Raw genomic sequence first — 101307 nt, forward strand, 5'->3', positions numbered from 1 at the left:
ACGCATACGAGATGACGTTGGCATTAGAAGATACACCGAATAAACCAGAGTTTGTAGAAATCGGATTTGAAGCAGGAGTACCGACGACTTTAAACGGCACTGCATACCCACTTTCAGAACTAATTAAAACGTTAAATGCACTTGCTGGCAAACATGGCGTTGGACGTATCGACCATGTAGAAAATCGCCTTGTCGGTATTAAATCTCGTGAAGTATATGAATGCCCAGCAGCAATGACATTAATAACAGCGCATAAAGAACTTGAAGATTTAACACTTGTGAAAGAGGTCGCTCATTTCAAACCGATGATTGAGCAAAAACTAACAGAATTAATTTATAACGGTTTATGGTTCTCACCTTTAAAACAAGCGCTCAATGCTTTCTTACAAGAAACGCAAAAAAATGTAACAGGTACAGTGCGTGTGAAATTATTTAAAGGTCATGCGATTGTAGAAGGGCGTAAATCTGAGTACTCTTTATACGATGAAAAATTAGCAACGTATACTGCCCAGGATGAATTTAATCATGATGCAGCAGTTGGATTCATTTCATTATTCGGTTTACCTACGAAAGTATACAGCCAAGTGAATCAAAAGAAGGTGGAAGCGTGAGCAAACTTTGGGGCGGACGTTTTACAGAAGAAGCGGAAGCGTGGGTTGAAGAGTTTGGAGCATCCATCTCCTTTGATCAACAATTAGTAAATCAAGATATAAAAGGGAGTATCGCACATGTAACGATGTTAGCAAAGCAAGGCATCGTTACGAAAGAGGAAGCAGAGAAAATAAAGATAGGGCTTCAATATTTACTAGAGGAAGCGAAACGAAATAAATTGAATTTCTCAGTCGAGGCTGAGGACATTCATTTAAATATTGAAAAGATGTTAATTGAAAGAATCGGTGAAGTAGGAGGGAAACTTCATACAGGTCGAAGCCGTAACGATCAAGTAGCGACAGATATGCATTTGTATTTAAAAGAAAAAGTAGAAGATATTATAAAAGCTACAAAACAATTGCAAACTGTTCTTGTTCATCAAGCGGAAAATAACATTGAAACAATTATGCCCGGCTATACGCACTTGCAACGTGCACAGCCAATTTCATTTGCGCATCATATTCTTGCTTACTTTTGGATGTTAGAGCGCGATGTGAATCGTTATGAAGATTCGTTAAAGCGTATTAACATTTCACCATTAGGAGCAGGAGCACTAGCTGGTACAACATTCCCGATTGACCGAGAGTATAGTGCGGAGCTTCTTGGATTTAATGGAATCTATGAAAATAGTTTAGATGCGGTAAGTGATCGTGATTTCATACTGGAGTTTTTAAGTAACTCATCTATGCTTATGATGCACTTATCACGCTTTTGCGAAGAACTTATTTTATGGAGTAGCCAAGAGTTTCAATTTATTGAAATGAGCGATCAATACGCAACAGGAAGCAGTATTATGCCGCAGAAGAAAAATCCGGATATGGCGGAACTTATTCGTGGTAAAACGGGCAGAGTATACGGTAATTTATTCAGTTTACTTACAGTAATGAAAGGATTGCCACTCGCTTACAATAAAGACTTACAAGAAGATAAAGAAGGAATGTTTGATACAGTGAAAACAGTAGAAGGATGCCTTCATATTATGGCAGGCATGCTTGAAACGATGACTGTAAACAAAGAAAAAATGGGGCAAGCTGTGACGCAAGACTTCTCTAACGCAACAGAAATTGCCGACTATTTAGCAAGCAAGGGACTGCCGTTCCGTCAAGCTCATGAAATTGTCGGGAAACTAGTTCTTCATTGTACGCAAAAAGGAATCTATTTATTAGATGTACCACTTGAAACGTATAAAGAAATGAGTCCGTTATTTGAAGAAGATTTATATGAAGTTCTTTCACCTTATGCAGCTGTAAAGCGTCGTAACAGTGCTGGTGGGACAGGATTTGAACAGATTGAAAAGGCTTTGGAGAAGGCTAAGGGGTTAGCAATAGAGTTTGTTGGAAGTTAAATGATATATGATATAGAAGGTAAGGTGCTTTTTTAGAAAGTACCTTACCTTTTCGTATGGATTTAATTAAGCCTAGAACAATATGTTCTAGGCTTAAAGCTTCATTGATTAATCATACTTGTGTCGATCTTCTGTAATTCGAATGTATTCAATATCCATTAAATCTCGAAGCAATGCACCGTGGCTTAGTTCAACACCATGTTTTTCTTTAAAATGCTCGCGAATCGTATTTAACATTTCGAGTTCTGTATCATTCACATCTAAAATAATACGTTCATAATCATCCATGTAGCATCCTCCTTTTCTAAACACATATATTTTGTCCGTCTATTTCTAAAAAATGTATGTTAATGTAATGTTAGGAAATAAGAAAGGAATGAAAAATGAGACGTATTTATTTTGTAGGGTTAATTTTGTATACGCTAATTGTATTACACGCTGCATTCCCAAAAATATTTTCATTTGAGAATGTGGAAACAATACATATAGCAATATTTATCTTTACTTTATTTGTAGTAGATTGCTGTATTTCTGTATGGCTCTCTAGAAAAAAGAAAGTACAAGAAGTAAAAGATAAAAAAGAAATAGAACGGAAAAAGAGAAAACGTTCATTTTGGATGACAACGTATTGTTTTTCTTTAGTGATTGCTGCTGCATTTTTTAGTGAGCATATTCCACCAGAAAGATTGGATATTGAATTTTGGGCAATTGTATTTGCATGTTATTTTTTCATGCATTTTCTTCCTTATATGAAAGAAAGGCGAGGAGTGGAGGAAGATCCGATTGAAGAAGAAGTGAGAGAACAAGAGAGTAAGAGAATAGAAGAAGACATAAAGAAACTTGGCGAACAAAAGTGGTATTTAAAATCGAAAATTATATATGTTCTTTGCTTCATTACGCCGCCAATCGGTTATGTGTATGTTTTCTTACTTCGTAAAAAAATGACAGAAGATGCAAAGCAAACGTATTTAACTGTTGCGACGATAATGATGGCGCTATGGTCTTTGAAATTCCTTCCGCCCTATGTGTTGGCAGTTACCGTTGTTGTTGTGGCTTGTCTTGTATTTATAGTGAAGTTTGTGAAATGAAAAACACCAAGCCCATGTGGACTTGGTGTTTTAATTATAAATTAAAGATCACCTTGCTCCTCATCACCACGAACAACAAGGACATCGCATTTCGCATAGCGAATAATATGTTCAGAGACGCTACCAATTAGGAAACGTTCTACAGCATTTAAACCAGTTGCACCACACATAATTAAATCCACTTTATTGTTTGGAGCGATTTCTTTTGAAATTTTAGATTTAGGATTACCAAATTCTAATACAGTTTCTACTTTTTCAAGACCAGCTTCAAGCGCAGTTTTTTTGTAGTCTTCTAATAAGTCTTCTGCAAATAGATTTGCACGTTCAGCAATTGCGCGGCTATAAGCCTCTACTGCTGAGTATGCTTTTACATCAACGATATGAGCAATTGTTAATGTTGCGTTGTTTCGTTTTGCAACTTGAATTGCTTTTTTAAAGGCTTTTTCTGCTTCTTTAGAACCGTCCACCGCAATTAAAATATTTGTATATGTATTATTCATAGTAAATTCCTCCCAATCATTTTTATTACCGTTTACAACTTTATTATAAAACAAATTTTGGTAATGTGCTTGTCGGAAACGTTACAGAATTTTGAAAACTTTGCCTTAATTCATTTTAGTTGTAATTGAAGCGAGAACTTGTTACATATGGAGTATAGCAATTTAAAAGGAGGCATGTTTGTGAGACACGCGCTCATTACAGCCGGTACGAAAGGTTTAGGAAAGAAAGTAACAGAAAAGTTATTGGCTAAAGGATATTCAGTAACAGTAACATATCATAGCGATACAAGTGCTATGGAAACAATGAAAGAAACATATAAAAATATGGAAGAACGTCTACAGTTCGTGCAAGCTGATGTCACGAAAAAGGAAGATTTACATAAAATAGTAGAAGAAGCGATGAGCCGTTTTGGCAAAATTGACTTCTTAATTAATAATGCTGGTCCTTACGTATTTGAAAGGAAAAAATTAGTCGATTACGAAGAAGACGAATGGAATGAAATGATCCAGGGTAATTTAACAGCGGTGTTTCATTTATTAAAACTTGTCGTACCGATTATGAGAAACCAGCAATTTGGCCGTATTATTAACTATGGATTTCAAGGGGCAGATAGCGCGCCTGGATGGATTTATCGTTCAGCCTTTGCAGCTGCGAAAGTCGGACTTGTTTCTTTAACGAAAACAGTCGCATACGAAGAAGCTGAATACGGTATTACTGCGAATATGGTATGTCCTGGTGATATAATTGGTGAAATGAAAGAGGCAACGATTGAAGAAGCACGAAATCTGAAAGGTAGTAACACACCAATTGGTAGATCTGGAACAGGGGAAGATATCGCAAGAACCATTTCGTTTTTATGTGAGGACGATTCTGATATGATTACTGGCACGATTATTGAAGTAACAGGCGCTGTTGATGTTATTCATAGACATCGATAGAATTAAATAAAGTGAAGTTTCGAATAATTGGACAGTTTATCCTTTATACTGAGAGGTACGGATAATACTGTCCTTTCATGTAAGATTAAATCTATCGGAAAACTTGTATTATTTTTTGTCAAATATTGAGATATTATGTTAGAATATAAGAGTATAGAAAGCGCTTTAAAAAAATGATTCAGGGGTCATTTCATAACTCAAGGGGGAACTAATAATGCGTATCGGTATTCCAACAGAAATTAAAAACAATGAAAACCGCGTGGCAATGACGCCAGCGGGAGCTGTACATTTAGTACAAAATGGTCATGAAGTTTTTGTTCAAAAAGGATCAGGTGTAGGATCAGGCTTTACAGATGAAGAATACGTACAAGCTGGTGCGAAACTTGTTGAAACTGCTGAAGAAGCATGGAATCAAGATATGGTTATGAAGGTAAAAGAGCCAGTTGAAAGTGAATACGGTTATTTCCGCGAAGGTTTAATTTTATTCACATACTTACACTTAGCTCCAGAGCCAGAATTAACGAAAGCATTAATTGATAACAAAGTGGTATCAATTGCATACGAAACAGTACAATTAGACAATCGTTCTTTACCATTACTTGCACCAATGAGTGAAGTAGCTGGTCGTATGTCTGCGCAAATCGGTGCACAGTTCCTTGAGAAAAACAAAGGCGGTAAAGGTATTTTACTTGCAGGCGTTCCAGGGGTGAAACGCGGCAAAGTAACAATTATCGGCGGTGGTCAAGCTGGTACAAACGCAGCGAAGATTGCAGTAGGTTTAGGTGCAGATGTAACAATCATCGACTTAAGTGCAGAACGTCTTCGTCAATTAGATGACATTTTCGGAAACCAAGTAAAAACTTTAATGTCTAATCCTTACAATATTGCAGAAGCTGTAAGAGAATCTGATCTTGTAATCGGTGCAGTATTAATCCCAGGTGCAAAAGCGCCAAAACTTGTAACAGAAGAAATGATTCAATCAATGGAACCAGGTTCTGTCGTTGTAGATATCGCGATTGACCAAGGTGGTATTTTCGAAACAACTGACCGTATTACAACTCATGACAACCCAACTTACGAAAAATATGGCGTTGTTCATTATGCAGTTGCAAATATGCCAGGTGCGGTTCCACGTACATCAACTCTTGCATTAACAAACGTAACAGTACCATATGCAGTACAAATTGCTAACAAAGGCTACAAAGAAGCTTGCCTAGGCAACACTGCATTATTAAAAGGTATTAACACATTAGATGGCTACGTAACATTCGAAGCAGTTGCAGAAGCGCACAGCTTACAATACGCTGATGCAAAAGAGCTTCTTGAAAAAGCTCCTGCTTTATCATAATAGAAATAAAATAAAGACCTTTCCTTTGTAGGAAGGGTCTTTTTGTTTAAACTAATTATCTAATTTCTTCACAATTTTCAAGCCGAACATCATTGTGAAGAAAAGAATGCCGAACAAGTAATACAAGGCATACTCAACTCGTATCATCGAATTTTTGTCAGTGATATATAAAATAAATAGTATTGCAGAACCGATTAAATGAGATAGGCCGAAAATTTGTGCCATAAGTTTTAAACTCATCTTCTCGATTCTTTCATCCATTTCAGGTAATGGATATTCTTTTTTTTCTTAAAGAATATTCGTTTCACTACGAATAGTATTAAGGCTAAGAGTATGTATACGCCAGCGAATAGAAGGACAGAACTAATCTTTTCTTCATCATTATTATCGAAATAAAGAAAAGTTGAACCTAACAATAAAATGGTAAGATGCGAAATGAACTCTTGATTAAAAGTATTTTTCATTCTTTTTCCTCCCCAGTTTTATCTAATTGAAATAAATCTTCTACTTTACAGTTGAAAAACTCACATAATTTCAATGCTAATTCTAAACTTGGGTTGTATTTATTCTTCTCGATAGCGATGAGGGATTGTCTAGTGATTTGAACAGAGGAAGCTAATTGCTCTTGGGTGATGTCTCTAACGACGCGGAATTGTTTCACCTTATTTTTAATCAAATATACAAAGTCTCCTTTTTGTAAATTTGTTACATTTATTATATCCATTTTTAGGTAATAAGTAAATGAAACTTTACAAAAAGTAAATAAAACTTTACGTGAAATATAGCTTGTTTTGATATTGTTTTTTGTGATAATTTGGAATTGAATAAAAAAAGGAAATTAGAAGAGGGGATTGGGTGGGAAGAACTTTGGAAACAGTAAATCTATTAGAGTTAACAAAAGATATTCAAGATCAACATAAAAACTTCGTCGTTTCAAATATAAATAGTCATTGCTTACGAATCGCTGTATTTACTGGTGAATATGATTGGCACTACCATTCTAATTCGGATGAATTATTCATTGTGTTAGAGGGAGAACTACTTATCGATTTTGAAGATGGAGAGACGGCGGTTTTAAAGCCAAATGATTCTATCTTAATTCCAGCATGCACGATTCATAGAACGAGAGCATTAAAGAGAACAGTAAATCTTTGTTTTGAAAATATAGAAGCTGATACGATTAAAGTGGAGCAGTTATGAAAAAATTATCTGTAGCCGAGTATAGAAAAATCATTCCGATTTTAGAAAGTAATACAAGAACAACGACGTTTGCTTATGCGGTATGTGACCAAATGATAGATGGTGAGATTTTTGCCAACGAGAAGTTAACAGCAGGATTAATTCGTACAGCTAATGGTATCTATTATTTATTTGGTGATACGGATGATCAAAATTATAACGAAGATCTATTTGCATATTTAAAAGTGGCTATTGAAAAAACAGAGAAACGATTTACACTCTTCACTTCGAGTGAAGAGTGGGAAATGATGATTGAAGAGTGCTTTAGTAATACATTTCGGAAAATCCCACGAATGACATTTCAATTTCAAAGAGAATTTTTTGAAGATAGAAAAATAGAATTAAACAAAAATACATATGAAATTAAACGTATTGATAAAAGTGATATAGAACGAAGTAATGAATTTACAGAGGATTATTACAAAGAATATTGGGGATCAAAAGACGTGTTTTTAAATAACGGCTTTGGTTTTTGTATGGAACAAGATGGGATGATTGTAGCCGAATGCGTCTCAATATTTAGCGGGAATGGTTTTGCTGAAATTGATATTGCAACACATGAAGCACATCAAGGGAAAGGGTTAGCTCAAGCTGTCGCAACACGTTTCATTGAACAGTGTATACAAAATCATATTACACCATGCTGGGATTGTAATGTAGATAACATTCCATCGCAAAAATTAGCTAGTAAATTAAGCTTCCATAATCCAGTAGAATATGTTTTGTTTGTCCGCAAGAAAATGGGGGAATAAAAGATGAACGTAGAATTAACAAGATTCAAAGTCAAGCCAGGTAAAAGTCATCGCGTAGATGAATGGATGCAGCTTCTTAATGATAATATGAAAGAAGTGCTTTTGACATTAAACGACGAAAAGATGTATGTAGAGACAATTTTCCGGGAAATAAGAGATGGAGAAGAGTACTTATATTGGTATTCTGTGCAAGGAGAAGGCGAGGCTCTTGTCGAAAATTCTCATCATGAAATTGATAAAAAGCATTTAGCGTTTTGGTATGAATGTATTGATGAAGAAACACCGTCTGTTGATATGGAAACAGAAGTTGTTATGATTCAAGATGTTGTGAAGGAAGTAATGAAATAATAGAATAGTATGTTGGAGAGAAGCGCATCAAAATAGATGTGCTTTTTATTTTGAAAAAAATTTTAAAGAAAAGCTGTATACATTTTACGCTCTCAAACGTTGAGTATATAGAAAGGAGAGCAGAATGAGCCATGATACGTTTGAAACATTATTAATAGAGAAATCAAAAGCTGTGTTTGGGTACTTAATTAAGATTGGAGCAGATAGAAAAGAAGCGGAAGATATTGTGCAAGATACGTTGTATAAGGCTTTATTGCTGATGGAGGAAATACCGTTAGAGCATTTAACGCCGTGGCTATTTAGAGTTGCGATCAATCAGCACCGAGATTTACACCGAAAAGAAAAAAGACTAAATCCAATTGCGATTGAATCGGTCGTTCTTATTGGTCAAAAGTCATTAGATGAAGTGCTTTTAACAAGTGAACTGCAAGGAGAAGTACAAGAAATACTGGAGACGATGACGGAGGATTATCGTCCTATTTTACTGTTGAAATATGAATATGAACTATCTTATAAGGAAATTGCCATTTTATTAAGTATGAAAGAAGAAACAGTGAAAACAAGTTTGTACCGTGCAAGAAATCAATTTAAAAAATTGTATAGGAGGAGAAATAATGAGTCGGAAGGACTTTGATTTGAATATGGATGATAAGCAGATGAAGACTTTGATGAAGAGAGCGAAAAGGAAACAGTTTTGGAGAAACCTAGTACTTTCAGTAGTTGTGACATTAGTCTTGATTATAGGTAGTATGAGTTTGTTAATTTATTTTAATGAAAAGAATAAGCGAGAAATGGATCAGAGAGTATATTTATATCACAGTGTTCAAGGCCCTAATATTATTTTTAATGGACATACAAAACTAAGTATGGGAATAGCTAGCGGTACAATGATGTACAGTTCCTATAAAAACATTCAAGGACAACCAGTTAAATGGATCGATGAAATTTATGAGTATTCGATCTTTGGTTATAGTCAAATAAATTATAATGGAAATACAGGTTTAGATGAAGAAAAGATAAATAAACAATCAGAATTTGAGACAAGACAAGATTACAATAGACAGACAATGCAAAGAGAAATGCGGTTTTATTTACCTTTTGTAAAGTATTTAAACTATGTGAATGATTTAGAGAGAATTAGTGAATTGCAGAATAAAGTTGCAGAGGTAGCGCTATCTTTTGATAAGGCATATACAGCGGAAGAAGTAGTGAAAATGCTTCCTGAAGGAATACGACCTGTGTGGCTTTGGGTAGATACATATGATGAAACGAAATCAGAGACGTATACAGGACTAGTAGATCCTGAAACCGGAGCGGTGTTAAATGCAGAGGTATCAATGAACATTTTTGGTTTTGAGGGTAGTTATGCTGATAAGAAGGAAGACGAGTACAAGGATATTGAAGGGAACTCAATGGGGTTTCTTGGATCTATGAAATCTTTAAGTGAAAATAAAGGGGGATTTCAAGAGTATTTTAGGACAAACTATAATGAAATAAAAAACATCGAACCGAAAGACTTACAAATATACGGTGTAGTCGTAACAGGGAAAACAGAGGATTTACAAGGTTTACAAGGAGCACCATATATTAAGGCGGCTGTAAGAGGCGTAACAGTTGAGAAATATTGATCACAATTAATTAATGTGAATAATCAGAAAATTTATGTTATAATATGGGAAAAGGAGGCTTATATGAGGCAAATACATGGAGCAATTTATATTTACATAACAATGTTTTTCGTAGGAGCATCTTATGGATTAGGGCATGTGTATTCGCATCCTATATTAACTTTTTTAAGCGGAGCATGTATGGTGTTTGCGTTTCTTGTCCACCTTTTCTCAGTTTGGATCGTGAAATTTCAAATAAATATTAGTGAGATAGAAGAAGGCACTTTTTGAGTGGCCTTCTTTTTTAATAATATTTTGGAAGCTCTTGTAATAATTTTTCAATTTCGCTTTCGGTTTCTTCACATATAGACAGTGTGCGTAGTCTGAAAAATAAGCTGCGTAAGAAAGATTTTATATTTCCGTATAGGTATTCGTACGATTTAATATGTAATGTTTGTTTTTGGATGGGTAATTGAGCTACTAAATCATGAAGGGCTAATATGAGTACCTCTTCCTTTAGACCATTTTGTAGCATTGCGACAATCGGATAAATGAGACGCTCGTCTTCTTCATATTTGTAATAGATGGAATGGACACAAACTTTGTTTAATAAAGTTTGTAATATTTCTTCGTAATATAAAGTTTCCAGTTTAGGACTACGAACGAGCGCCTCAAATGTATCAGAAGCATGAGCGATACTATGTGCCCAGCCGTGGTCTTGAACATATCCACGGAAATCATGTTCATTGTTCATATATAGAATCAATTGATCTTTTACAATTAAAATATCAGTCTGTGATAAGAAATTATGATTTGTATCAGCATCAATAATGAGTGCGATTAATAATGTTGTAAATGCACGGGTAAATACAGCATCGTCTTTATCCGAATGAATCTTATAAAATAAATATTTTTCACTGATGCTTTCTGATAATAGTTTCTGTAAGTGGGTGTGTGAAATATAGTCCTTCTTGATTAGATGATAAAAAGTAGAGTAAATGAGTTTGTCCCTTAAATAGCTATCAGTAACACCGATATGTTGAAGCATACTTGAACTTAAAGAATCAATATTGAGAGCACCATTGATTACGTAATTATTATCACGAATTTCTTCTAACTGTTGTTTTAACATGTAAACCTCCTATTTTAGAAAATTCTGTATATTAATAGTATAATGAGAGGAAGAAATAGACAAGAAATAAGTGCTTTTGAATGGGGGGACATTATGAAGAGAGCATTATTCTTTTTCATTAGTATTTTCTTTTTAGGGAGTTGTTCGCTTTCGTATGTTACTTTTTCTAGCGAGAGCAAAAGTTGGACGGGGCAATATAAAGGGCATATTAAGGATGACAGTGAAGATGGAATGTTTACGTTTCAGTATAAAGGCGGAGATGGAAATACAGAATTAAAAAATTTAGAGATTGCTATTAATGAAGCGTTTAGTACAATGACACAAACGTCAGAAAGTCATAAAGGGGCAAGGATTGAAATGAAATCATCTTGTGTAAGTTGTGCGCCTTTATCTAAAGGTGAACCGATAGAGGTTGTGATTAAATGGGATGATAAGTATGAAGAGAAGATGGTTTTAAAGCGGAAATAGCGAAGAGTGAGGGATTAAAAATGAATAGAAATATGAAAATTTCTATGCATATATTTTTAAGTGTACTTCTAATCATATTATCAGCGTGTACTACGAAAACAGTGGAGCAAGTAGGAGTAAAAGAAGAACCTAAAGAAGGGTATGTAATATTGAGAAATGGCACAATATTTTTTGACAGTGATAAAACTTTTAAAACAAAAGTAGAGTTGCAAAATTATATGGAACAACAAATGAATAAAGAGCATCCATCACATACAGTCTTGAGTTTTAAGAATAAAGACGCATATAATCAATTAAAAACAGGGGATAAAATAAAAGTATGGTCTTCTCAAACACTTGAGAGTTATCCATCAAAAATGATTGTAGAGAAATTTGAAATAGTAGAGAAATAGAAAAGGCAGCAATTACGCTACCTTTTTTATTATTTCACAAATTGTAATTCTTTCGGGAATTTCGTTAAGATTTCTGATCCGTCTTTTGTGATATAAATATCATCTTCAATACGAACGCCGCCTACGTTTGGTACGTAAATACCTGGCTCGATTGTGAAGACCATACCTTCTCTTAATGGAGACTCGTTACCAGCTTTTACATCTGGATATTCGTGTACGCTAATTCCAAGTCCGTGACCAAGGCGGTGCGGGAAGAAGTCGCCGTAACCTGCATCTGCGATAACAGAGCGAGCAGCGTTATCGATTGCGCCAAATGTAGCACCTGGTTTACATGCTTCAACTGCTTGTAGTTGTCCAGCAAGTACAGTGTTGTAAATGCGAGTTTGTTCTTCAGAAATATCACCAAATGCTACTGTACGCGTAATGTCAGAGCAATAACCTTCAATGATTACACCTAAATCAAATAGTACGAAATCACCGCGTTTCATTTTGTTTGCACCTGGAATACCGTGTGGAAGAGCAGAGTTTGCACCTGCTAATACCATCGTATCGAATGACATTTTATGGATGCCTTTTGTTTTTAATTCATGCTCAATAATTGCTAATACTTCTAGCTCACTACGATTTTCTTTAATTGCATTTACACCAACTTCAACAGCATAATCTGCCATTTTAGCCGCTTCACGCAAAATAGAAAGTTCTTTTTCGTCTTTAATTAAGCGAAGCTCGCGAACTTTCTCTTCAGCTGATTTGAAAGCTGCATTTGGGAATAACTTTGTTAATTCTTCGTAACGTTCTACGTTTAAATGCTCTTTTTCAATTGCAACTGCATTTGCATCAATACCGCGATCTTTAATTGCTTTTGCAATCATATCCCATGGTCTGTCCGTATCAGTAAATCCGATAATCTCATGTGCCCAGCCAGCGTTACGCGCTTGGCCTTCTTCCATTTTAGGACAAATTAAAATAGGCTCTTTTTCTTGGAATACGAACATACCAAGTAGTCTTTCATGTGGTTCACAGTGGAAGTTTGTCATGTAGAAAACGTTCGGTGTAGAAGTTAAGAACGCAGCTTCTACGTTTTTTTCTTTTAGCCATTGCATTAAATTTTCTAATCTAGCATTCATCGATTGGCACCCCCGAGATATTTAATTACAAATATAACTTTACATCGGAGGAAAGCGTTATGACAAGTAAATCGATGTTAGAAAAGACAGGGAATTGAGAAATCATGTAGAATAAAAAGTGAGAATGTGAATAGGGGAGGAATGTAATGATGAAAGTATCGTATCACGGGCATTCAGTTGTAAAGATTGAAACGAATGGAAAAGTTATTTTAATTGACCCATTTTTAACGGGAAATCCGAAAACAGATTTAAAGGCTGAAGATGTAAAAGTTGATGCGATTATTTTATCGCACGGACACGGTGATCATGTTGGGGATACAGTAGCGTTAGCAAAGAACAATAATGCGGTCGTTGTGGCACCGTTTGAATTAGCGACATTTTTAGGATGGCAAGGTGTAAATACGCATCCAATGCATATTGGTGGTTCACATGAATTTGACTTTGGAAAAGTGAAATTTACTCAAGCATTCCACGGCTCTAGTTATATTGATGAAGAAAATAAGACGATTACATATACAGGTATGCCAGCTGGTATTTTGTTTACAGCAGAGGAGAAAACGGTATATCATGCAGGAGATACTGCTTTATTCTCTGATATGAAGTTAATTGGAGAACTGAATAATATTGATTTAGCATTTTTACCAATTGGCGATAATTTCACAATGGGGCCAGAAGATGCTGTGTTAGCAGCAAAATGGATAGAGGCGAAAACAGTTGTACCGATGCATTACAATACGTTCCCAGTTATTGAACAAGATCCATATCAATTTGTAGAAAAGCTACAAAATTGTACAGGGAAAGTATTAGAAGCTGGAGAAAGTATTACACTATAAAAAAGAAACCCTTCATTTGAAATGACAAGTGAAGGGTTTTTTATGTGTGTAGTACAGTTTTTAAAGTTTGCGCTTGTTTTGGTGATTCTTTTCTTTTTGGAAGTGGCTGTTCGGGTGTTTCATTCAACTCCATTGCAACTTTTTTCCCATCTACGAAAGCTAAAAATACAGCACCTACAACCTCTAAAAATTTTTTCATCATGTATTCGCTCCTTTGTTTCATTTCTTGTCTTAATTGTATATGGAATCGGGTGGACAAACTATCGAACGAGATGACAACAGCATTACATTGTTGTAATAGAATGACTGGTGGAATGTAAGGGGTATTTTGTTATAAAAAAAATGGTACAGGCATATAAAGAGAGAGTGTAACAGTTTTGAAAATATAGTATACTGAAAATACAACACATGAAGAATTTAGGGAAAAGAAAGTATGGTGAAACCATTTGGCTACCAAACATAATCAAATTTTAGAACATATTAATAGCCTGCCGGTAGGGCATAAAATTTCTGTGAGGCAAATTGCGAAAGATTTGAGTGTAAGTGAAGGGACAGCTTACCGTGCAATTAAAGACGCAGAAAATAAAGGGTATGTTAGTACAATTGAACGTGTCGGAACAATTCGAATTGAACAAAAGAAGAAAGAGAATATCGAAAAACTGACATATGCAGAAGTCGTTAACATTGTCGATGGTCAAGTACTTGGAGGCAGAGAAGGACTACATAAAACATTAAATAAATTCGTAATCGGGGCTATGAAATTAGAAGCGATGATGCGCTATACAGAAGCAGGGAATTTACTTATCATCGGTAACCGTACGAACGCACATCAATTAGCACTAGAAGCAGGGGCAGCAGTGTTAATTACGGGCGGATTTGATACGGAAGACCATGTGAAGAAATTAGCAGACGAATTAAAGCTTCCAATTATTTCAAGTAGTTATGATACATTTACGGTCGCAACGTTAATTAACCGTGCAATTTATGATCAACTTATCAAGAAAGAAATTGTACTCGTTGAAGATATTTTAACGCCAATTGAAGAAACGTTATATTTAAAGCCAAATGATACAGTACAGCAATGGCATGCGTATAATGAAGAAACGATGCATGGACGTTATCCAATTGTTGATGAAAATAAAAAGGTGTTAGGTATTGTAACTTCAAAAGATATGATTGGTGTCGTGAAAGAAACACCAATTGATAAAGTGATGACAAAGCATCCAATTACGGTAAACGGAAAAATGTCCGTCGCAGCTGCAGCACGTATGATGGTGTGGGAAGGTATTGAGTTACTTCCTGTTGTGGAAGAAGGGAATAAATTGCAAGGGATCATTAGTCGCCAAGATGTACTTCAGGCGTTGCAAATGATTCAACGTCAACCGCAAGTTGGGGAAACAATTGATGACATTGTAACGAACCAATTTATGACGCCGAAAGAAGCGAAAAATGAGCATTTGTATCAATTTTCAGTGACGCCACAAATGACGAATTCAATCGGGACGTTATCTTACGGTGTATTCACAACAATTGTGACAGAAGCAACAAACCGTGTCATTCGTGCGCAGAAGAAGAGCGATTTAATTGTTGAAAACTTAACCATTTATTTCGTAAAGCCAGTTCAAATTGATAATGTTGTATCAGTTCATCCGAAAGTATTAGAAATTGGGCGTAAATTTGGTAAGATTGATGTAGAAGTGCATCATGAAGGTAATGTTGTCGGGAAAGCATTACTTATGGTGCAGTTGATCGATAAATAAAAAGATGGAGCAGACCGCTTTGGTTTGTTCCATCTTTTTTATTTTATTGAGTTTGGAAGTTATTACTAAAGATGTGGAAGAGTTTTAGCGGGAAATATATATAAGGAGAGATGATTGTATAATTAGAAAAAACAGAATATTAATTCATTTAGAATGTATACTATGATATAATTAGATTGTAAGATAATGGATGTCGGAAGGGGATGCAATATGTCAGCAGAATTACTCTTTTTTGGTGGTATCGCACTCTTTTATTTCCTTGTGATGATACCAATTCAATACTTATACTTACAAGGATTAAATGAAAAAAAGAAACGAACAGGATTATCTCAGCAAGAACTATACAAACAGATGTCTTTTGAAGAAGAACAATTACATTTTCACGTGCAAGGTAATCCCTTTAATATACCATCTGCGTTTGTTGCATATATGATTTTGAAAGTGAAGGGACGTAAAAAAGCATCACAATGTTGATGCTTTTTTACGTTGTTTTATAAGATTCGGCTTCTTTGACTGCTAATGGTAGAAAATGTTTATATTGGCGGAATCCATTAAATGTACTCGCGCTGCCAAGTAAAATAAACAAAACACCAACGATAATGCGTGCAGTTGAAAGTTCTAAAAAGAATTGGTTTATCCCAAAGAATAGGACGAATAAGCCGAGTGCCATTGCGGATTTTCCTGAGAGCCAACCTTTCTCCATTGGACGGTTTGTACGAAAGAACTTTGTTTTATAGAAGAGGTACAACACAAAAGAGATGATAATAAAAAAGACGAATATTGGCATAATACACGCTCCCATCGATTGGTATAAAAATAACAATTTAGAAAAAAGAAAAATCTAAACTTTCTAACTTTTATTATAAAGCAATTGTTCGCATGTATGAAATGTTTTCCGTTATAATGGGGGATAAAGTGAAACTTTAATTAGTGTGGGGAGATCCCACGTACTAATTATTAGCCCTCACCAATCGGGCTTTTACGTGCATTCAGGCTCCAAATTAATTTTGCCCCATTGTTTTTAATACTTTTGAGGTGGGAGTCTTACTACACGTTAATGCGGGATAAAATGAAGAAGTTGAATAAAAAGGAGATTATACATATGCATGAGCAAATTTTAGGAGCAATTAAAGAGTTTGATACAATTATTATTCATCGTCATGTACGTCCAGATCCGGATGCGTTAGGTTCTCAGTGCGGACTTGGTACAATTCTGCAAGAATCGTTTCCAGAGAAAAATATTTATATGGTTGGGTACAACGAGCCTTCTTTATCATTTTTACGAGTAATGGATGATATTGAAGATAGTGTATATGAAGATGCACTTGTTATCGTATGTGATACTGCGAACCAAGAACGTGTTGACGATCAACGCTATGCAAAAGGGAAGATGCTAATTAAAATTGATCATCATCCGAATGAAGATCCGTACGGAGATATTACGTGGGTAGATACGACATCAAGTTCTACAAGTGAAATGATTTATGAGTTTTACAGTTATGGAAAAGATAAAGGATTACAGATAACGAAAGAAGCAGCTCGTCTTATTTTAGCGGGTATTGTTGGGGATACAGGTCGTTTCTTATTCCCGAATACAACAGCGAAAACACTTCGTTACGTAAGTGAACTCGTTGACATGGATGTAAAATTCACAGATTTATACAATGAAATGTATAAGACAAAAGAAAAAATCGCTCGTTTAAATGGTTATATTTTACAAAACTTCACAATGGTAGAAGAAGGTGCAGCGTACATTAAATTAACGAAAGAGGTACTAGAAGAGTTTGATGTACTTTCTACTGAAGCATCTGGTGTTGTCGGGGCACTTGGTAATATTGATGGATTAAAGGCGTGGGTTCTATTTTTAGAGGAAGATGATGTTATTCGTGTTCGTCTTCGTTCAAAAGGACCAGTTATTAATAAGTTAGCAATGCAATATAATGGCGGAGGACATCCGATGGCTTCTGGTGCAAAAGCATCTTCTTGGGAAGAAGCAGATCGCCTGTTTGCTGATTTACGTGAGCTGTGTAGATAAAAATTGTATGTTGAACGAAAGAGAAGGAGAGGCACTGAAGCCCTCCTTTTTTTTATTTTTCTTTCTCTATATCAATACTAATTTCAAGTACGGTATCAAAAGAGACTGTGTCTACTTTAAAGCGGTATATACGATCGTAATGTTTGTACGTTTTATTTTCGATGACTTTTTTGAGCAGGTCTTTATTTTTTGCGATGCTTTGAATGTTTTTCGTTAAAAGATGCTGGAGATCATTATGGATAGAAGTGGTCATGTTTTCAAGTGTAAGATTGTCTAAATCATATTTTTTTCGATTTATAATTTTTATTTTGATTTCTTGAATTGTTAAGAGCCGTTTATTTTCTGTGTTCAATTTCTCTTGGTCTTCGAGAAGGACGTGGAGTTTTGCTTCTTGTTTTTCGATAATTTCTTTTTGTTCTGCTATTTTACTAGTTTGTTCTTCTTGAAAAACACCGTATATGTACAAAAAAACAAACCAGCTCAAAACTCCTCCAACAGCAGCGCCAGCTAAAACTAAATACCACCTTTTGGCTGTATTGGCACTGGGTACTCTCATACATGTTCCTGTGTAAGCCATTTAATAATAATAAGACCAGTTTGCATACCGCCAGTTGCAAAAAAAATAAGGAGAATTTGTTTTACGATATCTTTCATATCTCCGCCAAAGAAGCTTCTTTCAAAGCTATAAAAGGTATCGAACGTTCCGCCAATTGCTGCAACGAGTGCCCAAATTCTTAAATTTTGGGCGAATTGATTAATATAAGTTAGAGTTGGTTTTCCGATGAGGAATGCACCAAATCCGCCTATTAATGAACCACCAAGTATAACTCCAAAGGCAATAAAATAACTAATAATAAGCAGAGAGAAAAAAGTATGTTCTCTTACATCCATCGTCATTCCCCTTTCTTCTTCATATATATGGACAAAGTATGAGAAGTATGTTTTGATTTCCGCTTTCCTCATCACCTATAATAAAAGTAGTCACATAGGTAAAGAGAGGGTACAACAGTGAAGTTTGTGCATTTACAATGTCAAACCGTTTTTAGTTTATTAAAAAGTGCTTGTAAAATTGATGAGCTTGTCATTCGGGCGAAAGAGCTTGGATTTTCATCGCTGGCCATTACAGATGAAAATGTTATGTATGGAGTTATTCCGTTTTATAAAGCATGCAAGAAAAATGGTATACAGCCTATTATCGGCTTAACAGCTTCTATTTTTAGTGAAGAAGAAGAAAGGTCTTATCCACTCGTCTTACTTGCTGAGAATGAACTAGGCTATCAAAATTTATTAAAGATCTCTAGCAGCATTATGACGAAGTCAAAAGAAGGTATCCCGAAGAAGTGGCTTGCTCATTATGCGAAAGGGTTAATTGCAATTTCACCAGGGAAAGACGGAGAGATTGAACAGCTATTATTAGAAGACAAAGAGAGTCGGGCTGAAGAAGTAGCTCATACGTATCAAAATATGTTCAGCAATTTTTATATAAGTTTGCAGCATCATGCAATTCAAGATGAACTGCTTTTACAAGAAAAACTGCCTGAATTTATTAATAAGGTAAACGTTCCAGTCGTTGCAACAAATGATGTTCGCTATATTAATCAAAGTGACGCACTTGTTCATGAATGTTTATTATCTGTTGAAGGCGGAACGAAAATGACTGATCCAGATAGACCGAGAATGAAAACGGATCAGTATTATTTAAAGTCATCGGATGAAATGGGAGCACTATTTTCTCATGCTGAGGAAGCGGTTCAAAATACAATAACAATCGCGGAACGTTGCCAAGTAGAAATTCCTTTCCATGTAAATCAATTACCGAAATTTCCTGTTCCATCTAACGAGACGAATGATACGTATTTGCGCCGTGTTTGTGAAGAAGGCTTGCAGAAACGCTATGGTACGCCGAAAGAAGCGCATATAGGACGTTTGAATCATGAATTAAATGTTATTTCTCGTATGGGATTTAGCGATTATTTCCTCATCGTATGGGACTTTATGAAATATGCACATGAAAATCATATTTTAACTGGGCCAGGCCGTGGATCGGCAGCTGGTTCACTCGTTTCTTACGTATTGGAAATTACAGATATTGATCCGATTGAATATGAATTATTATTTGAAAGGTTTTTAAACCCTGAACGTGTGACACTTCCAGATATTGATATTGATTTTCCAGATATAAGACGTGATGAGATGATTCGATATGTGAAAGATAAATATGGTCAGCTTCGTGTTGCTCAAATTGTAACGTTCGGAACTCTTGCAGCGAAAGCCGCAATTAGAGACATTGCTCGTGTAATGGGGCTCCTGCCAAGAGATATTGACATATTTTCAAAACTTATCCCATCAAAGCTTGGTATAACGTTAAGAGATGCATATGAGGAATCGCAATCGCTCCGTGAGTTTATACAAGGGAATCTGTTACATGAGCGTGTGTTTGAAATTGCAAAACGTGTAGAGGGATTACCGCGTCATACGTCTATTCATGCAGCTGGCGTTATTATGAGCCAAGAACCGTTAACGGGAAGTGTAGCGATTCAAGAAGGGCATAACGATGTTTATGTTACGCAATATCCAGCTGATGCATTAGAAGAACTTGGATTGCTCAAGATGGACTTTTTAGGCTTACGTAATTTAACGTTACTTGAAAATATTATAAAATTTATTGTTGAAAAAACTGGGAAACAAATTGATATAAGAAATTTACCTCTGCAAGATGAAAAGACGTTTCAATTGTTAGGAAGAGGGGATACAACAGGTGTATTCCAGCTTGAATCAGGTGGTATGCGAAATGTACTTCGTGGGTTAAAACCGAATGAATTTGAAGACATAGTCGCTGTTAACTCGTTATACAGACCAGGACCGATGGAACAAATTCCAACCTTTATTGAATCGAAGCATGGGAAAAGACAAATTGAATATTTACATCCGGATTTAAAGCCGATTTTAGAAAGAACATACGGCGTAATTGTATACCAAGAACAAATTATGCAAATCGCATCGAAGTTAGCTGGATTTTCGCTTGGAGAAGCGGATTTGCTGCGCCGTGCAGTGAGTAAAAAGAATCGTGATATTTTAGATCAAGAACGTAAGCATTTTGTTCAAGGTTGTTTGGAAAACGGATACGATGAGACATCTTCAGAACAAATTTATGATTTAATTGTAAGATTTGCGAATTACGGTTTTAACCGAAGTCACGCTGTAGCTTACAGTATGATCGGATATCAGCTTGCATATTTAAAAGCAAATTATACGCTGGAATTTATGACTGCGTTATTATCAAGTGCAATTGGAAATGAAGATAAGATTGTGCAGTATGTACGAGAAACGAAGCGGAAAGGTTTTCACGTTTTACCGCCGTCTCTTCAGAGAAGTGGTTACAACTTCCAAATAGAAGGGAATGCGATTCGATATAGTTTACTTTCGATTCGGAATATCGGAATGGCTACCGTGACGGCATTACTCGAAGAACGAGAGGAAAAAATGTTCGAAGATTTATTTGAGTTTTGTCTTCGTATGCCATCAAAATTTGTAACAGAGCGAAATTTAGAAGCGTTTGTCTGGTCTGGTTGTTTTGACGGTTTTGGTGTTTCGAGGACGACGTTATGGAGAAGTCTTAAAGGAGCGTTGGAGTATGCGAATCTTGCACGTGATTTTGATTTAGGGGATGCTGTTCCGAAATCAAAATACGTACAAGGAGAAGAGCTATCCTTTATTGAACAGTTAAATAAAGAGAAGGAAGCACTCGGTTTTTATTTATCTAGCTATCCGACAGCGCAGTATGCGGAGCTAGGAAAAGAATTAGAAATTCCATCTCTTGCTCAGGCGATGCGACATAAGAAAAAAGTACAAAGAGCGATCGTATATATAACAAGTGTGAAAGTTATTCGTACGAAAAAGTTGCAAAAGATGGCGTTTATTACATTCTGTGATCAAAATGATGAAATGGAAGCCGTTATTTTTCCAGAAACGTATATACATTTTTCAGACAGGTTACAAGAAGGTGCAATCGTTTTAGTTGATGGTACGATCGAGCAAAGAAATCATAAGTTGCAATGGATCGTGAATGGACTATATCCGCTAGAAGAAATGGATGTTTATGAAGGGATGAAAGAAGCGTCTGTTTACGTGAAATTGCCGTCTCAATATGAAAAAAAGCTTGTAAATCAAGTTACGAAAATATTGTTTGATTATTCAGGTTTTACGAAAGTACTAATTTATTATGAAAAGGAACATAAAATGGTACAATTATCTCGAAGTTTATCGATTCATCCAAGTGAAGAATGTCTAGGAGCACTTCGTGAAATTGTCGGTGACGAAAATGTCGTTGTGAAAATATAATGGACAATCTCCCTACACTTCGATTATTATAGTAGTAGTGTTCGTGGTCAGACCACTTGGAGAAATTGATATCAGCAAGCATAATTTGAGGAGAGTGGATAGTTTGTCAACACTTCGTGAAGAAGCACTTCACATGCATAAAGTGCATCAAGGAAAATTAGAAACTGTATCAAAAGTAAAAGTAGAAAATGCAAAAGATTTAAGTCTTGCATATTCTCCAGGGGTTGCAGAGCCTTGTAAAGAAATTTATGACGATAAAAGTAAGGTATATGAATATACAATGAAGGGAAATATGGTAGCAGTTGTGACAGATGGAACGGCTGTACTTGGTCTTGGTAACATTGGACCTGAAGCATCTCTTCCAGTAATGGAAGGTAAAGCTGTATTATTCAAGAGCTTTGCTGGTGTAGATGCATTCCCGATTGCCTTAAATACAAACGATGTAGATAAAATTGTTGAAACTGTAAAATTAATGGAGCCAACTTTTGGCGGTGTAAACTTAGAAGATATCGCAGCGCCAAACTGCTTCGTTATTGAAGAACGTTTGAAAAAAGAGACAAACATTCCAATATTCCATGATGATCAACACGGAACAGCTATCGTAACAGTAGCAGGCCTTGTGAACGCGCTGAAGTTAGTTGGAAAGAAAATGTCTGACATTAAAGTTGTCGCAAATGGTGCAGGTGCAGCAGGTATTGCAATCATTAAACTTTTATATCGCTATGGTGTACGTGACGTTATTATGTGTGACCGTAAAGGTGCAATCTATGAAGGTCGTCCTGTCGGTATGAATCCGGTGAAAGATGAAGTTGCAAAATATACAAATAAGAGTCGTATAGAAGGTTCTTTAGCTGACGTTTTACAAGGTGCGGACGTATTCATTGGTGTATCTGCAGCAGGTGCATTAACTGAAGAGATGGTTCGTACAATGAATGACGATGCAATTATTTTTGCAATGGCGAATCCGGTTCCAGAAATTATGCCAGAATTGGCAAAAGCAGCGGGCGCAGCTGTTGTTGGAACAGGTCGTTCTGACTTCCCGAACCAAGTAAATAATGTACTAGCGTTCCCAGGTATTTTCCGCGGTGCACTTGATGTACATGCGACACAAATTAATGAAGAAATGAAGATGGCAGCTGTACAGGCCATTGCAGAGCTTGTATCAGAGGATGAGTTGAATGCAGATCATATCATTCCAGCACCATTTGACGCGCGTGTAGCGCCTCAAGTAGCGGCTTACGTTGCGAAAGCAGCAATGGAGACAGGAGTAGCTCGCCGTCAAGTAGATCCAAATGAAGTCGCTGAGAAAACAAAACAATTAGCGCTGATTGGTAAAGAATAAGCGAGGAATTTCCATTGACATCATCAAATACAAAAGTATATCTCGAAATTGTAAAAAAAATCCGTTCCATTATGGAAGAGGATTGTTTAGTAGCAGGAGATCGTTTGCCATCTGAGCGTGAGTTAAGTTCACGCTTAAATGTTGGACGTTCCTCTGTAAGAGAAGCATTACGTGCGTTAGAGCTGGTAGGATTAATTGAAACGAGACGTGGTGAGGGAACGTTTATTCGAAACTTTTACGATAACGGTCTTGTACAATTAATTGCTCCGTTCTTGCTGCAAGATGAGAAAACAATTCGTGATTTATTACAAACAAAACGATTGCTTGAGAAAGATATGATTCGACTTGTATGTAATTTACCGAAAGAAACGTTTTCTGAAGTACTAAGTAAATTACACCAAGTACTTGAAGAAAACGAAAGCTCAATTCCGGTGCTTCATCAAACGTTCTTTAAAACACTTATTGAACAATTCGATAATTATTTACTCTATCGCATTTGGATGATCGTAAATGATTACGTTGCAACTCTTTCTTGTGAAGTTTCAGGAGATTCTATCGAAATGTATAGAAAGCTTTATGCTACTTTGGAAGCGAAACAAGAAAATGATGCGTTAAAAATTTACGATGAATTAGTAGAGAATATACAGTTTCACTCGTAATGTATAAAATTTGTCGAAATGACCATGACACGTTATGACAAACATTCTACCGCATAGCGGTTAAAGTTAAACGTAAAGAGAGAGGTTATTAGACAGATTGAGAAGATAAGGCTAACATCAAACATTGGTGTTAGCCCCATTTTCTTCTTACGCTAACCTTAGCTCTCAATGAAGGGGGTCAAATTGTGCTAAGAGATTTATTCGTGAAAAAGAAAAAGTACGCTGCAATACCTTCAGAACAAGTACGAAAAGATGTACCAGATGGCGTTATGACAAAATGTCCGAAATGTAAAAAAATCATGTATACGAAAGAGCTTCTTAAAAATTTAAAAGTATGCGTGAATTGTGGATATCATCATCCGATGAATGCATGGGAACGCCTTGATAGTATATTGGACGAAGGTTCATTTCGTGAGTATGACAAAGAGATGGTTTCACTAAATCCACTTGAGTTTCCGGGATATGAAGAGAAACTAGAAAACGATCGTAAGAAGACTAAATTGAATGAAGCGGTTGTAACTGGTGAAGGAACAATTGATGACATGCTTGTTGTTGTTGCAGTAATGGATTCTCGTTTTCGAATGGGCAGCATGGGCTCTGTTGTAGGAGAGAAAATTGCCCGTGCGGTTGAAAAGGCATACGACTTACAAGTTCCATTTATTATCTTTACTGCTTCGGGTGGTGCTCGTATGCAAGAAGGGATATTAAGTTTAATGCAAATGGCAAAAACAAGCGTAGCTTTGAAAAAGCATAGTAATGCAGGAGGGTTATTTATTTCTGTTATGACTCACCCAACGACGGGCGGGGTTTCAGCGAGTTTCGCTTCACTTGGTGATTACAATCTTGCAGAGCCAGGTGCACTTATCGGATTTGCTGGTAGACGCGTAATTGAACAAACAGTGCGTGAGAAACTACCGGAAGATTTCCAAACGGCAGAATTTTTACTAGAGCACGGTCAATTAGATGCGGTGGTGCATCGTGATGATATGAGAGAATCACTCCGTAAGATTTTAGAAGTTCATCAAGGGGGGGAAATGGCTGTATGGCAGAGCTAGAATTTGAAAAACCAGTTGTTGAGCTAAGAAATAAGATTCGTGAACTGAAAGACTATACGAAAAACAGCCAGATGGACTTCAGTGAGGAGATTCGTATTTTGGAAGACAAGCTAGAAAAACTAGAGGAAGATATATACGGCAATATGAAAGTATGGGACCGTGTTCAAATTGCTCGTCATGCAGAACGACCGACAACGCTCGATTATATTGAGCACTTATTTACTAATTTTTTTGAATGTCATGGAGATCGCCTATTTGGCGACGATGCAGCGATTGTCGGCGGCATTGCGAAATATAAGGGGATGCCCGTAACTGTAATTGGGCACCAACGCGGAAAAGATACGAAAGAAAATATTCGTCGTAATTTTGGGATGCCTCATCCAGAAGGATATCGAAAAGCACTGCGTCTAATGAAACAAGCGGAAAAGTTTAGTCGTCCCATTATTTGTTTCATCGATACGAAGGGAGCTTATCCTGGTAAAGCAGCTGAAGAACGTGGACAAAGTGAGGCAATTGCCCGTAATTTATTTGAAATGGCGGGTTTAACTGTACCTGTTATTTGTATCGTTATCGGTGAAGGTGGTAGCGGTGGTGCGTTAGGTCTTGGAGTAGGAGATTACATTCATATGCTGGAAAATTCCACTTATTCTGTTATTACACCAGAGGGTGCGGCGGCGATTCTTTGGAAAGATGCTGGTAAAGCAAAAGAAGCTGCAGAAGCGATGAAAATTACAGCATTAGATTTGAAAGAATTAGGTGTAATTGACGAAATTATTCCAGAGGCAAAAGGCGGAGCACATCGTAATGTTTTGAAACAATCAGAAAATATAGATTTAATGCTTAAGAAAACTTTTGAACAATTAAGCGGAATTTCGAAAGATGAATTAATCGAAAAACGTTATGAAAAATATATGAAAATTGGGCAAGTTTCGTTTTCAAACGCTTCCATTGGGATAAAATAAGAAAAGCGTGCGTTCCTCTTCGCGAATGCACGTTTTTATTATGAAAAGACACATCTTCTCCATTGTGTTTTTGTATTTTTTCGTGTTATTTTATTATAAGGCAAATAATCTTTATGAGGTGAGTACAAATGAAACGTATTGGTGTATTAACAAGTGGTGGAGATTCACCTGGTATGAATGCTGCCATTCGTGCAGTTGTTCGTAAAGCGATTTTCCATGATATTGAAGTATATGGTATTTACCATGGATACGCTGGTTTAATTTCTGGTCATATTGAAAAATTAGAACTTGGTTCTGTTGGCGATATTATCCACCGTGGTGGTACAAAATTATATACAGCAAGATGTCCTGAGTTTAAAGACCCAGAAGTACGACTAAAAGGAATCGAGCAATTAAAGAAACATGGTATTGAAGGACTTGTCGTTATTGGTGGAGATGGTTCGTACCAAGGCGCAAAAAAATTAACTGAGCAAGGATTCCCATGTGTAGGTGTACCAGGTACAATCGACAATGATATCCCTGGAACAGACTTCACAATTGGTTTTGATACAGCTTTAAATACTGTTATTGATGCAATTGATAAAATCCGTGATACAGCTACATCTCATGAACGTACATATGTTATCGAAGTAATGGGACGTCACGCTGGAGATATCGCATTATGGGCTGGTTTAGCTGATGGTGCAGAAACTATCTTAATTCCAGAAGAGAAGTATGACATGGATGATGTTATCGCTCGTCTAAAACGCGGTAGTGAACGTGGTAAAAAGCACAGTATTATCGTTGTAGCTGAAGGTGTTGGAAGTGCAATTGACATCGGTAAGCACATTGAAGAAGCAACAAGCTTTGATACTCGTGTAACTGTATTAGGTCACGTACAACGTGGTGGATCACCAAGTGCACAAGACCGTGTATTAGCTAGTCGTCTTGGCGCAAGAGCAGTTGAATTATTAATTGCTGGTAATGGCGGACGTTGTGTTGGTATTCAAAATAATAAACTTGTTGATCATGACATTATCGAAGCGTTAGCTCAAAAGCATACAATCGATAAAGATATGTATCAATTATCTAAAGAATTATCTATCTAATTGGCTTAATGCCTTGTATTTGGGAACGGTTTCATAATTTTCGGAGGTGCAATATGCGTAAAACTAAAATTGTATGTACTATAGGTCCTGCTAGTGAAAGTATTGAGAAATTAGAGCAATTAATGGAAGCGGGTATGAACGTTGCTCGTTTAAACTTCTCTCATGGTAGCCATGAAGAGCATGGAGCTCGTATTAAAAATATTCGTGAAGCTTCAAAGAAAACTGGTAAAACAGTTGGTATCTTACTTGATACAAAAGGTCCAGAAATCCGTACACACGACTTCGTAGACGGACAAGCTGAGCTTGTAACAGGTGCAGAAGTAATTCTTTCTACTGAACAAGTATTAGGAACTGCAGAGAAGTTCTCTGTATCTTATGCTGGTCTTTATGATGATGTTGATCCAGGTTCTCGTATTCTAATCGATGACGGTCTTATCGAACTAGAAGTAATCGAGAAAGCTGACGGAAACATCCGTACAAAAGTATTAAACAGCGGAACTGTAAAAAATAAAAAAGGTGTTAACGTACCAAACGTAAGCATTAAGCTTCCTGGTATCACTGAAAAAGACGTGCAAGATATCGTTTTCGGTATCGAGCAAAAAGTTGATTTCATCGCAGCATCTTTCGTACGTAAAGCATCTGACGTATTAGAAATTCGTGAATTATTAGAAGGGCATAACGCTCAATACATCCAAATTATACCGAAAATCGAAAACCAAGAAGGTATCGACAACATCGATTCAATCTTAGAAGTTTCTGACGGTTTAATGGTTGCTCGTGGTGATATGGGTGTAGAAATTCCACCAGAAGAAGTACCATTAGTACAAAAACGTCTAATCAAAAAATGTAACGTATTAGGCAAACCAGTTATTACTGCAACACAAATGTTAGATTCTATGCAACGTAACCCACGTCCAACTCGTGCGGAAGCAAGTGACGTAGCAAACGCAATCTTCGATGGCACAGATGCAATCATGCTTTCTGGTGAAACTGCAGCGGGTCAATACCCAGTAGAATCAGTAACAATGATGGCGAACATTGCAGTACGTGTTGAAAAATCATTACAATACGAAGATATGTTCAAAAAACGTATTAAAGAGTTCACTCCAACAATTACAGATGCAATTAGCCAATCTGTTGCGCATACAGCACTTGCTCTTGATGTAGCTGCAATCGTAGCTCCAACAGAAAGTGGACATACTGCGAAAATGATCTCTAAATACCGTCCGAAATCTCCAATCGTAGCTGTAACATCTGACGAGCAAGTAGGACGTCGTCTTGCACTTGTTTGGGGTGTTCAAGCATTTATGTCTGAGAAACGTGCAGCTTCTACTGACGAAATGTTAGATACAGCAATTCAAACAGGTATGGATGCGGGTCTAATCGGACTTGGAGATACTGTAGTAATCACTGCTGGTGTTCCAGTTGCTGAAACTGGTACAACAAACTTAATGAAAATCCACGTTGTTGGTGAAAAAGTTGCTAAAGGGCAAGGGATCGGTCGTAAATCTGCAAAAGGTAAAGTAGTTGTAGCGAAAACAGCTGCTGAAGCTGTAGCGAACGTAAACAAAGGTGATATCCTTGTTACAACAAGCACAGATAAAGATATGATTCCTGCAATTGAAAAAGCTGCTGCTCTAGTTGTAGAAGAAGGCGGTCTAACAAGTCATGCAGCTGTTGTAGGTGTATCAATCGGTATTCCTGTTATCGTTGGTGTAAACGGCGTAACAACAACTTTAAAAAATGGCCAAGAAGTAACAGTTGATGCAGCACGCGGAATTGTTTATAATGGACATGCGGAAGTGCTATAAGAAGTAATACGGAGAGAAGGATCGGAGTCCTTCTCTTTTTTTTACACAAAAAAGGATAGAGATAGCTTTAAATACCTGAAATCGCTTTGAAAAACGTTTATTATAACGTTTAGTGGAAGAGGGTTATTTGTCCTTTATGAAGCTTGTATGGGCGTTTTAAGGGGCTTATAAGGGGTTTTGCAAGGGTGATACTTTCAAACCTTTTAAATGAAATGTGAAGGAGTGCGAGCTATGAAGTGGTTACTGTTCTTACTTATTTTAGTGCCGGCGATTGAGATTACGGTGTTAATAGGGTCGAGTCATGTAATAGGTTTATGGTCTACGTTCGCTATGATTGTATTTACGGGTATTGTGGGTGTATATTTGGCGAAACGACAAGGGTTTAAAGTACTTAGAGAGATTCAATTTAGGTTAAATAGAGGAGAAATGCCGGGTGATGCGGTTCTAGATGGTATTTTTATATTCGTAGGAGGTATTCTTTTAGTACTGCCTGGATATGTGACGGATATAATAGGTTTTATCTTTGTTGTTCCTATAACGAGGGCTTTATTGAAGCCGGCTGTTATGAAGTGGATTGATTGGAAATTTAGAAAGAGAACTACTATTATTGTTCAGAAATAACGCGTAGATTATAGCGATCTACGCGTTATTTTTTTATTTGCTATTTATAGTCAATTGTTAGCTTCCTGCTCGGGTTGGATTTTTGTTAGTTATTAAGCGATAGGATGCAGAGGGTTCTTGTGAATGAAAAGTGTTACATTAGGATGATGTTTTTTGCTTGTAATAAGATTCGACTAGTGAGCAGAAGTTAGACAGGAGAAGGAAAATTACTGATTAAAGGGTTCACCTGCCTTATTTTGTATATTTATTCATTTACATAAAAAGTAATAAATGTAAGTAATAATTATGAAATATATAGAATAAAAATGTGTTTTTCCCCTAAAATATGCGTTTTCATGCAAAAAAATAAGAGGATTATCCTTTTTTAGGAAATTCTCTTATAGATGTAGGTAGTACAAAAAAGTACAGTGAATAATCAGTGGGAATTTCCCACTGATTACAGTTGATTTTTTATTGTGTATGAATTAGGAAATATTATTTTGATGGTGAACCCTTAATGAATTTCCATAAGTCGTGGAATACATGAGCTTTGTGTAATGTATTAAGTAGTACTAATATGACTGGACCGATGATTAATCCTAAAAAACCAAAGAGCTTAAAGCCGACAAATAGAGCGATGAGTGTCGCTAATGGATCTAGTCCAATATTAGATGAAAGTACTTTTGGCTCCATGATTTGTCTTTGGACAATCACGACGATGTATAGGATGAGAAGACCGATGGCGAATGCAGTATCGCCTGTGAAAAATACGTATATAACCCAAGGAACGAAGACGGCTCCAGTTCCTAAATACGGGAGTAAATCTACAACCCCTGTAATAATCGCGATAGTAATTGCGTATGGCACGCGTAATATTAAAAGGCCGATTAGTACAATGATAGTTGTCATAGATACGAGTGTAAGTTGCGCTTTAACAAAACCAAACAAAGCTTTTCTTAAATCGACAAAAATAGTTTTTCCGTATCCATGCACACGATTAGGTAGAAGTTTTCTTACTTTATGAGCAAGACGGTGCCAATCGTAACTAATGAAGAAGGTGGCTAATAAGACGAAGACAAGGACAGTTAAAGTTGTTGGTAATGCACTAATGAAATTTGTTAACCCACTTATAATGGCGGTTAAAAGTTCTTTCATTTGTGTCGTTGCTTCGGTGCCTAAGTTTTGAATGTTTTGTGTAATAGTGTATCGCTGTGGTTCTCCGAGATGATTAAATTTAGAGATTAAATCATCATAGAGAGGCATAATATGGTTAAGTGCAAATTGTTGGGCGAATGCAACGATATCTGGAAACTTTACTGTAACAATTTGTAGTAAGTACGTTGTGGCAGATATTGCTTCAGTTACAAGGTATGTAACAAGTCCAACGATAGCTCCGAATACGAGAATTAAGCTAACGAGTACCGCTAATGCGCGAGGGAATTGTAGTTTTTTATTAAGGAAATTGACGACAGGATTAATCAAATAAGCGAATGCAAAAGCGATAATAAAAGGGTAGATAAGGCCTGACATGTACAGCAATGCATAGAACCCAACTACCGTTGCTACAATGACAAATATGAGTCGTAATATCATATATAGTAAGTTTCGGTTCAAAGATGTATACCTCCCATTCCAATTTGGATTATCCTAATTCGTTCAACTTATAACTAGTGAGATTCACTGATCAAAGTTTCACTTTATGTTATAGTGGAATGATGGATTTTTCCTGCTTTTTCAGTATATGAGTGACCGGAAAAGCTTGGTGTTGATGCTTCTACTATATGGTAAAAACTTCATTTTCTCTTCTTTTTATTTTACCTGTTTCTTAATAGAAAAGAAAGGAGAGACGACCGTTTTTAAAAATGTATACATGCTTAAATTTTTGATGGTTAGAGTTTCAGTTTGTCATTTTAAAATATGAAAAAAATGAAGTGGTTATTGTTGCATATACATCGATATAGCATGTATAACGATAGGTTTAAAGGTATTTTTGTTTGGAAGCGAGTTCATTATTTTCAGAAAGGAAGTGTAATCATGATTAGTCAGTCAACGTTATTTTTATTCATACTACTTATTATAGGACTAATTGCTAAAAACCAATCGCTTACTGTAGCTGTTGGAGTGTTATTTTTATTGAAGTTTACGTTTTTAGGAGATAAAGTCTTTCCTTATCTACAAACGAAAGGGATTAACCTTGGTGTAACAGTCATTACAATAGCGGTGCTCGTACCGATTGCGACAGGGGAAATAGGCTTTAAACAACTCGGAGAAGCAGCGAAATCGTATTATGCATGGATTGCTTTAGCCTCAGGTGTGGCGGTCGCTTTGTTAGCGAAAGGCGGCGTACAATTATTGACGACGGACCCACATATTACAACCGCACTTGTTTTTGGGACAATTATAGCTGTAGCTTTATTTAATGGAGTTGCTGTAGGTCCATTAATTGGGGCTGGAATTGCCTATGCAGTTATGAGTATTATACAGATGTTTAAATGAGGAATTTTATAGTAATATAAAATTTTTGAATTCTTTCTGTTCACAAAAGTCAGATAATTGTTTATAATAGGATTAGAAACTTTGAAAAGTTACATAACAGCAGAGAATTTACACCAGATAAAATAAAAACAACATAAAACAATTTTATAATGATATTGTTTTATGTTGTTTTTATCATAAACTCTTCGGAATTCATTTTCCTCACTAACTTGTTGTTCTGAGCGTGAGGATTCGGGGAGACATTCACGCTCATGCTTTCCATGTAAGCAATGGACAATAAGAGGGGAACATCGCAATAAATTTGCATGAACGTGCATTTTGCTTGCCTAAAGAGTGAACGAGCGTTCATAATTTATAAGGGGAGCAAATAGATATAAGGAGCAAGGTTGGGAGAATTTTCAGGAAAAGGAGAGAATGTCATGACTGTTATTCGAGGTTTAGAAGGGGTAGTAGCAACAACATCATCTGTGAGCTCTATTATTGATGATACATTAACTTATGTTGGGTATAATATTGATGATTTAGCTGAGAATGCTACGTTCGAAGAAGTAGTGTACTTATTATGGCACCGCAAGCTTCCTAACGAAAAAGAACTAGCGGAATTTAGTGGAACAGTATCTGAATACTATAAAGTACCAGGTGAGATTTTAACATATTTGAAACAAGTAGATTTAAAAATCGCGCACCCGATGTCGGTTTTACGAACTGCGATTTCCATGCTATCATTATATGATGAGAGCGCTGAAATAATGGATGGAAAGTCTAATTATTTGAAAGCGGTTAAATTACAGGCTCAAGTCGGAACTTTAATTGCGGCTTATGCAAGAATTCGCAAAGGTTTAGATGTTGTTGAGCCAAGAAAAGATCTATCATTAGCTGCAAACTTCTTGTACATGTTAAATGATCGTGAGCCAAATGAAGTTGAAATTGAGGCTTTTGATAAGGCACTTGTACTTCATGCCGATCATGAGTTAAACGCTTCTACATTTACTGCACGTGTTTGCGTAGCTACACTTTCAGATGTGTATTCTGGTATTACAGCAGCAATCGGTGCATTAAAAGGTCCTCTTCACGGCGGGGCAAATGAAAATGTAATGAAGATGTTAACTGAAATTGGCGAAGAAGAAAATGTAGAATCATATATTCATAATGCTCTTCAAAATAAAGTGAAAATTATGGGATTTGGTCATCGCGTATATGAGCATGGTGATCCACGCGCGAAACACTTACGCGAAATGTCTAAGAGATTATGCGTGCTTTTAGGAGAAGACAAATGGTATAATATGTCTATCAAAATTGAAGACATTGTAACAAAAGAAAAAGGTCTTCCACCAAATGTTGATTTCTATTCAGCTTCTGTATACCATTGTTTAGGAATTGACCATGACTTATTTACACCTATCTTTGCAATTAGCCGTATGTCAGGCTGGTTAGCTCATATTCTAGAACAATATGAAAACAACCGTTTAATCCGTCCGCGTGCTGATTATGATGGACCGACACATCAAGTGTACGTTCCGCTAGCGCAACGATAAGCGAAAAACACTATTTTGATAGTGAAAATACGCTTTCAAAAGTCTGATTTTTTTGGGAAGATGTAATGATTAGAATATTTAAATTTGACTAACGGTTTGAACTGAGGGGTTATTCCCTCAGTTTCATACATATGAAATTTCAAACATGGGGGTTATCACATTGACAACAGGTGAAAAAATTACTGTAACTAATGGTGTTATGAATGTACCAAACAATCCGATTATTCCATTTATCGAAGGAGATGGAATTGGTCCTGATATTTGGGCTGCAGCATCTCGCGTAATAGAAGCAGCAGTTGAAAAAGCTTATGATGGTGAGAAGAAAATCGTTTGGAAAGAAGTGCTTGCAGGGGAAAAAGCATTCAACCAAACAGGCGAGTGGTTACCAGAAGAGACTTTAAATTTAATTCGTGAATATTTAATCGCAATTAAAGGTCCACTTACAACTCCAGTTGGCGGTGGTATTCGTTCTCTAAACGTAGCGCTTCGTCAAGAATTAGATTTATATGTATGTCTACGTCCAGTTCGTTATTTTGAAGGTGTTCCTTCACCTGTAAAACGTCCGGAAGATACTGATATGGTTATTTTCCGTGAAAATACAGAAGACATTTACGCTGGAATTGAATATGCACAAGGTTCTCCAGAAGCAGAAAAAGTTCTTGCTTTCTTAAAAGAAGCAATGGGTGTTAATAAAATCCGCTTCCCAGAAACATCAGGGATTGGTATTAAACCAATTTCAGAGGAAGGCACAAAGCGTCTTGTTCGCGCTGCAATTCAATATGCAATTAACGAAAAACGCTCTTCTGTTACATTAGTTCATAAAGGAAACATTATGAAATTTACAGAAGGTGCTTTCAAAAACTGGGGTTACGAAGTAGCGGAACAAGAATTCGGCGACAAAGTATTTACTTGGGCTGAATATGATCGCATTGTTGAAAAAGATGGAAAAGATGCAGCGAATAAAGCGATGGCAGACGCAGAAGTGGCTGGGAAAATCATCGTAAAAGATTCTATTGCAGATATCTTCTTACAACAAATTTTAACTCGTCCACGTGAGTTTGATGTTGTTGCAACAATGAACTTAAACGGAGACTACATCTCTGATGCACTTGCTGCACAAGTAGGTGGAATTGGTATTGCACCTGGTGCAAACATTAACTATGTGACTGGACATGCTATCTTTGAAGCTACACATGGTACAGCTCCAAAATATGCAGGTTTAGATAAAGTAAACCCATCTTCAGTTCTTCTTTCTGGTGTATTATTATTAGAGCACTTAGGATGGAACGAAGCTGCGAATTTAGTAACTGATTCAGTTGAGAAAACAATTGAATCAAAAGTAGTAACTTATGATTTCGCACGCTTAATGGAAGGTGCAACAGAAGTGAAATGTTCTGAGTTCGCTAATGAACTTATTAAAAACATGGATGTAGCGATAATCAAAAACGCATAATTAAAGCGGGGGGTAAATTATGACAATCAAACGCAAGAAAGTTTCAGTCATCGGTGCAGGATTTACAGGAGCAACAACAGCATTCTTATTAGCACAAAAAGAACTTGCAGATGTTGTATTAGTGGACATTCCACAGCTGGAAAATCCAACAAAAGGGAAAGCGTTAGATATGTTAGAAGCGAGCCCAGTACAAGGTTTTGATGCTAACATTATTGGTACATCTGATTACGCAGATACTGCTGATTCTGACGTTGTCGTTATTACAGCAGGTATTGCACGTAAGCCTGGTATGAGCCGTGATGACTTAGTAGCAACAAACTCTAAAATTATGAAAAGTATTACGCGCGACATTGCAAAACATTCACCAAATGCGATTATTCTTGTATTAACAAATCCAGTTGATGCAATGACATATTCTGTATTTAAAGAAGCTGGATTCCCGAAAGAGCGTGTTATCGGTCAATCGGGCGTATTAGATACAGCTCGTTTCCGTACATTTATTTCACAAGAGTTAAACCTTTCTGTGAAAGACATTACAGGATTTGTTCTTGGTGGACATGGTGACGATATGGTACCTCTTGTACGCTATTCCTATGCAGGTGGCATTCCGTTAGAAACATTAATTCCAAAAGAGCGTTTAGAAGCAATCGTAGAACGTACACGTAAAGGTGGCGGTGAGATTGTAGGCTTATTAGGAAACGGTAGTGCATATTACGCACCAGCAGCTTCTTTAGTTGAAATGACAGAAGCGATCTTGAAAGATCAACGCCGTGTATTACCGGCTATTGCGTACCTTGAAGGTGAATATGGTTATAGTGACCTTTACTTAGGGGTACCAGTAATTCTAGGTGGTAACGGAATTGAAAAAATTATTGAATTAGAACTTCTTGCAGATGAGAAAGAAGCGTTAGATCGCTCTGTAGAATCTGTACGTAACGTTATGAAAGTTCTTGTTTAATAATTAAATATAAGTGGAAAAAGATTCGGGGCCCCGAATCTTTTTCTACTATATATTGAAATGTTTTTTTGAAATAATATGAAAACGCTATCATTTGGTGTGTCCTATAATGAAACTATAGACTTATACTATACATTGCCCTCATCACAGTAAATTTCGGATAAGGTATCGCTTTTAGTAGGATAATAAGGTGAAAAAATCGGAGGGGGTTGTAACATGTTAAAGAAAAAAGTTCAAATTGGTCGTAGAATGGATGAAATTACAGTAGGAGAGAAATTATCTATCACTGAAAAAATTGAGGATAAAGATTTGTTATTGTACTTAGGGTTAACGAATGATGCCAATCCATTATATATTCAGCATGATTACGCATCCCAAACTCCGTATGAAAAGCCGATTGTCCCAAGCATTATGCTAACGGGGCTGATTACAACGGCGGTTACGAAATATTTACCAGGTCCAGGTAGTCATATTACTAGGAAGGACCTTACGTTCGTGAAACATGTTCACCATTATGAAACGTTACAAATCCACTTTGAAGTTGTGGCTGTTTCAGAGGAGGAACATACAATTGATATGCTTGTATTTGCTCATGATGAAAAAGGAGAAACTGTTGTAAAAGGTTCATTAACAGTAACACCACCTTTTAAATCTGTTTCCATTATGGAAAAAGCATTAGATAATTTTTAAAAAATGAAAGTTAGAATGATATAAAAGTAGCGTTAGTCATATTCTTATTAAGGGTATGCTAGCGCTACTTTTTGTTTGGAAAGGGTGATATAACTGTGAAATGGGAGAGGGAAGACATTATTTTTGAAACGATAAGAGAAGCTGAAGTATGGGCCGATTCAATTGCGAATGAAATGTACGGGAAAGTATTTGATGGATATGAAACACCAGATTATAAAATAGCGTATGCTCTTTCGTTTTTCCTAGCGCAAAATCGAGAGTTTATAGTTCATACGGAAGAAGAATTTAAAAAAGATAGATTCATCTATAAAGTTTGGATAGCGACCGGATAGAGGGAATGAAGTTACGATTGCTTTTATTTTCCGAAACTCTAGTACAAACGAGCTCCATGAATAGACAATTATATTGAGGGAGACCTTGTTTTCTAGTATGATGAGAATAACGGGGAAAATACTAGGATGAAGAAGGTTTCAAGTCTATAACTTGGAGGAAAAGAATGAACAATCGTATTTTAGTAGTTGATGATGAGGAATTTATCTTAACTTTAATTGAATTTAATTTACAACAAGCTGGGTTTGAAGTTATTACAGCAATGGATGGAGAAATGGCGCTTCAAAAAGCGACTACAGAACGCCCAGATTTAATTATATTAGATTTAATGCTTCCAAAAATGGATGGTATGGAAGTTTGTAAAGAATTACGATTGCAGCGTATTATGACGCCGATTTTAATGTTAACAGCAAAAGATGATGAATTTGATAAGGTGCTAGGTCTTGAGCTTGGGGCTGATGATTATATGACGAAGCCATTTAGTCCAAGGGAAGTTGTTGCTCGTGTGAAGGCGATTTTGCGCCGTACGAAATTACAGCAGGAAGAACAAGTTTCAGAATCGCCAGATGAAGAGAGCATCAAAATTGCAGAGCTTAAAATTTTACCGGAGTTTTATGAAGCGTACTTCCAAGGAAGGAAACTGGAATTAACACCGAAAGAATTTGAGTTACTTGTTTATCTTGCGAAAAATAAAAGTCGTGTATTAACTCGTGACCAATTATTAAGTGCTGTATGGAATTATGATTTTGCCGGTGATACAAGAATTGTTGATGTCCATATTAGCCATTTGCGCGATAAAATTGAACAAAATACGAAAAAACCGACGTACATTAAAACGATACGTGGTTTAGGTTATAAATTAGAGGAGCCAAAAGTGGATGAATAAGTTTCGTTCCAGGCTTCTTTTTACATTTGTTTCTCTTATCGTTTTTATTTTAGTTGGACTAGGTGTATTATTAGAAACTGTATTTGAAAACTACTATATAGATCATGCTAAAGAGAGAATGATAAAAGAGACACACTATGTTGCGGTATTAGCAGAAGAGCAAGGGTTTGATGCTGTTTTAAAAAAGCCTTATGTATTTGAAAAGTTAGAAGAAAAAATACCAGCTTCTATTATATTTGTTGATGAAAAAAAGAAAGTTCAATATAGCGGAGGGCAACCATCTGCATTTAATCAAGAGATGATTAAAGAACTTTCTTCTGAAGCAGCAAAACAACGAAGTAAAGTGATTACGCAAGAAACAGATCAAAAGAATGAATTTTATCATGCGGTGTTCGTTCAAGATCTAGCAGGAAAACAAGGATATATTTTGGTGAAAAGTACAATTGAGCCACTGAAAGACGTACATCAAAAAACGTGGGGATTATTAATTATAGGATTTGTTATCGCTTGTCTCGTAGTCGTATTTTTAGGTATGAAAATTACGGGGCAATATATTAGGCCGATTGAATCAGTTACGAAAGTTGCCATTGAATTAGCGAAGGGAAATTATAAAGCACGCGCTTATGAAAGTCATTCGGATGAAACAGGGATGCTGAGTAAAGCGATTAATATTTTAGCTCGTAATTTACAAGAGATGACTCTTGAGCAGGAAATGCAACAGGATCGTCTGCATACGTTAATTGAAAATATGGGAAGCGGAATGATTTTAATTGATAGCCGCGGTTATATAAACCTTGTAAACCGTTCTTATAAGGAAACTTTCCACGTAACAGATGAAGAATATTTAGATCGCTTATATTATGAATCATTTCACCATACAGAAATTATTGAGCTTGTGGAAGAAATCTTTATGACAGAAGTGAAAGTGCGTAAACAAATGTTATTGCCGCTTGGAATTGAGCGAAAGCACTTTGAAGTATATGGAGCGCCGATTATCGGGACGAACCATGAATGGAAAGGTATTGTTCTTGTGTTCCATGACATAACAGAGTTAAAGAAATTAGAACAAATGAGAAAAGACTTTTTAGCGAATGTTTCTCATGAACTAAAGACGCCAATTACTTCTATTAAAGGTTTTTCAGAAACGCTCTTGGATGGGGCTATGGATAATAAAAAATTCTGCGAACATTTCTTACATATTATTTTAAAAGAAAGTGAACGCATGCAAGGATTAATTGAAGATTTATTAGACTTGTCAAAGATTGAGCAACAAGGGTTTAAACTAAATATGGGGACCGTTGATATGAAGGAACTTCTTGAAGATATTCATATGGTGCTTGATAATAAAGCGGGAGAAAAAGAAATCTCTTTACAAGTGAATGCATTGAAACGAGTTTCCGTTATTGGAGATCCAGGTCGCTTGAAACAAATCTTTATTAATTTAATTAATAACGCGATTGTATACACACCGGCTGGAGGCGTTGTTTCTGTTGAATTGGCAGAAGATAAATATAATGCTTATATAAAAGTATCTGATACTGGAATTGGTATTAGTAAAGATGAAATTCCGCGTATTTTTGAACGCTTTTACCGAGTGGATAAAGCAAGAAGTAGAAATACGGGTGGAACGGGTCTTGGTTTATCGATTGTAAAACATTTAGTTGAAGCGCATCAAGGTACGATTACGGTGGATAGTGAGGTTGGGGAAGGAACAACATTTACAGTTGTTTTACCAAAATCAGCTACTGAAAAATAGGATGAAGGATATTTACAATATATTAACAATGGCTTAATTAAATATTAATAAAGCTCTGTTAATATAATATATGAAAACCCCTTCATCCAAGGAGTAATTTTGGACGAGAGTAGTTATGCTATTCTCGTCACTTCCCTTTATGCCAATGTAAGTCTGTTTATATATGATAGAAAAAAACCGTTATTTTTCTTCTCTCTATTAGTCATGTTAATATAGAGAGAGGACAGGAACGGTTTTTTTCTGTGGAAAAAATCGTTTCAAATATGTATGGGGAGGTTTGTAGTTTGGAAAAAAAAGTCGTATTAGTAGATGGTAATAATATCGCGTATCGTGCTTTCTTTGCACTACCGCTTTTAAATAACGACAAAGGTATACATACGAACGCAATTTATGGTTTTACAATGATGTTAATGAGGATACTAGAGGAAGAAAAACCGACGCATATGCTTGTGGCGTTTGATGCGGGGAAAACAACATTCCGTCATAAAACGTATAGTGATTACAAGGGAGGGCGTCAAAAGACTCCACCTGAGTTATCAGAGCAATTCCCGTTTATTCGTGAGGTGCTTGATGCATTCAATGTACCGCGTTATGAGCTGGAAAATTATGAAGCGGATGACATTATGGGAACGTTAGCGAAAGAAGCGAGTGAGCAAGGGTTTCATGTTAAAGTTATTTCAGGAGATAAAGATTTACTGCAACTTGTTTCAGATAATACACTCGTATGTATTCCTCGCAAAGGTATTACGGAAGTAGATGAATATACGAAAGAAGCTTTATTTGAGAAATATAGCTTATCACCAAAGCAAATTATCGATATGAAAGGTTTAATGGGAGACCAATCGGATAACATTCCAGGTGTACCAGGTGTTGGTGAGAAGACAGCCATTAAATTATTAACGCAATTTGAAACGGTAGAAGCAGTATATGAAAACTTAGATCAAGTGAGTGGAAAGAAATTAAAAGAAAAGTTAGAAGCGAATAAAGAACAAGCTCTTATGAGTAAAGAACTTGCGACTATTATTACAGACGCACCGATTACTGTGCATGTAGATGATATGGAATATAAAGGGTATGAACCAAACGATTTGATTCCAATGTTCGAGAATTTAGGATTTACATCCCTTTTAAATAAGTTAGGTGTTACGCCGGAGGAAACGGCTCCAGCTGAATTAGATGATATTACATTTGATATTGTAGAAGAAGTTGCAGAAGAAATGCTTCAGCAAGATAGTGCGCTTATTGTTGAAGTGCAAGAAGATAATTATCATAAAGCCGATATTCAAGGTTTTGGTATTCAAAATGAAAATGGTTGTTACTTCATTCCGGCCGATGTTGCTCTTAAATCGGATGCTTTTAAAGAGTGGCTTGCAAATGGAGAAATGAGAAAACATACATTTGATGCGAAGCGTGCTATCGTTGCTCTCAAGTGGAAAGGTGTAGATATTCAAGGGATTGACTTTGATTTATTAATTGCCGCTTATTTACTTGATCCAGCCGATACAGATAAAGATTTCCGTACTGTAGCGAAAATGAAAGAAACGCATGCCGTAAAATCTGACGAAGAAGTTTACGGAAAAGGTGCGAAGCGTGCTGTTCCGGAGCTAGAGGTAGTAGCGGAGCATGTAGCTCGTAAAGTGCATGTATTATATGATGTAAAGCAAACGTTCTTAGAAGAATTAAAAAAGAACGAGCAATATGAATTATTTACGGAATTAGAATTACCACTTGCACGTGTATTAGCTGATATGGAAGTGAAAGGTGTAAAAGTTGATACGGAGCGTCTTCGTAATATGGGAGAAGAACTTGCAGGTAGATTAAAGGAAATGGAACAGGAAATTTATAAGCTTGCGGGAACAGAATTTAATATTAATTCACCGAAGCAACTTGGGGTTATTCTGTTTGAGAATTTAAACTTACCAGTTATTAAAAAGACGAAAACAGGTTATTCTACGTCGGCGGATGTATTAGATAAACTTATGGATCGTCATGAAATTATTCCAAATATTTTACATTACCGTCAATTAGGAAAGCTAAATTCAACTTACATTGAAGGTTTATTGAAAGTTGTACATGAAGATTCATCTAAAATCCATACTCGTTTTAATCAAGTGTTAACGCAAACAGGTCGATTAAGTTCAACAGATCCGAACTTACAAAATATCCCGATTCGCTTAGAAGAAGGAAGAAAGATTCGTCAGGCATTCGTTCCATCAGAAGAAGGATGGATCATGTACGCGGCTGATTATTCACAAATCGAACTTCGTGTGCTTGCTCACATTGCAAATGATCCAGGGTTAGTTGAAGCGTTCCAACATGACATGGATATTCATACGAAAACAGCTATGGATGTATTTGGTGTTGGGAAAGATGAAGTAACATCTAACATGAGACGACAAGCAAAAGCTGTTAACTTCGGAATTGTGTATGGTATTAGTGATTATGGTCTTTCGCAAAACTTAGGAATTACAAGAAAAGCAGCAGCGGAATTTATTGAAAAGTATTTAGAAAGTTTCCCTGGTGTACAAGAATACATGGATGAAATCGTAAAAGATGCGAAACAAAAAGGATATGTGGTTACATTATTAAATCGTCGCCGTTATATTCCGGAAATTACGAGTCGTAATTTCAATTTACGTAGCTTTGCTGAGCGTACAGCTATGAATACACCAATTCAAGGTAGTGCGGCTGATATTATTAAAAAAGCGATGATTATTATGGCAGATCGTCTAGAAGAAGAAGGATTACAAGCACGTCTTCTTCTGCAAGTACACGATGAATTGATATTTGAAGCACCAAAAGAAGAAATTGAAAAATTAGAGAAGCTTGTACCTGAAGTAATGGAGCATGCAATTGAACTAGCCGTTCCATTGAAAGTTGATTATTCTTACGGTCCAACTTGGTACGATGCGAAATAAGGACGTGATGAAATGCCGGAATTACCAGAGGTTGAAAACGTTAGACGGACGCTTGAAAATCTTGTAACAGGAAAAACGATTGAAAATGTCGTTATTACTTATCCCAAAATAGTAAAACGACCGGATGATGCAGAAATTTTTAAAGAAATGCTAAGAGGCGAGACAATTGAAAATATAAAGCGAAGAGGTAAGTTTTTGCTTTTGTATGTAACGAACTATGTAATTGTTTCACATTTGCGCATGGAAGGTAAGTTTTTACTTCATCAAGAGGATGAGCCGATTGATAAACATACGCACGTCCGTTTCTTATTTACAGATGGAACTGAATTACATTATAAAGATGTGAGAAAGTTTGGTACGATGCATCTCTTTAAGAAAGGTGAAGAGTTGAATCAAATGCCTCTTGCTGACTTAGGCCCGGAGCCATTTGATGCTGAATTGACACCGCAGTATTTACAAGAAAGATTGCAAAAAACAAATCGTAAAATAAAAGTCGTATTATTAGATCAGCGTCTTTTAGTAGGGCTTGGAAATATATATGTAGATGAAGTGTTATTCCGTTCTCAAATTCACCCAGAACGAGAAGCTGCATCTTTAACAAAAGAAGAAATAGAAAGAATTTACGAGGCGATTGTTACAACGCTGGGCGAAGCTGTTAAGCGAGGCGGAAGTACAATTAGAACGTATATTAATTCACAAGGACAAATTGGTTCGTTCCAAGAACTTCTAAATGTATATGGGAAAAAAGGAGAACCGTGTGTGACTTGCGGTACGCTATTAGAAAAAACAGTTGTTGGCGGAAGGGGAACACATTACTGCCCAATTTGCCAACCTAGAATATAGAAAAGGGATAACATCGGATAGGCATTTGTCATATACATAGAGCAGAGCTATGTATAAGGGAGGAGCTTACCGATGTACCTTTATTTATCTCTTATTTTATTAGCTTTTACATTAAGCTTAGATAGCTGTAGTGTAGGGCTAACATATGGTTTAAGAAGCGTAAGAATTCCACTAAGATCAATTATAATTATCGGGATCTGTTCAGCAGCTGTAATGCTCGTTTCCATGGGAATTGGACATATGATCGCGAAAATATTTTCACCTGTTATCGCAACGCGTATCGGCGGATTTGTTCTTATTGGAATTGGAATTTGGGTATTATACCAATTTTTTCGAAGTGATAAAAAAGAAGAACCAAAGCAAGAGGAGAAGGTTTGGAAATTAGAAATTGCTTCACTCGGGCTAGTGATTCAAATTTTGCGGAAGCCGACAGTTGCGGATTTTGATAAATCAGGAACTATCTCTGCAGGAGAAGCGTTACTTCTCGGTATCGCTCTTTCTATAGATTCGTTTGGTGCTGGAATTGGTGCATCTTTATTAGGTTATGCACCCGCGATGATGGCGGTATTAGTCGCGGTTATGAGTTCTTTATTTTTATTTATTGGAATGAAGCTCGGTACGATTTTATCAAATATGAAATGGTTACAAAAATTTACATTCCTGCCTGGGGTATTACTCATTATTATTGGAATTTGGAAAATGTAAGTATGGGCGTGGAACATTAGTTTCGCGCCTTTAATATTGTGAGGAGGATTATTATGACAGTAGTAATTGGATTAACAGGAGGCATTGCAAGCGGAAAAAGTACGGTATCAGAAATGTTTCGTGAAATGAGTATACCGGTTATTGATGCAGATATTATTGCGCGAGAAGTTGTAGAACGAGGAAAACCGGCATATAACAAAATTGTAGAGGTGTTCGGAACGGAAGTGTTACAAAAAGATGGAGAGCTTGATCGACCAAAGCTTGGGAGTGTCGTTTTTTATAATGAAGAAAAACGATTGCAGTTAAACGAAATTGTTCATCCTGCAGTGCGTGAAGAAATGAATGCACAAAAGGAGATGTACATAAAAGAAGATATGCAAGCGGTTGTGTTAGATATCCCTCTTTTGTTTGAAAGTAAATTAACAAATCTCGTTGATCGTGTTTTAGTTGTAGCAGTCACACCGAATACGCAATTGGAACGTTTAATGAAACGAAATAACTTTTCAGAAGAAGAAGCAACGGCTCGTATTCAATCTCAAATGCCATTAGAAGAAAAAGTAAAGAAGGCAGATGAAGTAATTTATAATGATGGCACAATTACTGGAACGAAAACACAATTAGCCTCTATTTTGAAAGAATGGAACATTATTGATTAAAAAATTGTGAAATTAATGAAAATGCTTAGTGACATATCTCCTTTTTGTGTTATACTATTATTGGGATTGGAGATAAATAGTATAACGCATTCAAGGGGGATAACATATTATGACTCGTGTGGCAATTAATGGATTTGGACGTATCGGGAGAATGGTATTTCGTCAAGCAATAAAAGAAAGCGCATTCAAAATTGTAGCAATAAATGCAAGCTATCCATCAGAAACGTTAGCGCATTTAATTAAATATGATACAGTTCATGGAAAGTTTGACGGAACAGTGGAAGCATTTGAAGATCACTTACTAGTTGATGGGAAAATGATTCGCCTTTTAAACAACCGCGATCCAAAGGAGTTGCCTTGGAAAGATCTAGGTGTTGAAGTTGTAATTGAAGCAACTGGTAAATTTAACTCGAAAGAAAAAGCAATTCTTCATGTTGAAGCTGGAGCGAAAAAAGTTATTTTAACAGCACCTGGTAAAAATGAAGATGTAACAATCGTAGTTGGTGTGAACGAAGACCAATTAGATATTACAAAGCATACTGTTATTTCAAATGCATCTTGTACAACAAACTGTTTAGCGCCTGTTGTAAAGGTGTTAGATGAGCAGTTCGGAATTGAAAACGGTTTAATGACAACTGTTCATGCTTATACAAATGACCAAAAAAATATTGATAACCCACATAAAGATTTAAGAAGAGCGCGTGCTTGCGGACAGTCCATCATTCCAACAACGACGGGTGCTGCAAAAGCGCTAGCAAAAGTTCTTCCACACTTAAACGGAAAACTTCATGGTATGGCACTTCGTGTACCAACACCAAACGTGTCTCTTGTTGATTTAGTAGTAGACGTAAAACGTGATGTAACAGTTGAAGATATTAATGAAGCATTCAAAACTGTTGCAAACGGTGCATTAAAAGGAATTGTAGAATTCAGCGAAGAGCCTTTAGTGTCTATCGATTTTAATACAAATACACACTCAGCTATTATTGATGGTTTGTCTACAATGGTAATGGGTGATCGTAAAGTGAAAGTACTTGCTTGGTATGATAACGAGTGGGGCTACTCTCGTCGTGTTGTAGATCTTGTAACGTTAGTTGTTGATGAATTAGCGAAACAAAAAAATGTGCAACATATTTAAGTGAACGAGAGAGGGCAAGTGAAAATTTGCCCTCTTTTTTATTTTTTTCTGAAAAGGAAAAAAATTATATAAGTATATTTTTAAATAGTGGACATACCACGAAACGTTGGGATTACTGTATTCGTGAATCATTAATTTTTTTTAGGGAAAAGTAAAGAGGAAAATATGACAGAAAATCGAAAAAACTGTTGTTGCAAAATGAAAATAAACAAAGTATACTAACACTCGTAAACTTAAGAGCTGAGGTACGTAGTCACTACTTAAAGGGTTAGGACCTCTCTGGACTAACTTTCCCCCGTGGTAGTGGAGCAAGCCAAATTGCAAATTAGTTTTCAATTCGAACAGTTAGAATAAATTTACAAGGGGGAACTGTAGAATGGATACTATGGATACGATGGGTCGTCACGTGATTGCTGAACTTTGGGATTGCGATTTCGACAAGCTTAATGACATGCCGTATATTGAACAATTATTTGTGGATGCAGCACTAAGAGCTGGTGCTGAAGTACGTGAGGTTGCTTTTCATAAATTTGCACCACAAGGTGTAAGTGGAGTAGTAATTATCTCGGAATCACATTTAACAATTCATAGCTTTCCGGAGCACGGTTACGCAAGTATTGATGTTTATACTTGTGGGGATCGTATTGATCCAAATGTTGCTGCAGAATATATTGCAGAAGGTTTAAACGCGAAAACGCGTGAGAGCATCGAGCTTCCTCGAGGCACTGGTAGCTTCGAAATTAAGCAGAGAGAAACAAAAGCTCTTTAAAAAAGAACATAATTGATTTAAAATGTAAAGAGGTGTATAATGCACCTCTTTTTTAGTTTATATAAAATAGGATCACGATATGTAATAACTTAGAGTGGTCATTATAGAAGAATGAGTTATATAATATTGTATATATATTTTCACATGTAGGTGAGTAGCGAAAGAATAAAGATTATAGTGTAAAGGAGTGAATGAATTGCGTTGTCCATCCTGTTTTCATAATGGAACAAGAGTGTTAGATTCGCGTCCGGTAGACGAGGGGCGCTCTATTCGAAGAAGAAGAGAGTGTGAAAGTTGTTTAAGTCGCTTTACGACATTTGAAAGAGTAGAAGAATCACCTCTTATCGTTGTTAAAAAAGAAGGAACACGAGAAGAGTTTAATAAAGAGAAAATTTTACGCGGTTTAATTAAAGCGTGTGAAAAAAGACCTGTATCTTTAAGGCAGTTAGAGGAAGTAACACAAAGTGTGGAGCGTGAACTTCGTAACTTAGGTATATCAGAAGTGAAAAGTGATATGATTGGTGAAATTGTTATGGAAGAACTTCGTGATATTGATGATGTTGCTTACGTACGTTTTGCTTCTGTGTATCGTCAATTTAAAGATTTAAATGTATTTATTGAAGAATTAAAAGATATACTGCAAAAAGAGAGAGAGTAGAAGGAATCTCTTTATATACTGTAAGTAAACGAGATAAGAGAGCTAGAAGCGGAAGCTAATAGCTCTTTTTCGCTAATAAATTATATAATAAAGATAGAACGAGTGAAATGTAGGCTAGATTGGATGAGAGAAAGGAAAAGCAAGAATGGAAAAACAGTCATGGATGGAGCTATTGCCGATTGATCGTTATAAAGTAAGTGCGAAAGGGTTGTTACATAATTACGACCGGAAAGTATTAACGATGTTGTATCAGCCGTTAATAGGTAGTAGAGCTTTTAGCTTATACATGACACTATGGGGAGAGTTAGAGCAAGATCGTGTGTTTGGAAAAGAGAATACACATCACTCCCTTATGGTGACTATGCAAATGCAACTTCCTGAAATATATGGGGAACGAGTAAAGTTAGAAGCGATTGGTCTTTTAAATGTATATATTAAGAAAGAAAAAGATATTCGGATGTTTATATATGAATTGCAACCACCTTTATCTCCGAAGCAGTTTTTTGATGATATTGTTTTAAGTATCTTTTTATATAATCGCTTGAGTCGGACAAAATACAACCAAGTAAAGCAATATTTCTTAGAAGAAGAATTCGATTTTGCTTCTTATGAAAATGTTACGCGCTCCTTCAACGATATATTTGATTCGTTTAACCCAGGTCAGTTTGAATATGCGCAAGAAGAACTGCGTATCCCGAAAACGACAATTATGCCAAGTAACGAGAATGGGGATGCTCCGAAAGTTTGGAACGATTTCTTTGATTTCTCTTTATTTGTAGACGGACTATCAGCCCTTGTTCCTAAAAAGGCGATTACAGATCAAGTGAGAGAATGTGTTATTACACTCGCTTATGTGTACGGTGTGGATGTGTTATCGATGCAAAATATCGTTCTTGGCGCAGTGACAGAAGTGCAAACAATTGATATCGAAAGGCTTCGGAAGGGAGCACGCGATTGGTATCAATTCGAAAATGGTCAAGCGTTACCTGTATTAAGTGAAAGAGTGCAACCTCATGCTGCTCGTACAATGAAAGAGAAAGAGCCATCTACGCAAGAAGAGATGCTAATGAAACAGTTAGAGGAAATCTCGCCAAAACAACTATTGAAAGAGATTTCAGGCGGTGCAGAGGCGACGAAAGCTGACTTGCAAATCGTTGAGGATGTAATGATAAATCAAAAGTTAACGCCAGGGGTTGTGAATGTACTTATTTATTACGTTATGCTACGCTCAGATATGAAGCTTGCTAAAACGTATGTCGAGAAGATTGCTGGACATTGGGCGCGAAAAAAGGTCGGTACAGTAGGCGAGGCGATGGCGCTAGCGAAAGAAGAGAATCGTCAATATCAAGAGTGGGCTGAGACGAAGAAAAAAGGTCGTACAGCGAAGAAAACAGTGCGAAAAGAAATGGTACCAGATTGGCTTAAAGAAGAGTCGAAAGAAGAAGAGAAAGAACCTGTAAAAAATGACGTAAGTGCGAAAAAAGATGCAAGTACGTTAGAAGATGAACGGAAACGATTAGAAGAAGTATTGAAAAAATATAAGCGTGATTAATAAAAGAAAATGAACGCTCTTTGAGGTGAGAAAATGGAGCATATTCAAAATTCATTTACGAAATTAATGGAAAATAAAAACTTTAAAAATAGATATGAAGTCTTAAAGGCAGAAGTGATGGCGCACCCTCGTGTGAAAGAATTTATAGACGAACATAAAGGTGAAGTAACGACTTCTATGATTGAACGAAGTCTTGTGAAGTTATATGAATATATTGGACAAAGTGTAGGGTGTGCGGATTGTCCAGATTTAGGGTCATGTAAAAATATGCTACAAGGATATGAGCCGAAGCTCGTCATTCAAGGTAAGATGATTGATATTCAATACGATCGTTGTATTAGAAAAGTAGCATATGATGAGAGAAAAAAATATGAAAAACTCGTTCAAAGTGTATATATGCCAGTTGACATTTTGCAGGCAACTATGGAAAATTTAGACCCTTCAGATTTAGATGCACGTATTGATGCAATAGGTGCAACGAATGAATTTTTAAACACATACGAACCAGGTAAAAAAGCACAAGGTTTATATTTGTACGGTAAATTTGGTGTAGGGAAAACGTATCTTTTAGGGGCAATTGCAAATGAGCTTGCGCGAAAGAAAATTAGTTCGATGCTCGTATACTTCCCTGAATTTTTACGTGAAATCAAAAGTTCGATTCAAGATAATTCGATTAGCGGAAAGATTGATGCTGTCAAACGTGTACAAGTATTAATGTTAGATGATATCGGGGCAGAAGCGATGTCAAGTTTTGTACGTGATGATGTACTCGGTGCAATCTTGCAATTCCGTATGTTGGAAAACTTACCGACGTTCTTTACATCTAACTTTGATTTCAAACAGTTGGAACATCATTTAACGTATACACAGCGCGGTGAAGCAGAAGAGATGAAAGCGGCCCGTATTATGGAACGAATTAAATATTTAGCGAAGCCAATCCCAATTGGTGGGAAAAATCGTCGTAATAAGTAAAGAGCGAGCTGAGAAGCTTGCTCTTTTTTATCCCGCTATTGGCGGGCAGTAAGACTCCCACCTCAAAATTCGGCTGTAAAGCAAAGAAGTTAGGTGGGAGCCCTGCTGCCCGTAAAGGCTCGATTGGTGCGGGCTAATAATCAGTGGAGGATGGACAAAACCTCCACTGATTAAAGTTTCACTTTATTTTAATCATTTTTTCAGAGTAGCTTGTATCATTTTTTTCTCCCTCCCTTAATATATATAAAATTAGCAAGCCATATCGAGTGGATGTTCTAACAATGGGAGATAGGTTTCTACTAAGAGTGAACTTCCATAGATCGGACTCTTATAGGATTTGTAACGTATAGATGCAATCCTTTAGAGCGGGGATAAAAGGGGGGACAAAAGTGATTGAAATTTGCTTCGAAGAAAAAAATGATGCTGTGTACGTATACAGACAACTAACGAAAAGAACAGAATCCTTATATAAGGAAACAAGTGTATATTTAAACGAACAAAAGGTTGTTATTCATATACCATTATGTGAATCAAATTATATTGAAAAGATTTTATTGCCAGTATTACTATATTTCATTATGAATGTGAAACAAAATGAATGGATTCATACCATTTTAAAGGAAAAGTTTTTTTATGAAGAACAAGAAGAGTGTCATCAAATATTGCATATGGCACATGAGATTTTAAAGGAAAGAAGAAAAGGAGTAGCTAGTGATTTAACACGTCAAAAATTTGAATCTTATATTGCGTCGTCTTTGAATGATTGGCTTTGTGATCCGCTCTCATTCTCGTTTTCATCATACGTTCGTTTTCGTCTTCGTACATATAGGGAAATGGTAACTAAGCTTGCTGAAGTTGCAATTGATGAGTATAAGATGGAGCAGGAATACCAAATATTCATTGAGACACTTCGCCAACAAGTAAGTAGCCGGAAATCACGTTTGTCCTGTGTACATCTTATTTTTGATGAAAGTTTTATTTTCTATGATGATAAAGGTAGGCGTTTAAAACAGGAGAAATTGGTTCAATATATAGATGAAGAATTATTAAAGAAACAGGATGTATATATCGATACGAAAGTAATTGCACCACTTCTTTCTATTTCGCCGAAAAAGATTTATTTATATACGAAAGAACAAGATCATAATATGATTATTACTTTGCGAAATGTATTTCAGGAACGAGTCGAATTACATGGTTTGCATGAGTTTGAGCGCAATGTGAAAAATTTAAAAAATAAAGGTAACGCCCTTGATTTTCTAAGTTTTTGAGCATATAATTACCTACATAAATGAAATATATTGAAATGTCATGATGAGGACATGAGTAGTTATCTACGATTTTCAGAGAGGGAAGCCTTAGGGTGCGAGCTTCCTAGTACGGGATTATTACTTACCCCCTCTAAACTTTAGCAGTGAACGTTTTTCTAGTAATTGCTAACGGACAACACCGTTATGTTGAACTTGAGCAATTAACAATAAGGTTAATTGGAACAAGGGTGGAACCACGAATTCAACACTCGTCCCTTTTTATGGGATGAGTGTTTTTTATTTTGAAAAAAAAGAGGAGTGACCAGTGATGGCAGATGTAGTTAAAATTACTTTCCCTGATGGAGCTGTGAAGGAGTTTCCAAAAGGAGTAACAACTGAAGAAATCGCAGCTTCTATTAGCCCAGGCTTAAAGAAAAAAGCTGTGGCTGGAAAATTAAACGATGAGATGATCGATCTTGTTACACCAATCGAAGAAGATGGTGCAGTTTCTATTATTACATTAGATTCTGAAGATGGCTTATATATTTTACGCCACTCAACAGCTCACCTTTTAGCACAAGCGTTAAAACGTTTATATAAAGATGTTAAGCTTGAGCTTGGCATTGGTCCAGTAATCGAAAATGGCTTCTACTACGATATTGATATGGAAGAAGCAATTACAGTTGAGGACTTCAAGAAAATCGAAAAAGAAATGCAAAAAATCGTGAACGAAAACTTAGAAATCGTTCGTCATGAAGTACCACGTGCAGAAGCACTTCGTCGCTTTGAAGAAATCGGCGATGAGTTAAAATTAGATTTAATTAACGATCTTCCAGAAGATGCAGTTATTTCAATTTATGAGCAAGGCGAATTCTTCGACCTATGCCGTGGTGTTCATCTTCCATCTACAGGGAAAATTAAAGTATTTAAATTATTAAGTGTTGCAGGTGCTTACTGGCGCGGCGACAGCAATAATAAAATGTTACAACGTATTTACGGTACTGCATTCGTTAAGAAAGCAGAATTAGATGAGCACTTACGTATGCTTGAAGAAGCGAAAGAGCGCGATCACCGTAAATTAGGTAAAGAGTTAAAACTATTTACTAATAGCCAAAAAGTAGGACAAGGTTTACCACTTTGGTTACCAAAAGGTGCAACAATTCGCCGTATTATCGAGCGTTACATCGTTGATAAAGAAGCAAGCTTAGGCTATGATCACGTATACACTCCAGTATTAGGAAGTAGAGAGCTTTATGAAACTTCTGGTCACTGGAACCATTACCGTGATGGCATGTTCCCATCAATGGAAATGGATAATGAAGAGTTAGTTCTTCGTCCAATGAACTGCCCTCACCATATGATGGTTTATAAAAACGATATTCACAGCTACCGTGAATTACCAATCCGTATTGCGGAACTTGGAACAATGCACCGCTATGAAATGTCTGGAGCATTATCTGGATTACAACGTGTACGCGGAATGACTTTAAATGATGCGCACATTTTCGTTCGTCCAGATCAAATTAAAGAAGAATTAAAACGTGTTGTAAACTTAACGTTAGAAGTGTACAAAGATTTCGGTTTAGAAAACTATTCATTCCGTCTATCTTATCGTGACCCAGCAGATACTAAAAAGTATTATGCTGATGATGAGATGTGGGAAAAAGCACAAGGTATGTTAAAAGAAGCTATGGATGAAATGGGTCTTGATTACTATGAAGCTGAAGGTGAAGCGGCATTCTATGGTCCGAAACTTGACGTTCAAGTTCGTACTGCTCTTGGAAAAGACGAAACACTTTCAACTGTACAATTAGACTTCTTACTTCCAGAACGCTTTGAATTAACTTACGTTGGTGAAGACGGTAAACAACATCGTCCAGTTGTAATTCACCGTGGTGTTGTATCAACTATGGAACGTTTCGTAGCCTTCTTAATTGAAGAATACAAAGGCGCATTCCCAACTTGGTTAGCTCCAGTTCAGGCGCAAGTAATTCCAGTTTCTCCGCAAGTACATTTAGACTATGCGAAGAAAGTACAAGATGAATTACGACGTGCTGGTATCCGTGTTGAATTAGACACTCGTGAAGAGAAAATTGGTTACAAAATCCGTGAAGCACAAATGCAAAAGATTCCGTACATGCTTGTAGTAGGTGACAATGAAGTTACTGAAAATGGCGTTAACGTACGTAAATATGGTGAACAAAAATCAGAAACAATCGCATTAGATGCGTTTGTTGACATGATTAAGGTAGAAGGAAAACGATAAGAAAGAGCCGCGGTATACCGCGGCTTTTTTATGTATTATAAAAAAGAAAATCTAGAAAAAATAACCAAACAATACTTATCATAAAAAAGTATTGCAAGTATGCTGGTTGTTTGTTACAATATTTCTTGTTGTTAGTAAAACACATCGCGTCTTCTTGACAGACGTCATGTCCTATGATAAACTCATCAAGGATAATAGAATATGGTTTTGACAAGTAGAAGCACCCGCTTCTCACCTGATGGACGCATTCGCAGTTAGCAGGTAAATGTATTTCTTACTAAAGATATTACAAGTGTGGGTGCCGTGTGCCCGCACTTTTTTTGTTCGGGTTCTACAATTGCAAAACGTATTCTAAGAAAACCTTGGAGGTGGCTTACTATTAGCAAGGATATGATGATTAACGAGCAAATTCGTGCACGTGAAGTACGCTTAGTTGGCGCAAACGGCGATCAACTTGGAATCAAGTCTCGTAATGACGCTTTAGACTTAGCTGCAGGTCTTAATCTTGATTTAGTATTGGTTGCTCCAAATGCGAAACCACCAGTATGCCGCATTATGGACTACGGTAAATTCCGCTTTGAGCAACAGAAGAAAGAAAAAGAACAGCGCAAAAATCAAAAAGTAATTAGCATGAAAGAAGTTCGTTTAAGTCCAACAATTGATGAACATGACTTTAACACAAAACTTCGTAATGCTGTCAAGTTTTTAGAGAAAGGCGACAAGGTTAAAGCGTCAATTCGCTTTAAAGGACGTGCCATTACTCATAAAGAAATCGGTCAACGTGTTTTAGATCGCTTCTCAGAAGCTTGTGCTGAAGTTAGTACAATTGAATCTAAGCCTAAAATGGAAGGACGTAGTATGTTCTTAGTTTTAGCACCGAAAAACGATAAGTAATAGATAGAGGAGGAAATACCTATGCCTAAACAAAAAACTCATCGCGGCGCTGCAAAGCGTTTCAAAAAGACTGGATCTGGTAAACTGAAGCGTTCTCACGCTTACACAAGCCATTTATTCGCTAACAAATCTACAAAAGCTAAACGTAAACTACGTAAAGCTGGTGTAGTTAGCGCTGGTGACTTCAAACGCATTCGTCAAATGCTTGACAACTTAAAATAAGTTCGGCTGATATATAGAACAAACTAGGAGGTAATATTATGCCAAGAGTAAAAGGTGGTACAGTTACTCGTCAACGTCGTAAAAAAGTTATAAAATTAGCAAAAGGTTACTACGGTTCTAAGAGTACATTATTTAAGGTTGCTAACCAACAGGTTATGAAATCTCTAATGTATGCATTCCGTGACCGTCGTCAAAAGAAACGTGACTTCCGTAAATTATGGATTACACGTATCAACGCAGCAGCTCGTATGAATGGTCTTTCTTACAGCCGCTTAATGCACGGTTTAAAAAATGCTGGCATCGAAGTTAACCGCAAGATGCTTGCTGACTTAGCTGTTCATGACGAAAAAGCTTTCGCTGAATTAGCAACAGTTGCAAAAAACAACATTAACTAATTGTTTAAAACCTTAGAAGATTTTCTTCTAAGGTTTTTTTATTTGTATTTATTGTAAAATTAGCCACTTATTATCGTTATTTCTTGCTCAAGTATATTAAGATGTGCTTGTAAGAATTTTTGTAACGATAACGTGGAGACTTTTACATGAAAGTAGGAAAGATTAACGGATGTGTCGTTATCGATATGACAAAATCAATATAAAAGCTATAGCGATATAAAAGAATATATATATAAACTCAGGAGAATCCTCCTGACTTTTTTTATTTGAACTCATTCGTGAGAAGTGCATCTTTCCTAGCAGAAACGACACTGCTATAATGGAAAGATGATATGGAGCTTTCATCAAGTGAACAATATATGAGTGATGATTGAAACGTATTTGCAAATTAAGGACAAGCTATCTTTATAAAGATGTAGGTAGCTGACTTGTTAATAAGAAACGAAAAATAATAATGAACTTTGAGATGAAACAACATTGTTGCGGAAAATGCGATGTTGGAGGAGGACAATAGAATGGACTTACTACAACTATTTAAATTACAAAAAGAATTAGATGACCGTATTGTGAAAGAACATGACTTACAACCGAAAAAATTGTTAAAAGAAAAAATGTTAGCTCTTCTTGTAGAAATTGGAGAACTTGCAAATGAAACACGTTGTTTTAAATATTGGAGCAATAAACCAGCTTCAGAACGTGAAGTAATATTAGAAGAATACGTAGATGGTTTACATTTTATTTTATCAATCGGAATCGATTTAGGAATTGATAAAAACTTCTTATTCTATAAATGTGCGCAAACGAATAAAACACAAGTGGAAATTTTCTTAGACACATATGCGAAAGTAATTCGTTTTACAGATCAACCTTCTATTACGAACTATATTGAACTATTTACAAGCTATCTTCGCCTTGGACAAGCGCTTGAATTTGAACAAGATGAAATTGAAAAAGCATATTTAGATAAAAATGAAGTAAATCATCAGCGTCAAACACAAGGATACTAATTTAATTTTTGAATATTTCAATTTCCTTTTGTATAATAAAGTGACTGAAGAAAAAGGAGGGTGTTGGCAATGATAAAATTAGACGAGACATTGACAATGCTAAAAGAATTAACAGACGCACGCGGTATTGCGGGTAACGAGCGCGAACCACGTGAAGTAATGAAGAAATATATTGAGCCGTTTGCAGATGAACTTTCTACTGACAATTTAGGAAGTTTAGTTGCGAAAAAAGTTGGGGAAGAAAACGGCCCGAAAATTATGGTTGCAGGTCATTTAGATGAAGTCGGCTTTATGATTACGCAAATTGATGACAAAGGCTTCCTTCGTTTCCAAACGGTGGGTGGCTGGTGGTCGCAAGTTATGCTTGCACAGCGCGTAACGATTGTAACGCGTAAAGGAGATGTAACAGGTGTAATTGGTTCAAAACCACCGCACATTTTACCTCCAGAAGCTCGTAAAAAGCCAGTTGAAATTAAAGACATGTTCATCGATATTGGTGCTTCTAGCCAAGAAGAAGCGATGGAGTGGGGCATACGACCAGGAGATCAAGTTGTACCGTACTTCGAATTCCAAGTGATGAAGAATGAAAAGATGTTACTTGCAAAAGCATGGGATAACCGAATTGGTTGTGCAATTGCAATTGACGTATTAAAACAATTAAAAGATGAAAAGCATCCAAACGTTGTATACGGCGTTGGGACTGTACAAGAAGAAGTTGGTCTTCGTGGTGCGAAAACATCTGCAAACTATATTAAGCCAGATATCGCATTCGCAGTAGATGTAGGTATTGCTGGTGATACACCAGGTGTAACGGCAAAAGAAGCACAAAGTAAAATGGGTGATGGTCCGCAGATTATTCTATATGATGCTTCTGTTATTGGTCATACAGGTTTACGTGATTTTGTTGTTGATGTTGCGGATGAATTACAAATTCCATATCAGTATGATTCTGTAGCCGGCGGGGGAACGGACGCAGGAGCAATTCACATTTCTGTAAATGGTATCCCATCTATGGCAATTACGATTGCGACACGCTACATTCATTCTCATGCAGCGATGTTACATCGTGATGATTATGAAAACGCAGTGAAGTTAATTGTAGAAGTTATTAAACGTCTTGATAAAGAGGCTGTACATAACATTACATTTAATTAATAGAAAAAAGCGAAGGATAACCTCCTTCGCTTTTTCCATTTTTAAAACGGTCTTTCTAATCCTGCTGCAGTATGAGCTCCTAAAATAATTAAGCGAGTTAATTGCATTGCCATGAAATGTGGGGTATAAATCATGCCTCTTTTTAACCATGACATAATCATTCCGATATGAGCGCCTGTAACATAACTAATAAGAATATCACGAGGGACCATAAGGTCTTCATCATCTGGCTGGGAAATAGATAGGCTTAATGTTAAATGTGTTTGAATTGTTTTCATCATTTTATAAGAATAGTTTCCAGCTGCCTTATCGCCGAGCATAACGTTATAGAAATTAGTATTGTCTGCGATATGCTCAAACAAAGCTAAAAAAGTTGGATGCGGTGAATCAAAAGTGAGCTGAAAATCTTCTTTATTTCGATTTTGTGGTTTAATTACTGCAGCTAGTTTTTCTAACATTTCTTCTATGCTTTTTTCTAATAAATCATATTTATCATGGTAATGGCTATAAAATGTAGCACGATTTACAGGAGCGCGTTCCGCGATATGTTGCACAGTTACATTTTCGAAGCCCTTTTCGCCTACTAAAGCGACAAAAGCATCCTGTATGAGTTGTCTCGTTCGTTTTACACGTGGATCATTTGTATTTTTAATAGACATTTTTACTTCACCTCGTTTAATTTTTAAACCTTAAACAACACATGTATAGTGTAATGTTGTTTAAACAACATATAGGTTTAAATTGTTGGTTGTAGATTCGGGATAATTATTTATAATTATAAACGATAGTCCTTTAGAAATCAGCACCGCTAGGATGCAGACAAAACATAGTTTGCGTCGTAAAAGGTGTGCTTTTTTTGTTTAAAGGTTAATATAATTAACAATTAAACAATATAAACACTAAGGATATAAATAGTTTAGAAAAAAATTATATGCGATATAAGGAGAGGAATGCAATGAATCAGTTTCGAAGAATGGTAATTATCAACATTATCACATTAATTGTATTAGTTGGCGGCGGTATTGGCGGTTATTACTATTACAATCAATCGGAAAACTATTTAAAAACAGAAAATGCAAAGATTGACGGGAAAGTAATCCCAATTGCATCACCAGTAGCAGGTAAATTAACAGACTGGAAAGCTGAAGTCGGAAAAAATTACAATGAGAACGATAAATTAGGTGCGGTTACTGTAGCAGGAGCAAATGGTGAACAAACAGTAGATGTAACAATTCCGCAAAATGCAACAGTTGTACAATCAAATGCAACAACTAATGCGTTCGTTGGGGCAGGTAGCCCAATTGCTTATGCATTTGATATGAGCAATTTATGGGTAACAGCAAATATTGAAGAAACAAATATTGATGATGTTCAAAAAGGCCAAACAGTAGATGTGTATGTAGACGCATACCCAGATACAACGTTAACGGGAAAAGTAGAACAAGTTGGATTAACAACAGCGAATACATTCTCGATGTTACCATCAAGTAACGCAACAGCGAACTATACGAAAGTAAAGCAAGTTGTACCAGTTAAAGTTTCTTTAGATCATAGTAAATCAGTAAATATTGTTCCTGGAATGAATGTGTCAGTTCGTATTCATAAGTAAGGGGGAGATGAGATGTCCTCAATTGCAATTGTAGGATATGCACTATTTTGTATAATCGTCTTCTTCCTTGTAAATCGTCTTTTACGAAAGAAAAAAACGAATGTGGGAGAAGAACAAGTCCCAGCCGTAAGTAAGATAGAAGTAAGTCAAGCAGAAACAGTAGAGAAAGAACTTGAACAAAAACAAGAAGCAGAAGCTTCTAACGTAGTGGAATTAGAAACAGGGAAGCAAGAGCAAGTAAAACAGGAAAAAGAAATGCTGAAGAGACAATTGCCGGTAGAGAATGTGAATGTAAAGGCAGTTGTAGCTGTATTAATTCTCGGTATGTTCGTTTCTATTTTAAACCAAACGATCATTAATGTTGCACTGCCTCCATTAATGAATGAATTTAACGTATCAACTTCAACAGCACAATGGTTAATTACAGGCTTCATGCTTGTAAACGGAATTTTAGTACCAATCAGTGCATTTTTAGTTTCACGATTTACGTATCGTAAATTATTCATAGCAGCAATGTTATTCTTCACTGTAGGATCTATCATTTGTGCTACATCAGGAAACTTTACAATGATGATGACAGGCCGTGTTATTCAAGCGGTTGGTGCGGGTATTTTAATGCCAGTTGGTATGAATATCTTCATGACATTATTCCCGCCTAATAAACGCGGAGCAGCTATGGGGTTACTTGGGGTAGCGATGATTTTAGCACCAGCTATCGGACCAACTGTAACAGGTTGGGTAATTGAAAACTATAGCTGGAACTTAATGTTCTATGGGATGTTTGTTATCGGTTTAATTATTACGTTCTTATCTTTAAAATTCTTTACACTAGCTCAGCCAGTGTCTAAAACAAAGTTAGATGTATTCGGTGTTATTAGTTCAAGTATTGGACTAGGTAGCTTACTGTACGGATTTAGTGAAGCTGGAAATAATGGCTGGACTAGTGCAGAAGTTGTTATAACACTTATCATCGGTGTCATTGGTTTAGCTGTATTTATTTGGAGAGAGTTAACAACAGACAATAAAATGCTCGATTTACAAGTATTTAAATATCCGACGTTCACTTTCACATTAGTAATTAACGCGATTGTAACGATGGCCTTATTCGGAGGTATGTTATTACTTCCAGTATACTTGCAAAACATTCGCGGTTTTACACCGATGGAATCTGGTTTATTATTACTTCCAGGATCATTAATTATGGGGATCATGGGACCAGTTGCAGGTAAACTATTTGATAAGTATGGTATTCGTCCGTTAGCAATTGTCGGATTAGCCATTACAACATTTGCGACATATAAATTTACAACGTTATCGATGGATACACCGTATAGCGTTATTATGACGGATTATATTATACGCTCAATTGGTATGTCATTCATTATGATGCCAATTATGACAGCTGGTATGAATGCACTGCCGATGAAATTAATTTCTCACGGTACAGCAACGCAAAATACGTCAAGACAAGTAGCTGGTTCAATTGGAACAGCGATATTAATCACGCTTATGACGCAACAAACTACTGCTCACGTAGCGGATTACGGCAATATGTTAACAACGTCAAACCCGATTTTAGTTGATAAAGTACACGGTATGGGCCAAAGCTTAGCGGCATTAGCCGGATCAGCTCAAGCAGGAGATGCGATGAGTACACAACTATTATTCGGACAAATTTCAAAGCTATCTGCAATTAACGGTATTAACGATGCCTTCTTAATTGCAACTATACTAGCCGGTATTGCTTGGGTGTTATCGTTCTTTTTACCATCAGGCAATAAACCAAATAGAAAAGCAGGGAATTAATTTCCCTGCTTTTTTGTCTTTTTAAAGAGTGAGATATAAAAAATGATAACCAGTTACGGAGCACAGCCCTGTTATAAACAAAATTGTCCCCATAGAACGAATACTCGATATTTGCCCTCCGCTTATAATAGCTAATAGTCCAGCTAAAGAGAAGAAACACCAATATAAAGTTCCTGAAATTGGAACCATCCCCTTTAAATCTATTCCAAAACCTATACAAATGATAGGAACAACGATAAGCGATATGCTAATTAAACCAGCTATAATAGTAAGTGATTTACGATATTTAATGCCAGCAATAATTAAAAAAATGCCAACGATGCCTTCACATAATAACAAAATAGGGGCTAAGATAAGCCAAATAAATAAGTTGGTAGATTCCATATGTAATAACTCCTTAACGAATAAAAGATGAATCAGGCATGGACATGAGTTGATAGCAAATAGCTGCAAACAGTCCTATTGAGAAAATAATGAATCCCATGTTGCGTATACTCTTAATTTTTGAACGTACCCCATTCAATCCTGCTAATAAACCAGCTAGAGAGAAAAGTATCCAATATAGGACAGGTGAAATGTGGAGAACGGTCTCTCCATTGATCCCTTTGTTCAAAAAAATAAAAGGCATTATAACGAATGAAAAGCAAATAATCCCCATTAAGATAACAAGTAATTTCCGATATTTAATTCCTGTTACCATTAAAAAAATACCACCAGCAATCCCGCATAGTAAGAGCAGTGGCGTAAAAAGTATCCAAATAATACTGAACATATGTAAACTCCTTTAAGTGAATTAAGTTATATTTTACTACATGAGGTTTATTTTGGATATTATTAATAAATATGTATAAATTGATAGAAATGAGAAGCAACGATACGAATTAATAGATGTAGAGAACGTTAGAGAGGAGGGGACATATGAAAATTACAGAAGAGAACGTTGCAATGCAACTACGGAAAAGGAACGAAAAAGCATTATATTTTATTATCGACCGGTACGGCGGACTTATAAAAAGTATTATTCAGAAGCATTTAGCCTCTTTTCAAGATGTACAAGAGGAATGCATGGATGATGTGTTATTGGCAATTTGGAATCATATTGAAAAGTATGATGAGGAGAAAAATACTTTAAAAAATTGGATTGCAGCTATTACAAAATATAAATCTATCGATTATGCGAGGAAATATGCGAAGACAGTAAATGAAAAAGGATTAGATCAAATAGGTGAAATAGCGGTACATACCGATACTACTAAAAATGAAATTAGTAATGATATGGAACATATATTAGATCATTTAAAGAAGAACGATAAAGAAATCTTTATGAAGCATTACGTTGAAGAAGACAGTGTAGAAGATATTGCAGAGAAAATGGGGATGAAAACTTCTTTTATATACAATCGTCTGTCGAGAGGCCGGAAGAAGCTAAGGGCATTATTTTTACATAATCGAATGAAGTAAATAAGAAAAGAGGTGAAGGAAATGAAAGATCCGTATGAAATGTTAAATGATATAAAAATTGATGAAAATGAATATAAAGAAGTTAACTTAACTCATATAGAGAAAAAGAAAATACAAAAGCGAATTAGCAAAAAGATAAGAAAGAACAAAGGTCATACGAAACGTAATATAGCTATTGTAACATCGGCTGCGGCATTATTTATCATGATGATGACTGTAGATATGAGAAGGATGATTGCAGATATACCGTTAATCGGAAGTAAAATGGAAGACTACGTAAACAGTAGAGGAGAACCTTTAAAAGAATATAAAACGACAATAGGACAAACGGTTTATGATAACGGTGTAGAAGTAAGGTTAGATGAAGTGATGATAGATGAAGGGCAGATTATTGTTAATAGTACGTTTAAGTCTAACAGTGTTAATCTGGGAGATATTTTTTTACCGTACCCAGATGTTTATATAAATGGAAAAGAGTTAAATGGTAGTGGTGGTGGAGGTAAACAAAGAGTAAATGATTATACATACACATTTTTTACTACTACAAATTTGAAAGATTCACAAATGAAGCCAATGGAATTGGATGGGGAACTAGATATACAAATTATATATAGAAGACTTATGCCGTTAAAAGATAAAACCTCAATAAAAGGAGAATGGGGCTTTTCCTTTAAGGCATCTGGAGAAAAATTAAAAGCTGAAACGAAAACAATCCCAATCCATAAACATTTTAAATTGGAAAATGGTCAAACAATAGAAGTGGAAGATTTGAAAGTGTCTCCTGTATCTACGAAGTTAAATTATAAAATGATGAACGGAACAAAGTTAGATGTGACATTTACTGTAAAAGATCAAGATGGGAAAGAGTTAAAACCAGTTTCAGGTCATACATTAGCGGAAAATAGTTATTGGCGTTTTGAAAAGCTAGAGGACAGTGTAACAAAAATTGTACTGACCCCTGTCCTAACTTCTGGTGAAGAGGGAGAAAAGAAAACGAATTATCGAAAAGTGTTAAAGGAAGAAGAGTTTGAAGTTGTGATAAAAGAGTGAAAGAGGTATCGCGATGACACCTCTTTCTAACTCAAGAATGCTAACATATTATTCATAATATGAAATAACATAGCTGGAATAATGGATTTTGTTTTTTTACATAAAATAGCCATTAATAATCCCATGAAGAAAGTAATTACCATTACTCCAAGTGAGTATGTATGAGCGATACCGAAGAAGAAGCTTGTTACGATAGCTGCAATCCAAAATGGAAAGCGTTCTGAGAAGAAGCGAAGTATAAAACCACGGAAAATCAGCTCTTCAAAAATTGGTGTGAGTATAGCGAAGCCGAGAAGTAATAATATTTGATACTGCTTAAAAACGTCTAAGTTTAGTGCGGAAGATTGCTGCTTTGTTGCGTCTTGGAACACATAATTTAACAAGATGTAATTGAGTATAATGTTTATAGCGAAGAAAAGAAGTAAGTATACGTATGTACGCCATTCTTTAAGTACTTTAAAGTTAAAAGATTTTAGTAGTAATTTTTTTGCGGGTTCGAATTTAAAAATGAAGAATAACAACACGGCTAGTTGTAATACGATACTTGCAGTATTTGCAATAGATTCATACAGGGCAATTTGTTTTTTATCTGTAAGACCGGCTGTATAAATTGTTAAGGGCATTGCGAGGAACACAGTAATAAGTCCGGTTCCGAAAAAAGCGAATAAAACGGAGCTAATAAATTGTCCCCATGACATAGAGTATTTCTGTTCATTAGAAAGTTGTGTAGCGGGTTGCATTTGTAAAATCACCTCTTTATATTTGTATATTTAATTATAAAGTATTTTGCTTTTAGGTGTAACATTTAAATATTACATACAAAGGTGTATTTTTCGCAAAATAATAAAAGAGGTATCACCCTATAGTGATGCCTCTTTCTCATTGATAAGTATGTTCTGCCTTGTCATTCAATTTCTTTTGCTCTATTTGTAATTCACGCTCTACCAATCGGTCTAATTGCTGAATAGCTTTCAATGCTTTTTCGTAAGAAATCGTTCTATAATGGTGCGCTCCGCCCGGTTCTTCATCTGCTTCGTCTGCCCATTTAATAATGTTTTGAAGAGATGTTCTTTCAATTTCTTGCTGTACTAAGAAAGAATCTGTATGAAGAAGAATCGCAATAGAAATTTCTTTTGCTAGTTTAGGATGTTCTCCTAATCTAATAAGCAATTTATGAGATCTTTCTGCCCCTTTAATCGCATGTATATCATTCTTTTTATACAAGTCATAGTCCCATTCGCCGCCTGTGTACCACGTATGATGTCCGATATCATGAAGGAAGCCAGCCTTTGTCGCAGCATCGACTGAGGCGTGATGCTTTTTGGCTAAGTGAAACGCATGGTAAGCGACAGCAATCGCGTGGACCATTCCAGAACGGTTTACATATTTTTGTGTAATGTGATGTTTAAAAACTTGTTCAAGCGTAATACGTTGCATAAAACATTCACTCCTTTTATCTAATGATGTACATGAAGAAAAATCGATCGGTTTAAATGTATTTTGAACATTGTACTCCATCGGGGTAGCGTTAGTAAAGTAGAAATGTTTAGGAGAAGAAAAATTTTATAGAAATAAAAGGTCACCTTAGTTTTTTTTCTAAGGTGACCTTTTATTGCTTATTTTTTTAATCCTTGCTCCAGTGTTCCTAACATTTCGTGTTTTTCATTTTCATCAGCATTTTTCCAAATGACTTCGAATAAAACGCCAAGACCTGGAAGCATTTTTTCTTCACCGCTTTGAATTGCATCGACAATCGTTTCTTGTAATTGATCTTGTGAATTTCCAGATACATTCGCTAATACCGCGCCGCGTAAATTAAAACTCATTATCTTCACCTCTTCTTCAGAATTGAAACTGACGTTAGTTTTTGTTCTTTTTTATGTAAATATGTATGAAAAATAGGCTATAATGATAAGACAAGAAGAGAGGGAAATACATATTATGAAAAACATTGATTCAGTACAAAACCCGCGTGTGAAGCAGTGGAAAAAGCTGCAGACGAAAAAAGAGCGCGATAACAAAGCTTTATTTTTTGTAGAAGGATTCCATTTAGTAGAGGAAGCGTTAAAGGCAGGAGTTGTAACAGAACTTATCGTTTCAGATCAGACAGATCTTCCGAAAGATTGGACAGTTAATGATGTTGAAATGTATATTGTGCCTGAAGCAATTGTAAAAGTACTTCGCGAAACAGAAACAACGCAAGGTGTATTTGCTGTTTGTGAGAAACATGAGAAAGAAGTAGCTCTTACTGATGGGAAATTTCTTTTATTAGACGGCCTTCAAGACCCAGGTAATTTGGGAACGATTATTCGTACAGCGGATGCAGCGGGTATTCATGCCGTTGTGCTTGGAGAAGGGTGCGTTGATGTTTATAATAGTAAAGTACTACGATCTACACAAGGTTCTATTTTCCACTTACCGGTTGTGAAAGGGAACTTAGAAGAATGGGTAGACAAGTTAAAAGAAAATAACGTCCCTGTATATGGAACAGCTCTTGAAAATGGAGTTCCATTTGGTGAAGTAACCCCGGCTGGAAGTTTTGCATTAATTGTAGGGAATGAAGGAAGCGGCGTACGCCCAGAAATTCTTGCGAAAAGTGATCAAAACTTGTATATTCCGATTTACGGCGGGGCAGAATCATTAAATGTTGCGGTTGCAGCAGGGATTTTAACGTATTATTTACAAAGCCCAGTTGCGAATCGATAAAAAACTTCTTATAATAAGTTGAAGTACATGTTCATAAAAAAGTGGTGAAATGAGTATCGAACTTTTTTGAACATATAATAAAAGTATATTAATGAAAAACGTTGATAGAGAAGAGTAGCTTACAAAATCGCCATATAGGGAGAGAGTGCCGTAGACTGAAAGCATTCTTATGGTAGATGGAAGTGAATTCACCTCTGGAGTTGGCGCCAGGACCATTTATATGTAAAGGCGTTCCGGTCAGAATTGATCGTTATAACTAATGAGTGGGCAGACTTGTTCTGTCAATTTAGGGTGGTACCGCGAATTTACCTCGTCCCTTTTTGGGAGCGGGGTTTTTTTATTTTTAAAATTAGGAGGGTTCCAAATGGAAGCACGTTTAAAAGAGCTAAAGCAAAAAGCGTTAGAGCTTATTGAAGAAGCGAAAGAGCTAAAGGGCTTAAACGACGTACGCGTAGCGTATTTAGGGAAAAAAGGTCCAATTACAGAAGTATTACGCGGCATGGGAAAATTATCAGCAGAAGAGCGTCCACGTATGGGAGCATTAGTAAATGAAGTACGTGAAGCGATTCAAACGCGTCTAGAAGACAAAATTGGTAACTTAGAAAAAGCAGTAATTGAGGCGAAATTAGCTACTGAAACAATTGATGTTACACTGCCAGGTCGTCCTGTTGAAACAGGTTGTCACCATCCGTTAACAGCAGTTGTTGAACAAATTGAAGATGTATTCATCGGTATGGGTTATGAAGTAGCTGAAGGCACAGAAGTAGAAAAAGACTACTACAACTTCGAAGCATTAAACTTACCGAAAGATCACCCAGCGCGTGATATGCAAGATACATTCTACATTACAGAAGAAACGTTACTACGTACACATACATCTTCTGTGCAAGCACGTACGATGGAAAAGAATAAAGAAAAAGGACCGATTAAAATTATTTGTCCTGGTAAAGTGTATCGCCGCGATGACGATGATGCAACGCATTCACACCAATTCATGCAAATTGAAGGTCTTGTAATTGATAAAAACATTCGAATGAGTGACTTAAAAGGTACACTGCAAGTATTCGTGAAAAAGATGTTCGGTGAAGATCGTGAAATTCGTCTTCGTCCAAGTTTCTTCCCATTCACAGAGCCGTCTGTAGAGATGGATATTTCTTGTATGATGTGTCACGGTAAAGGTTGTGGCACTTGTAAAGGGACTGGTTGGATCGAAATTTTAGGAGCAGGTATGGTTCACCCGAACGTACTTGAAATGGCTGGTTATGATTCAAAAGAATATCAAGGTTTCGCATTCGGTATGGGCGCAGAGCGTATCGCAATGTTGAAATACGGCGTAGATGACATTCGTCATTTCTATACAAATGATGTACGTTTCTTACAACAATTCAAACGAGCGTAAGGGAAGGAGAGGATAAATATGTTCGTATCATATCGTTGGTTACAAGAGTATGTAGATATTAAAGATGTAACAGCACAAGAACTAGCAGACAAAATCACGAAAAGTGGTATTGAAGTAGAAGGTGTTGAAGTATTAAATAAAGGTGTAAAGGGTGTTGTAGTTGGTCACGTATTAGAATGTGAAAAACACCCAGAAGCTGATAAATTAAGCAAATGCTTAATCGATATCGGTGAAGAAGAGCCGGTTCAAATTATTTGTGGAGCTGCTAACATTGCAAAAGGTTTAAAAGTACCAGTTGCAAAAGTTGGCGCTGTACTTCCTGGTAACTTCAAAATTAAAAAAGCAAAACTACGCGGGGAAGCTTCTCACGGTATGGTTTGTGCTCTTCAAGAGCTTGGTATTGATGGGAAATTCGTTGCGAAAGAATATGCAGACGGTATCTTCATCTTCCCAAGTGCTGCTGAAGTTGGTGCAGATGCACTTGAAATTTTAAATTTACATGATGAAGTACTTGAGCTTGGTTTAACACCAAACCGTGCAGATTGCTTAAACATGTTAGGTGTTGCATATGAAGTAGCTGCTATTTACGGCCGTGAAGTAAAACTTCCAGCTATCGACTTACAAGAAACAGAAGAAAAAACTTCTGATTACATTTCTGTAAGTGTAGAAGCGAAAGAAGAAAACCCATTATATATTGCAAAAATGGTGAAGAACGTAAAGATTGGTCCATCACCAATGTGGATGCAAACTCGTCTTATGGCAGCTGGCATTCGTCCAATTAGTAATGTAGTTGATATTACAAACTACATTTTAATGGAATACGGTCAACCGTTACATGCATTCGATTACGATAAATTAGGTTCAAAAGAAATCGTTGTTCGTCTTGCAAAAGAAGGCGAAAAAATTGAAACGTTAGATGATCAAGAACGTACGTTACAAAGCCACCACCTTGTTATTACAAACGGTGAAAAAGCGTTAGCTGTTGCTGGTGTAATGGGCGGAGCGGATTCTGAAGTTGATAGCGAGACAGTAAACGTTCTAATTGAGTCTGCATACTTTGCAGGTCAAACAGTGCGCCGTACATCAAAAGACTTAGGTCTTCGTAGCGAATCAAGTGCACGTTTTGAAAAAGGAATCGACCCAACACGTACATTTGAAGCAATTCAACATGCAGCTGCTTTAATGGCGAAATACGCTGGTGGAGAAGCACTTGAAGGTGTAGTAGAAGCTGATAACTTACAAGTACAAGAACGTACAGTATCTGTTACAGCTGAAAAAGTAAACCGTGTATTAGGTACAGATATTTCTGCGAGTGAAATGGGTACAATGTTCACAAACTTAAAATTCCCATTCACAGAAGTAGAAGGAACATTCCATGTAAATGTACCAGCACGTCGTCCTGACATTACAATTTCAGAAGACTTAGTAGAAGAAGTAGGTCGTCTGTATGGTTATGATCACATTCCAGTTACATTACCATCTGGAACAATGACACGTGGTAAATTAACATCAGCACAAACGAAACGTCGTAAAGTACGCCGCTTCCTAGAAGGTGCTGGTTTATATGAAGCAATCACATATTCATTAACAAGCGCTGACAAAGCGAAACAATATATGGTTGAGCCGAACGAAAAAGCTCCTGTAAATCTTGCGCTTCCAATGAGCGAAGAGCGTAGCCAACTTCGTTTAAGCTTAGTGCCACAATTGTTAGAAGCAGTTTCATACAATGTTGCACGTAAAAACGACAGCGTTGCATTATATGAAGTAGGTTCTATCTTCTTACCAACAGAAGCAGGAGAACTTCCGAAAGAAGAACAACATCTTGCGGGTGTTATGACAGGTCTTGCTCTTCACCATGCATGGCAAGGTGAGAAGAAAGTTGTAGACTTCTTCGTTGTTAAAGGTGTATTAGAAGGATTATTCGACGTACTTGGCGTGGCAAATCAAATCACTTATGCACCAGCAAAACGTGAAGGTATGCACCCAGGCCGTACAGCTGACATCGTATTAGATGGTGAAGCAATCGGATTCATCGGTCAATTGCACCCGGAAACAGAAAAACAATTAGATGTGAAAAATACATTCGTATTCGAATTATCTCTTGCAAAAGTATTCGGTGCAGACGCTGAGGGAACTTACTACTCAGCAATTCCACGTTTCCCATCTATGACACGTGATATGGCTGTTGTAGTAACAACAGAAACAAAAGCTGGTGAAATGAAGCAAGTCATTGCTGAAGCTGGCGGAGAACTTCTGAAAGACGTAGCACTATTCGACTTATACGAAGGTGAAAAAATGGAAGAAGGCAAGAAATCACTTGCATTCTCTATGAACTACTTCGATGCAGAACGTACATTAACAGACGAAGAAGTAACAGAAGCACATAACCGTGTATTAACAGCGGTAGAAGAGAAATTTGGTGCGGAGTTACGTAAGTAATAAAAAATTGCCGGATTAAGTCCGGCAATTTTTTTTATGGCACGATTGTCGGAAAATGTCGGTAAGTCGATATATTATAAAAATCGCCGATATATTTGGAGTTATGATCGATATATTATAAAAATCGCTGATATATTTGGAGTTACGGTCGATATATTGCGAAAATCGCTGATATATTTTCTGGCATCTTGCATCTTTCTCTCGAATGTAGTACATTAATTTTAGTTTAACAAAACGAAAGACGATGATAAGGAAAAGTAGTATATACTATAATCCAAAGCGAGTCAGGGACGGTGAGAGCCTGATGAGGCGGTATATGTGAAGAACACCTTGGAGTTGCTAACCGAAATTGAAACTTGTATTCAAGAGTAGACTTAGACGGGAATCCGGCCTGTTACAAACCGGGAAGTATGTATTACATACGAGTTAAAGTTGGTCTTTATGACAAATTGGGTGGTACCGCGAAGTTTAACCTTTCGTCCCTTTATGGATGAAAGGTTTTTTTGTATTTAAATATATGAGTAAAGGAGAATTTTACTATGGAAAACACATTAGTAAAAAGTCTGTATAGAGATACAGATAAATACGCAGATCAAACAGTACAAGTATCGGGTTGGATTCGTAACTTACGTGATTCAAAAGCATTTGGTTTCATCGAATTAAACGACGGTAGTTTCTTCAAAGGTGTTCAAATCGTTTTCGATACAGAATTAGAGAACTTCAAAGAAATTGCAAAGCTTCCACTAAGCTCTTCAGTTAAAGTAGAAGGTAAAGTAATTGCAACGCCTGGAGCGAAGCAACCATTTGAAATTAAAGCAGAAAAAATTGATATCGAGGGCTTATCAGACTCTGATTACCCACTTCAAAAGAAGCGTCATACGTTTGAATATTTACGTACAATCGCTCACTTACGTCCAAGAACAAATGCATTCTCTGCAACGTTCCGTGTGCGTTCTATCGCAGCATTTGCGATTCACCAATTCTTCCAAGAGCGTGGATTCGTACATGTTCACACACCAATTATTACTGGTAGTGATACAGAAGGTGCAGGCGAAATGTTCCGCGTAACAACGCAAGATTTAAACAACGTACCAAAAGGTGAAGACGGACAAGTTGACGAGTCAAAAGACTTCTTCGGCAAAGAAACAAACTTAACAGTAAGTGGACAGCTGAATGCTGAAGCTTATGCATTAGCGTTCCGTGATGTGTACACATTCGGACCTACATTCCGTGCAGAAAACTCAAACACAACTCGCCACGCAGCTGAGTTCTGGATGGTTGAGCCTGAGATTGCATTCGCTGAGTTAGGCGATGTAATGGATCTTACAGAAGATATGCTGAAATATGCAATGAAATACGTACTAGAGCATGCACCAGAAGAAATGGACTTCTTCAACAGCTTCGTTGATAAAACAGTTCTAGAGCGCATGAACAACGTAATCAACTCTGACTTCGGTCGCATCACTTATACAGAAGCAATTAAAGTACTTCAAGAATCAGGTGCTGAATTCAAATACCCAGTAGAATGGGGTATTGACTTACAAACAGAGCACGAAAGATACTTATCAGAAGAAATCTTCAAACGCCCTGTATTCGTAACTGACTATCCGAAAGACATTAAAGCATTCTACATGCGTATGAACGAAGATGGTAAAACAGTAGCAGCTACTGACCTTCTAGTTCCTGGCATCGGCGAATTAATCGGCGGTAGCCAACGTGAAGAAAGAATGGACGTTTTAGTAGACAGAATTAAAGAATTAGGTATGAACGAAGAGGACTACTGGTGGTACTTAGAACTTAGAAAATACGGCGGTACAAAACACGCTGGATTCGGTCTAGGTTTCGAGCGCTTCCTAATGTACATCACTGGCATGGCTAACATCCGTGACGTAATTCCATTCCCAAGAACTCCAGGTTCTTCTGAGTTTTAAGATATGAAAAAGCGAGAGGATTTCCTCTCGCTTTTTATTTTGAATAGTTTACCCCGCATTAACGGGCAGTAAGACCCCCACCTCAAAATTCAGCGAAAGCAAAGAAGTTAGGTGGGGGTCAACTGTCCGTAAAAGCCCGATTGGTTCAACTAATAATCAGTGGGGGATGAACAAAACCCCCACTGATTAAAGTTTCACTTTATTACCCCATAGCAAAAAGTAACGCGAAGGGGTGAATATAAATGAGTAAAAAAGTGAAAAAAGATCATTCAAGATCAAGCCTAGGTTCTCCAGAAGTAGAAGGACAAGGAACGACGACACATGAAACAGGTTCTCATAAAGTATCTTCATCAAATAAGAAGCTGAAACGAAGCTAACATAAAAAAAGGAGAGTCTTGGCGGCTCTCCTTTTTTTATGTATTACATCTTATTATCATTAATCTCTTTTGTAATTTTATCTACATCTTTGTCTAATCGATCTAAATAGAAAAACCACAGTAAGCTCATGAGAACGTAATAGATGGCCATAACACAAAGATTATCAGATATATTTTCGAATGTGGATTTGGAAGTGAAAAAAGCTCCCCAAATGATAGAGATTGTAAGGTAAGAAAGAGGGAACACGAGGTGTACTAAAATATATAATATCTTTTTAACTTTAACAGAGTTCATATGAATTACCTCCTTATTTAAACAATCCTCTTTTTCTAATCATAAATTCAAGTTCCTCACAGAAGTGTTGTAGCTTTACTGGATTATGTATTAATAAGCGGGCAACGTGTTTCACGCTAAATCTTCGAATCCGAAAGTTTAATAAGAAAGATCGGCCATAGCGCTCTATTAAATCGTTGAACACTGGTTGTTCACTTAGTAGCTGAATGTTTTCTCTAATTTCGAACTGTCTTTCGTGTGGATCACCTAGTAAAATATCTAGAATCATTTGTAGAAGTAGTCATAGGAACTCATATGTTTGAAAAATATGTATATTTTAATTATAACAAAAATACATAGGTGATAGTAGAGTGGACTAAAGCGAAACAAAAAACAGGAGTTTGTAGGCTCCTGTTTTTGTCGATACTATTTTAATAAGCGAAACGCCTTCTCTGTATTAGCAAAATGCACTTTCACAAATTCAGGTAGTCTTTCTTTACCGACTTTTTGAATTAATTTAGCAGCGGCAATATCAACTTGTTTACCAGCACCTTTCGGAAGTTGCATACCAGCTTTTTTGCTTAGTTCGTCAAATTGTTTTACGAATGAGTAACGAGCTAAAATGGAAGCGGCGGCTACTGCTAAATGGACACTTTCACCTTTTGTAGCGAAGTAAACATTTTCACGCTGTACCTGTTTTTGTTTCGCTAAATATTTATAGTATGTATCAGGCTGTGTAAATTGGTCGATTAAGATACCCTCAGGTGTTGTAGGTGCAATTTTAGCCAATAAGTTTGTGATGGCTTTGTTATGTAGTAAAGCTTTTAGTTTACCTTGGTTGTTTCCTTTATCAAATAGCTCGTTATATTTTTCATTATGAAGAACGAGGGAGCTGTAAGGAACAACGTGAAGGAGTTGTTTTGCAATCTCAGCAATTTGAGCATCATTTAAGTTTTTGGAGTCTTTTACACCGAGTTCTTTTAAAAGTGGAATTTGCTTCGCATCCACATATACAGCAACAACTGTCATCGGTCCAAAGAAATCTCCAGTACCTACTTCATCGGACCCTAAAATCGACATTGTACCAATAGAAGAAGGTGGTGCATATTGATGCGAATTGACCGATTTTTTTACAGCGGATTTTGGTGTTTGAGAGACAGTTTGCCAACGAGAAGCCTCTGCTTCAGCACGTCCACCTTGAAACATTACTTTCCCTGATTTATAGGCTGTAATTGTGCAAGATGGAACCTTTGCCATAAAGATACCGCCTTGCGGAATTTTGGGGCTAAGTGCTTGTTTGTATTGTTGTTTCATGTCTTCAATTACTGTAGAACTTGTTTGTATTACGATAGAATTTGACAAAATGGTCGCTCCTTTTTTATGTTGTTATTTTTATCATATCGGATTGTTCTTTCTGTTTCCATATTATGATGGTTCATGGTATGATAAACTTTAGGATTCTGTACGTGATTGGAGGCCGGTGAGTTGTCACAACAAAAGGGAAATAAAAGTCGAATTAATGTAGAAATATATGGCCAACAGTATTCAGTTGTTGGCGATGAAAGTACAAGTCATATCCGCATGGTAGCAGCGATTGTGGATGATAAAATGCGCGAACTCAATGCCAAGAATCCTTCGCTTGATACGAGTAGACTAGCGGTATTGACGGCGGTAAACGTCATACACGATTACATAAAATTAAAAGAAGAACATGAGAAGTTGAAAGAAAGTATGACACAAAAAGGAATGGAATAAACATGATTGATATTATTATCATTTTATTGCTTGTTATGGGATTTTTCCTCGGTTTACGCAGAGGATTTATTTTGCAACTTGTAAAGTTAACAAGCTTTATTATCGCATACCTCGTTGCATACTGGTACTGTAAAGATTTAGCGCCAACGCTTGCGAAATTTATTCCGTATCCATTCGATAAGAATGTATCTGTTCCAGAATGGATAGATGCGAATAATATTGAGGGTGTCTTCTATCAAGCAATTGCGTTTATTGTATTATTTATTATTACAAAAATCGCACTTTCACTACTTGGTAATTTACTGAATATGTTTGCAGAAATCCCAGTTTTAAAGCAAGTCAATGCGGTTGCTGGGGCACTTCTTGGCTTTTTAGAAGTGTATATCATTCTGTTTGTCTTAATTATTGTTGGAACAATTCTTCCAATTGAACAAATACAAACACCATTACAAAAATCATCAATTAGCAAAATAATTGTAGACGATACACCGATTCTTTCTGAAAAGGTGAAGGAACTATGGCAGACAGGTAGCAGAGTGTAACTTCTCTTTTTTCGGAAAGAGAAGTTTTTTTCTATGAAAGAAAGGCGGGGAAATGATGAAAGTGAATAAAAAACAAGTTATCAAATTACTAGAGACAATCGGCCTATTTATGGAACTAAAGGGCGCGAATCCATTTAAAATATCTGCATTCCGTAAAGCGGCGGCAGCACTAGAAAGTGATGACCGTAGTCTTTCTGAAATTGAAGATTTCACAAAGATTCCAGGTATCGGAAAAGGAACAGCAGCAGTTATTCAAGAATATATAGAATCGGGAACATCTGAAGTACTACAAGAACTTGAAAAAGAAGTACCAAGCAGTTTATTACCACTATTAAAACTACCAGGCCTTGGTGGTAAGAAGGTGGCCAAGTTATACAAAGAACTTGGTGTTGTTGATATGGAAACGTTAAAAGCTGTTTGTGAAGAAAATAAAGTACAAGCTTTAGCTGGATTCGGTAAGAAAACAGAAGAGAAAATATTAGAAGCAATTGATCAAGTAGGCTCTCGTCCAGAGCGTTTACCAATTGCGATGGTATTGCCTATTGCCGGGGAAATAGAGGAGAAATTGTCGAATGTTGCTGAAATAATTCGTTTCTCACGCGCTGGTAGTTTACGCCGTGTTCGTGAGACAGTGAAGGACTTAGATTTCATCATTGCAACGACAGAGCCAGCAGTAGTGCGTGAACATTTACTACAATTTGATAATATGATTGAAGTGATTGCAAGTGGAGATACGAAAGTATCTGTTCGTCTTCAATATGAATATGATATTTCAATTGACTTCCGCTTAGTAAAACCAGAAGAATTTATTACAACTCTTCACCATTTCACAGGATCAAAAGACCATAACGTAAAAATGCGCCAAATTGCGAAAGATAGAGGCGAGAAAATTAGTGAATACGGTGTGGAAATCTTAGAGACAGGTGAAGTGAAAACATTCGAAACAGAAGAAGCATTCTTCGCCCACTTTGGCCTTCCATTCATCCCACCAGAAGTGCGTGAAGATGGAAAAGAAATTGAATTAATTAAAGAGTATCCGAACTTAATTCAGTTCTCTGATATACAGGGTGATTTACATATGCATACAACGTGGAGTGACGGTGCTTTTTCAATTGAAGAAATGGTGCAAGCGTGCCGCGCTCGTGGATATAAATTTATGGCAATTACTGATCACTCGCAATACTTGAAAGTAGCAAACGGTTTAACGAAAGAGCGTCTTCGTGAACAAGCGAAAGAAATTGAACGTATGAATGAAAAGTATCCAGACATTACAATTTTGCGCGGGATTGAAATGGACATTTTACCAGATGCGACACTTGATTTTGACGATGAAGTATTAGCAGAACTAGATTATGTCATTGGCGCCATTCACTCTAGCTTCTCACAAGACCGTGAAACGATTATGAAGCGTCTTCGCACTGCACTTGAGAATAAGCATGTCACAATGATTGCTCATCCGACAGGACGTCTTCTTGGGCGCCGTGAGGGTTACGATGTAGATACAGATTTATTAATCCAGCTCGCAGAAGAAACAAATACAGTTTTAGAATTAAATGCAAATCCAAACCGTCTAGATTTAAGCGCGAAATTACTAAAACAAGCACAAGATGCTGGTGTAAAAGTAGCGATTAATACGGATGCCCATACACTTGAAATGTTAGAAGATATGGAAACAGGTGTAGCAGCAGCGCGTAAAGGTTGGATTCAAAAAGATAACGTGATTAACACATGGGATATTGAACGTTTATTAGACTATATTAAACGTAATAAGTAATACAGGGGGGACCTGCAACATGTTAGAACGAACGTTGCGTGTATTAGAATACAATAAAGTAAAAGAACAATTACTTGAACATACAGCATCTTCACTTGGTCGTGATAAAGTGAAGAATTTAGTGCCAAGCACAGATTTTGAAGAAATTGTGGAATTGCAAGAAACAACGGATGAGGCAGCGAAAGTCATCCGTTTAAAAGGACATGTACCACTTGGAGGGATTTCTGATATTCGTGCAAATATTAAGCGTGCGAAAATTGGAAGTATGTTAAGTCCTCATGAATTAATTGAAATCGCAAGTACGATGTACGGTAGTCGCCAAATGAAACGTTTCATTGACGATATGATTGACAACGGTGTTGAGCTTCCAATTTTAGAAACACATGTCGCACAAATTGTGTCTTTATATGATTTAGAAAAGAAGATTACAAATTGTATTGGTGACGGCGGTGAAGTAGTCGATAGCGCAAGTGACAAATTGCGTGGTATTCGTAATCAAATTCGTACTGCGGAAAGCCGTATTCGTGAGAAATTAGAAAACATGACGCGTTCTTCAAACGCGCAAAAAATGTTATCAGATGCAATTGTAACGATTCGTAACGAACGCTACGTAATCCCGGTAAAACAAGAATACCGCGGTGTATATGGTGGTATTGTTCACGATCAATCTGCTTCTGGACAAACATTATTTATCGAACCGCAAGTAATCGTGGAATTAAATAACGCACTTCAAGAAGCACGTGTGAAAGAAAAACAAGAAGTAGAACGCATTTTAATGATGTTAACGGAAGAAGTAGCAGTGGAAGCTGATATTGTTTTATCAAACGTAGAAGTAGTTGCAAATCTTGATTTTATTTTTGCGAAAGCTCTTTATGCGAAGCGAATTAAAGCGACGAAGCCAATCGTAAATAATGAACGCTACATGGATTTAAAACAAGCACGCCATCCGCTTATTGATCCGGAAATTATCGTGCCAAATAACATTATGCTTGGTAAAGACTTTACAACAATCGTTATTACAGGACCGAATACAGGTGGTAAAACAGTTACACTTAAAACAGTCGGTATTTGTGTCTTAATGGCGCAATCTGGTCTTCATATCCCAGTAATGGATGAATCAGAGATATGTGTATTTAAAAACATCTTTGCTGATATCGGTGATGAGCAATCGATTGAACAAAATTTAAGTACATTCTCTTCTCATATGGTAAACATTGTAGATATTTTAGAAAAAGCTGATTTTGAAAGTTTAGTCCTATTTGATGAATTAGGTGCTGGGACAGATCCGCAAGAAGGGGCTGCACTAGCGATTTCTATTTTAGATGAAGTATGTAACCGTGGTGCTCGCGTTGTTGCAACGACGCATTACCCAGAATTAAAAGCATATGGATACAATCGTGAGCAAGTTATTAATGCGAGCGTTGAGTTCGATGTGAATACATTAAGCCCAACGTACAAATTATTAATCGGTGTACCAGGACGTAGTAACGCCTTTGAAATTTCGAAGCGTCTTGGTTTGTCTGATCGCGTTATTGATCGCGCTCGTAACCATATTAGTACAGATACGAACAAAATCGAAAATATGATTGCAAAGCTAGAAGAAAGCCAAAAAAATGCAGAGCGCGAACGAAAAGAAGCGGAAGAGCATCGTAAGCAATCTGAAAAACTTCATCGTGAATTACAACGTCAAATTATTGAATTTAACGATGAGCGCGATGAAAAATTATTAAAAGCGCAAAAAGAAGGGGAAGAAAAAGTCGAAGCTGCAAAGCAAGAAGCAGAAGGCATTATTCAAGAACTTCGTCAATTGCGTAAAGCACAGCTTATAAACGTGAAAGACCATGAGCTTATTGAAGCGAAGAGCCGTCTAGAAGGTGCGGCGCCAGAGCTTGTGAAGAAACAAAAAGTAAACGTGAAAAACACAGCGCCAAAACAACAGTTACGATCAGGTGATGAAGTAAAAGTGTTAACGTTCGGTCAAAAAGGTCAATTGCTTGAAAAAGTAAGTGATACAGAGTGGAGCGTACAAATTGGTATTCTGAAGATGAAAGTGAAAGAATCCAATATGGAATACATTAATACACCGAAGCAAACTGAGAAAAAAGCAGTCGCAAGTGTGAAGGGTAGAGATTATCACGTGTCGTTAGAGCTAGACCTTCGCGGCGAACGTTATGAAGATGCAATGATGCGCGTTGAAAAATATTTAGACGATGCACAGCTTGCAAGCTATCCTCGTGTATCAATTATTCACGGTAAAGGAACAGGAGCGCTTCGCCAAGGTGTACAAGATTACTTGAAGAAACATCGCGGTGTGAAAACCTACCGCTACGGTGACATGGGCGAGGGAGGCCTAGGCGTAACAGTTGTCGAATTAAAATAGCAAACAACCAAACAAAAGGGGAAACCATTATATGTTTATGGACAAACTTGCAAAAGTATTGTTAGCTTGTTGCGGAATATTTTTGGTAATTGGGGTTATTTATTTAGTTGTTTTTGCGAAGTAAAGGAGCGTCAATCTTGGCATAATGATATTGCCATGGATTGACGCTTTTAATCTATAAGAAAAGGAACAAAACATGAAAATCAACCAATACATAAGCGAAGCAAAATCCTGCTCAAGACGTGAAACAGACCGTCTCATTAAAGCAGGACGTGCCTGTATTAACGGTGAAGTATGTACGCACGGTGCACTCGTTAATGAAGGTGATATTGTAACAATTGATGGGCAAGTTATTGTAAAAGAAGAGAAAGAAAAGGTGTATATTGCCTTCCATAAACCAGTCGGAATTACTTGTACAGCAGCCGAACATATTGAAGATAATATTATTGATTATATCGATTATCCAGAACGAATCTTTCCTGTTGGACGATTAGATAAAGCATCGGAAGGACTCATCTTATTAACGAATGACGGTGCGATTGCGAATCAAATTTTGCACGGTGATCATGAGCATGAGAAAGAATATGTTGTCGCTGTTGATAAGCCGTTTACAGATTGGTTTATTGATGAGATGTCCAGCGGTGTAAAGATTAAAGATGGAATGACGAAGCCATGTAAAGTGACGAGAGTTAATCAGTCTACATTCCGCATCGTTTTAACGCAAGGAATGAATAGGCAAATTCGTAGAATGAGTCGTGCTTTCGGATTTACTGTAACAAAGCTAAAGCGAGTACGCATTATGAATATAGAGCTAAATGAGCTTGAAGCTGGAAAATGGCGAGACATTACACCTAAGGAATTAGAAATATTAATAGGGCAGTTATAGGGAGGAAAGTTTTCTCCCTATATTTTTTTGTCAGAAAAAATAAAACTATTGATTTTTTAAAAAATAGCCCATATAATAAAAAACAACAAGTTTCGACAACATATTTTATAAAAGTAATGATGAGGACATGAGTTGTTTTTGACGATTCTCAGAGAGGGAAGCCTTAGGCTGTGAGCTTCCTAATACGGAAAGACAAACTTACCACCTCTAAACTTCAAGAGTGAACTGCAGATGCATTGTAATTCTTGGCGGATAAAACCGTTATCAATTTACACGAGCTATAAAATGAGCTTATTTCGTTATAAATTCATTTTATTAGAATAAGGGTGGAACCACGATTTCAACACTCGTCCCTTTGTTAGGGACGGGTGTTTTTTGCGTTCTTTTACGGGGAAGTATGCTTGAAAGAGGATATGTGACGGATTTTAATTCGGAATATTTTGTCAATGAAATAATTAGGAGGTAGTAGAAATGAAGTCATCTTTAAAGTTTTCTGAGATGTTTGCAATAAGCTTAATGTTATTTGCACTGTTTTTCGGTGCCGGTAATATGATTTTCCCACCAGCGTTAGGGCAAGGTGCTGGAACAGATGTATGGATCGCGTTATTTGGCTTTATCGTAACAGGTGTAGGACTGCCTTTATTAGGAGTTATTGTTATAGCTCTAAAGGGAGATATTAATGAATTAGCAGGACGTGTACATCCTCTATTCGCGCTAATTTTCATTACTGCAATTTATTTATGTTTAGGCGTATTTGTTAGTGTGCCACGTACAGGGACTGTTGCTTATGAAATGAGTGTTGCACCGTTTTTACCAAGTGAGATAGCTGGTCAATCGTATCCACTTGTTATCTTTACATTTATTTTCTTTGCGGTTACTTTCTATTTAGCATTAAACCCATCGAAATTAGTGGGGCGCATTGGTAAAGTGTTAACTCCAATTTTATTAGCTGTTATTGCAATTATTGTAGCGAAAGCAATTATGACTCCAATGGGAGAGTTTGGTGCCCCTACAGAAGCGTATAGTGCCCCGCTCTTTAAAGGTTTTATTGATGGATATTTAACTTTAGATGGACTTGCAGCACTTGTTTTCGGAAATGTTGTGATCAATGCTTTAAAAGCAAAAGGCATTACAAATAAGAACAGTATTGCAAAAGTAACAATCTTTGCAGGATTTATTGCAGCACTTGGCTTACTTCTTGTTTATTTAGCACTTGCTTACCTTGGAGCTTCTAGTGTTTCACTTGGAATGGGAGCAAACGGCGGAATTATTTTAACAAACGTCGTGAATCATTTATTTGGTAGCTACGGAACATTATTACTAGGTATCGCAATTACAGCAGCATGCTTAACAACTTCTGTCGGTATTGTTGCAGCTTGTGGAGAATATTTTTCTTCGTTATTACCAAAGCTTTCTTATCAAAAAGTCATTTTCATTTTCTCTTTATTAGCATTTATGGTAGCAAATCTTGGTTTAACTCAGTTAAACGCATTAGCATTACCAATCTTAATTGCAATTTACCCAATTGGTATCGTACTGATCGTATTATCACTTGTTGAAAACTATATTCGTCTTCCATTAGCTATGTATGTAGGCGGTATTGTAGGCGCATTTGCAATTAGCTTCTTTGATGGATTGCATAATGCCAATCTTCAAGTAGCGGCCCTTGCTCCTATTTTAGATAAAATTCCATTATATAGTGTAGGGATTGGTTGGTTAGTTCCGGGTATCATTGGAATTGCAATTGGATATGTAGTTTCTTTATTTCAAAAGCAAGAAATTGCTGTAGAAAAATAAGGGAAAGAGGCTTTCTTTAAAAGAAAGCCTCTTTTTTTGTAGAAAAATTATATATAGAAGAATTCAGATATTAAAAATTTTATACGTAATATAGTTGACAAAAAAATTACCAGTAGGCTAAGATTGACTTAGTTGTGGAAATATTGGAAGGGAAGAGGTTTTCTATGACTATATCATTTTTGTAAGAAGAGGTGATAAAACGATAGAATTAGGCGGTTTATTTTTTTTGAAATTCGTTGAGAATGATAATCAATAAAATGATGAAAGAGTTTTATGTTTATTCTTATAGGAAAAATTGGTGGGATTATTTTTTTGTCTATCAATGAGAATGATAATCAATATATTTCTAACTACATAGTGTTACTCGTTATAAAATAGAGATAGAAAGATTATTTTTTTTCTTATATATTGAGAATAATTATCATTTTCAAAAAAGAAAAACAAGGAGGCAGTAAGGTAAATGAGAAAGTTTTCGGTATTACCCGCTTTTATTATGACATTCGTATGTATGCTAGCTTTTCTCGTAGTGCCATTCGGACAAGCTTCGGCAAATGTAGCTGACGGTACTTACGATATTAACTATGTCATACAAAAAGCAGAAAATGATTCAGCTTCAATGGCAAATGATTATTTTGAAAAACCAGCTAAGTTAATTGTAAAAAATGGTGAGATGAGAGTACAAATTCCTATGAATCATAGTGCTTGGATTACAGAATTTAAAGCACCAGAGAACGGGAACTTTGTTGATGCAAAAGTTGTTAGTAAAGATGAATCTGCAGATAAAAGAACTGTAGAGTTTAAAATAGACGACTTATCTAAACCAGCAGCTGTAAAAATTCATGTTGTTGTACCGAACGTAAATTATGACCATAACTACACAATTCGCTTTGCGTTTGATGCAAATGTAAAAGCAGTAGGTGGAGAGAATAAGGCAACTGCTGCAACAAAAAATGAAGATCAAACTCAAAAAAATACACAAGTAAAAGAAGAAGTGAAGAAAGAAGAGAGCAAAGAAACAAACAAAGATGTAAATAAAGGAACAAATGAAAGTGGGAAAGCTGAAAAAACAGATAACCCAAAAACAAGTGATGAAGCACGTATCGGATTATTTGCAGCATTACTTCTTATTTCAGGTGTTTTCTTAGTTCGTAAAGTGGAGTTAGGTAAATAAATCTTTGGAAGGGCGATGAATATATGTTTAAACAATTTAAAATGATTATTGCCGTATTTGCTGTCTTACTTACGTTTATAGCAACACTAGGGTTACAAGATGCAAAAGCTGCTACAAAATTAGCTGATGGAAAATATAATATTGCTTTTACTGTATGGAAAGGCGATAAAGATGAATCATCTAGAATGAATAGTTATTTTGAAAGTCCGGCAACATTAACAGTTAAAGATGGAAAACAATATGTTTCATTCAAAGTGAAAGATAGTACTTCTATTAAAAGTTTACAAGTAGAAAAAAATGGTCAATTCGTAGAAGCTACTGTGTTAAGTGAAAATACAAAAGAGAATACTAGAGTTGTAGAATTTGAAGGTGCTGACTTGTCAAAAAAACTAAATGGCAAGGTGAAAATTAATATCCCAATTATTAATTATAACGCTTCGTATGATATTCGTTTTGTATTTGATGGGAACAGCATTAAATAATTGGAAATTTTTTAAAAAGGAGAGTCATTCTATTGAACAGGTATCTTAAAATTGTTGTTGCGATGTTTTTAATGGTATTTACATTCGCATCAACATTACAACCCCTTGCAGTTCAAGCTGCTAGTCAACTAGCTGACGGTGAATACTCAATCGGTTTCAAAGTTCTTAAAGACACATCAGATGAAGAATCTATGATGAATCAATACTCTGTAAGTCCAGGAACTTTAAAAGTGAAGAATGGGAAAAAGAAAGTATCCTTTACGTTAGAACATAGTTCATGGATTACAAAGTTTGAAACGGAAAAAAGTGGTCAGTTTGTTGCGACAAATGTAATTAGTGAAGATCAAGAAAAAGATACAAGAGTCGTAGAATTCGATGTGGACGATGTAGAGAAGGTATTAAATGCGAAAGTAAAAGTAGACATTGATTTTTTAAATTATCATCATGACTATGATGTGCGTATTGCATTTGATCAAAATAGTATTACACCGATTCATGTAGAACAACCAAATGAAAAAGAGGACCCAGCTAATAAGCCAGATCCAAATGAAAATCCGGATCCGAGTCAGAAGCCCGACCAAAAGCCTGACCCAGATCAACAACCAAATTCTAACACAATTAAAGATGGAGAGTACAGCATTCCATTTAAAGTGTTAAAAGATCAAACAGATGAAGAATCTAAGATGAATACTTACATGGTAAATCCAGGGGTATTAAAAGTAGAAAACGGTAAGAAAAAAGCAATTGTAACGTTAAAAAATAGCTCATTAATTAAAAATTTCCAAACGGAAAAAGATGGCGCATTTGCTGATGCAAAAGTAGTGAGTGAAGATAAAGAAAAAGATACAAGAGTAGTAGAATTTGAAGTAGACGATTTATCTAAAAAACTAAATACAAAAGTATTTATTGAAGTGGCATCACAAGGTTACAAGCAAACACATAATGTACAACTTTTATTTGAACAAGGTAAACTTGAACAAATTAAAAATGAAGAGAAACAACCGGAAGTAGAAAAACCAGATACTGAAACAATTAAAGATGGTGAGTACAGCGTTCCGTTTAAAGTGTTAAAAGATCAAACAGATGAAGAATCTAAGATGAATACTTACATGGTAAATCCAGGGGTATTAAAAGTAGAAAATGGTAAGAAAAAAGCAATTGTAACACTAAAAAGTAGCTCATTAATTAAAAATTTCCAAACGGAAAAAGATGGTGCTTTTGTTGATGCAAAAGTAGTGAATGAAGATAAAGAAAAAGATACAAGAGTAGTAGAGTTTGAAGTAAACGATTTATCTAAAAAACTAAATACAAAAGTATTTATCGAAATGGCATCAAGAAACTATAAGCAAACACATGATGTGCAACTTTTATTTGAACAAGATAAGCTTGAACAAATTAAAAATGAAGAGAAACCAGAAGTAGAGAAACCAGAAGTAGAGAAACCAGAAGTAGAGAAACCAGAAGTAGAGAAACCAGAAGTAGAGAAACCAGAAGTAGAAAAACCAGAAGTAGAGAAACCAGAAGTAGAGAAGCCAGAAGTAGAGAAACCGGAAGTAGAAAAACCAGATGCTGAAACAATTAAAGATGGTGAATACAGTATCAATTTCAAAGCTTTAAAAGATCAAACAGAAGAAATTTCAATGATGAACACGTATACAAAGAGTCCAGGCGTGTTAAAAGTGAAAGATGGTAAAAAATATGTATCATTCACATTAACGAATAGCGCTTGGATTACAAAGTTTGAATTTGATAAAAAGGGTTCGTTTGTTGATGCGAGTGTATTGAGTGAAGATACGAAAGCTGATACGCGTGTAGTGGAAGTGGAAGTAGCAGATTTATCGGAAAAATTGAACGCAAAAGTAAAAGTCGATATCGATTCAATGAATTATCATCATTTCTATGATATTCAATTTGCATTTGATAAAGATAGCATTAAACCGTTAGATAACCAAGGCGGAAACGACAACCAAGGTGGAAACGACAACCAAGGCGGAAACGACAACCAAGGCGGAAACGACAACCAAGGCGGAAACGACAACCAAGGCGGAAATGATAACCAAGGTGGAAACAACAACCAAGGTGGAAACGACAACCAAGGTGGAAACAACAACCAAGGCAATAATACAACAATTGATCCAAACGCTCTTAAAGACGGTGAATACAGCATTGGCTTTAAAGTATTAAAAGATCAAACAGATGAAATATCAATGATGAATACATACACAAAAAGCCCAGGTGTATTGAAAGTAAAAGATGGTAAGAAATATGTATCGTTTACATTAACAAATAGTACATGGATTACAAAGTTTGATTTTGAGAAGAATGGCTCGTTCGTTAATGCAAAAGTATTAAGTGAAAATAAAGAGCAAAATACAAGAGTAGTAGAAGTAGAAGTAAATGATTTGTCTAAAAAATTAAATGCAAAAGTAAAAGTAGATATTGATTCAATGAATTATCACCATTTCTACGATGTTCAATTTGTATTTGATCAAGATAGTATCAAAGCTTTAGGGAACCAAGGTGGAAACGACAACCAAGGCGGAAACGACAACCAAGGCGGAAACGATAACCAAGGTGGAAACGATAACCAAGGCGGAAATGACAATCAAGGTGGAAATAATACACCCAAAGTAATAGTTGATCCGAAAAATTTAGTAGATGGTCAATATGATATTACATTTAAAGTGTTAAAAGACAAAACAGAAGAACTTTCAAAGATGCATGACTATACTGTAAATCCAGCAAAATTAATCGTTAAAGATGGTAAAAAGTACATTGAGATGACACTGAAAAATAGTGCGTGGATTACGAAATTCCAAACAGAAAACAATAGTCTTTTTGCTGATGCAAAAGTAGTAAGTGAAGATAAAAATGCAAATACGCGAGTAGTACAATTTGAAGTAGAAGATTTATTTAAAAAATTAAATGCAAAAGTGAAAGTAGACATTGATGAGATGAACTACCACCACTTCTACGATGTCCAAATTCAATTTGATACAAATAATATTGGTGCGTTAGGGACGATTAAAGAGGATCCAAAAAAAGATCCGAAAAATGATCCGAACAATCCAGTGATTACACCGAAAGTAGATAATGTAAAAAAAGTAGATAATCCTGATTTTAACCGAAATGCAGATGATAAGAAGAAAAAAGAAGATCAAAAAAATGATTCAAAAAAAGAGAAAAACTCAAAAACGGCAGATACAGCACAACTAGGTTTATACATGGTGCTATTGCTTGGGTCACTTGCTTTACTAGTTCGTAAATATAGAGCAGGAAGATTGTAATTTTTGGAGTCTTGATGCATGTTCGCATGCATCAAGACTTGTTTCATATTGTTTGGAAAGGAGTGGTGATTGAGAGTGAAGAAAATTGCTAGTGTACTAATGGCTATCATTCTATTAGTGAGTGTAGCTGGATGCTCGGCGCCCAAAAAAGAAGCAGCAAAACAGGTAAAGAGTGAGAGTAAAGAGAGAATTGTTGCAACGACAGTTGCTGTTACTGAAATTATGGATGCGTTAGAAGTAGATTTAATTGGTGTACCAACAAGTACTAAAGATTTACCAAAGAGATATAAAGGTTTACCTGAAGTTGGGAATCCGATGAGTCCTGATATGGAAAAGGTAAAATCATTAAAGCCGTCAGAAGTATTATCCGTGACAACACTTGAATATGAATTAAAGCCAGTTTTTGATGGTGTAGGCATGAAAGCAAACTTTTTAGATCTAACAAGTTTAAAAAATATGCAAAATTCCATTAGTAATTTAGGTAAGCAATATGGACGTGAAAAGCAGGCTGAAGCAGTTGTAACTAAGTTAGATAACAAGGTTGCAGAGATTCAAAAAGCAGTAAAGGGAAAGAAAGAACCGACAGTGCTTATTTTATTAGGTGTACCGGGGAGTTATTTAGTAGCAACAGAGCATTCTTACATTGGAGATTTAGTGAAACAATTAGGTGGTAAAAACATTGTACAAGGTGAACAAGTAGAGTATTTAGCTTCTAATACAGAGTATTTAAAAAAAGCTGATCCAGACATTATTTTACGAGCGGCACATGGTATGCCTGATGAAGTTGTAAAAATGTTTGATAAAGAATTTAAAACAAATGATATTTGGAAACACTTCGCTGCAGTTAAAAATAATCGTGTTTACGATTTAGAAGAGCGTTTATTTGGAACGACAGGAAATTTAGCAGCGACTGAAGCGCTAGATGAATTGAAAAAAATGATGTATCCGTGATGCATTTTAATATAAAGGAAGATTAGCATGAATAAAAAATTTTGGAGTTTCTTTATTGTTACTGTATTACTCATCACTATGACTTTGTTGTCAGCGACGAAAGGTAGTTTAGAAGTAGGTATTATTGACCTTGTACAAGGAATATTTACAGGGGCAAATGAAGATGTTGAAGTGATTAAAGATTTACGTTTCCCACGTATTATTATTGCACTATTTACTGGAGCAGCTCTTGCTGTTTCGGGCGTGCTTTTTCAAGCTGTTATGAAAAATCCACTTGCTGATGCTGGGGTAATCGGGATATCTTCAGGAGCAAGTTTTATGACACTTGTTATTATTACGTTATTCCCGCAATTCTTTTTCTGGACACCAGTATTCGCCTTTTTAGGTGGTGCTTTTGCATGTTATCTCGTTTATGCATTTTCATGGAAATCAGGGTTAAGTCCGCTTCGCATTATTTTAGTTGGTATAGCTATTAATGCAATGTTCACTGGATTAAATGAATCGTTCATTACGATTTGCGGATACTTCATTAAGAGTATTAAGCAAACGACGACTTCTAACATAACGATGAAGACGTGGGGCGATGTAGAAATAATGGTTACATATGGAACAATTGGTCTTATTCTTGCACTGTTTGTCGGAGCTTGGTGTAACTTATTATCTCTACAAGATAAGACTGCAAAAAACTTAGGCTTGCACGTGACGAGAGTTCGTCTTATTATTTCTGCCATTGCAGTACTCTTAGCGGCAGTATCAACAGCAATTGCAGGTGTTATCGCTTTCGTAGGATTACTCGTTCCGCACATTTCAAGACAACTAGTTGGTTCAGACCATAAAGCATTAATTCCATTTTCTGCTCTTGCAGGGGCGTTATTAATTTTGACGGCGGATACGATTGGAAGGTTAATTGTGCCACCTAACGAAATTCCAGCAGCGACGATTATGGCAGTCATTGGTGGCCCATTCTTAATATTCTTGCTTAGAAAGAGTGATAAAGTTCATGGAAATTAAAAATGTAACCTTTTCGTACGATAATGTAACGGATCGATTAAAGTCGGTTAGTAGTGAAATAGAGATTGGTAAAATTACAACAATTATTGGACCAAACGGTTGCGGGAAATCAACATTACTTGGTGTGATGTCAAGAAATCACGATCCTCGTAGTGGAGAGGTAATACTTGATGGGAAGGCAATTAGCCAATATAAACCGAAAGAGTTTGCTAGAAAGTTAGCCGTTGTCCATCAACAAAATGAAGCACCGGCAGATATGACGGTAGAGAAATTAACAAGCTTTGGCCGTATGCCTCATAAAAATATATTTTCTTCGCAAACTGATGAAGATAGAGAAGCAATAGAAAGGGCTTTAGCATGTACGAATTTGTTAAGTAAACGTGATAAGGAAATTCATGCTTTATCTGGTGGAGAAAGACAGCGTGTTTGGATTGCCATGACGTTAGCCCAGAAGACGCCAATGCTCTTTTTAGATGAACCGACAACATATTTAGATATTTATTATCAACTTGAAATATTAGAGTTAGTAAAAGAATTAAATGAAGCACAAGGATTGACAATCGTTATGGTATTACACGATATTAATCAGGCGATTCGCTATAGTGATCATATCATTGTTATGAAAGACGGCGAAATTGTTACAAAAGGAAAGCCGAATGATGTTGTGACAGAAAGTATGATAAAGGCGATATACGGTGTAGATGTCGTTGTAAAACAAGATGAAGATACAGGATTGTATATGGTCCCAATGGGCATTTAAACATGCGAACAATCCGTTTTGAGGTGATAATTTGAGTAGCAAAAAAGAAAGGAAGAAGAATTCTTTTTTTCAACGAATACTTACAGTTGTTTTTTTAGGTACCTTTTTCTATTCAGTATATGAATTAGGTGATATTTTCATGGATTACTATGAAAATCGTAAAGTAATGGCCGAAGCACAAAATATTTATGAAAAAAGTCCGATGGAAGAGCAATCACAAGACGGGGAAGTACGTAAACAGTTCAAAGTTCTGCAGCAAATTAACCAAGAAATAGTTGGATGGATTACGATGGATGATACACAAATTAATTATCCAATCGTTCAAGCAAAAGACAATGATTACTATTTATTTCGAAATTATAAAGGTGAAGATATGAGAGCAGGAAGCATTTTTATGGACTATCGTAATGATGTGAAATCTCAAAATCGAAATACTATTTTATATGGTCACCGTATGAAAGATGGTTCTATGTTTGGAAGTTTAAAGAAAATGTTGGATGAAGATTTCTTCATGTCGCATCGTAAATTATATTACGATACATTATTTGAAGGATATGATCTTGAAGTGTTTTCGGTGTATACAACAACAACTGATTTTTATTACATTGAAACGGATTTTAGTAGTGATAAGGAATACACATCATTTTTGGAGAAAATTCAAGAAAAATCGCTGTACAAAACGGATACAAAAGTGACAGAAAGTGATCAAATCGTAACACTTTCGACGTGTGACTATGCACTTGATCCAGAAGCGGGAAGATTAGTAGTACATGCGAAACTAGTAAAAAGACATTAAATAAAAAAAGTATAGAATATGAGAAGTGGTAACACTCTTCATATTCTATACTTTAAAAAATAAATATGCTTACTGTGCTGCAGCCATTGGCATACGTACAACTTTTACATCATAGTAAGCAATTTTATTATCAAGAATATAGTCTGGCATCCCGCCTTGATGTGAGTGAGCATCTTTAAATGCTGAGCTCTTTGTCCAACCTTGGAAATCTTCTTTTGCATTCCAGCGAGTGCTAATTGTTACTTCATCATAATCAACTGTATTTTGCGTTAAAAGAACTTCTAATCCTAAAAATCCTGACATTGTTTCGACTTTACCTACTTTATTAAAACGCTCAATTAATTTATGGCCATTTCCCTTTGTAATTTTAGTTGTATTTGTAACAATAATCATGTTTATTCCTCCTATAAATATAGCCTTTATTTTCAAGAACTCATATGCATTAAATGATAATGAAAATCATTATCATTGTCAATAGTAATTTTCATATAAATGTAGAATTAAGGATGAATTTACTATTATATAAATAATTTGACCATATAGTTAATGAAGTTATATATTATTAAAATAAAACAAAATAAGAAATATACATAAGCAAAGTATGGTTTATACCTTGCTTTCGCAATACTATGAACAAGGAGGGTATTATGGTCGAATCACTGTTACTTAGTATCGTTATTATTATTACACTAGGCATCGCCTCACAATGGACTGCATGGCGCTTCCAGCTCCCTGCTATTGTTGTTATGGCAGTTGCCGGATTATTAATTGGTCCAGTTTTCGGTATTATTAATCCAAAAGAGGTGCTTGGAGATGTTTTTAGTCCACTCGTATCACTTTCTGTTGCCATTATATTGTTTGAGGGTAGTTTAAGTTTAGATGTACGTGAACTGAGGGGACTATCAAAACCAGTATTTCGTATTGTTACGTTTGGTGCGTTTATTGCTTGGATTGCTGGCTCACTTGCAGCCCATTACGTCGCTGGATTAGATTGGGCGGTTGCATTTATTATTGGAGGACTTTTTATTGTGACAGGTCCAACTGTAATTATTCCGTTGTTACGCCAAGCACGATTAAAGCCAAGGACAGCTGCAATTTTAAAGTGGGAAGGGATTATCGTTGATCCGTTTGGAGCATTACTTGCTGTATTCGCCTTTCAAATTGTAAATTTCTTAACGAAAGAAAATGTACACTTACATACGTTACTATATTTCTTTGCAGGTTCGTTATTTGCAATGGTGCTTGGGTATGCGTTTAGTATTTTTATGAGTTATATGATTTTAAAAGGGAAAGTACCAGAATATTTAAAGGCACCGATTTTGCTCGTTACGGTATTACTATGCTTCGGCATTGCAGATGAAGTCATGCATGAAACAGGTATGCTAGCCGTAACAGTAATGGGGATTACACTTGCACGGATGAAGAAATATATTTCTTCTATCGGTGATATTCGTCATTTTAACGAAAATATTTCCGTACTATTAACATCGACTGTTTTCATCATCTTAACAGCATCACTTCCAAGAACGACGATTATGGAGATTTTTAGCTGGCCTATTATTAGCTTCGTACTTATGATGATATTTGTTGTTCGTCCTTTATCAATTTGGGTATCGACAATCGGAACAGAGTTAACAAGATCAGAAAGGGCGCTAGTTGGTTGGATTGCGCCGCGTGGTATTGTTGCATTAACGGTTTCAAGTTACTTTGCGACGGAGTTATTACAAGAAGGGTATAAAGATGCTTCTATATTAACAGCACTTACATTTGCACTCGTAATTACGACCGTTTGTGCTCATGGATTTTCAATTGGATTTTTAGCAAAAAAATTAGGATTAGCCAATACACAGCCACCAGGTATTTTAATTTCAGGAGCTAGTACATTCTCAACTGCATTCGCTATGCATTGTAAAGAGATGGGGATTCCGAGCTTAATCGTAGATGTATCGGAAGAACATTTGCAATGCGCAAAAGTGAAAGGGCTTAATACATATAACGGCCAAGTACTCTCAGAGCAGTTGCAATTTGAAGTAGATATGAATCAGTATGAATACTTAATTTCAGTTACAGATACGGATTCTTATAATGTATTAGTCGCAAACACATATGTACCGCAGTTTGGACATCATAATACATTTTTACTTCCGATTCATGATGTGGAAAAGATTGAGCAAGAACGCATCTCTCTTTCGAAAAAAGCTCATTTACTGTTTGGTCAAAATGAAATTTATGAAGAGTTAGATAGAAAAATTGAAGAGGGTTATACATTTAAAACGATACAAGTTGAGGAAGAACAAAAAATTAATAAAGAAGAGAGCGATTCAGAGGATGTAATATTATTTATTCGTCACGATGATGGTAGTCTTACTTTTTCAACATTGTATAAATATATAGCGGTTATACCAGGAGATGAGCTAGTTGTACTAGCAAAGCAATAATATGGTATAGTGAAACGAGGCTTTTTTCAGCCTCGTTTTTTACATTGCTTCCTACTAATTAGAAAGCATTCAAATGGAAAGGAAGACATTACATGCGATCTGAAGTAACTATAAAAATAAAACCGAAGTTTATAAAAGAAATTAAAAGTGGATATCCACTTATTTTAAAAGATGCTATTCAAAATTTAAATGATGTACGTGAAGAAGGAACAATCATCAACGTAGTAGATGAGAAGAACCAATTCATCGGAAAAGGCTATTATGGAAAACAAAATAAAGGATATGGATGGATTTTAACGAGAAAAGAGAAAGAGCAAATTAATCAACCTTTCTTTGAAAGTAAAATCAAATCTGCTTTACATAAACGAAAAGATTTTTATAAATCAAATGATACAACAGCATTTCGTGCCCTGAATGGTGAGGGCGATGGCCTTGGTGGTTTAATCATCGATTATTATGACGGCTATTACGTAATAAGTTGGTATAGTGAAGGGGTTTATACTTTCCGCGATGAGATTATAGCAGCACTTCAAAAAGTAGCAAATTTCAAAGGGATTTATGAGAAAAAGCGTTTTGATACGAAAGGGAAATACATTGAAGGTGATGATTTCGTCGCAGGAGAGCGCGGTGAGTTCCCCCTTATCGTAAAAGAGAACGGTGTAAACTTTGCTGTATATTTAAATGACGGGGCGATGGTTGGTGTGTTTTTAGATCAGCGTAACGTTCGAAAACAAATTCGTGATAAATATGCAAAAGGAAGAACGGTTTTAAATATGTTCTCTTATACTGGGGCTTTCTCTGTATTTGCAGCGCTTGGCGGAGCGAGTAAAACAACGAGTGTGGACCTTGCAAATCGTAGTTTAAGTAAAACGATTGAGCAGTTTAGTGTAAATGAAATTGATTATGAAGCACAAGATATTATTGTAGAAGATGTATTTCTATATTTCAAATATGCAGCTAAGAAAAAGATGAAATTTGATATGGTTGTACTTGATCCCCCAAGCTTTGCACGCTCGAAAAAATATACGTTCAGTGCGGCGAAAGATTATAAAAACTTATTAAAAGAAACAATTGCGATTACAGAAAATAACGGTATTATCGTTGCTTCTACAAACTGTAGCGCATTCGATATGAAAAAGTTTAATGGCTTTATCGATACAGCATTTAAAGAAATGAACGGTAAATATAAAATATTAGAAGAACATTCTTTACCGGAAGATTTCCGTACAATTGATCAATTTAAAGAGGGAGACTATTTAAAAGTAGTTTTCATCGAAAAAATTAAAGGTTAATGAAAATAAGAAAAGGAGCTCAAGTTTAAATGAGCTCCTTTTCTTATTGAATAATATTTTGTACTCTGCCAACCTGTCCGTCTTGCAATCTTACTTTAATGCCGTGCGGATGTGAAGGTGAGTTCGTTAAAATATCTTTTACAATTCCTCTTGTTAGCTTACCTGTACGTTGATCTTGTTTTAATACAATATCAACTTCAAGACCTGATGAAATGTTAGATCGTTTTTGCCCGTTCATTTATACACCTGTACGTCTACGTTGGTTGTTGGTTTTCTTCGTTTGTTGGTTTTGCAATTTTTTCGTTTCTTGACTTTGACTTCCATTATTTGAGCCGTTTCCATTTCCTTGCTTTTTCTTCGCAAGTTGTTCGCGCATTAAATCAGCTAAGCTTACTTTTTTGTTTTCTGACATGATAAGTCTCCTTTATATAAAGTTAATTATGAACAATCGTAGTGAATTTCATCATATCATTGTTAAGGAAGGAAGGGAAGTTGGTTTGAAAATTCATATAATTCTTTCCAGCATTCATTCGTTACGATACAATTAAATTGTTAATGTTTGTTAAAAAAGGGGATAGAAATATGTCACATCATATTTTATTAGTTGAAGATGACATCTCAATTCAAGAGATGGTTGAAACATATTTAGTAAAAGAAGGTTTTCAAGTTACAATCGCATCTGATGGAGAAGAAGGAGTTAACGCATTTTTAAAAGGTTCATTTGATTTGATTATCCTCGATATTATGATGCCAAAGTTAGATGGCTTAGAGGTTGTGCGAATCATTCGAGAAAAAAGTGCCATTCCGATTTTAATGATGTCAGCGAAAGATACAGATGTTGATAAAGCGGTTGGATTAGGACTTGGAGCAGATGATTACATTTGTAAGCCGTTTTCTATGATTGAACTAGCTGCACGTGTAAAAGCGGGTATTCGGAGGTCTACAAAGTATTCAGCTGTGGAATCAAAAGATGAGGCGATTCAGATTGGTGATTTAATAATTGACCCAATTAATTTTACTGTGGAGAAAAAGGGAAGACAGCTTAAACTTACTTTAAAAGAATTTGAGATTTTAAAGCTATTCGTGAAGAATCAAAATCGTGTTTTTACGAAAGCACAAATATATACGCTTGTTTGGAATGAAGAATATTATGGTGATGATAATGTTATTAATGTTCATATGAGAAGATTACGTGAGAAAATTGAAAGTGATCCATCTAATCCAGAATATATTAAAACATTATGGGGCATCGGCTATAAGTTGGAAGTGATGTAGTATGGTTGTATTTTTAACAGTGGTGATTATTATATTGCTTATCGTTATTTACGTGCAATATAAAATTAGGAAAAATAGTAGTAGGAATTTACGCTACACGTATGAGAAGTTAAATCGAATTGTAAAAGAACAAACTGGTGAGAAGCTATTAATTATGACAGATGATCTAGAATTGCGAAATTTATTAGTGGCGATTAATCATTTATTAGATGCAAAACAGAAAACGAATGCAGATCATGCGAAAGTGGAAATTTCGATGAGAAAAATGCTTTCAAATATTTCACATGATTTGAAAACACCACTAACAGTTATTCTTGGATATACCGAAATGTTAAATAAGGATAAAACGATAAATGAGGAAGAGAAGCAAATATTACTCGAAAAGGTGCATGTAAAAACACTAGAAGTGATGGAACTGATTCATAAGTTTTTTGATTTAGCAAAATTAGAATCCGGTGACAAAGCAATTGAGATGACAAAAGTAAATATGAATGAAGTTTGCCGCGAGAAGATTTTATCTTTTTATGATTTAGTGACGACGAAAGGGTTTCAAGTTCATATTGATATACCAGAAAGAAATATATATGCACTTGGAAATGTAGAAGTATTAGGTAGAGTATTGAATAATTTAATATCAAATGCGATTACATATGGTGACGATGGAAAGACACTTGGTATGACGTTAAGAGATGATGAAACGAGTGTGTATATAGATGTATGGGATACAGGAAAAGGAATTGATGAATCTCACATTGATAAAGTGTTTGAGCGTATGTACACACTTGAAGATTCCAGAAATAGATTGTACCAAGGAAGCGGTTTAGGGTTAACGATTACGAAAAGGCTTGTGGAAGCGATGGACGGAGAAATACATCTTTCTAGTAAGCCGTATGAAAAAACAATTTTTACAGTTGTATTAACAAAGATGCTGTTTTAGCTTGTAGAGAAGTAAATTCTACAAGCTTTTTTTTCAGCGTAAGGAATTTGTAAGGAACGGGTAAGAAAAAAGAGAATTCCGTTGTCTATTATAGAAGTATAAGGTAGTGCGAAAGGAGATAGTGACATGACATATATATTAAAAACGAATCAGTTAACGAAAGTGTTTAAAGGGAAAGAAGTAATTTCTAGCGTTAACATGCATGTGAAAAAAGGTGAGATTTACGGTTTCTTAGGACCGAATGGTGCAGGTAAAACAACGATTATGAAAATGATCACAAACTTAATAAAACCGACGAGCGGTGATATTGAAATTTTTGGTGAGAAGTTAACGGATACATCTTATGAATTGTTAAAGCGCATGGGGACGATTATCGAATATCCAATTTTTTATGATAAATTAACGGCGAAGGAAAACCTAGAATTACATTGTGAATATATGGGGTATTACGACAAAAACGCAATTGATCATGCTTTACATTTAGTGAAGCTGCACGGTATAGATGATAAAAAAGTAAAAGATTTTTCATTAGGGATGAAGCAAAGACTTGGTATTGCAAGGGCGATCATGACGAAGCCAGAATTACTCATTTTAGATGAGCCAATTAACGGTTTAGATCCAATTGGTATTAAAGAATTAAGAGACTTATTTAAAATGCTCTGCAAAGAATATGGCATTACGTTATTAGTCTCTAGTCATATTTTAGGCGAGATGGAACTAATGGCAGATACAATCGGTATGATTCAAAATGGAAAGCTAATAAAAGAAGTTTCAATGAAGAGTATTAACGGAAAACAAACAGAGTACATTGAAATTACTGTTCCTGATGTGAAGCGTGCAGCTTATATTTTAGAAGATAAACTCGGTATAAAAAATTACAAAATAATGAGTGGAAATATGATTCGTGTGTATGATACGGCAGCGTCTCAGCAAGCTATTTCAAAAGCACTTATTATGAACGATGTAGAAATTGAAAGTATTAATAAGAAACATAGTTCCTTAGAAGAATATTTCTTAAATGTAATGGATGGAGAGGGCATTCATGCTTAATGGATTGTTAGTGAATCTAGTAAGTGGATTGATCGTAATGTTCATAAGTGGGATTTTATATTATAGAAAACCTGAGCGGAAATGGCCGTTAATTTTACTAGTGATAGGAATAGTAAGCGTAGTTATGGCTGGAATTAGAATGTTAGTAGCATAGAGATCGTTATGTCAGTAATGGAGGTGTGGTTTATATGTTTAAATTAATGAAACTTGAATGGAAGAAACATAAATTATCTAGTTACTGTAAAGGGGTAGCTATTTGTATTATAGCAATTTTTGCTGCGGTAAGTCTTATGGGGATGGGAGCAAAAGGTGAGGGAGATGCGGCGCTCACTGATTTCACAAAGTATATGACGTTAGCAAATATCTTTATTAGGATGACATTTCTTATTTTTAGTGCGGTCATTTTATCACGTTTAGTAATTGATGAGTATAAGAATAAAACAATGCAACTACTATTTATGTACCCATTACAAAGGAAATTGTTAATGAGGGCGAAATTAACAATTGTTTTTAGTTTTTGTTTTATTAGCATGATTATTGCTACTTTCAGTATTAGTTTGCTCATATTTTTTATGAACCCAATGATGGGGCTGTTTGAAACACCTATGACGATGGGGGAAATAATAGCTACCGTTCCAGCTACTTTTATAAGTGCATTTATGATATCTGGTATAAGTTTAATTCCTTTATTTTTTGGGATGAGAAAGAAATCGACACCGACAACAATTACTTCTGCAGTAATAATTGGGATGCTGATTAGTAGTAATTTTGGTTCTGGAAACGGTCAAGTAAGTATGTTTAATTTTATAGCTATCCCAATAGTGCTCTGTTTATTAGGAGTTTTCATTAGTTATCTATCGTATCGTAAGATCGACAAGATTGATGTGGCGTAAAATAAGCTTAAAACAACAATGAACAGGGGTATGCATGGTGAAAAAAATAATAGTAATTGCAATTTTATTTCTGACAATTGCTAGTGTAGTTTTTGGTTTTAAGACATTTCAGGGGAAAGATTTTAAGAAAGAAAAGTCTTTTGAGATAAATCATATAAAAGAAATAGAAGTGGACAATGAAAACTGGGATATTGAATTTAAAAGTACAGACGCTAACAAAATAGTGATCTTCGCCCAAGGTCAACGAGCAGATAAAAATCTAGATCCCGTCAAAATAGAACTTGAAGGAAATAAAGTTGTGATTAAGCAAAAGCAAAAGATGAACAGATTCTTTAATGGTTTTACGTTTCGGAAGAAAAATAGTATATCTATAGCTATTCCGAAGAAAGAAATAGATAAAATTGTATTAAATAATAAATCGGGTGATGTGAAAATAAGCGATATAGAAGTGAAAAATATCGTGACAAAAAGTGAGTCTGGAGATGAAATGGTTGTAGGACTATCAGCCGAGAAAGGTGAATTCATATCGCAAAGTGGAGAGTTAGCTGTAAAAGATAGTTCAGTACAAGAATTAAATATAAAGTCTACGACTGGTGATAACTATATAACAAATGTAAGTAACTCAAATATAAACATCACTTCAACATCCGGTGAAGTATTACTGAAAGATATGAAAGAAGGAAAATCGTTATTTGTAGAAACAAAATCAGGAGATATTGGCGTACGGTATAAAGGTGTTCCGACATCTTTAAAACTTACGGCTAAAAGTAATTCGTCTGACGTAATGGTGAATGTAAATGGACTTAAGAAAAATAAAAATACAGAAAAAATAAAAGCGGGAACCATTGGTGATGCAAAAAACGAAGTGAAGATTTTAAGTAAAACAGGAGCGATTTATATCGATTAAAATGTAAATGAAAGGAGGACTATTATGCTACATCTTATGAAGCTAGAAATGAAGAAGTTTAAGCTTGGATGGTATGTAAGGGGAGCGATTATTGCAAATATCGCTATACTGGCATTAATGATCTTTACGAGCATCGTTGCTCAAGTAGAAGGTGATCCGGAAATAAGGGATCCGCAGATGATGTTATTAACGGCTAGTACATTAGTAAGAGCAACATTTATTATTTTTGGTAGTGTATTAATCGCAAGGTTAATAATTAGTGAATATAAAAACAAAACAATCCTACTTATGTTTTCTTATCCTATTAATCGGAGGAAAATGATGAGTAGTAAGTTGGCCATTATAGCGATAGTAACATTTATAACAGTTATTTTATCTAACATTTTAGTGGTAGGAGTTTTCTTTGGGATAGATAGCTATTTTTCAATTCTTCCTAATTCATTCACAATAGATCAATTGAAGCAAGAAGGGATAAACCTTGTTCCTTTAGCCATTGCAACTGCGGGAATAAGTTTAATCCCTCTATATTTCGGAATGCGTAAACGTTCGGTGCCAACTACAATTGTTTCATCTCTGATTGTTGTATCAATTGCAATTAATAACACTCCTATGTTTTCTACAGCAACTTTTCTTCCCCTTCAACTAGCACTTGCTGCGATTGGAGCTGCGATTGCATATTACGGAATTAAAAATATAGAGAAGGAAGATATAACAGTATGACAAGAATACGTAAAAAAAGAGTTGGCGTTATACCAACTCTTTTTTGTATATGTATGCTTCGTTACTACTCTGTAAATTTATAGTGTTTGCTTAAATACTCTTGCACTCCTGGAGAAATGTTAAAGTTATTAGGACCTTTATATTCGATAGTAAATTCTCCATCTTCAATTGTTTCAAAGGCGATTGCATAGCTATTCATTTTAGAATCGTAAGAAGTATTTTTGACTTTTGCATCTAGATTAAAGTATTTTGTAATATAATTTTTTGATTCTGCAATTGCTGTTTGTTTTCCCCAAGGGGTACCATAACTTGTGAAGTAAAGAGATACACTGATAACTCCAATGATAGAAGTTAGTAAGAGAGTTCTTATTGTTATTTTTTTGTTTTTTGTATTCAATTTAGTTCCCTCCAATTAATATGAATTTATCTTAACGTATTTTCTCATAAAATACCATTTAGTAGAAAATAGTTTCACATGAAACAAGTTACAGAAAAAGACAAGGTGCATAAACACCTTGTCTTTTTCTGTCGTTACATTTGGGGAGCTTCCATTCCAGTAGCAGCCCATTCTTCTTTTGCAGGACCATATACACCAGGGACTGTTAAGCCAGCTTGACGCATTAAAACAGTCATCTGTCCGCGGTGGTGATTTTGATGATTGATGAGTGTCATTAAAAATATAGAATTCGGCATAGGACGACCAAAGAAGTTATTAATAGTAGTTAAGTCTTCATCAGTCCACTCACTTTGAAGTGCTTCAATAAAAGCCGTATTCACTTTGCGATACCCATCTGCAATTGTTTTTGCTGAAGTTGGTACAGGATAATCTTTCGTTTCTCCTTCAAACTTAAGCCCTGTCCCTGATAGCATAACAGGAAGTGCTGTAACGATATGCCAAGCGACTCTCCCTAAAGTCCAGTGCCCAGGTGCAATTTCTTGTGATAAAGATTCATCGGTTAATGCATCGAGCATCTTCTGAGTAGACTCAGCCTCGTATGTCCATGATTGTAGAAAACCTTCAATAGTTTGGTACATAGTTATCCCTCCTGTTTTTCGCTCGTATATTAAATTCGTGAGAGATAATATAATCCCTGTTTCATAAGCGATACTTAATTAAGCATTGCTACAATATAAAAATAATTAGAAAATATTTGTAAAAGTATCAGAAAACCGCCCTATGCATTCGTATATATAATGAATAGAGAATGGAGTAAAGAGTGGTGATAAGGGTGAAGGATATAGAAATAGTAGAAGGTCTTTGGAAACAAGATATGTTAGCATTACATACAGCAATTGATCGATATGAAGATTTAATTTATAAGGTGGTTCATAGTGTTTTAGATACGGCACATAGTAAGGTGCTAGTGGATGAATGTGTTGACGATATTTTATTAATCGTTTGGTACAACATTAATAGTTATGATAAAAATCGTGGGAAGTTTAGAAATTGGCTTATATCTGTTGCGAAATTTAAAGCCATTGATTATAAACGAAAAAGTAATAAGGTCTATCAATTACAAGAGTTTCAGCAAAAAATATATGTAGAAGGAAAAAATGTTAATTTAACAAAATATGAGGGTATTTTAAGTGTTAATATTTTTTGGGAATTTTGACGAAATAATAACGATTTATACGGATTTTAATATATCGTATTGAAATGCATACGTGTATCAAGGTTGAAGGAGCTGAAATTCCTTAAATGAGGAAGGCGAAAGTACAAGCGAAAGGAGAGCGTATTGCATGTAATATTTATTAGAATGTAAGGAAAAAAACTTTGTTTATAAAAGGTTTGTTCCAGAGCGGGTAGTTGATAAGGAAAATAAAAACTGATTTTTATTAGAAAGATATTTTTAATTAGTGGGCTTACTTAAAAGATCGAACACGAAGGAGGATCAACATGTCTTTATGGAGTAATAATGCAAATGGATATTGTGGATGTAATAATCAAAATGGTTTACATGTTGATTCGTGCTGTTTTAGTTGCGATGGGACAGTTCCTAAGCTCGGTCCAACAGGTCCAACAGGAGCGACAGGTGATACAGGAGCGACAGGTTCAACGGGAGCAACAGGAGCAACGGGAGTAACGGGAGCAACGGGAGCAACGGGAATAACGGGAGCAACGGGAGCGACAGGTTCAACGGGAGCAACAGGAGCAACGGGAGTAACGGGAGCAACGGGAGCAACGGGAATAACGGGAGCAACGGGAGCGACAGGTTCAACGGGAG

General features: G+C 36.0%; 105 protein-coding genes, 2 pseudogenes and 5 other annotated features. Of the genes and pseudogenes, 82 read left to right on the top strand and 25 right to left on the bottom strand.

Annotated features, from left to right (window positions below; all coding sequences use genetic code 11):
• Together MR066_RS21585 and argH are read left to right on the top strand one after the other, a co-directional pair.
• Positions 1-611 (top strand): adenine nucleotide alpha hydrolase family protein (locus MR066_RS21585; protein WP_472927095.1); only part of this gene is annotated, 611 nt, incomplete at its 5' end.
• Entirely contained in the window at positions 608-1996 is a 1389-nt protein-coding gene (gene argH, locus MR066_RS21590; RefSeq protein WP_113935730.1) for an argininosuccinate lyase, read from the top strand. The genes MR066_RS21585 and argH, both read left to right, overlap by 4 nt.
• Positions 1997-2104: 108 nt before the next feature.
• Here the strand turns inward: argH and MR066_RS21595 are convergent, their stop codons facing one another.
• Positions 2105-2284: a ProA domain protein gene (locus MR066_RS21595; RefSeq protein ID WP_113935729.1), complete on the bottom strand. Its 180-nt coding sequence runs from the start codon at positions 2282-2284 to the stop codon at positions 2105-2107.
• Positions 2285-2379: 95 nt separating this feature from the next.
• Here MR066_RS21595 and MR066_RS21600 point away from each other — a divergent pair, with 95 nt between their 5' ends.
• Complete coding sequence (locus tag MR066_RS21600) at positions 2380-3084, top strand: hypothetical protein (RefSeq protein ID WP_242248482.1); 705 nt, start codon at positions 2380-2382, stop codon at positions 3082-3084.
• A 41-nt stretch (positions 3085-3125) separates the two neighbouring features.
• Here the strand turns inward: MR066_RS21600 and MR066_RS21605 are convergent, their stop codons facing one another.
• On the bottom strand, positions 3126-3584 hold the full coding sequence (locus MR066_RS21605; RefSeq protein WP_002164984.1) for a universal stress protein: 459 nt from the start codon (positions 3582-3584) through the stop codon (positions 3126-3128).
• A 147-nt stretch (positions 3585-3731) separates the two neighbouring features.
• Here MR066_RS21605 and MR066_RS21610 point away from each other — a divergent pair, with 147 nt between their 5' ends.
• Both MR066_RS21610 and ald read left to right on the top strand, forming a co-directional pair.
• The gene (locus MR066_RS21610; protein WP_242248484.1) at positions 3732-4523 is read left to right on the top strand and encodes an SDR family oxidoreductase; all 792 of its coding nucleotides are present in this window, start codon (positions 3732-3734) and stop codon (positions 4521-4523) included.
• A gap of 214 nt (positions 4524-4737) precedes the next feature.
• Positions 4738-5871: an alanine dehydrogenase gene (gene ald, locus MR066_RS21615; RefSeq protein WP_098635277.1), complete on the top strand. Its 1134-nt coding sequence runs from the start codon at positions 4738-4740 to the stop codon at positions 5869-5871.
• Positions 5872-5922: 51 nt separating this feature from the next.
• On the opposite strand, the pseudogene MR066_RS21620 reads toward ald, so the two are convergent.
• Positions 5923-6335: pseudogene (locus MR066_RS21620) on the bottom strand (hypothetical protein).
• The gene (locus tag MR066_RS21625) at positions 6332-6595 is read right to left on the bottom strand and encodes a helix-turn-helix transcriptional regulator (protein ID WP_002003636.1); all 264 of its coding nucleotides are present in this window, start codon (positions 6593-6595) and stop codon (positions 6332-6334) included. Before MR066_RS21625 ends, MR066_RS21620 begins: the two are co-directional and overlap by 4 nt.
• A 143-nt stretch (positions 6596-6738) precedes the next feature.
• On the opposite strand from MR066_RS21625, the gene MR066_RS21630 reads away from it, so the two are divergent.
• From MR066_RS21630 to MR066_RS21655, 6 genes are all read left to right on the top strand, one after another.
• Positions 6739-7071: a cupin domain-containing protein gene (locus tag MR066_RS21630; protein WP_063260724.1), complete on the top strand. Its 333-nt coding sequence runs from the start codon at positions 6739-6741 to the stop codon at positions 7069-7071.
• Positions 7068-7862: a GNAT family N-acetyltransferase gene (locus tag MR066_RS21635; protein ID WP_242248485.1), complete on the top strand. Its 795-nt coding sequence runs from the start codon at positions 7068-7070 to the stop codon at positions 7860-7862. Before MR066_RS21630 ends, MR066_RS21635 begins: the two co-directional genes overlap by 4 nt.
• A gap of 3 nt (positions 7863-7865) precedes the next feature.
• Positions 7866-8210, top strand: a complete 345-nt coding sequence (locus tag MR066_RS21640; RefSeq protein ID WP_242248486.1) for a DUF6176 family protein — start codon at positions 7866-7868, stop codon at positions 8208-8210.
• 124 nt (positions 8211-8334) lie between these two features.
• Positions 8335-8844, top strand: a complete 510-nt coding sequence (locus MR066_RS21645; protein ID WP_242248487.1) for an RNA polymerase sigma factor — start codon at positions 8335-8337, stop codon at positions 8842-8844.
• Entirely contained in the window at positions 8825-9838 is a 1014-nt protein-coding gene (locus MR066_RS21650; RefSeq protein ID WP_242248488.1) for an anti-sigma factor, read from the top strand. Before MR066_RS21645 ends, MR066_RS21650 begins: the two co-directional genes overlap by 20 nt.
• A gap of 63 nt (positions 9839-9901) precedes the next feature.
• Entirely contained in the window at positions 9902-10108 is a 207-nt protein-coding gene (locus MR066_RS21655; protein WP_002129372.1) for a hypothetical protein, read from the top strand.
• A gap of 13 nt (positions 10109-10121) precedes the next feature.
• On the opposite strand, the gene MR066_RS21660 is transcribed toward MR066_RS21655, so the two are convergent.
• Complete coding sequence (locus MR066_RS21660; RefSeq protein ID WP_242248489.1) at positions 10122-10949, bottom strand: DUF2785 domain-containing protein; 828 nt, start codon at positions 10947-10949, stop codon at positions 10122-10124.
• Between the two features lie 93 nt (positions 10950-11042).
• On the opposite strand from MR066_RS21660, the gene MR066_RS21665 reads away from it, so the two are divergent.
• Both MR066_RS21665 and MR066_RS21670 read left to right on the top strand, forming a co-directional pair.
• Entirely contained in the window at positions 11043-11417 is a 375-nt protein-coding gene (locus MR066_RS21665) for a hypothetical protein (protein WP_219303665.1), read from the top strand.
• Between the two features lie 20 nt (positions 11418-11437).
• A complete protein-coding gene (locus tag MR066_RS21670) occupies positions 11438-11809 on the top strand; it encodes a DUF3221 domain-containing protein (RefSeq protein ID WP_215551593.1) in 372 nt (123 codons plus the stop codon).
• 29 nt (positions 11810-11838) lie between these two features.
• Here MR066_RS21670 and pepQ read toward each other — a convergent pair whose 3' ends face one another.
• Complete coding sequence (gene pepQ, locus MR066_RS21675; RefSeq protein WP_219303661.1) at positions 11839-12936, bottom strand: Xaa-Pro dipeptidase; 1098 nt, start codon at positions 12934-12936, stop codon at positions 11839-11841.
• A gap of 149 nt (positions 12937-13085) precedes the next feature.
• Between pepQ and MR066_RS21680 the strand changes: the two genes are divergently transcribed.
• The gene (locus tag MR066_RS21680) at positions 13086-13769 is read left to right on the top strand and encodes a metal-dependent hydrolase (protein ID WP_113935787.1); all 684 of its coding nucleotides are present in this window, start codon (positions 13086-13088) and stop codon (positions 13767-13769) included.
• A gap of 40 nt (positions 13770-13809) precedes the next feature.
• On the opposite strand, the gene MR066_RS21685 is transcribed toward MR066_RS21680, so the two are convergent.
• Complete coding sequence (locus MR066_RS21685) at positions 13810-13971, bottom strand: hypothetical protein (RefSeq protein ID WP_100248390.1); 162 nt, start codon at positions 13969-13971, stop codon at positions 13810-13812.
• A gap of 244 nt (positions 13972-14215) precedes the next feature.
• Here MR066_RS21685 and MR066_RS21690 point away from each other — a divergent pair, with 244 nt between their 5' ends.
• Complete coding sequence (locus MR066_RS21690) at positions 14216-15529, top strand: CBS domain-containing protein (protein ID WP_002088951.1); 1314 nt, start codon at positions 14216-14218, stop codon at positions 15527-15529.
• Positions 15530-15739: 210 nt separating this feature from the next.
• Positions 15740-16003 carry a DUF3949 domain-containing protein gene (locus MR066_RS21695; protein WP_113935720.1) on the top strand — a complete coding sequence of 88 codons (264 nt, stop codon included), beginning with the start codon at positions 15740-15742 and terminating at the stop codon, positions 16001-16003.
• 7 nt (positions 16004-16010) lie between these two features.
• Here the strand turns inward: MR066_RS21695 and MR066_RS21700 are convergent, their stop codons facing one another.
• On the bottom strand, positions 16011-16316 hold the full coding sequence (locus tag MR066_RS21700) for a YtpI family protein (RefSeq protein ID WP_242248490.1): 306 nt from the start codon (positions 16314-16316) through the stop codon (positions 16011-16013).
• Positions 16317-16631: 315 nt separating this feature from the next.
• Between MR066_RS21700 and MR066_RS21705 the strand changes: the two genes are divergently transcribed.
• Positions 16632-17564: a DHH family phosphoesterase gene (locus tag MR066_RS21705; RefSeq protein WP_012261810.1), complete on the top strand. Its 933-nt coding sequence runs from the start codon at positions 16632-16634 to the stop codon at positions 17562-17564.
• Between the two features lie 52 nt (positions 17565-17616).
• Here MR066_RS21705 and ytrI read toward each other — a convergent pair whose 3' ends face one another.
• Together ytrI and MR066_RS21715 are read right to left on the bottom strand one after the other, a co-directional pair.
• Positions 17617-18120 carry a sporulation membrane protein YtrI gene (ytrI, locus tag MR066_RS21710; protein ID WP_002088948.1) on the bottom strand — a complete coding sequence of 168 codons (504 nt, stop codon included), beginning with the start codon at positions 18118-18120 and terminating at the stop codon, positions 17617-17619.
• Positions 18117-18530, bottom strand: coding sequence for a YtrH family sporulation protein (locus MR066_RS21715; RefSeq protein WP_002015507.1), 414 nt, complete (start codon positions 18528-18530; stop codon positions 18117-18119). Before MR066_RS21715 ends, ytrI begins: the two co-directional genes overlap by 4 nt.
• Before the next feature lie 42 nt (positions 18531-18572).
• Between MR066_RS21715 and dnaE the strand changes: the two genes are divergently transcribed.
• From dnaE to MR066_RS21755, 8 genes are all read left to right on the top strand, one after another.
• Positions 18573-21905 (top strand): DNA polymerase III subunit alpha, encoded by a 3333-nt coding sequence (dnaE, locus tag MR066_RS21720; RefSeq protein ID WP_242248492.1) that lies wholly within the window; start codon positions 18573-18575, stop codon positions 21903-21905.
• A 133-nt stretch (positions 21906-22038) separates the two neighbouring features.
• Complete coding sequence (gene ystJ / locus MR066_RS21725) at positions 22039-23247, top strand: NADP-dependent malic enzyme (protein WP_161793975.1); 1209 nt, start codon at positions 22039-22041, stop codon at positions 23245-23247.
• Between the two features lie 14 nt (positions 23248-23261).
• Positions 23262-23906: a FadR/GntR family transcriptional regulator gene (locus MR066_RS21730; protein WP_113734121.1), complete on the top strand. Its 645-nt coding sequence runs from the start codon at positions 23262-23264 to the stop codon at positions 23904-23906.
• A 185-nt stretch (positions 23907-24091) separates the two neighbouring features.
• A complete protein-coding gene (gene accD, locus MR066_RS21735; RefSeq protein ID WP_002015500.1) occupies positions 24092-24961 on the top strand; it encodes an acetyl-CoA carboxylase, carboxyltransferase subunit beta in 870 nt (289 codons plus the stop codon).
• Positions 24949-25923 carry an acetyl-CoA carboxylase carboxyl transferase subunit alpha gene (accA, locus tag MR066_RS21740; RefSeq protein WP_219303650.1) on the top strand — a complete coding sequence of 325 codons (975 nt, stop codon included), beginning with the start codon at positions 24949-24951 and terminating at the stop codon, positions 25921-25923. Before accD ends, accA begins: the two co-directional genes overlap by 13 nt.
• A 128-nt stretch (positions 25924-26051) precedes the next feature.
• The gene (pfkA, locus tag MR066_RS21745; protein WP_000821164.1) at positions 26052-27011 is read left to right on the top strand and encodes a 6-phosphofructokinase; all 960 of its coding nucleotides are present in this window, start codon (positions 26052-26054) and stop codon (positions 27009-27011) included.
• A gap of 53 nt (positions 27012-27064) precedes the next feature.
• Positions 27065-28822: a pyruvate kinase gene (gene pyk, locus MR066_RS21750; RefSeq protein WP_002088940.1), complete on the top strand. Its 1758-nt coding sequence runs from the start codon at positions 27065-27067 to the stop codon at positions 28820-28822.
• A 231-nt stretch (positions 28823-29053) separates the two neighbouring features.
• Positions 29054-29443, top strand: coding sequence for an FxsA family protein (locus MR066_RS21755; RefSeq protein WP_002088939.1), 390 nt, complete (start codon positions 29054-29056; stop codon positions 29441-29443).
• A 474-nt stretch (positions 29444-29917) separates the two neighbouring features.
• Here the strand turns inward: MR066_RS21755 and ytvI are convergent, their stop codons facing one another.
• Positions 29918-31036, bottom strand: a complete 1119-nt coding sequence (ytvI, locus tag MR066_RS21760) for a sporulation integral membrane protein YtvI (RefSeq protein WP_242248494.1) — start codon at positions 31034-31036, stop codon at positions 29918-29920.
• A gap of 420 nt (positions 31037-31456) precedes the next feature.
• Between ytvI and MR066_RS21765 the strand changes: the two genes are divergently transcribed.
• The 24 genes from MR066_RS21765 (at position 31457) to MR066_RS21880 (ending at position 56926) form a co-directional block, all read left to right on the top strand.
• A complete protein-coding gene (locus MR066_RS21765) occupies positions 31457-31918 on the top strand; it encodes a DUF441 domain-containing protein (protein WP_002112200.1) in 462 nt (153 codons plus the stop codon).
• Positions 31919-32304: 386 nt separating this feature from the next.
• Positions 32305-33453 carry a citrate synthase gene (gene citZ, locus MR066_RS21770; protein WP_002015492.1) on the top strand — a complete coding sequence of 383 codons (1149 nt, stop codon included), beginning with the start codon at positions 32305-32307 and terminating at the stop codon, positions 33451-33453.
• Positions 33454-33613: 160 nt separating this feature from the next.
• Positions 33614-34906, top strand: coding sequence for an NADP-dependent isocitrate dehydrogenase (gene icd, locus MR066_RS21775; protein ID WP_002088934.1), 1293 nt, complete (start codon positions 33614-33616; stop codon positions 34904-34906).
• A 19-nt stretch (positions 34907-34925) separates the two neighbouring features.
• Positions 34926-35864, top strand: coding sequence for a malate dehydrogenase (mdh, locus tag MR066_RS21780; RefSeq protein WP_002034284.1), 939 nt, complete (start codon positions 34926-34928; stop codon positions 35862-35864).
• A gap of 216 nt (positions 35865-36080) precedes the next feature.
• Positions 36081-36554, top strand: a complete 474-nt coding sequence (locus tag MR066_RS21785) for a MaoC/PaaZ C-terminal domain-containing protein (protein ID WP_002015489.1) — start codon at positions 36081-36083, stop codon at positions 36552-36554.
• Between the two features lie 95 nt (positions 36555-36649).
• On the top strand, positions 36650-36886 hold the full coding sequence (locus MR066_RS21790; protein WP_012261807.1) for a hypothetical protein: 237 nt from the start codon (positions 36650-36652) through the stop codon (positions 36884-36886).
• Positions 36887-37050: 164 nt separating this feature from the next.
• Positions 37051-37770, top strand: a complete 720-nt coding sequence (gene phoP / locus MR066_RS21795) for a two-component system response regulator PhoP (protein ID WP_002015484.1) — start codon at positions 37051-37053, stop codon at positions 37768-37770.
• On the top strand, positions 37763-39526 hold the full coding sequence (phoR, locus tag MR066_RS21800) for a sensory box histidine kinase PhoR (RefSeq protein WP_242248496.1): 1764 nt from the start codon (positions 37763-37765) through the stop codon (positions 39524-39526). Before phoP ends, phoR begins: the two co-directional genes overlap by 8 nt.
• A 284-nt stretch (positions 39527-39810) precedes the next feature.
• Positions 39811-42444 (top strand): DNA polymerase I, encoded by a 2634-nt coding sequence (polA, locus tag MR066_RS21805; protein ID WP_242248497.1) that lies wholly within the window; start codon positions 39811-39813, stop codon positions 42442-42444.
• A 12-nt stretch (positions 42445-42456) separates the two neighbouring features.
• Positions 42457-43287, top strand: coding sequence for a DNA-formamidopyrimidine glycosylase (gene mutM / locus MR066_RS21810; protein ID WP_242248498.1), 831 nt, complete (start codon positions 42457-42459; stop codon positions 43285-43287).
• 72 nt (positions 43288-43359) lie between these two features.
• Positions 43360-43992: a sporulation membrane protein YtaF gene (ytaF, locus tag MR066_RS21815; RefSeq protein WP_002129352.1), complete on the top strand. Its 633-nt coding sequence runs from the start codon at positions 43360-43362 to the stop codon at positions 43990-43992.
• A gap of 53 nt (positions 43993-44045) precedes the next feature.
• Positions 44046-44648: a dephospho-CoA kinase gene (gene coaE, locus MR066_RS21820; RefSeq protein ID WP_088034060.1), complete on the top strand. Its 603-nt coding sequence runs from the start codon at positions 44046-44048 to the stop codon at positions 44646-44648.
• Between the two features lie 109 nt (positions 44649-44757).
• Complete coding sequence (locus MR066_RS21825) at positions 44758-45786, top strand: glyceraldehyde-3-phosphate dehydrogenase (RefSeq protein WP_002129350.1); 1029 nt, start codon at positions 44758-44760, stop codon at positions 45784-45786.
• 385 nt (positions 45787-46171) lie between these two features.
• Positions 46172-46555, top strand: coding sequence for an adenosylmethionine decarboxylase (gene speD / locus MR066_RS21830; RefSeq protein ID WP_002003660.1), 384 nt, complete (start codon positions 46172-46174; stop codon positions 46553-46555).
• Positions 46556-46751: 196 nt separating this feature from the next.
• Positions 46752-47213 carry a transcriptional regulator NrdR gene (gene nrdR, locus MR066_RS21835; RefSeq protein WP_001203686.1) on the top strand — a complete coding sequence of 154 codons (462 nt, stop codon included), beginning with the start codon at positions 46752-46754 and terminating at the stop codon, positions 47211-47213.
• A gap of 145 nt (positions 47214-47358) precedes the next feature.
• Positions 47359-48765 carry a replication initiation and membrane attachment family protein gene (locus tag MR066_RS21840; protein ID WP_002015474.1) on the top strand — a complete coding sequence of 469 codons (1407 nt, stop codon included), beginning with the start codon at positions 47359-47361 and terminating at the stop codon, positions 48763-48765.
• A 33-nt stretch (positions 48766-48798) separates the two neighbouring features.
• The gene (gene dnaI, locus MR066_RS21845; protein WP_002015473.1) at positions 48799-49737 is read left to right on the top strand and encodes a primosomal protein DnaI; all 939 of its coding nucleotides are present in this window, start codon (positions 48799-48801) and stop codon (positions 49735-49737) included.
• A gap of 389 nt (positions 49738-50126) precedes the next feature.
• The gene (gene ytxC, locus MR066_RS21850) at positions 50127-51008 is read left to right on the top strand and encodes a putative sporulation protein YtxC (protein ID WP_033709482.1); all 882 of its coding nucleotides are present in this window, start codon (positions 50127-50129) and stop codon (positions 51006-51008) included.
• A 31-nt stretch (positions 51009-51039) separates the two neighbouring features.
• Positions 51040-51267: a binding site (T-box leader), on the top strand.
• A 48-nt stretch (positions 51268-51315) separates the two neighbouring features.
• Entirely contained in the window at positions 51316-53253 is a 1938-nt protein-coding gene (gene thrS, locus MR066_RS21855; protein ID WP_002190845.1) for a threonine--tRNA ligase, read from the top strand.
• Positions 53254-53459: 206 nt separating this feature from the next.
• Positions 53460-53580: a sequence feature (ribosomal protein L20 leader region), on the top strand.
• Positions 53581-53643: 63 nt separating this feature from the next.
• Positions 53644-54147 (top strand): translation initiation factor IF-3, encoded by a 504-nt coding sequence (gene infC / locus MR066_RS21860; RefSeq protein ID WP_002015470.1) that lies wholly within the window; start codon positions 53644-53646, stop codon positions 54145-54147.
• A 21-nt stretch (positions 54148-54168) separates the two neighbouring features.
• On the top strand, positions 54169-54369 hold the full coding sequence (gene rpmI, locus MR066_RS21865) for a 50S ribosomal protein L35 (protein WP_001125945.1): 201 nt from the start codon (positions 54169-54171) through the stop codon (positions 54367-54369).
• Between the two features lie 38 nt (positions 54370-54407).
• Complete coding sequence (gene rplT / locus MR066_RS21870) at positions 54408-54764, top strand: 50S ribosomal protein L20 (protein WP_001138364.1); 357 nt, start codon at positions 54408-54410, stop codon at positions 54762-54764.
• A 515-nt stretch (positions 54765-55279) separates the two neighbouring features.
• The gene (locus tag MR066_RS21875) at positions 55280-55771 is read left to right on the top strand and encodes a dUTP diphosphatase (protein WP_002015469.1); all 492 of its coding nucleotides are present in this window, start codon (positions 55280-55282) and stop codon (positions 55769-55771) included.
• 69 nt (positions 55772-55840) lie between these two features.
• Positions 55841-56926, top strand: a complete 1086-nt coding sequence (locus MR066_RS21880; protein ID WP_002088917.1) for a M42 family metallopeptidase — start codon at positions 55841-55843, stop codon at positions 56924-56926.
• A 41-nt stretch (positions 56927-56967) separates the two neighbouring features.
• Here the strand turns inward: MR066_RS21880 and MR066_RS21885 are convergent, their stop codons facing one another.
• Entirely contained in the window at positions 56968-57585 is a 618-nt protein-coding gene (locus tag MR066_RS21885; protein ID WP_002015467.1) for a TetR/AcrR family transcriptional regulator, read from the bottom strand.
• A 296-nt stretch (positions 57586-57881) separates the two neighbouring features.
• On the opposite strand from MR066_RS21885, the gene MR066_RS21890 reads away from it, so the two are divergent.
• Complete coding sequence (locus tag MR066_RS21890; protein WP_002143336.1) at positions 57882-58535, top strand: HlyD family secretion protein; 654 nt, start codon at positions 57882-57884, stop codon at positions 58533-58535.
• 12 nt (positions 58536-58547) lie between these two features.
• The gene (locus MR066_RS21895) at positions 58548-60341 is read left to right on the top strand and encodes a DHA2 family efflux MFS transporter permease subunit (protein ID WP_242248499.1); all 1794 of its coding nucleotides are present in this window, start codon (positions 58548-58550) and stop codon (positions 60339-60341) included.
• A gap of 21 nt (positions 60342-60362) precedes the next feature.
• Here the strand turns inward: MR066_RS21895 and MR066_RS21900 are convergent, their stop codons facing one another.
• On the bottom strand, positions 60363-60725 hold the full coding sequence (locus MR066_RS21900) for an ammonia permease (protein WP_242248500.1): 363 nt from the start codon (positions 60723-60725) through the stop codon (positions 60363-60365).
• 13 nt (positions 60726-60738) lie between these two features.
• The gene (locus tag MR066_RS21905) at positions 60739-61113 is read right to left on the bottom strand and encodes an ammonia permease (RefSeq protein ID WP_242248501.1); all 375 of its coding nucleotides are present in this window, start codon (positions 61111-61113) and stop codon (positions 60739-60741) included.
• A gap of 146 nt (positions 61114-61259) precedes the next feature.
• Here MR066_RS21905 and MR066_RS21910 point away from each other — a divergent pair, with 146 nt between their 5' ends.
• Together MR066_RS21910 and MR066_RS21915 are read left to right on the top strand one after the other, a co-directional pair.
• Positions 61260-61802, top strand: a complete 543-nt coding sequence (locus MR066_RS21910) for a sigma-70 family RNA polymerase sigma factor (RefSeq protein ID WP_002034234.1) — start codon at positions 61260-61262, stop codon at positions 61800-61802.
• Between the two features lie 21 nt (positions 61803-61823).
• Entirely contained in the window at positions 61824-62852 is a 1029-nt protein-coding gene (locus MR066_RS21915) for a DUF4179 domain-containing protein (protein ID WP_242248502.1), read from the top strand.
• 26 nt (positions 62853-62878) lie between these two features.
• Here MR066_RS21915 and MR066_RS21920 read toward each other — a convergent pair whose 3' ends face one another.
• The 3 genes from MR066_RS21920 to sspI all read right to left on the bottom strand — a co-directional run bounded on the left by MR066_RS21920 (position 62879) and on the right by sspI (position 64678).
• The gene (locus MR066_RS21920; RefSeq protein WP_242248504.1) at positions 62879-63592 is read right to left on the bottom strand and encodes a CPBP family intramembrane glutamic endopeptidase; all 714 of its coding nucleotides are present in this window, start codon (positions 63590-63592) and stop codon (positions 62879-62881) included.
• A 139-nt stretch (positions 63593-63731) separates the two neighbouring features.
• Entirely contained in the window at positions 63732-64289 is a 558-nt protein-coding gene (locus MR066_RS21925) for an HD domain-containing protein (RefSeq protein WP_242248506.1), read from the bottom strand.
• A gap of 179 nt (positions 64290-64468) precedes the next feature.
• Complete coding sequence (gene sspI, locus MR066_RS21930; RefSeq protein ID WP_000009511.1) at positions 64469-64678, bottom strand: small acid-soluble spore protein SspI; 210 nt, start codon at positions 64676-64678, stop codon at positions 64469-64471.
• Between the two features lie 82 nt (positions 64679-64760).
• Here sspI and MR066_RS21935 point away from each other — a divergent pair, with 82 nt between their 5' ends.
• The 5 genes from MR066_RS21935 (at position 64761) to MR066_RS21955 (ending at position 71704) form a co-directional block, all read left to right on the top strand.
• Positions 64761-65558: a TrmH family RNA methyltransferase gene (locus tag MR066_RS21935; RefSeq protein WP_242248507.1), complete on the top strand. Its 798-nt coding sequence runs from the start codon at positions 64761-64763 to the stop codon at positions 65556-65558.
• Positions 65559-65650: 92 nt separating this feature from the next.
• Positions 65651-65879 (top strand) — a binding site (T-box leader).
• A gap of 43 nt (positions 65880-65922) precedes the next feature.
• Positions 65923-66957 (top strand): phenylalanine--tRNA ligase subunit alpha, encoded by a 1035-nt coding sequence (pheS, locus tag MR066_RS21940; RefSeq protein WP_002015457.1) that lies wholly within the window; start codon positions 65923-65925, stop codon positions 66955-66957.
• An 18-nt stretch (positions 66958-66975) separates the two neighbouring features.
• A complete protein-coding gene (gene pheT, locus MR066_RS21945; protein WP_242248509.1) occupies positions 66976-69396 on the top strand; it encodes a phenylalanine--tRNA ligase subunit beta in 2421 nt (806 codons plus the stop codon).
• 235 nt (positions 69397-69631) lie between these two features.
• Positions 69632-69883, top strand: a binding site (T-box leader).
• Between the two features lie 52 nt (positions 69884-69935).
• Positions 69936-71327 (top strand): asparagine--tRNA ligase, encoded by a 1392-nt coding sequence (gene asnS, locus MR066_RS21950; RefSeq protein ID WP_002034242.1) that lies wholly within the window; start codon positions 69936-69938, stop codon positions 71325-71327.
• Positions 71328-71569: 242 nt separating this feature from the next.
• Positions 71570-71704, top strand: a complete 135-nt coding sequence (locus tag MR066_RS21955; RefSeq protein WP_242248511.1) for a YuzL family protein — start codon at positions 71570-71572, stop codon at positions 71702-71704.
• A 43-nt stretch (positions 71705-71747) separates the two neighbouring features.
• On the opposite strand, the gene MR066_RS21960 is transcribed toward MR066_RS21955, so the two are convergent.
• From MR066_RS21960 to rnhC, 3 genes are all read right to left on the bottom strand, one after another.
• A complete protein-coding gene (locus MR066_RS21960) occupies positions 71748-71999 on the bottom strand; it encodes a hypothetical protein (RefSeq protein ID WP_002143326.1) in 252 nt (83 codons plus the stop codon).
• 13 nt (positions 72000-72012) lie between these two features.
• Positions 72013-72267 carry a hypothetical protein gene (locus tag MR066_RS21965; RefSeq protein WP_242248513.1) on the bottom strand — a complete coding sequence of 85 codons (255 nt, stop codon included), beginning with the start codon at positions 72265-72267 and terminating at the stop codon, positions 72013-72015.
• 137 nt (positions 72268-72404) lie between these two features.
• Positions 72405-73340 (bottom strand): ribonuclease HIII, encoded by a 936-nt coding sequence (gene rnhC, locus MR066_RS21970; RefSeq protein WP_242248514.1) that lies wholly within the window; start codon positions 73338-73340, stop codon positions 72405-72407.
• Positions 73341-73463: 123 nt separating this feature from the next.
• Between rnhC and zapA the strand changes: the two genes are divergently transcribed.
• The 13 genes from zapA to srtB all read left to right on the top strand — a co-directional run bounded on the left by zapA (position 73464) and on the right by srtB (position 89570).
• Positions 73464-73733, top strand: a complete 270-nt coding sequence (gene zapA, locus MR066_RS21975; protein ID WP_002088902.1) for a cell division protein ZapA — start codon at positions 73464-73466, stop codon at positions 73731-73733.
• Between the two features lie 2 nt (positions 73734-73735).
• Positions 73736-74275, top strand: coding sequence for a CvpA family protein (locus MR066_RS21980; RefSeq protein ID WP_002034246.1), 540 nt, complete (start codon positions 73736-73738; stop codon positions 74273-74275).
• Between the two features lie 55 nt (positions 74276-74330).
• Positions 74331-76049: a DNA polymerase/3'-5' exonuclease PolX gene (polX, locus tag MR066_RS21985; RefSeq protein WP_242248515.1), complete on the top strand. Its 1719-nt coding sequence runs from the start codon at positions 74331-74333 to the stop codon at positions 76047-76049.
• Between the two features lie 19 nt (positions 76050-76068).
• On the top strand, positions 76069-78429 hold the full coding sequence (locus MR066_RS21990) for an endonuclease MutS2 (protein WP_012261787.1): 2361 nt from the start codon (positions 76069-76071) through the stop codon (positions 78427-78429).
• A 196-nt stretch (positions 78430-78625) separates the two neighbouring features.
• A complete protein-coding gene (locus tag MR066_RS21995) occupies positions 78626-79315 on the top strand; it encodes a 23S rRNA pseudouridine(2604) synthase RluF (RefSeq protein WP_012261786.1) in 690 nt (229 codons plus the stop codon).
• Positions 79316-79422: 107 nt separating this feature from the next.
• Positions 79423-79673 (top strand) — a binding site (T-box leader).
• Positions 79674-79786: 113 nt separating this feature from the next.
• The gene (brnQ6, locus tag MR066_RS22000) at positions 79787-81112 is read left to right on the top strand and encodes a branched-chain amino acid transport system II carrier protein BrnQ6 (RefSeq protein ID WP_012261785.1); all 1326 of its coding nucleotides are present in this window, start codon (positions 79787-79789) and stop codon (positions 81110-81112) included.
• A 460-nt stretch (positions 81113-81572) separates the two neighbouring features.
• Positions 81573-82283 carry a heme uptake protein IsdC gene (gene isdC, locus MR066_RS22005; RefSeq protein WP_242248516.1) on the top strand — a complete coding sequence of 237 codons (711 nt, stop codon included), beginning with the start codon at positions 81573-81575 and terminating at the stop codon, positions 82281-82283.
• Positions 82284-82306: 23 nt separating this feature from the next.
• Positions 82307-82765, top strand: a complete 459-nt coding sequence (locus tag MR066_RS22010) for an NEAT domain-containing protein (RefSeq protein WP_242248517.1) — start codon at positions 82307-82309, stop codon at positions 82763-82765.
• A gap of 32 nt (positions 82766-82797) precedes the next feature.
• Positions 82798-86052: an NEAT domain-containing protein gene (locus tag MR066_RS22015; RefSeq protein ID WP_242248518.1), complete on the top strand. Its 3255-nt coding sequence runs from the start codon at positions 82798-82800 to the stop codon at positions 86050-86052.
• A 69-nt stretch (positions 86053-86121) separates the two neighbouring features.
• Complete coding sequence (isdE, locus tag MR066_RS22020) at positions 86122-87003, top strand: heme ABC transporter substrate-binding protein IsdE (RefSeq protein WP_002088892.1); 882 nt, start codon at positions 86122-86124, stop codon at positions 87001-87003.
• Positions 87004-87030: 27 nt separating this feature from the next.
• A complete protein-coding gene (locus MR066_RS22025) occupies positions 87031-88014 on the top strand; it encodes a FecCD family ABC transporter permease (protein ID WP_242248519.1) in 984 nt (327 codons plus the stop codon).
• Positions 88004-88774, top strand: coding sequence for an ABC transporter ATP-binding protein (locus MR066_RS22030; RefSeq protein ID WP_242248520.1), 771 nt, complete (start codon positions 88004-88006; stop codon positions 88772-88774). The genes MR066_RS22025 and MR066_RS22030 overlap by 11 nt, the downstream gene beginning before the upstream one ends.
• Before the next feature lie 31 nt (positions 88775-88805).
• Positions 88806-89570, top strand: coding sequence for a class B sortase (gene srtB / locus MR066_RS22035; RefSeq protein WP_219303630.1), 765 nt, complete (start codon positions 88806-88808; stop codon positions 89568-89570).
• Positions 89571-89639: 69 nt separating this feature from the next.
• Here srtB and isdG read toward each other — a convergent pair whose 3' ends face one another.
• Positions 89640-89963 (bottom strand): heme oxygenase, encoded by a 324-nt coding sequence (gene isdG, locus MR066_RS22040; protein ID WP_002015426.1) that lies wholly within the window; start codon positions 89961-89963, stop codon positions 89640-89642.
• Between the two features lie 254 nt (positions 89964-90217).
• Between isdG and MR066_RS22045 the strand changes: the two genes are divergently transcribed.
• Entirely contained in the window at positions 90218-92008 is a 1791-nt protein-coding gene (locus MR066_RS22045; protein ID WP_002167604.1) for a cation:proton antiporter, read from the top strand.
• Positions 92009-92100: 92 nt separating this feature from the next.
• Positions 92101-93300, top strand: a complete 1200-nt coding sequence (locus MR066_RS22050; protein WP_002067464.1) for a class I SAM-dependent rRNA methyltransferase — start codon at positions 92101-92103, stop codon at positions 93298-93300.
• Between the two features lie 43 nt (positions 93301-93343).
• Here the strand turns inward: MR066_RS22050 and MR066_RS22055 are convergent, their stop codons facing one another.
• Positions 93344-93538 carry a YwbE family protein gene (locus MR066_RS22055; protein WP_001014315.1) on the bottom strand — a complete coding sequence of 65 codons (195 nt, stop codon included), beginning with the start codon at positions 93536-93538 and terminating at the stop codon, positions 93344-93346.
• A complete protein-coding gene (locus tag MR066_RS22060; protein WP_002015431.1) occupies positions 93539-93712 on the bottom strand; it encodes a hypothetical protein in 174 nt (57 codons plus the stop codon).
• Positions 93713-93882: 170 nt separating this feature from the next.
• On the opposite strand from MR066_RS22060, the gene MR066_RS22065 reads away from it, so the two are divergent.
• The 7 genes from MR066_RS22065 (at position 93883) to MR066_RS22095 (ending at position 99082) form a co-directional block, all read left to right on the top strand.
• On the top strand, positions 93883-94575 hold the full coding sequence (locus MR066_RS22065) for a response regulator transcription factor (RefSeq protein WP_012261779.1): 693 nt from the start codon (positions 93883-93885) through the stop codon (positions 94573-94575).
• A gap of 1 nt (position 94576) precedes the next feature.
• Complete coding sequence (locus tag MR066_RS22070; protein ID WP_063218398.1) at positions 94577-95512, top strand: HAMP domain-containing histidine kinase; 936 nt, start codon at positions 94577-94579, stop codon at positions 95510-95512.
• 126 nt (positions 95513-95638) lie between these two features.
• On the top strand, positions 95639-96562 hold the full coding sequence (locus MR066_RS22075; RefSeq protein ID WP_012261778.1) for an ABC transporter ATP-binding protein: 924 nt from the start codon (positions 95639-95641) through the stop codon (positions 96560-96562).
• Complete coding sequence (locus tag MR066_RS22080; RefSeq protein ID WP_012261777.1) at positions 96555-96716, top strand: hypothetical protein; 162 nt, start codon at positions 96555-96557, stop codon at positions 96714-96716. Before MR066_RS22075 ends, MR066_RS22080 begins: the two co-directional genes overlap by 8 nt.
• Before the next feature lie 34 nt (positions 96717-96750).
• Positions 96751-97455 carry an ABC transporter permease gene (locus tag MR066_RS22085; protein WP_088034098.1) on the top strand — a complete coding sequence of 235 codons (705 nt, stop codon included), beginning with the start codon at positions 96751-96753 and terminating at the stop codon, positions 97453-97455.
• Between the two features lie 34 nt (positions 97456-97489).
• On the top strand, positions 97490-98362 hold the full coding sequence (locus MR066_RS22090) for a DUF4097 family beta strand repeat-containing protein (RefSeq protein WP_242248521.1): 873 nt from the start codon (positions 97490-97492) through the stop codon (positions 98360-98362).
• A gap of 24 nt (positions 98363-98386) precedes the next feature.
• On the top strand, positions 98387-99082 hold the full coding sequence (locus MR066_RS22095; protein ID WP_088040209.1) for an ABC transporter permease: 696 nt from the start codon (positions 98387-98389) through the stop codon (positions 99080-99082).
• A gap of 64 nt (positions 99083-99146) precedes the next feature.
• On the opposite strand, the gene MR066_RS22100 is transcribed toward MR066_RS22095, so the two are convergent.
• Positions 99147-99479, bottom strand: a complete 333-nt coding sequence (locus MR066_RS22100) for a YfjL-like protein (protein ID WP_088293456.1) — start codon at positions 99477-99479, stop codon at positions 99147-99149.
• 134 nt (positions 99480-99613) lie between these two features.
• Complete coding sequence (locus tag MR066_RS22105; protein WP_088293455.1) at positions 99614-100117, bottom strand: DinB family protein; 504 nt, start codon at positions 100115-100117, stop codon at positions 99614-99616.
• Positions 100118-100302: 185 nt separating this feature from the next.
• On the opposite strand from MR066_RS22105, the pseudogene MR066_RS22110 reads away from it, so the two are divergent.
• Both MR066_RS22110 and MR066_RS22115 read left to right on the top strand, forming a co-directional pair.
• Positions 100303-100659 (top strand): annotated as a pseudogene (locus tag MR066_RS22110) (sigma factor); the annotation flags it as partial.
• 320 nt (positions 100660-100979) lie between these two features.
• Positions 100980-101307: collagen-like triple helix repeat-containing protein (locus tag MR066_RS22115; protein ID WP_242248523.1), on the top strand; the 328-nt coding region annotated here is incomplete at its 3' end.

This window comes from Bacillus cereus group sp. BfR-BA-01523, assembly GCF_022662615.1.
Classification (GTDB): domain Bacteria; phylum Bacillota; class Bacilli; order Bacillales; family Bacillaceae_G; genus Bacillus_A; species Bacillus_A mycoides.

Coding starts and splice junctions, on each gene's coding strand:
- MR066_RS21595 (WP_113935729.1), bottom strand. CDS start 2,284: ATGGATGATTATGAACGTATTATTTTAGATGTGAATGATACAGAACTC.
- MR066_RS21600 (WP_242248482.1), top strand. CDS start 2,380: ATGAGACGTATTTATTTTGTAGGGTTAATTTTGTATACGCTAATTGTA.
- MR066_RS21605 (WP_002164984.1), bottom strand. CDS start 3,584: ATGAATAATACATATACAAATATTTTAATTGCGGTGGACGGTTCTAAA.
- MR066_RS21610 (WP_242248484.1), top strand. CDS start 3,732: ATGGAGTATAGCAATTTAAAAGGAGGCATGTTTGTGAGACACGCGCTC.
- ald (WP_098635277.1), top strand. CDS start 4,738: ATGCGTATCGGTATTCCAACAGAAATTAAAAACAATGAAAACCGCGTG.
- MR066_RS21625 (WP_002003636.1), bottom strand. CDS start 6,595: ATGGATATAATAAATGTAACAAATTTACAAAAAGGAGACTTTGTATAT.
- MR066_RS21635 (WP_242248485.1), top strand. CDS start 7,068: ATGAAAAAATTATCTGTAGCCGAGTATAGAAAAATCATTCCGATTTTA.
- MR066_RS21640 (WP_242248486.1), top strand. CDS start 7,866: ATGAACGTAGAATTAACAAGATTCAAAGTCAAGCCAGGTAAAAGTCAT.
- MR066_RS21645 (WP_242248487.1), top strand. CDS start 8,335: ATGAGCCATGATACGTTTGAAACATTATTAATAGAGAAATCAAAAGCT.
- MR066_RS21650 (WP_242248488.1), top strand. CDS start 8,825: ATGAGTCGGAAGGACTTTGATTTGAATATGGATGATAAGCAGATGAAG.
- MR066_RS21655 (WP_002129372.1), top strand. CDS start 9,902: ATGAGGCAAATACATGGAGCAATTTATATTTACATAACAATGTTTTTC.
- MR066_RS21660 (WP_242248489.1), bottom strand. CDS start 10,949: ATGTTAAAACAACAGTTAGAAGAAATTCGTGATAATAATTACGTAATC.
- MR066_RS21665 (WP_219303665.1), top strand. CDS start 11,043: ATGAAGAGAGCATTATTCTTTTTCATTAGTATTTTCTTTTTAGGGAGT.
- MR066_RS21670 (WP_215551593.1), top strand. CDS start 11,438: ATGAATAGAAATATGAAAATTTCTATGCATATATTTTTAAGTGTACTT.
- pepQ (WP_219303661.1), bottom strand. CDS start 12,936: ATGAATGCTAGATTAGAAAATTTAATGCAATGGCTAAAAGAAAAAAAC.
- MR066_RS21680 (WP_113935787.1), top strand. CDS start 13,086: ATGAAAGTATCGTATCACGGGCATTCAGTTGTAAAGATTGAAACGAAT.
- MR066_RS21685 (WP_100248390.1), bottom strand. CDS start 13,971: ATGATGAAAAAATTTTTAGAGGTTGTAGGTGCTGTATTTTTAGCTTTC.
- MR066_RS21695 (WP_113935720.1), top strand. CDS start 15,740: ATGTCAGCAGAATTACTCTTTTTTGGTGGTATCGCACTCTTTTATTTC.
- MR066_RS21700 (WP_242248490.1), bottom strand. CDS start 16,316: ATGCCAATATTCGTCTTTTTTATTATCATCTCTTTTGTGTTGTACCTC.
- MR066_RS21705 (WP_012261810.1), top strand. CDS start 16,632: ATGCATGAGCAAATTTTAGGAGCAATTAAAGAGTTTGATACAATTATT.
- ytrI (WP_002088948.1), bottom strand. CDS start 18,120: ATGAGAGTACCCAGTGCCAATACAGCCAAAAGGTGGTATTTAGTTTTA.
- ystJ (WP_161793975.1), top strand. CDS start 22,039: ATGCATAAAGTGCATCAAGGAAAATTAGAAACTGTATCAAAAGTAAAA.
- accA (WP_219303650.1), top strand. CDS start 24,949: ATGGCAGAGCTAGAATTTGAAAAACCAGTTGTTGAGCTAAGAAATAAG.
- pfkA (WP_000821164.1), top strand. CDS start 26,052: ATGAAACGTATTGGTGTATTAACAAGTGGTGGAGATTCACCTGGTATG.
- pyk (WP_002088940.1), top strand. CDS start 27,065: ATGCGTAAAACTAAAATTGTATGTACTATAGGTCCTGCTAGTGAAAGT.
- MR066_RS21755 (WP_002088939.1), top strand. CDS start 29,054: ATGAAGTGGTTACTGTTCTTACTTATTTTAGTGCCGGCGATTGAGATT.
- MR066_RS21765 (WP_002112200.1), top strand. CDS start 31,457: ATGATTAGTCAGTCAACGTTATTTTTATTCATACTACTTATTATAGGA.
- mdh (WP_002034284.1), top strand. CDS start 34,926: ATGACAATCAAACGCAAGAAAGTTTCAGTCATCGGTGCAGGATTTACA.
- MR066_RS21785 (WP_002015489.1), top strand. CDS start 36,081: ATGTTAAAGAAAAAAGTTCAAATTGGTCGTAGAATGGATGAAATTACA.
- phoP (WP_002015484.1), top strand. CDS start 37,051: ATGAACAATCGTATTTTAGTAGTTGATGATGAGGAATTTATCTTAACT.
- phoR (WP_242248496.1), top strand. CDS start 37,763: ATGAATAAGTTTCGTTCCAGGCTTCTTTTTACATTTGTTTCTCTTATC.
- mutM (WP_242248498.1), top strand. CDS start 42,457: ATGCCGGAATTACCAGAGGTTGAAAACGTTAGACGGACGCTTGAAAAT.
- ytaF (WP_002129352.1), top strand. CDS start 43,360: ATGTACCTTTATTTATCTCTTATTTTATTAGCTTTTACATTAAGCTTA.
- coaE (WP_088034060.1), top strand. CDS start 44,046: ATGACAGTAGTAATTGGATTAACAGGAGGCATTGCAAGCGGAAAAAGT.
- MR066_RS21825 (WP_002129350.1), top strand. CDS start 44,758: ATGACTCGTGTGGCAATTAATGGATTTGGACGTATCGGGAGAATGGTA.
- speD (WP_002003660.1), top strand. CDS start 46,172: ATGGATACGATGGGTCGTCACGTGATTGCTGAACTTTGGGATTGCGAT.
- MR066_RS21840 (WP_002015474.1), top strand. CDS start 47,359: ATGGAAAAACAGTCATGGATGGAGCTATTGCCGATTGATCGTTATAAA.
- dnaI (WP_002015473.1), top strand. CDS start 48,799: ATGGAGCATATTCAAAATTCATTTACGAAATTAATGGAAAATAAAAAC.
- thrS (WP_002190845.1), top strand. CDS start 51,316: ATGGCAGATGTAGTTAAAATTACTTTCCCTGATGGAGCTGTGAAGGAG.
- infC (WP_002015470.1), top strand. CDS start 53,644: ATGATGATTAACGAGCAAATTCGTGCACGTGAAGTACGCTTAGTTGGC.
- rpmI (WP_001125945.1), top strand. CDS start 54,169: ATGCCTAAACAAAAAACTCATCGCGGCGCTGCAAAGCGTTTCAAAAAG.
- rplT (WP_001138364.1), top strand. CDS start 54,408: ATGCCAAGAGTAAAAGGTGGTACAGTTACTCGTCAACGTCGTAAAAAA.
- MR066_RS21875 (WP_002015469.1), top strand. CDS start 55,280: ATGGACTTACTACAACTATTTAAATTACAAAAAGAATTAGATGACCGT.
- MR066_RS21880 (WP_002088917.1), top strand. CDS start 55,841: ATGATAAAATTAGACGAGACATTGACAATGCTAAAAGAATTAACAGAC.
- MR066_RS21885 (WP_002015467.1), bottom strand. CDS start 57,585: ATGTCTATTAAAAATACAAATGATCCACGTGTAAAACGAACGAGACAA.
- MR066_RS21890 (WP_002143336.1), top strand. CDS start 57,882: ATGAATCAGTTTCGAAGAATGGTAATTATCAACATTATCACATTAATT.
- MR066_RS21895 (WP_242248499.1), top strand. CDS start 58,548: ATGTCCTCAATTGCAATTGTAGGATATGCACTATTTTGTATAATCGTC.
- MR066_RS21900 (WP_242248500.1), bottom strand. CDS start 60,725: ATGGAATCTACCAACTTATTTATTTGGCTTATCTTAGCCCCTATTTTG.
- MR066_RS21905 (WP_242248501.1), bottom strand. CDS start 61,113: ATGTTCAGTATTATTTGGATACTTTTTACGCCACTGCTCTTACTATGC.
- MR066_RS21910 (WP_002034234.1), top strand. CDS start 61,260: ATGAAAATTACAGAAGAGAACGTTGCAATGCAACTACGGAAAAGGAAC.
- MR066_RS21915 (WP_242248502.1), top strand. CDS start 61,824: ATGAAAGATCCGTATGAAATGTTAAATGATATAAAAATTGATGAAAAT.
- MR066_RS21920 (WP_242248504.1), bottom strand. CDS start 63,592: ATGCAACCCGCTACACAACTTTCTAATGAACAGAAATACTCTATGTCA.
- MR066_RS21925 (WP_242248506.1), bottom strand. CDS start 64,289: ATGCAACGTATTACGCTTGAACAAGTTTTTAAACATCACATTACACAA.
- sspI (WP_000009511.1), bottom strand. CDS start 64,678: ATGAGTTTTAATTTACGCGGCGCGGTATTAGCGAATGTATCTGGAAAT.
- MR066_RS21935 (WP_242248507.1), top strand. CDS start 64,761: ATGATAAGACAAGAAGAGAGGGAAATACATATTATGAAAAACATTGAT.
- pheS (WP_002015457.1), top strand. CDS start 65,923: ATGGAAGCACGTTTAAAAGAGCTAAAGCAAAAAGCGTTAGAGCTTATT.
- pheT (WP_242248509.1), top strand. CDS start 66,976: ATGTTCGTATCATATCGTTGGTTACAAGAGTATGTAGATATTAAAGAT.
- asnS (WP_002034242.1), top strand. CDS start 69,936: ATGGAAAACACATTAGTAAAAAGTCTGTATAGAGATACAGATAAATAC.
- MR066_RS21955 (WP_242248511.1), top strand. CDS start 71,570: ATGAGTAAAAAAGTGAAAAAAGATCATTCAAGATCAAGCCTAGGTTCT.
- MR066_RS21960 (WP_002143326.1), bottom strand. CDS start 71,999: ATGAACTCTGTTAAAGTTAAAAAGATATTATATATTTTAGTACACCTC.
- MR066_RS21965 (WP_242248513.1), bottom strand. CDS start 72,267: ATGATTCTAGATATTTTACTAGGTGATCCACACGAAAGACAGTTCGAA.
- MR066_RS21980 (WP_002034246.1), top strand. CDS start 73,736: ATGATTGATATTATTATCATTTTATTGCTTGTTATGGGATTTTTCCTC.
- polX (WP_242248515.1), top strand. CDS start 74,331: ATGAAAGTGAATAAAAAACAAGTTATCAAATTACTAGAGACAATCGGC.
- MR066_RS21990 (WP_012261787.1), top strand. CDS start 76,069: ATGTTAGAACGAACGTTGCGTGTATTAGAATACAATAAAGTAAAAGAA.
- MR066_RS21995 (WP_012261786.1), top strand. CDS start 78,626: ATGAAAATCAACCAATACATAAGCGAAGCAAAATCCTGCTCAAGACGT.
- brnQ6 (WP_012261785.1), top strand. CDS start 79,787: ATGAAGTCATCTTTAAAGTTTTCTGAGATGTTTGCAATAAGCTTAATG.
- isdC (WP_242248516.1), top strand. CDS start 81,573: ATGAGAAAGTTTTCGGTATTACCCGCTTTTATTATGACATTCGTATGT.
- MR066_RS22010 (WP_242248517.1), top strand. CDS start 82,307: ATGTTTAAACAATTTAAAATGATTATTGCCGTATTTGCTGTCTTACTT.
- MR066_RS22025 (WP_242248519.1), top strand. CDS start 87,031: ATGAATAAAAAATTTTGGAGTTTCTTTATTGTTACTGTATTACTCATC.
- MR066_RS22030 (WP_242248520.1), top strand. CDS start 88,004: ATGGAAATTAAAAATGTAACCTTTTCGTACGATAATGTAACGGATCGA.
- isdG (WP_002015426.1), bottom strand. CDS start 89,963: ATGATTATTGTTACAAATACAACTAAAATTACAAAGGGAAATGGCCAT.
- MR066_RS22045 (WP_002167604.1), top strand. CDS start 90,218: ATGGTCGAATCACTGTTACTTAGTATCGTTATTATTATTACACTAGGC.
- MR066_RS22050 (WP_002067464.1), top strand. CDS start 92,101: ATGCGATCTGAAGTAACTATAAAAATAAAACCGAAGTTTATAAAAGAA.
- MR066_RS22055 (WP_001014315.1), bottom strand. CDS start 93,538: ATGAACGGGCAAAAACGATCTAACATTTCATCAGGTCTTGAAGTTGAT.
- MR066_RS22060 (WP_002015431.1), bottom strand. CDS start 93,712: ATGTCAGAAAACAAAAAAGTAAGCTTAGCTGATTTAATGCGCGAACAA.
- MR066_RS22065 (WP_012261779.1), top strand. CDS start 93,883: ATGTCACATCATATTTTATTAGTTGAAGATGACATCTCAATTCAAGAG.
- MR066_RS22070 (WP_063218398.1), top strand. CDS start 94,577: ATGGTTGTATTTTTAACAGTGGTGATTATTATATTGCTTATCGTTATT.
- MR066_RS22075 (WP_012261778.1), top strand. CDS start 95,639: ATGACATATATATTAAAAACGAATCAGTTAACGAAAGTGTTTAAAGGG.
- MR066_RS22080 (WP_012261777.1), top strand. CDS start 96,555: ATGCTTAATGGATTGTTAGTGAATCTAGTAAGTGGATTGATCGTAATG.
- MR066_RS22085 (WP_088034098.1), top strand. CDS start 96,751: ATGTTTAAATTAATGAAACTTGAATGGAAGAAACATAAATTATCTAGT.
- MR066_RS22090 (WP_242248521.1), top strand. CDS start 97,490: ATGGTGAAAAAAATAATAGTAATTGCAATTTTATTTCTGACAATTGCT.
- MR066_RS22095 (WP_088040209.1), top strand. CDS start 98,387: ATGCTACATCTTATGAAGCTAGAAATGAAGAAGTTTAAGCTTGGATGG.
- MR066_RS22105 (WP_088293455.1), bottom strand. CDS start 100,117: ATGTACCAAACTATTGAAGGTTTTCTACAATCATGGACATACGAGGCT.